At 50.5% G+C, this 115,343-nt stretch carries 118 protein-coding genes and 6 tRNA genes (2 of these 124 running past the window's edge); 40 read left to right on the top strand and 84 right to left on the bottom strand.

Annotated features, from left to right (window positions below):
• Positions 1–248, bottom strand: partial view of a PAS domain-containing protein gene (locus tag KDX31_02970; protein UTW03999.1) — the start only. The gene continues 1,315 nt to the left of window position 1, outside the view; only the first 248 of its 1,563 coding nucleotides appear in the window; its start codon is at positions 246–248; the stop codon falls past the left edge of the window.
• Positions 249–760: 512 nt separating this feature from the next.
• On the opposite strand from KDX31_02970, the gene hisA reads away from it, so the two are divergent.
• Both hisA and KDX31_02960 read left to right on the top strand, forming a co-directional pair.
• Positions 761–1,516 carry a phosphoribosylformimino-5-aminoimidazole carboxamide ribotide isomerase gene (gene hisA / locus KDX31_02965; GenBank protein UTW03998.1) on the top strand — a complete coding sequence of 252 codons (756 nt, stop codon included), beginning with the start codon at positions 761–763 and terminating at the stop codon, positions 1,514–1,516.
• Positions 1,497–2,108, top strand: coding sequence for an arylesterase (locus KDX31_02960; GenBank protein UTW03997.1), 612 nt, complete (start codon positions 1,497–1,499; stop codon positions 2,106–2,108). Before hisA ends, KDX31_02960 begins: the two co-directional genes overlap by 20 nt.
• Before the next feature lie 373 nt (positions 2,109–2,481).
• Here the strand turns inward: KDX31_02960 and KDX31_02955 are convergent, their stop codons facing one another.
• Entirely contained in the window at positions 2,482–3,498 is a 1,017-nt protein-coding gene (locus KDX31_02955) for an IS110 family transposase (protein ID UTW03996.1), read from the bottom strand.
• A 121-nt stretch (positions 3,499–3,619) separates the two neighbouring features.
• Positions 3,620–4,159 (bottom strand): cytochrome b, encoded by a 540-nt coding sequence (locus KDX31_02950; GenBank protein UTW03995.1) that lies wholly within the window; start codon positions 4,157–4,159, stop codon positions 3,620–3,622.
• 210 nt (positions 4,160–4,369) lie between these two features.
• Between KDX31_02950 and KDX31_02945 the strand changes: the two genes are divergently transcribed.
• Together KDX31_02945 and KDX31_02940 are read left to right on the top strand one after the other, a co-directional pair.
• Complete coding sequence (locus KDX31_02945) at positions 4,370–5,152, top strand: DUF4197 domain-containing protein (protein ID UTW03994.1); 783 nt, start codon at positions 4,370–4,372, stop codon at positions 5,150–5,152.
• A 9-nt stretch (positions 5,153–5,161) separates the two neighbouring features.
• Positions 5,162–5,722, top strand: coding sequence for a peptidyl-prolyl cis-trans isomerase (locus KDX31_02940; GenBank protein ID UTW03993.1), 561 nt, complete (start codon positions 5,162–5,164; stop codon positions 5,720–5,722).
• A gap of 120 nt (positions 5,723–5,842) precedes the next feature.
• Here KDX31_02940 and KDX31_02935 read toward each other — a convergent pair whose 3' ends face one another.
• The 5 genes from KDX31_02935 to KDX31_02915 are packed head-to-tail and all read right to left on the bottom strand — an operon-like array spanning position 5,843 to position 9,468.
• Positions 5,843–6,304, bottom strand: coding sequence for a thioesterase domain-containing protein (locus tag KDX31_02935; protein ID UTW05280.1), 462 nt, complete (start codon positions 6,302–6,304; stop codon positions 5,843–5,845).
• Positions 6,305–6,346: 42 nt separating this feature from the next.
• A complete protein-coding gene (locus tag KDX31_02930) occupies positions 6,347–6,898 on the bottom strand; it encodes a nitroreductase family protein (protein ID UTW03992.1) in 552 nt (183 codons plus the stop codon).
• Positions 6,899–6,909: 11 nt separating this feature from the next.
• A complete protein-coding gene (gene queF / locus KDX31_02925; protein ID UTW03991.1) occupies positions 6,910–7,737 on the bottom strand; it encodes an NADPH-dependent 7-cyano-7-deazaguanine reductase QueF in 828 nt (275 codons plus the stop codon).
• A gap of 14 nt (positions 7,738–7,751) precedes the next feature.
• On the bottom strand, positions 7,752–8,525 hold the full coding sequence (locus KDX31_02920) for an ABC transporter permease (GenBank protein ID UTW03990.1): 774 nt from the start codon (positions 8,523–8,525) through the stop codon (positions 7,752–7,754).
• A complete protein-coding gene (locus tag KDX31_02915) occupies positions 8,518–9,468 on the bottom strand; it encodes an ABC transporter ATP-binding protein (protein ID UTW03989.1) in 951 nt (316 codons plus the stop codon). Before KDX31_02915 ends, KDX31_02920 begins: the two co-directional genes overlap by 8 nt.
• A gap of 162 nt (positions 9,469–9,630) precedes the next feature.
• On the opposite strand from KDX31_02915, the gene KDX31_02910 reads away from it, so the two are divergent.
• The gene (locus KDX31_02910; GenBank protein ID UTW03988.1) at positions 9,631–10,026 is read left to right on the top strand and encodes a hypothetical protein; all 396 of its coding nucleotides are present in this window, start codon (positions 9,631–9,633) and stop codon (positions 10,024–10,026) included.
• Positions 10,027–10,072: 46 nt separating this feature from the next.
• Here KDX31_02910 and KDX31_02905 read toward each other — a convergent pair whose 3' ends face one another.
• The 9 genes from KDX31_02905 to KDX31_02865 form a co-directional block, all read right to left on the bottom strand.
• Entirely contained in the window at positions 10,073–12,976 is a 2,904-nt protein-coding gene (locus KDX31_02905; protein UTW03987.1) for an EAL domain-containing protein, read from the bottom strand.
• Positions 12,973–14,178: a hypothetical protein gene (locus tag KDX31_02900; protein UTW03986.1), complete on the bottom strand. Its 1,206-nt coding sequence runs from the start codon at positions 14,176–14,178 to the stop codon at positions 12,973–12,975. The genes KDX31_02905 and KDX31_02900 overlap by 4 nt, the downstream gene beginning before the upstream one ends.
• Positions 14,168–14,578 (bottom strand): hypothetical protein, encoded by a 411-nt coding sequence (locus KDX31_02895; protein UTW05279.1) that lies wholly within the window; start codon positions 14,576–14,578, stop codon positions 14,168–14,170. The genes KDX31_02900 and KDX31_02895 overlap by 11 nt, the downstream gene beginning before the upstream one ends.
• Positions 14,579–14,735: 157 nt before the next feature.
• A tRNA-Glu gene (locus tag KDX31_02890) sits at positions 14,736–14,811 on the bottom strand.
• Between the two features lie 21 nt (positions 14,812–14,832).
• Positions 14,833–14,908, bottom strand: a tRNA-Gly gene (locus KDX31_02885).
• A gap of 11 nt (positions 14,909–14,919) precedes the next feature.
• Positions 14,920–14,995 (bottom strand) — tRNA-Glu (locus KDX31_02880).
• Positions 14,996–15,355: 360 nt separating this feature from the next.
• Positions 15,356–15,431 (bottom strand) — tRNA-Gly (locus KDX31_02875).
• Between the two features lie 11 nt (positions 15,432–15,442).
• Positions 15,443–15,518, bottom strand: a tRNA-Glu gene (locus tag KDX31_02870).
• Between the two features lie 148 nt (positions 15,519–15,666).
• The gene (locus KDX31_02865; GenBank protein ID UTW03985.1) at positions 15,667–16,131 is read right to left on the bottom strand and encodes an Lrp/AsnC family transcriptional regulator; all 465 of its coding nucleotides are present in this window, start codon (positions 16,129–16,131) and stop codon (positions 15,667–15,669) included.
• 187 nt (positions 16,132–16,318) lie between these two features.
• On the opposite strand from KDX31_02865, the gene KDX31_02860 reads away from it, so the two are divergent.
• Together KDX31_02860 and rarD are read left to right on the top strand one after the other, a co-directional pair.
• Positions 16,319–17,326 (top strand): hypothetical protein, encoded by a 1,008-nt coding sequence (locus KDX31_02860; protein UTW03984.1) that lies wholly within the window; start codon positions 16,319–16,321, stop codon positions 17,324–17,326.
• On the top strand, positions 17,316–18,230 hold the full coding sequence (gene rarD, locus KDX31_02855; GenBank protein ID UTW03983.1) for an EamA family transporter RarD: 915 nt from the start codon (positions 17,316–17,318) through the stop codon (positions 18,228–18,230). Before KDX31_02860 ends, rarD begins: the two co-directional genes overlap by 11 nt.
• 60 nt (positions 18,231–18,290) lie before the next feature.
• Here the strand turns inward: rarD and pobA are convergent, their stop codons facing one another.
• Together pobA and KDX31_02845 are read right to left on the bottom strand one after the other, a co-directional pair.
• Positions 18,291–19,496: a 4-hydroxybenzoate 3-monooxygenase gene (gene pobA, locus KDX31_02850; GenBank protein UTW05278.1), complete on the bottom strand. Its 1,206-nt coding sequence runs from the start codon at positions 19,494–19,496 to the stop codon at positions 18,291–18,293.
• Between the two features lie 183 nt (positions 19,497–19,679).
• Positions 19,680–20,186 (bottom strand): GNAT family N-acetyltransferase, encoded by a 507-nt coding sequence (locus KDX31_02845; GenBank protein ID UTW03982.1) that lies wholly within the window; start codon positions 20,184–20,186, stop codon positions 19,680–19,682.
• 198 nt (positions 20,187–20,384) lie between these two features.
• Here KDX31_02845 and KDX31_02840 point away from each other — a divergent pair, with 198 nt between their 5' ends.
• A complete protein-coding gene (locus KDX31_02840; GenBank protein ID UTW03981.1) occupies positions 20,385–21,428 on the top strand; it encodes an IS110 family transposase in 1,044 nt (347 codons plus the stop codon).
• A gap of 458 nt (positions 21,429–21,886) precedes the next feature.
• Here KDX31_02840 and KDX31_02835 read toward each other — a convergent pair whose 3' ends face one another.
• The 16 genes from KDX31_02835 to KDX31_02760 all read right to left on the bottom strand — a co-directional run bounded on the left by KDX31_02835 (position 21,887) and on the right by KDX31_02760 (position 34,407).
• Positions 21,887–22,255 carry a hypothetical protein gene (locus tag KDX31_02835; GenBank protein ID UTW03980.1) on the bottom strand — a complete coding sequence of 123 codons (369 nt, stop codon included), beginning with the start codon at positions 22,253–22,255 and terminating at the stop codon, positions 21,887–21,889.
• 97 nt (positions 22,256–22,352) lie between these two features.
• Positions 22,353–22,547: a hypothetical protein gene (locus KDX31_02830; GenBank protein UTW03979.1), complete on the bottom strand. Its 195-nt coding sequence runs from the start codon at positions 22,545–22,547 to the stop codon at positions 22,353–22,355.
• 495 nt (positions 22,548–23,042) lie between these two features.
• The gene (locus KDX31_02825) at positions 23,043–23,225 is read right to left on the bottom strand and encodes a hypothetical protein (GenBank protein UTW03978.1); all 183 of its coding nucleotides are present in this window, start codon (positions 23,223–23,225) and stop codon (positions 23,043–23,045) included.
• Positions 23,226–23,311: 86 nt separating this feature from the next.
• Positions 23,312–23,797, bottom strand: coding sequence for a hypothetical protein (locus KDX31_02820; GenBank protein UTW03977.1), 486 nt, complete (start codon positions 23,795–23,797; stop codon positions 23,312–23,314).
• A 98-nt stretch (positions 23,798–23,895) separates the two neighbouring features.
• Positions 23,896–24,474, bottom strand: coding sequence for a hypothetical protein (locus KDX31_02815; protein UTW03976.1), 579 nt, complete (start codon positions 24,472–24,474; stop codon positions 23,896–23,898).
• A 718-nt stretch (positions 24,475–25,192) separates the two neighbouring features.
• A tRNA-Pro gene (locus KDX31_02810) sits at positions 25,193–25,269 on the bottom strand.
• Positions 25,270–25,359: 90 nt separating this feature from the next.
• Complete coding sequence (locus tag KDX31_02805) at positions 25,360–25,722, bottom strand: MerR family transcriptional regulator (protein UTW03975.1); 363 nt, start codon at positions 25,720–25,722, stop codon at positions 25,360–25,362.
• A complete protein-coding gene (gene ihfA, locus KDX31_02800; protein ID UTW03974.1) occupies positions 25,709–26,005 on the bottom strand; it encodes an integration host factor subunit alpha in 297 nt (98 codons plus the stop codon). The genes KDX31_02805 and ihfA overlap by 14 nt, the downstream gene beginning before the upstream one ends.
• An 18-nt stretch (positions 26,006–26,023) precedes the next feature.
• Positions 26,024–28,414: a phenylalanine--tRNA ligase subunit beta gene (gene pheT, locus KDX31_02795; protein ID UTW03973.1), complete on the bottom strand. Its 2,391-nt coding sequence runs from the start codon at positions 28,412–28,414 to the stop codon at positions 26,024–26,026.
• Between the two features lie 71 nt (positions 28,415–28,485).
• Positions 28,486–29,469, bottom strand: coding sequence for a phenylalanine--tRNA ligase subunit alpha (gene pheS, locus KDX31_02790; GenBank protein ID UTW03972.1), 984 nt, complete (start codon positions 29,467–29,469; stop codon positions 28,486–28,488).
• Between the two features lie 87 nt (positions 29,470–29,556).
• Entirely contained in the window at positions 29,557–29,910 is a 354-nt protein-coding gene (rplT, locus tag KDX31_02785; GenBank protein UTW03971.1) for a 50S ribosomal protein L20, read from the bottom strand.
• Between the two features lie 40 nt (positions 29,911–29,950).
• Complete coding sequence (gene rpmI / locus KDX31_02780; protein UTW03970.1) at positions 29,951–30,145, bottom strand: 50S ribosomal protein L35; 195 nt, start codon at positions 30,143–30,145, stop codon at positions 29,951–29,953.
• Between the two features lie 103 nt (positions 30,146–30,248).
• Positions 30,249–30,797, bottom strand: coding sequence for a translation initiation factor IF-3 (infC, locus tag KDX31_02775; protein ID UTW05277.1), 549 nt, complete (start codon positions 30,795–30,797; stop codon positions 30,249–30,251).
• Between the two features lie 16 nt (positions 30,798–30,813).
• Complete coding sequence (gene thrS, locus KDX31_02770) at positions 30,814–32,730, bottom strand: threonine--tRNA ligase (protein UTW03969.1); 1,917 nt, start codon at positions 32,728–32,730, stop codon at positions 30,814–30,816.
• 156 nt (positions 32,731–32,886) lie between these two features.
• Positions 32,887–33,636 carry a TIGR01458 family HAD-type hydrolase gene (locus KDX31_02765; GenBank protein ID UTW03968.1) on the bottom strand — a complete coding sequence of 250 codons (750 nt, stop codon included), beginning with the start codon at positions 33,634–33,636 and terminating at the stop codon, positions 32,887–32,889.
• Positions 33,637–33,708: 72 nt separating this feature from the next.
• The gene (locus KDX31_02760; protein UTW03967.1) at positions 33,709–34,407 is read right to left on the bottom strand and encodes a FadR family transcriptional regulator; all 699 of its coding nucleotides are present in this window, start codon (positions 34,405–34,407) and stop codon (positions 33,709–33,711) included.
• 184 nt (positions 34,408–34,591) lie between these two features.
• On the opposite strand from KDX31_02760, the gene KDX31_02755 reads away from it, so the two are divergent.
• From KDX31_02755 to KDX31_02735, 5 genes are all read left to right on the top strand, one after another.
• Positions 34,592–35,395, top strand: coding sequence for a (Fe-S)-binding protein (locus KDX31_02755; protein UTW03966.1), 804 nt, complete (start codon positions 34,592–34,594; stop codon positions 35,393–35,395).
• Between the two features lie 11 nt (positions 35,396–35,406).
• Positions 35,407–36,825: an iron-sulfur cluster-binding protein gene (locus KDX31_02750; protein ID UTW03965.1), complete on the top strand. Its 1,419-nt coding sequence runs from the start codon at positions 35,407–35,409 to the stop codon at positions 36,823–36,825.
• Between the two features lie 20 nt (positions 36,826–36,845).
• The gene (locus KDX31_02745) at positions 36,846–37,517 is read left to right on the top strand and encodes an LUD domain-containing protein (GenBank protein ID UTW05276.1); all 672 of its coding nucleotides are present in this window, start codon (positions 36,846–36,848) and stop codon (positions 37,515–37,517) included.
• A gap of 291 nt (positions 37,518–37,808) precedes the next feature.
• Positions 37,809–38,753: a cytochrome B6 gene (locus tag KDX31_02740; GenBank protein ID UTW03964.1), complete on the top strand. Its 945-nt coding sequence runs from the start codon at positions 37,809–37,811 to the stop codon at positions 38,751–38,753.
• Entirely contained in the window at positions 38,750–41,959 is a 3,210-nt protein-coding gene (locus KDX31_02735) for an EAL domain-containing protein (protein ID UTW03963.1), read from the top strand. The genes KDX31_02740 and KDX31_02735 overlap by 4 nt, the downstream gene beginning before the upstream one ends.
• A gap of 63 nt (positions 41,960–42,022) precedes the next feature.
• On the opposite strand, the gene KDX31_02730 is transcribed toward KDX31_02735, so the two are convergent.
• Positions 42,023–42,220 (bottom strand): putative motility protein, encoded by a 198-nt coding sequence (locus KDX31_02730; GenBank protein ID UTW03962.1) that lies wholly within the window; start codon positions 42,218–42,220, stop codon positions 42,023–42,025.
• A gap of 377 nt (positions 42,221–42,597) precedes the next feature.
• On the opposite strand from KDX31_02730, the gene KDX31_02725 reads away from it, so the two are divergent.
• Positions 42,598–44,331: a methyl-accepting chemotaxis protein gene (locus tag KDX31_02725; GenBank protein UTW03961.1), complete on the top strand. Its 1,734-nt coding sequence runs from the start codon at positions 42,598–42,600 to the stop codon at positions 44,329–44,331.
• A gap of 397 nt (positions 44,332–44,728) precedes the next feature.
• Entirely contained in the window at positions 44,729–45,505 is a 777-nt protein-coding gene (locus KDX31_02720; GenBank protein ID UTW03960.1) for a hypothetical protein, read from the top strand.
• A 75-nt stretch (positions 45,506–45,580) separates the two neighbouring features.
• Here KDX31_02720 and ltrA (KDX31_02715) read toward each other — a convergent pair whose 3' ends face one another.
• On the bottom strand, positions 45,581–46,894 hold the full coding sequence (gene ltrA, locus KDX31_02715) for a group II intron reverse transcriptase/maturase (GenBank protein UTW05275.1): 1,314 nt from the start codon (positions 46,892–46,894) through the stop codon (positions 45,581–45,583).
• A 716-nt stretch (positions 46,895–47,610) separates the two neighbouring features.
• Between ltrA (KDX31_02715) and KDX31_02710 the strand changes: the two genes are divergently transcribed.
• Genes KDX31_02710 through KDX31_02700 form a run of 3 tightly spaced genes read left to right on the top strand, consistent with a single transcriptional unit; the run spans position 47,611 to position 48,819 of the window.
• Positions 47,611–48,234 (top strand): SAM-dependent methyltransferase, encoded by a 624-nt coding sequence (locus tag KDX31_02710; protein UTW05274.1) that lies wholly within the window; start codon positions 47,611–47,613, stop codon positions 48,232–48,234.
• 44 nt (positions 48,235–48,278) lie between these two features.
• A complete protein-coding gene (locus tag KDX31_02705) occupies positions 48,279–48,554 on the top strand; it encodes an antibiotic biosynthesis monooxygenase (GenBank protein UTW03959.1) in 276 nt (91 codons plus the stop codon).
• A gap of 46 nt (positions 48,555–48,600) precedes the next feature.
• On the top strand, positions 48,601–48,819 hold the full coding sequence (locus KDX31_02700; GenBank protein UTW03958.1) for a hypothetical protein: 219 nt from the start codon (positions 48,601–48,603) through the stop codon (positions 48,817–48,819).
• Positions 48,820–49,062: 243 nt separating this feature from the next.
• Here the strand turns inward: KDX31_02700 and KDX31_02695 are convergent, their stop codons facing one another.
• From KDX31_02695 to KDX31_02680, 4 genes are all read right to left on the bottom strand, one after another.
• Positions 49,063–49,854, bottom strand: a complete 792-nt coding sequence (locus KDX31_02695) for a hypothetical protein (protein UTW03957.1) — start codon at positions 49,852–49,854, stop codon at positions 49,063–49,065.
• Between the two features lie 130 nt (positions 49,855–49,984).
• The gene (locus KDX31_02690) at positions 49,985–50,857 is read right to left on the bottom strand and encodes a carbon-nitrogen hydrolase family protein (GenBank protein UTW03956.1); all 873 of its coding nucleotides are present in this window, start codon (positions 50,855–50,857) and stop codon (positions 49,985–49,987) included.
• 58 nt (positions 50,858–50,915) lie between these two features.
• Positions 50,916–51,506, bottom strand: a complete 591-nt coding sequence (locus KDX31_02685; GenBank protein UTW03955.1) for a GNAT family N-acetyltransferase — start codon at positions 51,504–51,506, stop codon at positions 50,916–50,918.
• Between the two features lie 6 nt (positions 51,507–51,512).
• Positions 51,513–51,920: a nuclear transport factor 2 family protein gene (locus KDX31_02680; GenBank protein UTW03954.1), complete on the bottom strand. Its 408-nt coding sequence runs from the start codon at positions 51,918–51,920 to the stop codon at positions 51,513–51,515.
• Positions 51,921–52,229: 309 nt separating this feature from the next.
• Between KDX31_02680 and chrA the strand changes: the two genes are divergently transcribed.
• A complete protein-coding gene (gene chrA, locus KDX31_02675) occupies positions 52,230–53,402 on the top strand; it encodes a chromate efflux transporter (protein UTW03953.1) in 1,173 nt (390 codons plus the stop codon).
• Between the two features lie 264 nt (positions 53,403–53,666).
• On the opposite strand, the gene KDX31_02670 is transcribed toward chrA, so the two are convergent.
• On the bottom strand, positions 53,667–54,032 hold the full coding sequence (locus KDX31_02670) for a hypothetical protein (protein UTW03952.1): 366 nt from the start codon (positions 54,030–54,032) through the stop codon (positions 53,667–53,669).
• A gap of 525 nt (positions 54,033–54,557) precedes the next feature.
• Between KDX31_02670 and KDX31_02665 the strand changes: the two genes are divergently transcribed.
• Positions 54,558–54,917 carry a nuclear transport factor 2 family protein gene (locus KDX31_02665; protein ID UTW03951.1) on the top strand — a complete coding sequence of 120 codons (360 nt, stop codon included), beginning with the start codon at positions 54,558–54,560 and terminating at the stop codon, positions 54,915–54,917.
• 378 nt (positions 54,918–55,295) lie between these two features.
• Here the strand turns inward: KDX31_02665 and KDX31_02660 are convergent, their stop codons facing one another.
• The 7 genes from KDX31_02660 to KDX31_02630 are packed head-to-tail and all read right to left on the bottom strand — an operon-like array spanning position 55,296 to position 63,904.
• Entirely contained in the window at positions 55,296–57,695 is a 2,400-nt protein-coding gene (locus tag KDX31_02660) for a DNA polymerase II (protein ID UTW05273.1), read from the bottom strand.
• 4 nt (positions 57,696–57,699) lie between these two features.
• A complete protein-coding gene (gene mvaD, locus KDX31_02655) occupies positions 57,700–58,722 on the bottom strand; it encodes a diphosphomevalonate decarboxylase (GenBank protein ID UTW03950.1) in 1,023 nt (340 codons plus the stop codon).
• A complete protein-coding gene (locus tag KDX31_02650) occupies positions 58,709–59,617 on the bottom strand; it encodes a GHMP kinase (GenBank protein ID UTW05272.1) in 909 nt (302 codons plus the stop codon). The genes mvaD and KDX31_02650 overlap by 14 nt, the downstream gene beginning before the upstream one ends.
• A gap of 22 nt (positions 59,618–59,639) precedes the next feature.
• Positions 59,640–60,641, bottom strand: coding sequence for a mevalonate kinase (locus KDX31_02645; protein UTW03949.1), 1,002 nt, complete (start codon positions 60,639–60,641; stop codon positions 59,640–59,642).
• A 12-nt stretch (positions 60,642–60,653) separates the two neighbouring features.
• Positions 60,654–61,820 carry a hydroxymethylglutaryl-CoA synthase gene (locus tag KDX31_02640; protein ID UTW03948.1) on the bottom strand — a complete coding sequence of 389 codons (1,167 nt, stop codon included), beginning with the start codon at positions 61,818–61,820 and terminating at the stop codon, positions 60,654–60,656.
• A gap of 15 nt (positions 61,821–61,835) precedes the next feature.
• Complete coding sequence (fni, locus tag KDX31_02635) at positions 61,836–62,867, bottom strand: type 2 isopentenyl-diphosphate Delta-isomerase (protein UTW03947.1); 1,032 nt, start codon at positions 62,865–62,867, stop codon at positions 61,836–61,838.
• A complete protein-coding gene (locus KDX31_02630; GenBank protein UTW03946.1) occupies positions 62,867–63,904 on the bottom strand; it encodes a hydroxymethylglutaryl-CoA reductase in 1,038 nt (345 codons plus the stop codon). The genes fni and KDX31_02630 overlap by 1 nt, the downstream gene beginning before the upstream one ends.
• Before the next feature lie 264 nt (positions 63,905–64,168).
• Here KDX31_02630 and KDX31_02625 point away from each other — a divergent pair, with 264 nt between their 5' ends.
• Positions 64,169–64,534, top strand: a complete 366-nt coding sequence (locus tag KDX31_02625; GenBank protein UTW03945.1) for a hypothetical protein — start codon at positions 64,169–64,171, stop codon at positions 64,532–64,534.
• Positions 64,535–64,589: 55 nt separating this feature from the next.
• Here the strand turns inward: KDX31_02625 and KDX31_02620 are convergent, their stop codons facing one another.
• From KDX31_02620 to KDX31_02610, 3 genes are all read right to left on the bottom strand, one after another.
• Positions 64,590–66,179, bottom strand: coding sequence for a tetratricopeptide repeat protein (locus KDX31_02620; GenBank protein ID UTW03944.1), 1,590 nt, complete (start codon positions 66,177–66,179; stop codon positions 64,590–64,592).
• Positions 66,180–66,302: 123 nt separating this feature from the next.
• Entirely contained in the window at positions 66,303–67,529 is a 1,227-nt protein-coding gene (locus KDX31_02615; GenBank protein UTW03943.1) for an argininosuccinate synthase, read from the bottom strand.
• A 143-nt stretch (positions 67,530–67,672) separates the two neighbouring features.
• On the bottom strand, positions 67,673–68,521 hold the full coding sequence (locus KDX31_02610) for an OmpA family protein (protein UTW03942.1): 849 nt from the start codon (positions 68,519–68,521) through the stop codon (positions 67,673–67,675).
• Positions 68,522–68,755: 234 nt separating this feature from the next.
• On the opposite strand from KDX31_02610, the gene rnt reads away from it, so the two are divergent.
• Positions 68,756–69,376: a ribonuclease T gene (gene rnt, locus KDX31_02605; GenBank protein UTW05271.1), complete on the top strand. Its 621-nt coding sequence runs from the start codon at positions 68,756–68,758 to the stop codon at positions 69,374–69,376.
• 189 nt (positions 69,377–69,565) lie between these two features.
• Here rnt and KDX31_02600 read toward each other — a convergent pair whose 3' ends face one another.
• Complete coding sequence (locus KDX31_02600) at positions 69,566–70,168, bottom strand: peroxiredoxin C (protein ID UTW03941.1); 603 nt, start codon at positions 70,166–70,168, stop codon at positions 69,566–69,568.
• Between the two features lie 194 nt (positions 70,169–70,362).
• Entirely contained in the window at positions 70,363–70,698 is a 336-nt protein-coding gene (gene grxD / locus KDX31_02595; protein UTW03940.1) for a Grx4 family monothiol glutaredoxin, read from the bottom strand.
• 314 nt (positions 70,699–71,012) lie between these two features.
• Between grxD and KDX31_02590 the strand changes: the two genes are divergently transcribed.
• From KDX31_02590 to KDX31_02575, 4 genes are all read left to right on the top strand, one after another.
• A complete protein-coding gene (locus tag KDX31_02590; GenBank protein ID UTW03939.1) occupies positions 71,013–72,197 on the top strand; it encodes an aspartate aminotransferase family protein in 1,185 nt (394 codons plus the stop codon).
• 42 nt (positions 72,198–72,239) lie between these two features.
• On the top strand, positions 72,240–73,154 hold the full coding sequence (gene argF, locus KDX31_02585; protein ID UTW03938.1) for an ornithine carbamoyltransferase: 915 nt from the start codon (positions 72,240–72,242) through the stop codon (positions 73,152–73,154).
• A gap of 162 nt (positions 73,155–73,316) precedes the next feature.
• Positions 73,317–74,231, top strand: a complete 915-nt coding sequence (locus KDX31_02580; GenBank protein ID UTW03937.1) for a LysR family transcriptional regulator — start codon at positions 73,317–73,319, stop codon at positions 74,229–74,231.
• Positions 74,231–74,680, top strand: a complete 450-nt coding sequence (locus tag KDX31_02575) for a hypothetical protein (GenBank protein UTW03936.1) — start codon at positions 74,231–74,233, stop codon at positions 74,678–74,680. Before KDX31_02580 ends, KDX31_02575 begins: the two co-directional genes overlap by 1 nt.
• Positions 74,681–74,682: 2 nt before the next feature.
• Here KDX31_02575 and KDX31_02570 read toward each other — a convergent pair whose 3' ends face one another.
• Entirely contained in the window at positions 74,683–75,060 is a 378-nt protein-coding gene (locus KDX31_02570) for a carboxymuconolactone decarboxylase family protein (GenBank protein ID UTW03935.1), read from the bottom strand.
• 201 nt (positions 75,061–75,261) lie between these two features.
• Between KDX31_02570 and KDX31_02565 the strand changes: the two genes are divergently transcribed.
• Together KDX31_02565 and KDX31_02560 are read left to right on the top strand one after the other, a co-directional pair.
• Positions 75,262–76,617 carry a 3-deoxy-7-phosphoheptulonate synthase class II gene (locus tag KDX31_02565; protein ID UTW03934.1) on the top strand — a complete coding sequence of 452 codons (1,356 nt, stop codon included), beginning with the start codon at positions 75,262–75,264 and terminating at the stop codon, positions 76,615–76,617.
• Positions 76,617–76,943 (top strand): YqcC family protein, encoded by a 327-nt coding sequence (locus KDX31_02560; protein ID UTW03933.1) that lies wholly within the window; start codon positions 76,617–76,619, stop codon positions 76,941–76,943. Before KDX31_02565 ends, KDX31_02560 begins: the two co-directional genes overlap by 1 nt.
• Before the next feature lie 16 nt (positions 76,944–76,959).
• On the opposite strand, the gene KDX31_02555 is transcribed toward KDX31_02560, so the two are convergent.
• The 4 genes from KDX31_02555 to KDX31_02540 are packed head-to-tail and all read right to left on the bottom strand — an operon-like array spanning position 76,960 to position 79,219.
• Entirely contained in the window at positions 76,960–77,361 is a 402-nt protein-coding gene (locus tag KDX31_02555) for a CBS domain-containing protein (protein ID UTW03932.1), read from the bottom strand.
• Positions 77,358–77,708 (bottom strand): P-II family nitrogen regulator, encoded by a 351-nt coding sequence (locus tag KDX31_02550; GenBank protein ID UTW03931.1) that lies wholly within the window; start codon positions 77,706–77,708, stop codon positions 77,358–77,360. The genes KDX31_02555 and KDX31_02550 overlap by 4 nt, the downstream gene beginning before the upstream one ends.
• Before the next feature lie 9 nt (positions 77,709–77,717).
• Positions 77,718–78,518, bottom strand: a complete 801-nt coding sequence (locus KDX31_02545; protein UTW03930.1) for a DUF1538 domain-containing protein — start codon at positions 78,516–78,518, stop codon at positions 77,718–77,720.
• On the bottom strand, positions 78,518–79,219 hold the full coding sequence (locus KDX31_02540) for a DUF1538 domain-containing protein (GenBank protein UTW05270.1): 702 nt from the start codon (positions 79,217–79,219) through the stop codon (positions 78,518–78,520). Before KDX31_02540 ends, KDX31_02545 begins: the two co-directional genes overlap by 1 nt.
• Before the next feature lie 328 nt (positions 79,220–79,547).
• Between KDX31_02540 and KDX31_02535 the strand changes: the two genes are divergently transcribed.
• Positions 79,548–80,618 (top strand): DUF3549 family protein, encoded by a 1,071-nt coding sequence (locus KDX31_02535; protein UTW03929.1) that lies wholly within the window; start codon positions 79,548–79,550, stop codon positions 80,616–80,618.
• A gap of 110 nt (positions 80,619–80,728) precedes the next feature.
• On the opposite strand, the gene KDX31_02530 is transcribed toward KDX31_02535, so the two are convergent.
• The 4 genes from KDX31_02530 to purU form a co-directional block, all read right to left on the bottom strand.
• On the bottom strand, positions 80,729–81,388 hold the full coding sequence (locus KDX31_02530) for a hypothetical protein (protein UTW05269.1): 660 nt from the start codon (positions 81,386–81,388) through the stop codon (positions 80,729–80,731).
• A gap of 58 nt (positions 81,389–81,446) precedes the next feature.
• The gene (locus KDX31_02525; protein ID UTW03928.1) at positions 81,447–82,352 is read right to left on the bottom strand and encodes a hypothetical protein; all 906 of its coding nucleotides are present in this window, start codon (positions 82,350–82,352) and stop codon (positions 81,447–81,449) included.
• 248 nt (positions 82,353–82,600) lie between these two features.
• A complete protein-coding gene (locus KDX31_02520) occupies positions 82,601–83,008 on the bottom strand; it encodes a CBS domain-containing protein (GenBank protein ID UTW03927.1) in 408 nt (135 codons plus the stop codon).
• A gap of 169 nt (positions 83,009–83,177) precedes the next feature.
• Positions 83,178–84,032 carry a formyltetrahydrofolate deformylase gene (purU, locus tag KDX31_02515; protein ID UTW03926.1) on the bottom strand — a complete coding sequence of 285 codons (855 nt, stop codon included), beginning with the start codon at positions 84,030–84,032 and terminating at the stop codon, positions 83,178–83,180.
• Between the two features lie 240 nt (positions 84,033–84,272).
• Here purU and KDX31_02510 point away from each other — a divergent pair, with 240 nt between their 5' ends.
• The 4 genes from KDX31_02510 to nfsA are packed head-to-tail and all read left to right on the top strand — an operon-like array spanning position 84,273 to position 88,040.
• Positions 84,273–85,835 (top strand): thymidine phosphorylase family protein, encoded by a 1,563-nt coding sequence (locus KDX31_02510; GenBank protein UTW03925.1) that lies wholly within the window; start codon positions 84,273–84,275, stop codon positions 85,833–85,835.
• Positions 85,816–86,700 carry a ribose-phosphate pyrophosphokinase gene (locus KDX31_02505; GenBank protein ID UTW03924.1) on the top strand — a complete coding sequence of 295 codons (885 nt, stop codon included), beginning with the start codon at positions 85,816–85,818 and terminating at the stop codon, positions 86,698–86,700. The genes KDX31_02510 and KDX31_02505 overlap by 20 nt, the downstream gene beginning before the upstream one ends.
• Positions 86,697–87,299: an alpha-ketoglutarate-dependent dioxygenase AlkB gene (locus tag KDX31_02500; protein ID UTW03923.1), complete on the top strand. Its 603-nt coding sequence runs from the start codon at positions 86,697–86,699 to the stop codon at positions 87,297–87,299. Before KDX31_02505 ends, KDX31_02500 begins: the two co-directional genes overlap by 4 nt.
• Before the next feature lie 3 nt (positions 87,300–87,302).
• Positions 87,303–88,040: an oxygen-insensitive NADPH nitroreductase gene (gene nfsA, locus KDX31_02495; GenBank protein ID UTW03922.1), complete on the top strand. Its 738-nt coding sequence runs from the start codon at positions 87,303–87,305 to the stop codon at positions 88,038–88,040.
• A gap of 62 nt (positions 88,041–88,102) precedes the next feature.
• Here the strand turns inward: nfsA and KDX31_02490 are convergent, their stop codons facing one another.
• The 6 genes from KDX31_02490 to KDX31_02465 all read right to left on the bottom strand — a co-directional run bounded on the left by KDX31_02490 (position 88,103) and on the right by KDX31_02465 (position 93,604).
• The gene (locus tag KDX31_02490; protein UTW03921.1) at positions 88,103–88,849 is read right to left on the bottom strand and encodes a transglycosylase domain-containing protein; all 747 of its coding nucleotides are present in this window, start codon (positions 88,847–88,849) and stop codon (positions 88,103–88,105) included.
• Complete coding sequence (locus tag KDX31_02485; GenBank protein UTW03920.1) at positions 88,828–89,322, bottom strand: hypothetical protein; 495 nt, start codon at positions 89,320–89,322, stop codon at positions 88,828–88,830. The genes KDX31_02490 and KDX31_02485 overlap by 22 nt, the downstream gene beginning before the upstream one ends.
• A 107-nt stretch (positions 89,323–89,429) precedes the next feature.
• Positions 89,430–90,419 carry a DUF1353 domain-containing protein gene (locus tag KDX31_02480; protein ID UTW03919.1) on the bottom strand — a complete coding sequence of 330 codons (990 nt, stop codon included), beginning with the start codon at positions 90,417–90,419 and terminating at the stop codon, positions 89,430–89,432.
• Positions 90,420–90,542: 123 nt separating this feature from the next.
• On the bottom strand, positions 90,543–91,826 hold the full coding sequence (gene ltrA / locus KDX31_02475; GenBank protein UTW03918.1) for a group II intron reverse transcriptase/maturase: 1,284 nt from the start codon (positions 91,824–91,826) through the stop codon (positions 90,543–90,545).
• Between the two features lie 532 nt (positions 91,827–92,358).
• Positions 92,359–93,435: a hypothetical protein gene (locus tag KDX31_02470; GenBank protein ID UTW03917.1), complete on the bottom strand. Its 1,077-nt coding sequence runs from the start codon at positions 93,433–93,435 to the stop codon at positions 92,359–92,361.
• On the bottom strand, positions 93,404–93,604 hold the full coding sequence (locus tag KDX31_02465; GenBank protein ID UTW03916.1) for a hypothetical protein: 201 nt from the start codon (positions 93,602–93,604) through the stop codon (positions 93,404–93,406). The genes KDX31_02470 and KDX31_02465 overlap by 32 nt, the downstream gene beginning before the upstream one ends.
• A 1,052-nt stretch (positions 93,605–94,656) precedes the next feature.
• On the opposite strand from KDX31_02465, the gene KDX31_02460 reads away from it, so the two are divergent.
• Positions 94,657–95,127 (top strand): chemotaxis protein CheX, encoded by a 471-nt coding sequence (locus tag KDX31_02460; GenBank protein UTW03915.1) that lies wholly within the window; start codon positions 94,657–94,659, stop codon positions 95,125–95,127.
• 127 nt (positions 95,128–95,254) lie between these two features.
• Here the strand turns inward: KDX31_02460 and KDX31_02455 are convergent, their stop codons facing one another.
• Entirely contained in the window at positions 95,255–95,698 is a 444-nt protein-coding gene (locus KDX31_02455) for a flavodoxin domain-containing protein (GenBank protein UTW03914.1), read from the bottom strand.
• 164 nt (positions 95,699–95,862) lie between these two features.
• Here KDX31_02455 and KDX31_02450 point away from each other — a divergent pair, with 164 nt between their 5' ends.
• On the top strand, positions 95,863–96,192 hold the full coding sequence (locus KDX31_02450; protein UTW03913.1) for a hypothetical protein: 330 nt from the start codon (positions 95,863–95,865) through the stop codon (positions 96,190–96,192).
• 90 nt (positions 96,193–96,282) lie between these two features.
• Here KDX31_02450 and KDX31_02445 read toward each other — a convergent pair whose 3' ends face one another.
• From KDX31_02445 to fxsA, 10 genes are all read right to left on the bottom strand, one after another.
• Positions 96,283–96,663: a c-type cytochrome gene (locus tag KDX31_02445; protein ID UTW03912.1), complete on the bottom strand. Its 381-nt coding sequence runs from the start codon at positions 96,661–96,663 to the stop codon at positions 96,283–96,285.
• Positions 96,664–96,842: 179 nt separating this feature from the next.
• Complete coding sequence (locus tag KDX31_02440) at positions 96,843–98,348, bottom strand: fumarate hydratase (protein UTW03911.1); 1,506 nt, start codon at positions 98,346–98,348, stop codon at positions 96,843–96,845.
• A gap of 232 nt (positions 98,349–98,580) precedes the next feature.
• A complete protein-coding gene (locus tag KDX31_02435; GenBank protein UTW03910.1) occupies positions 98,581–99,408 on the bottom strand; it encodes a prenyltransferase in 828 nt (275 codons plus the stop codon).
• 98 nt (positions 99,409–99,506) lie between these two features.
• Complete coding sequence (gene yegQ, locus KDX31_02430) at positions 99,507–100,871, bottom strand: tRNA 5-hydroxyuridine modification protein YegQ (GenBank protein ID UTW03909.1); 1,365 nt, start codon at positions 100,869–100,871, stop codon at positions 99,507–99,509.
• Positions 100,872–100,908: 37 nt separating this feature from the next.
• Positions 100,909–101,469 carry an RNA 2',3'-cyclic phosphodiesterase gene (gene thpR / locus KDX31_02425; protein UTW03908.1) on the bottom strand — a complete coding sequence of 187 codons (561 nt, stop codon included), beginning with the start codon at positions 101,467–101,469 and terminating at the stop codon, positions 100,909–100,911.
• A 100-nt stretch (positions 101,470–101,569) separates the two neighbouring features.
• Positions 101,570–102,178, bottom strand: coding sequence for a glutathione S-transferase family protein (locus tag KDX31_02420; protein UTW05268.1), 609 nt, complete (start codon positions 102,176–102,178; stop codon positions 101,570–101,572).
• Positions 102,179–102,206: 28 nt separating this feature from the next.
• Positions 102,207–103,172 carry a hypothetical protein gene (locus tag KDX31_02415; protein UTW03907.1) on the bottom strand — a complete coding sequence of 322 codons (966 nt, stop codon included), beginning with the start codon at positions 103,170–103,172 and terminating at the stop codon, positions 102,207–102,209.
• A 136-nt stretch (positions 103,173–103,308) separates the two neighbouring features.
• Positions 103,309–104,955, bottom strand: coding sequence for a chaperonin GroEL (groL, locus tag KDX31_02410; protein UTW03906.1), 1,647 nt, complete (start codon positions 104,953–104,955; stop codon positions 103,309–103,311).
• Positions 104,956–105,013: 58 nt separating this feature from the next.
• The gene (locus KDX31_02405; GenBank protein ID UTW03905.1) at positions 105,014–105,307 is read right to left on the bottom strand and encodes a co-chaperone GroES; all 294 of its coding nucleotides are present in this window, start codon (positions 105,305–105,307) and stop codon (positions 105,014–105,016) included.
• 141 nt (positions 105,308–105,448) lie between these two features.
• Positions 105,449–105,931 carry a membrane protein FxsA gene (fxsA, locus tag KDX31_02400; GenBank protein ID UTW03904.1) on the bottom strand — a complete coding sequence of 161 codons (483 nt, stop codon included), beginning with the start codon at positions 105,929–105,931 and terminating at the stop codon, positions 105,449–105,451.
• A gap of 423 nt (positions 105,932–106,354) precedes the next feature.
• Here fxsA and KDX31_02395 point away from each other — a divergent pair, with 423 nt between their 5' ends.
• The 5 genes from KDX31_02395 to KDX31_02375 all read left to right on the top strand — a co-directional run bounded on the left by KDX31_02395 (position 106,355) and on the right by KDX31_02375 (position 112,181).
• Positions 106,355–107,116, top strand: coding sequence for an SDR family oxidoreductase (locus tag KDX31_02395; protein UTW03903.1), 762 nt, complete (start codon positions 106,355–106,357; stop codon positions 107,114–107,116).
• A gap of 205 nt (positions 107,117–107,321) precedes the next feature.
• A complete protein-coding gene (gene creB / locus KDX31_02390) occupies positions 107,322–108,011 on the top strand; it encodes a two-component system response regulator CreB (GenBank protein ID UTW05267.1) in 690 nt (229 codons plus the stop codon).
• A complete protein-coding gene (creC, locus tag KDX31_02385; GenBank protein UTW03902.1) occupies positions 108,008–109,453 on the top strand; it encodes a two-component system sensor histidine kinase CreC in 1,446 nt (481 codons plus the stop codon). The genes creB and creC overlap by 4 nt, the downstream gene beginning before the upstream one ends.
• 80 nt (positions 109,454–109,533) lie before the next feature.
• The gene (locus KDX31_02380; protein UTW03901.1) at positions 109,534–111,606 is read left to right on the top strand and encodes a marine proteobacterial sortase target protein; all 2,073 of its coding nucleotides are present in this window, start codon (positions 109,534–109,536) and stop codon (positions 111,604–111,606) included.
• On the top strand, positions 111,603–112,181 hold the full coding sequence (locus KDX31_02375; GenBank protein UTW03900.1) for a class GN sortase: 579 nt from the start codon (positions 111,603–111,605) through the stop codon (positions 112,179–112,181). The genes KDX31_02380 and KDX31_02375 overlap by 4 nt, the downstream gene beginning before the upstream one ends.
• Before the next feature lie 95 nt (positions 112,182–112,276).
• Here KDX31_02375 and KDX31_02370 read toward each other — a convergent pair whose 3' ends face one another.
• The 4 genes in view from KDX31_02370 to KDX31_02355 are tightly spaced (each overlapping or abutting the next) and all read right to left on the bottom strand, a layout consistent with a single transcriptional unit that may run on beyond the window.
• Entirely contained in the window at positions 112,277–113,503 is a 1,227-nt protein-coding gene (locus KDX31_02370) for a beta-ketoacyl-ACP synthase (protein UTW03899.1), read from the bottom strand.
• On the bottom strand, positions 113,503–114,228 hold the full coding sequence (locus KDX31_02365; GenBank protein UTW03898.1) for a 3-ketoacyl-ACP reductase FabG2: 726 nt from the start codon (positions 114,226–114,228) through the stop codon (positions 113,503–113,505). Before KDX31_02365 ends, KDX31_02370 begins: the two co-directional genes overlap by 1 nt.
• Positions 114,225–114,677 carry a hypothetical protein gene (locus KDX31_02360; GenBank protein ID UTW03897.1) on the bottom strand — a complete coding sequence of 151 codons (453 nt, stop codon included), beginning with the start codon at positions 114,675–114,677 and terminating at the stop codon, positions 114,225–114,227. Before KDX31_02360 ends, KDX31_02365 begins: the two co-directional genes overlap by 4 nt.
• Positions 114,667–115,343, bottom strand: the 3' portion of a protein-coding gene (locus tag KDX31_02355; protein UTW03896.1) for a beta-ketoacyl-[acyl-carrier-protein] synthase family protein. The gene runs 499 nt beyond the window's last position; the window shows 677 of its 1,176 coding nt (coding positions 500–1,176); its start codon lies off the right edge, out of view; it ends in the stop codon at positions 114,667–114,669. The genes KDX31_02360 and KDX31_02355 overlap by 11 nt, the downstream gene beginning before the upstream one ends.

Genomic DNA, 115,343 nt, shown 5'->3' with positions numbered 1-115,343 from the left:
CTGCGGTTGAGGATCATCCCCATCCACGGCATGCCCTCCTGTATGGTTTCCCACAACTGCTTAAACGGGCCGGCAGGCATCTGTGGGTGGCGCAGTATATTAATATTCTGTCCTGTCAGTTCGGTCCTTGAATAACCAGTCACCCGGCACAGGTCATCACTGACATAACTGATAACCGCTTTCGGATCGGTAATCAGTACCAGTACATCATTCTGCTGAAACTCGTTGCTTCTGTTGCTGCTATTCATTGAAATCCCATCACTGTCATCATTATTTTTATACATCAGCCGGACTTAAGAAGCAGAAAACGGGCCAGCCATGAAAAAAAGCTGTCCAATACACAAACCTGAGCTAAAAAACCCGTGGCACGGCATTTGCGCCAAGCCAAACACAACTGAGTATTATCACTGCTGCCAACCGCTTTGATGATTTGCTCAATATGGGGCTGATCAAAACGTTAACTTAATGATTTAATGAAACTTTCCATGACTGCACGCTGACTCAGTGACACCCGGTTGACGGGGATGCATAACTATCTGTCAGCGCCGGAGCCAGAACAGGGAGGCAGAACAGCAACACCAACGGTTTTCGGTTCCGCGAAATGGGTTAACAGAGGCGGTTATCTGCTCTCTGGGAATTGCTTGCCGCCGCCTTATGCAGCATGATCTTATGCCTGTTGCTATCCGCTTATATCAACGCCAGCCAGCGCTATTTTCTGCTACAATGCGCCGCTGATAGCCTATTAACGGAGAGCCTTACGTTGACCCAGTTTCGTCCCTGTATCGACCTGCACCAGGGTCAGGTAAAACAGATTGTGGGGGGCAGCCTGAATGATCAGGGTGCCCAAACCAATTTTGTCAGTCAGTATGATGCTGAGTATTACGCCAGTCTCTACCGTCAACACAACCTGACCGGCGGCCACGTCATCGCTCTGGGGCCTGGCAATAAAGAACAGGCACTCAAAGCCCTGGCGGCCTGGCCCGACGGTCTACAGTTTGGTGGCGGTGTCAATAACACCAATGCTGCCGAATTTCTTCAGGCCGGTGCGTCCCATGTGATTGTCACCTCCTACCTGTTCGATGGCGGACAGTTCAGCTGGGATAAACTGGCAAAAATCAAAACGGAAACCGGTGCTGACCGCCTGATTCTCGACCTGAGTTGTCGCCGTACCGGGAGCGGCTGGAACATCGCTACCGACCGCTGGCAAACGGTGACCGAAATGCAGGTGAATGCTGCAACACTGGCAGAGCTGAGCCAGCATTGTGCTGAGTTCCTGATCCATGCAGCGGATGTCGAAGGTCTGCAATCCGGTATCGATGAAGAACTGGTTAAGCTGCTGGGTGAAGCCTGCCCGATACCGGTAACCTATGCCGGCGGAGCCCGCTCGCTGGATGATCTCAAGCTGGTTGATCGTTTATCAGGTGGCAAGGTTGATCTCACGATCGGCAGTGCCCTGGATATCTTCGGTGGCAGCGGTGTCACTCTGGAGCAATGCATTGCGTGGAATAATCGCTAGGGCGCTTTTACTGATACTGCTGATCTCAGTTGGCGGTTGCAGCGACCGGGCAGAACTGCGTTACATTCCCCCGGAAGGCGTGATTCTGGCGTTTGGCGACAGCCTCACTCGGGGCGTTGGCAGTTCTGCCGGCGGCGATTACCCCAGCCAACTGCAGCAACTCATCGGGCGTCAGGTGATCAATGCGGGTATTTCCGGGGAACTCAGCGCCGACGGTTTACAACGTTTACCCGCTCTACTCAGCCAATACCAGCCCGACCTGTTGGTGCTCCTCGAAGGCGGCAACGATATTCTGCGGAACCAGGATAGAAACCAGCTAAAGCAGAACCTTGCCCAAATGATAGCGCTGGCCCGGCAGCATAATACGGATGTTATTCTGGTGGCGGTACCGGAGAAAAAACTGTTCTCGGACAGCGCTCCTTTATACCAGGAGTTAGCGGATGAGCATCAGGTTGTTATCGAATCTGAGATCATTGCCAGCCTGCTACACAACAGTCAGTACAAGTCTGATCCGGTGCACTTCAATAACCGGGGATATAACGCCTTAGCGCAACGCATCAAATCCCTGCTGCACGACTATAACGCTTTATAATTGATGGAATTTCCGTCATTCATGGGGCTTATCCTGTGATCTATATCGATTAAGCGCCTGACCCGATATATTGGCTTAACCAGCCAATAGACAGGTCATCGGGCTTAATTGATAACGACACTCGTGTTCTGTAAGACAATAAAAATGTATGGTTCCCCTCATGATTGCAACACAGATTTGTGATCATGAGGTGGTTTTGCGCTAATGTATTCGGAGTCTTTAATTAGGAATGTTTCATTCCTGCTCCACGATGAGCATCCGCGCCAGATAGCCCTTAAAAAACCGACAGCTTATAACAGCTGTTTTTTGTGACAGGTTTACTACCCGGACGGTCAACCCTTTTCATCATCACGCTCTGTTATTGCAAACCTGATTAAACCTGCTGTGACTGGTAAGGCTCATTCTTGCTTAAAACAGCATACGCTATTCGTGACAGCTTGTTTGCCAGAGCAATACAGACCGTATTAAATGATTTACTTGCTCTCAGCTTTCTTAGCCAGTCATACATCGGCCCCCGATAGTTATCCAATCGTGATAGGATCGCTCTGGCTCCGTGCACTAATAAGCATCTAAGGCGTTTATTTCCACGCTTACTAATACCTAATAACTTCGACCTCCCTCCTGTCGAATATTGCCGCGGCACCAACCCTAACCAAGCAGCCATTTCTCGACCGCTTTTAAACTGATGAGCATTGCCCACTTCTGCTGCTAATTGGCTTGCAGTCATATCACCAATACCAGGAACGGTTTTTAGTAGCTGGCAACGACTGCTTTGCTTAACCTGCCTAACGATTTTTATATCTTGTTCGGCTATTTGCTCATTTAAGTAGCGGTAGTGATCATGCATCACTTGAAGCTCACCTATGATGGCTGGGCATAGTGTAACTTTTTGTGTGCTTAGCCATGAAAACAGCTTTTTCATCGCTGAGTGACCACGTGGAAGGGATAAACCGAATTCCAATAACAGCGCGCCAATACGTGACATACAAGCTGTGCGCTCCGCTACGAAGCCTTCACGTACTCGATGTACGACTACCTGACTTTGTGCGTCAACTGACTTCACTGCGACAAACCGCATATCCGGACGACCTGCCGCCTCAGTAATCGCTTGCGCATCAATGAAGTCGTTTTTATTACCTTTAACAAAAGGTTTAACATATTGAGGCGGGATTAATCGGACGTCGTGACCATAACTCATGCAGAGACGGCCTAACCAGTGCGCGCCACCGCATGCTTCAAACGCAATAATGCATGGCGGTAGTTGTGCTATAAAAGTAATGAGCTGATGACGAGAGAGTTTCTTTTTGCAGACTTGCTTATCGTGAGAATCACGACCAATTAAATGAAAAGAAGACTTGCCTAAATCGATTCCAAGGACTTTGATAGACATGAGATGGTTCTCCTTGTTGGTTTCGTCGCCTTTCCAGCATAGCTGGTTAAAAGCGAGGGGAACCATCTCATTAAGCCGCATTACGCGGCTTTTGATCCCCTTCAAAACCTGTTCAGGAAAATCACGCGACCCGGCGGCCCAGCATCCGTTGCAAGGTACCATCCCGGGTGAGTAGATGATGTTTCACAGAAGCCACGACATGCAGTGCTATCGCTGCAATCATCACATTTCCGCCCAGACCATGCATACTTTCGCCCATGACTTCGAGTAACTCATTTTCATCGCCGCCGGCGATCAGTTCGACGCCAAACAGGGCAACCGGATGACCACCCCCCATCGACATCAGAATACCGGAAAGTGGCATCAGCAAGGTGCCTGCCAGCAAGATAAGATGTACAAGCGTGGTCACCTTTTCCTGCCATGCTGCCACTGGAGACAAACGCTCAGGCATGCGGTTGCGGATACGCCAGATCAGACGATAGAGCGCAACAACTAACACCAGCACACCGACAGACTTATGCAGGCCGATCAGCTCAAATTTTTCAGCCCCCCGCGGCAGGTCCTCAACATACATACCCAATATCAGACTGCCGATGACTGCAAGCGCAATAATCCAATGTAACGCCACGGTTGTTTTGGTGAATTGAGAGCGACTATCCATGATGATCTCCGTGATAAATTTTGATGCGAGTACTTTAAATTGTATTAATTAAAAAATTAACCGCTGCAGACGTAAAGAAAGGTAAAGTTCTGATCTGTAGGCATAAAAGAGGCAACGATTTATACAGTCATCAACAATTGTTAAGGTTATTTTCAGCATTAATGCTTAGACTGAAGAAAATCTATCCGCAGATCTCAGGGAGAATACAGTATGCGCAAAGTAACACTCGGGAAAGCAGGTATCGCCCTGCTCTCCTTAACGATCACAGCAACCGCTTTTGCAGGCTTCGGTGATCTGCTGAAGAAGGTTGAAGAGAGCGGCAAACAGCTGATCGAACAGGAAAGCAGTACCTCATCCACCACTGACAGCGCAGCGAATAGCAATCTTGATTACGACACCGTGATTGCCGGACTCAAAGAAGCGCTGGAGGTCGGCAGCCGTCAGGCGATTGAAACGGTTAGTCAGAAAGATGGATACTTCAGTAACGCTCAGATAAAAATCCCGCTGCCGGATCAGCTGCAACAGGCCAGCGGTCTGCTGAGAAAGTTTGGCCTGGGGTCTCAGGTTGATCAGTTTGAGCTGAGTATGAACCGTGCTGCCGAACAGGCTGCCCCCGAAGCCACTGAGATTCTGGTAAGTGCGATTAAGGATATGAGCATTGACGATGCCCGTACCATTCTCAATGGTTCCGATAACGCGGCCACAGAATATTTTCGCGAAAAAACCTCAACCCACCTGACTGAGTTGTTCCGTCCCTCGGTGAAAACCTCGATGGATCAGGTTGGCGTGACAAAGTACTATGGAGAGCTGACTCAGGAAGCAGCTCAAGTCCCTATGGTCGGAGATCTGGCACAGAACTATAATCTCGAAGATTATGTCACCCAGGGAGCATTGGACGGTCTGTTCACGATGCTGGCAGCGGAAGAGAAAAAGATCCGTGAAAACCCTGTTGCACGTACCACCGATCTGCTGAAACAAGTATTCAACTTTTAAGGAAAAACCATGCTTAAGAAATATCTGCTCTCGCTTTTACTGAGTGTAACGCTGTTCAGTCCGGCGTTTGCCGACGAAGTTAAACCGGTTGTGGTAATGACCACCAGCGCCGGTGTTATAGAGCTTGAACTGATGCCGGAACAGGCCCCGCTGACCGTGGCAAACTTTCTGCGCTATGTTGAAAACGGCTTTTTCACCGATACAATTTTCCACCGGGTAATCGACAATTTTATGATCCAGGGCGGTGGTTTTACTGTTGATCTGGAACGCAAAGATACCCTGCCAGCGGTGCGTAACGAATCCATCAACGGACTGCCGAATATGCGCGGCACCATCGCCATGGCGCGCACCAATGATCCGGACAGTGCAACATCACAGTTCTTTATCAATCTGAAAAACAACGATTTTCTGAATGCTAATGGCTCACGCCCGGGCTACGCTGTATTTGGTAAAGTGGTCAACGGTATGGATGTAATCACCCAGATAGGCCATGTGCAGACCGGTCGTCAGGGACCTTACAAAGATGTACCGGTTGAACCGATTGTGATTCAGAGTGTTGTGTTGAAATAAAAGACGTAGTCCGAGGTCCGAACATCACAAAAAGCGTGACTTGTCCGATGTCTGTAAAAACTGATTATCGCTTTTTCGGACCTCGGACAAGCAAAGCGTTCGAACCTCAGACCTCCGCTCTTACCGCCTTTCCACCGCCACATAGGCCCCGCTGAGGGTCATGGCAACCGTATCCCCCTGGCGGATCTCCACATTAAGATTGAGCCGGCCACGGCCTTTACTGTCCATGAAGGTCATAAAGGTATCCAGTTCAGCCTGCTCAGGTAGCCGGGTTATCGCGGTAAAATCGCCGGTGACGGGTGACACGTATTTCAACTGGCTGTCGCGGATCATCACATCGCAGTCACGCCCCTGCTCCCGCAGATAGAGGGTCACCATCGCCCAGCCACACAGGGTCGCGAGAGTCGCCAGTGAACCACCAAAGCCGGTGCCTTTATCATTGACGTTTGGCGCCAGGGCGGCTGACAGCGTCAGAGATGCGCCATCGTAGGCCGGTTTTCCCAACCCCATATGACTGATCAGCGGAATCTGGCCTTTAAGCCAGTCCAGAAACTGTTCGGATGTTTGCTGATAATTGCTCATCATCTGACCTCTGTCGCCTGAACCGTGGATGCAACCCGGGAATCAGCCCCAGTCGCTGACAAATGCGCTGATATCGACCTCAGGCGGGGTGCGTTTACGCATCGGCGTACCCACATAGAGGAAGCCAACAATCTCTTCGCCGGCCTGCAGTCCCAAGCCAGCCATCACCGTGGTGTTATAGGCAAACTCACCGGTGCGCCAGATCGCCCCCAACCCCTGAGCATGAGCCGCCAGCAGCATATTCTGTACCGCACAACCGGCAGCGATTACCTGTTCAGAGTGTGGTACCTTCGGATGCTCCCGGGTCGCTGCGATAGCAACGATAATCAGCGGCGCCCGTAACGGCATATTGCAGTATTTGCTCTGCTGCTCCGGAGACAGCGTCTGCCCCTCGCCAGCCGCCTGCAGAAACAGCTCGCCTAAGCGGTTGCGCGCCGTCCCCTGAACATTGAGAAACCGCCAGGGCTGAATGGCCCCATGATCAGGCGCCCGTAGCGCGGCGCGATACATATTCTCCAGTTGCTCTGCAGTGGGTGCCGGTCCTTCCAGAGCAGGCATTGATACCCGCTGGTGAAGATTTTCCAGTGCGTCCATTTTCACTCCTGTTACTGACGGCTTAAACGCAGATTATCAGGCTGTCCCGCCTGGCTGCTGCGCCATGGGTTAATATCCAGTCCTCCGCGCCGCAGATAACGGGCATAGACGGTCAACGCTTCAGGTTTACAGTGATTCCAGATATCCATAAAGATCGATTCCACACACTGCTCATGGAAGTCACCATGCTCGCGGTAAGAGATCAGATATTGCAGCAGTCCCTCACGATCGATCGCCGCACCACGATATTCAATCGCAATACTGGCCCAGTCCGGCTGTCCGGTGACCGGACAGTTGGATTTCAGCAGATGACTGTAAAGCGCTTCGGACACCACCTCACCGGCGGCAACCAGACGCTGCGGGGCGGGACTATAGTCAGTAATTTCAACGTCCAGTTCATCGAGGCACTCCCCCTTAAACTGACCGATTGAGTCAGCGTTATCCAAAGGCTTCAGGAATACCTCAACCTCACCTCCGGCGGCTGCTGACAGATCCGCTGCCATACGCAGTTGCACCTGTGCCTCAGAATCAAACCGGGTCAGGTTGAATGAGTTGAGATAGAGTTTAAAAGACTTAGACTCGATAATATTGTCGCTGTCGGCGGGAATGCGGAACTCGGCCAGCCGCACCACCGGCTTGCCCCGACTGTTGAGCCAGGAAACCTCATACGCATTCCAGATATCGCAGCCGTGAAAAGGCAGTTCAACACGCTCAACTCCCTGCGCTTTCCAGTTAAGGTGCCGGGCAATCGGATACAGCAGGGTTGCATCGTACTGATTGATATACTGAGTATCTGCACCCAGTGGTGCATGCTCTAAGCCTGTCTGATGATCTTTCATAGCAACCGCCTCGCTTACTGCCTGATCCCTTTTCCTGTATTCAGGAGGTACATTGAATAACTGAACAGTATCACAATTACACCAATGATCATGGCATAAGCAACACCGATATTAATATCACTGACACCCAGAATACCGTAACGGAAAGTGTTGACCATGTAGAGTATCGGGTTGATCTGCGACACATTCTGCCAGAATTCCGGCAACAGCGTTATCGAGTAGAACACGCCCCCCAGATAGGTCAGCGGTGTCAGCACGAAGGTCGGAATAATCGATATATGATCAAAACTGTTGGCAAACACCGCATTAATAAAGCCCCCCAGCGAAAACAGAATAGCGGTGAGGAAGACGACCGACACAATCACCCAGAAGTTATGGATATAGAGATCAGTAAAGAACAGCGAGAGCAGGGTTACGATCAGGCCGACCAGCAGACCGCGCACCGAGCCACCAATCACATAACCACTGAGAATAATCCAGTTAGGTGTCGGTGACACCAGCAACTCTTCTATATGCCGTTGAAACTTAGTGCTGTAAAAGGAGGAAACCACATTGCCATAGGAGTTGGTGATCACCGACATCATAATCAGGCCGGGGACGATAAACTCCATATAATTGAAGCCTCCCATCTGCCCGATCCGGGAACCAATCAGATTACCGAAAATAATAAAATAAAGTGTCATGGTGATTGCTGGCGGCAGCAGGGTCTGTGCCCAGATCCGGGTAAAGCGGCGGATCTCTTTTACCAGAATGGTCCAGAAGGCGATGAACAGTTCTCTGTTATTCATGCTCAGCACCTCCCTTCGCCGGATCCTCAAGGGTCTTATCGACAAGGGAGACAAACAGCTCCTCCAGCCGGTTACTCTTGTTGCGCATACTGCTCACCTCAATGCCCCGCTCAGACAGCTTGGAAAATAGCCGGGTCAGACCCTGAGATTTTTCCACATCCACCTGTAGCGTATGATCTCCCTGCATCGTTACCTGATAACCGTCCAGTTTCGGGCATTCACTCTGGCTCGGGCTGATATCGAGAATAAACGTTTCAGTATTCAGCTGCTGCAACAGTTCTCGCATACTGGTATTGGTGATAATCGTACCGCGATCGATAATGCCGATATGACGGCACAGGCTCTCAGCCTCTTCCAGATAGTGCGTGGTGAGAATAATCGTTGTGCCCCGGGCGTTAATCTCCCGCAGAAACTCCCACATAGAACGGCGCAACTCAATATCAACACCGGCGGTCGGCTCATCCAGAATCAACAAACGGGGCTCATGCATCATCGCTCTGGCAATCATCAGGCGCCGTTTCATCCCCCCGGAAAGGCTGCGTGAAGGGCCATCCCGTTTATCCCATAAGCCCAGTTTACGCAGATAAAACTCACTGCGTTTTCTGGCTTCTTTCGCCGGAATACCGTAAAAACCCGCCTGAGTAATAAGAATATCCTCAACCTTCTCAAACATGTTGAAGTTGAATTCCTGAGGCACCACGCCCAGCTCACACTTCGCCTTGCTGGCATCGCTATCCAGGTTATAGCCAAACACTTCGACCTGACCCGAACTCTTATTGACCAGTGATGAGACGATCCCCAGCGTTGTGGATTTACCGGCACCGTTAGGTCCCAGCAGGGCAAAAAAGTCGCCCTCTTCAACATCGAAGGAGATACCTTTCAGGGCTTCGAAGCCATTATTGTAGACCTTGCGCAGGTCTTTTATGGAGAGCGCAGTTGTCATGCAGTTTCCTGTTGGATCCTGTGGGAAATACTAAAAATGAGAGCAAAATAGCGACCAGAAAAGATAGATTGGGGCAAAAAGCCTTTTTTTCAACGGTTACCGCCGCTTAAATTCTACGCTAAAATGACCTTTTCCTGAACACCGCAACCGCTTCGGAACCCTATGACTCCTTATCAGCTTCACCACCTTAATTTCCTGAAAATCGCCTATAACAACTTTATCCGGCAGGAACCGTTCACACTGGACGATATCACTCCAGAAGAGGAGCAGTTCATTCTTGATTTTCAGCAACTGATTCATGATTTCGAAAACGGATCAGAGCAAGCCTATGAAGAGGGTGAGATTTTTATAGAGCGGGCGTTCCGCATGTACCCTCAACTGGCGCACCTGATTGCCAGAGACCTGCTGTGGTTTTTTGGCGGTAGCTGCCTGCACAATATGCCCGATGACGAAATCGAAAAGTTTCAGCACCTCGATGAACTGCGGTTTGAAGTCGAGGAGCGTGGTGAAGCATTTGATTACATCAACACCCGTGCCAGCGTTTTCGGACAAAACTAAAAGATGGCCTGAGGGAGGGGGACTCTGCCCCCTCTGCGCATAAGTCTCAACTCTTCACAGGCTCGTTTTTCGCCTCATCCGCCTGCAGGTTGCAGATGTAGCTCATCAGTTCCTCCGGCGGCAGGGGCTTGCTGTAGTAATAGCCCTGAATAATCTGACAGCCATTCTCCTTCATGAAGTTCAGCTGCTCAGTCGTTTCAACCCCTTCAGCCACTACCTCAAGGCCAAGCGAGTGGCACATTGCCAGTGTCGCCTTGATAATCGATTCGTCACTGCGATCAATTCCGATATCTTTGACAAAGCTGCGGTCAATCTTCAGCCGGTCAATCGGAAGCTTCTTCAGATAACTGAGCGATGAATAACCGGTACCAAAATCATCCATCGCCAGGGTAACGCCCTGCTCGCGCAGATAGGTTAATTTCCCCACGCTCACTTCCGGCTGCTGGATCACAAAGTTCTCTGTGACCTCAAGCTCCAGGCAATCGGCACTTAATCCAGAGTCACTCAGAGCTTCCTCAACGCTTTTGATCAGACGCTCATGGGCGATCTGCTGAACCGACAGATTCACCGCCACCTTCATCTGCGGCACACCAACCCGTATCCATGCCTGCATCTGCTGACAGGCCTCCCGCAACACCCATTCACCCAGCGGAATAATCAGATCCAGCTCTTCTGCCAGTGGGATAAACCGGTCCGGAGGCAGCAGTCCGGCGGTCGGATGCTGCCAGCGCACCAGCGCCTCAACACCGACAACCCGGTTTGACATGGCATCCACCTGAGGCTGGTAATAGAGCAGCAGCTCATCATTCTGAATCGCTTTACGCAGATCCGCCCCCAGAGAGAAGCGTTCAAAACGCTGATGATCCTTCTCCACATCGTAGATAAAATAGCAGTTTTTACCGGAATCTTTTGCCTGGAACATCGCTACATCGGCATGTTTGATCAGTGTGGCCCCATCGATACCATGATCAGGAAACAGACTGATCCCGATACTCACAGTCACCACAATCTCATATTCACCAATCCAGAACGGTTGTTGAAACGCCTGAAGTATTTTACTGGCAGCAACTTCAGCACCTTCCAGATCCCGGACACTGGTCAGCAGCACACTGAACTCATCGCCGCCCTGCCGGGCCAGCAGATCACGGTCACGGATACAATCACTGATCCGCCGGGTGGCGACTTTGAGAAGCTTATCCCCAACGCTATGCCCCAATGAGTCATTCACCTCTTTGAAACGGTCAAGATCTATAAATAGCACCGCGACATGGCTATGCGTCCCACGGCTCTTCTCGATCGCATCATTCATGCAACTCATAAAGAACAGACGATTTGGACGTTCGGTGAGAGGGTCATGGTTCGCCAGCCAATGCAGGCGGCGTTCTGCACGCTTGCGATCACTGATATCCATACCGATACTCAATATCAGCGGTTCATCCCCCTGAGAGTTTCGTAATCGCACATGCAGCCAGGAAAGGTCGTGCCGGTTACCAACCGTGTCGAGAAGCACACTATCGGTGCGCACCTCATATTCAAGCCCCTCCATCAAACGATGGGTATTCGCGAGAAACTCCAGTCGCTCTTCTTCCCGCTGCAGAGTGTCAATGAAGCTCGCTTTTCGCAAAGACTTGCCTTCCAGATCCATCAACTGCAGACCAAAATGGTTAACGCTGCGCAACTGCCCCTTGCTATTCTGGGTAATAATAACCAGCGGTGCGGTTTCCAGCAGACCAAAGAGAAAATCACGTTCTTTAGTCAGCGCCTGACGACTCTTCTCCAGGCTATCGGTGCGTTCATCAACCTCATCTTCCAGCCTTTCCAACTGGTCACTCAGCAGCAAGGCGCTGTGGACTAACAGATCCCGTTCATCCTCTCCAAACGTTTTATCCCGATTACGAAACTGTTCCAGGGTTTGACGAAACTCACCAAACTCACTCCGACTGAGAAGGGACAGCTCTTTCGACAACAGGGTAAAAAACCGGATCGGCTTTTGTAACAGCAGCGATAACAATATCAGCGCCGTCAGAATCCCTCCGGCCCCCAGCAGCAGATAATTCATCAGGCTATGCCGGATACTTAACAGGTGGCCGGAGATATCATCCAGAACCACCCAGTAAGCACTCCCCTCTGCAACCCCTCGCAGTGGAGAAAAAAGCACTTCATAGTAATGGTCATTATGTTCGAGGACATAACTGCCCCCCTCAGGCTTGAAGGTATTACGCAGGCTGACCTGTTCTAACAACGCCTGGTTTTGTGCCCGATTTGTCAGCGAGTTGATCATCAGTCCCCAGCTTCCCAGCTCGCCGGCACCTTTCGGCGCCTGAAGAACCAGACCAATATCCAGGGCCGTCTGCTGTTTAATTTCATAGATAACATCATAGAGAAAACGCCCGACCATCAACACGCCCTGCTTCTTGCCATCAAGCTGGATCGGTATTGCCACGTAGCGCAGGCATATCGATGTGCAGATCAGCTTTCGCAGCGGTCGTTCGCTATCGAACACCTGCTGAATATCCGCTTCGCTGATGTGTATCTTATCCCCCCAGAAGCCGACCATACGGGCCTCACTGTCATAGAGGTAGGCCGCATTGACGGAACCGGTCAGCTGAAAAGCATCAAATTTGAGACTGATCGTCTGGCTCAGACGCGCCAGTGGAGAAATATAATTATCTTCCTGACTGGTATCGATAAGGGGGAGCAGCTCTGCTACTTCAAGCAAGCGCTGGTAAGAGGCTTCCACCGAGCCATCCAGTCGGGCAAGCTCAGATTCATTGATCTGCTGACGCTGCTGCCTGAACTGCTCATTCAGATGCGTCAGTGAGAAAAAGGCATACATCCCCTGCACCCCAACCAGCACCACGACCAGCAGGATAAAGATCTTCCACCTGAGACTTAAAAATTTTCTGTGAGTGCCATCCATAATGCGTAATCTCACGACTTCATTGTTCAAAAACGGTAGGTCGCCTGCAGGGCAAATATATTCCAGTATTTTTTTAAGCTTGCCAGATCAGGGTTATCCTGCTCCGCCGCCCAGCCGGTGCCTTTGACATTGTGAATTTCAGCCCGGAATAACCAGGCGGGGTTTGGCTGCCAGCCTACTCCCAACGTAACATCCTGTGCATAAAAGCCATGCGCCTGCTTAGGAAACAGCAGGCTGTTGCGCTTTCCCCGGGGATCGTTTCCATCCAGTACCAGGTCATCATAACGAAGTAACAGATCCCAGTTGTAATTAAGACGGTATTGCAGCTGAAGATAGTATGAGGTCAGAGGGGTTTTCGGACGAACTGAATAGATGCCACCCAACTCAGTCCAGTCGATATCATGCACCATATACTCGCCGGTCAGGCTCCAGTTTTCCGTATTGTACTGGGCCGACAGCATCGCCACATTCAGTTTCAGATCACCGTCATTGAACTCATTCCAGGCTGGCGCGCCTGGAGCACCCGGCTGATAATGCAGCCGGTATTCAGCCACCGTTGTCCCGATGCGTATCCGCCCGGCATCGGCATTGTAGATCATCCGGGCCATATATCCTTCGGAGCCGTCAAACTTACCGGCGGCGTCCATCGCCAGATAAGCGTATTCAACATTAGTATCCGTTTGCGGACTGCCATAGAGCAGATCGAGATCCAGCCAACCACCGGGAACATCGACAGAACCATAGAGGATAGCGCCATCAATGGAGAGCTCCAGATCCCGTGCCTGATCAAAGTACAGCGACTGAGGCAGCATGATACTCGGACGGGTAAATGCCACATCCCGGGTTTCATTATAGAAGCCAAAAGGCACTTTGAGACGTCCAGCCCGAAGACCATAGGTCGCGCCCGGTAAATCACTAACGCGATAATCCAGCAGCGCATAATCCAGCTGCGGTTCACCATTATCCACCCGACCCGCCTGACGGGACATCACCTGCACTGCCCCCCGTAACTTCGGGGTGAAGCGGTAGGCTGTATTTAAACCGATTTCGTGAAAATCGAAACTCGGCTTATCATCGCTGGCACCATAGACATTGTTATTATCTGTGTAAAAAACGCCCTGGGTAATGAAACCATTGACCGAAAAGGCCTCCTCTGCCGCCGACAAAGAGGACGAAAAACTCAGACCACTGACAGCAGGTAACAGCAGGGTCGCGAAGTATTTAAAATTCATCGACAACCCTCACCTTCTCAAGATTCAACTTAAAAGATTCCGCAATGTAACCAATTGATCCCTCCGTTTGGCTGACCATACGATACATCTCCTCCATGTTTTTAACGGTTACCGGAAACGATCCTGTCCCGGTAAATACCTGACGATCCCAATTATTTCGCAGCTGATAAGGGAAGACTTGCAGATGCTGCTTTACAAACCGCTGATGCAGAGGCGCGCGGTCAGGCAACACAAATACCCTTATGCGTCGTCCATCAGGCCAACGGGTGATTCGCATTGAAAATGCAGCGAGAAGATAGTTTTTGTTGATCGCGTGCTCTTTTACATCCAGAGAAACAATAACTGAATCAGCCAGAACCTGTCCTGAAGACACTCCCAGCAAAACAAAGAGCAACGACATCCTTATCAGCGAAATCATTAAAATGATTAACCCATGAAAACATTGAGTTTTATAAACCTTGAATAGTCAGTATATACGATGCATTGCAAACAGAATACGAAATACAGTAGAAATCAGTTCAGAATGAGGAGTCAGATTGTGCAGGAGAGGAAAAAAGTGGCGTCCCATAGGGGGTTCGAACCCCTGTTACCGCCGTGAAAGGGCGGTGTCCTAGGCCACTAGACGAATGGGACGCATACAGACAGGCTGTAATTTGGAGCGGAATATCGGGCTCGAACCGACGACCTGAACCTTGGCAAGGTTCCGCTCTACCAACTGAGCTAATTCCGCTTTACAAAAGATGGCGTCCCATAGGGGGTTCGAACCCCTGTTACCGCCGTGAAAGGGCGGTGTCCTAGGCCACTAGACGAATGGGACACAGTCACTTTTTGTAACTTCCTCGTCAGAGGAGGCGCGTATATTAATGACTAACCTACCCTTCGTCAAGAGAAAAACATCAAAAAAAACACTGAAATAAAAGATCTGCGGCACGCAGAAAAAACACTGAAAAAACGACGAGCAACGAGCAACGAGCAACGAGCAACGAGCAACGAGCAACGAGCAACGAGCAACGAGCAACGAGCAACGAGCAACGAGCAACGAGCAACGAGCAACGAGCAACGAGCAACGAGCAACGAGCAACGAGCAACGAGCAACGAGCAACGAGCAACGAGCAACGAGCAACGTCATCAGTATGAATCAGGGAGTATAAATATAAAGGAGGTGTATCTGAAAGAATGGAGCGGAATATCGGGCTCGAACCGACGACCTGAACCTTGGCAAGGTTCCGCTCTACCAACTGAGCTAATTCCGCGTCGCAAAAGATGGCGTCCCATAGGGGGTTCGAACCCCTGTTACCGCCGTGAAAGGGCGGTGTCCTAGGCCACTAGACGAATGGGACGCTGAGTGACTCCGTTTCCGGAAGACGGTGCGTATCTTATTGATATGACCCGTTTCGGTCAACCCCTTTGACACGATTTTGTAGCATTTATTTCATCATTTCCCGTACCTGACAATCCGTCTGAGCAGCAACAGGTTCATCACCTGCACTACAGGGGGATCGCGGTGCTGAACTTATCCCGTCGCAGCGAGATAAGGGTGCGAAACTTTGCCAGATTAGCATCGGTTGCAAGATACTTACGGGTAAAGGCTTCATAGCTTTCCATATCCGCCACCAGCAGCATCAACAGAAAATCAACCTCACCGGTCACCTGATAACACTGGGTCACCTCAGGGGCAGCATCCATTTTCCGCTTGAAAGCATCATAGATATCCAGTTGATCCCTGACCATCTCAACTTCAACAATAATATTGATATGACGGCCTACCAGCCGCGGATTGATAAGCGCTACTTCCGCCATTATGACCCCACTCTCCCGCAGCCTTCGAACCCGGCGAAGACAAGCAGGCGGCGAAAGGCCTATCCGCTCTGCCAGATCCTGATTACTGATCCGGCTATCCTTTTGCAGGATGTTGAGAATATTACGGTCGATACGATCAAGCTCAAATGACATATCAGTGCCCAATAAGTTAATTTTACAAAACATTATTACCATTAAAATGTAATTTTATTTCGCATACAGCTCATATACGAAACATTAAAACAGAATTCTTAATTACACTAGCAATTCGTGCCAACACGACAACAGATAACCACCCAGACCGCTTTTTCAGGCAATGATTTCCAGGAAAGAATTACCCATGCAGCAACCTTTACTGAGTCAGTTTATTTATCACACCCTGCCGAGCCTGGCACGAGAGATCACCGCGGTTTGTCTATTGTTGTTTAAACTGATGATTCCGGTATTAATCGTTGTCAAAGCACTCGAAGAGTTGGGTGCCATTCCCTATATCAGTCGAGCCCTCGAGCCAGTCATGCATCTGGTTGGATTACCGGAATCGATGGGACTGGTATGGACCACCACCCTGCTCACCAATATCTACGGCGGCATGCTGATCTTCTTTCAACTGGCACCACAGGAAAACCTGACGGTGGCACAGGTCACCGTGTTAAGCAGTATGCTGCTGATCGCCCATAGCCTGCCGATTGAGCTGCGTATCGTCCAGAAAGCCGGTGTCCGGATTCTGGTCGCGTTTGGCTTACGCATCTGCGCTGCCCTGATGCTCGGAGGGATACTGCACCTGAGTTATCAGTGGGGAGGCTGGCTACAGCAACCGGTCGAACTGATCTGGCAGACGCCGGTCACCGATAACAGCCTGCTCAGTTGGGGGGTCAGTCAGCTGAAAAGCTTTGCCATGATTATTCTCATCATTACCGCACTGATGAGCCTGTTACGGTTTTTACGCTGGATACATATTGAGCGACTGATGATCTGGCTTTTGCAGCCTTTATTAAAGCTGCTGGGAATCGGCACTCAGGCCACCTCTCTGACGATTATTGGCGTCACTCTGGGACTCTCTTTCGGCGGTGGACTGCTGATCCGGGAAGCACAAAACGGCCATATCAGCGCCAAGGACTGCTTTTCCTCACTCTGCCTGTTAAGCCTGTGCCACAGCGTCATCGAAGACACCCTGCTGGTGATGACGCTGGGGGCCGATCTGTCCGGGGTTCTCTGGGCCCGGCTCGCTTTCAGCCTGATATTTGTTGCCATTATGACCCGCTGGCTGAACCGCACATCAGATGCTTTTCAGCGGCGCTGGCTGTTCAACACCTCCGACAACAGCAAGGAAAGCGTAAATGCACACTAATCTGCAGGATCAGAAACAGGGCATGTTGTTTGCCCTGGCCGCCTACAGCATGTGGGGGCTGTTTCCCATCTATTTCAAAAGCGTTGCGGATGTCAGCCCTTTTGAAGTGCTGTGCCACCGGATTATCTGGTCCTTCGTATTCCTGGCACTGTTCATCGCCGCTTCCGGACGGTGGCCGGAACTGATGCGCAGCATCCGCCAGAAAAGGTTACTGCTAAACCTGACCGCTTCGGCTGTGTTTGTATCCCTCAACTGGCTGGTATTTATCTGGGCTGTCGGCCAGGGCCGTATTCTGGAAACCTCACTGGGCTATTTCATTAACCCCCTTATCAGCCTGTTGCTGGGAATGGTGTTTCTCGGTGAACGGCTGCGCAGAGCACAGTGGATTGCGATCTTGATGGCGGTCGCCGGTGTGGGCTATCAACTTGTTCTGCTCGGCAGCCTGCCCTGGGTCGCCCTGTTTCTGGCCTGCAGTTTTGGCATGTATGGCCTGTTACGTAAACAGATAGTGGTAGACCCGTTCTCGGGTCTCTTAATCGAGACCCTGCTGCTCACCCCGTTTGCCCTGCTCTACCTGCTCTGGCTGGAACAGCAGAGCCAACTGACCTTTCTCTCGGGGAGCGTCGCAACATCCTGGTTGCTGGTAGCAGCAGGCATTATTACCAGTCTGCCACTCATCTGTTTTGCTGCAGGCGCCCGGCGACTGACGCTGACACTGATCGGACTGTTACAGTACACCGCCCCAACGATCACCTTTATTCTGGCCATTGCTGTCTACCACGAACCGCTGGATGCTAATCGACTGGTGACTTTTGCACTGATCTGGACAGGGTTAATTCTGTTTACCGCGGAAGGCCTCTGGCAGAGTAAAAAAATATCGGTCAAACCACTCGAAGCAGTATAAAAAAACACCGGCAAAAGCCGGTGTTTTTTATAACCAAAGACGGAACTGACTCAGCCGCAATTAAGGTGCCAGCTCTTCATACGGCAGGCCGACATACTGTTCAGCAATCACCCGGCGACCGTTTTCAGAGTTCAGATAGTAATCCAGCTCTGACTCCATAAACCGCTTGAAGGTCGCCGCGTCCATATCGCCGGTCTCCATCTGACCAAAGTTGTGCAGCATATTACTCATCCACCAGGAGAAACGCTCGCCATTCCATACACGGCGCAGGGCGATATCAGAGTACTGACTGATACACTCAGGATCGTTCTCTTTATATACCCGGGTCATAATCTTATAGAGCGTGGCAACGTCGGATGCCGCCAGATTAAGGCCCTTAGCGCCGGTTGGCGGTACGATATGCGCAGCGTCACCCACCAGGAACAGGCGGCCATACTGCATCGGCTCACAGACGAAAGAGCGCAGCGGTGCGATACTCTTTTCGATACTAGGGCCCGTTACCAGCCCCTCAGCTACATCAGATGGCAGACGCTTTTTCAACTCATCCCAGAATGCATCATCGGACCAGTCTTCAACCTTGTCGGTCAGTGGTACCTGCAGGTAGTAGCGGGAGCGGGTTTCAGAACGCATACTCGCCAGCGCAAAACCCCGTTCATGCTTGCAGTAGATCAGTTCACTATTACATGGCGGCGTATCACTCAGCAGCCCCAGCCAGCCAAACGGATAGACCCGCTCAAACTCGGTACGCTTTTCTTCCGGAATCGTCTGACGGGAAACGCCGTGGAAGCCGTCACAGCCAGCGATGTAGTCGCACTGAAGCTCATACTGCTCTCCGGCATGCGTGAAAGTAACCGAAGGTGAATCTGACTTAACATTTAATGGCTGTACATCTGATGCTTCATAGTAGGTTGTCAGGCCAGCCGCTTCCCGGGCATCCATCAGATCCTGAGTAATCTCCACCTGACCATAACAGACCACCGTTTTACCACCGGTCAGCCCCTTCAGATCGATATGATAGCGCTTACCGTTCGCAGATATCTCAAAGCCGTCATGAACATCGCCATCGGCATCCATACGCTCGGCAACACCCGCTTCCCGCACCAGATCGGCAAACCCCTGTTCCAGTATTCCGGCACGGATACGGCCCAGTACATAATCGCCAGTTACCCGTTCCAGAATAATGTTACTGATCCCCTGCTTCGCCAGCAACTGACCCAACAGCAGACCGGAAGGGCCCGCACCAATAATAGCAACCTGCGTTTTTATAGTTTTCATAATCGTCTCTTGTCTTAACAGCATAGAACCGCAATGCAGCGCATTGACCTGGATCTATAGTGCAAGGATCAGCCGACTTAAAGAATAGATTATCAGATCGAAGGATTGTACTTTTTTGACAGTTACATTAGTAAAGGGGGGGATTGCGAGATGAATATTACAATTTGTAACGCCCTAATCAGCCGACACGTTAGCGGTCGGCTGCATTTGATTGTTAGGGCTTAAATACTTTTCCATTGAAAAATTGACTAAGGTAACCCCGTTTCTTTGAACTTCATTCTTCTTAACCGTAGTGAAGCCACGATGCTCAAAGAACGACTTAGCAACAAGTGATGCCTCGACGTGTAAGCGCATGATATTTTTGGCCCTTGCTTCATTGAGCAAACGTTCATACAGGCCGGATGCGACTCCTCTTCTCTGGAAGTCCGGGTGAGTATAAGTACAGTCAATATGACCATCATCATCTAATTCGATAAAGCCCGCTATACGACCTTCAATTAAAGCTATAAATGGTTTTTTCGCATTCAGTCGCTCAGACCAGCGCTCATAATCGACAGGGGTAGGTGCCCAAGCTTCCTTTTGCTCAGATGAATACAGCAAGGGGGAAATCGCATGAACAGATTGATGAAACAAGTCAGCAATTTCCTTAGCTTTATCTGCAGAATATGTTTGTATTTCCATAGTAGCCCTAATGCTCAGCGCAGGCGCAGCCAGCGCGAAGCGCCTTTTGTATTAATGTTGGAGCGCCACCGAGTAACACTAAAGGTGCGAAGCGTTGGCTGTCGCTCTGCCGCTACTTGATACTCATAGAGCCTTCTCCCCCCAGCTTACCGTTTTCACACTAAGCTGGAAGGCGACCAAACCAAAAGGAGAAGACCCATGAGATTTTACACTGATAATCATCCTTTTTACTGCGGTATCGACCTGCATGCACGTTCCCTGTACGTCTGTATTTTAGATGATGATGGGCAAACTGCGCTTCATAAAGAGATCAAAGCCAGACCAGAACCCCTGTTAGACCTGCTGACACCCTACCTCGGTAATGTGGTTGTCGGTGTCGAATGCATGCATTGCTGGTACTGGATTTCAGATTTCTGCCATGAACATAACATCGATTTTATCCTGGGTCACGCCCTGTATATGAAAGCGATCCATGGGGGTAAAGCCAAGAACGATCGGATCGATTCCTACAAAATTGCACATCTTATCCGGGGAGGAAACTTCCCCTTAGCCTATGTCTATCCTGCTGAGATGAGGGCAACCCGCGACCTGCTCCGCCGACGAACTCGGGTTGTACAACACGGTGCCGATCTGAAAGCCCATGTTAAAAACACGACCAGCCAGTACAACCTGCCACCGAACAACCTGAATCTACGCTATCCCAGTGCTCGAGAGCAGATGAGGCATACGTTCTCTGATGAGTCCGTGCAGAAAAGTATCGATCTGGATCTTAACATTATCGATTTTTACCATCGGCAGCTCAGCTCTATCGAGTGCTATATCGAAAAACACGCCAAACATCACAATGGCCGGGATTATCATATTTTAACCAGCTTACCCGGCATGGGACGCATACTGGCACTCACGATCCTGTATGAGATTGGAGATATTACCCGCTTTGACAGTGTTCAGAAGTTTGCCTCTTACAGCCGATTGATCAAATGCCGGGCTGAGTCCGCCGGGAAGATTTACGGTACTCAGGGTAATAAGATCGGTAACGCACACCTGAGATGGGCTTTTGGCGAAGTCGCCGTGGGTTATCTAAGAGGAAATGAGAAAGCACAGTCATATCTGGCCCGCTTACATAAACGTATGGGTAAAGCGAAGGCGCTCACCGCCCTGGCCCATAAACTGGGGCGTTGTGTTTATTTTATGCTTAAAAACCAGCAGGTATTTGATGAACAAAAATTTTTAACCGGGTGAGTCACGCAGTGGAGTGAGCTGAAGACCTAACTGGAAATATCAGAGACCGTCGAAGATCGGGTAATCACTAAACAGAAGTATCGATCTTCTGGTCCGGGCACATTAGCCCCTGGCCTTGATTAGACGCTTCACTGGCGTGCATGAATAATCAGTAAAGCGGTTTGCACCTGAACTGAGCCTGATACTAACTGGAAATCTATTCCACAGTTTTGAATAGCGCCTTTCTCAGGTTAACCGATGAATGTCTAGTACCCCCGCCTGCTTCAGGGACGATAAATAGGCTGGCACCCGTTGAGCACGGGGTAAGAGAGTCTCAATATGTGTTTGTTGCAAATTCGTTTTGGCAACCACGATGACAGACGAAGACAACTGGCTGACTGATTTATTGAAAAGCACTGGCCGCTTCGCGGCCAGATAAGAGCGTTATTGTTTATTGACTTCGGGAAGGCTCATATGTGTTATGTGCCACGGGACATCTGACCAGTGCGCTTACTCTGTACTTCACCAATATACTCGATTTCTACAATACAGCCATAGCTTTCAAAAGTTCCTGGCCACCTTGGTATCAACTTAAATTTAATGTTCACTTCTAAATCATCTCGAATATTTTTGCGCTGATCAATGCAGGGAGTAAAAGACTGCATTCGAAATACCACACCCTCAACCTCAAAGGATGAAAATCCGTTGTATGTGCGAAGAGCTGAAACTTCCCCACTTACAAATTGTAATTTCTCAGAATCTATAGACCGGACTAAGTTGAAGTATTCATAGGTGGCCCCGGCTAGAGCAGGAAACAGAAAAAACCATCCTAAATATCTAAATTTCATGATCGAAAGTCGTTCTTAGTTAGCACATAACGCCCCGCTAGAAGGCAAGCGAAGCGAGTCCTAGTGAAGGCCACGCTTTCTGTGGCCGTAACGAATTTCAGCGGTTTGTTAAGCGCTTTATACGACATAAGCACATCATCGAAATAGCTGCCGCCCAGATCGCTGAATTACCTAACATAAATGAAAATGTTTGCAGCGCATCTGTAGGATCAGGTTGGACAGCCTGAATGTTAATTAGAGGTTGTGATAAAAATTTAGCAACATTTGCAGCCAAATCGCCCGAAGTGCTCATATGGAGCGCCTCTCCCCTTATCACACTTACTTCTTCATAAGTACGAAAAATCAATAGCCCATACGTTACGACAAAATGGACCAAGACTATACCCATGAACAGCAATAGAAACTTTCTCATCGCTCTCTCATGCACTTAACGCTTAAAGCAGTTGCGCGCAGGGCGCGTCGAAATGGCTTTTCTTGTTAGCTGGCTATGCGAAAACATACAGAGCGCCTAAACCTACATATGCACAAGTAACTATTACCTTTTGCAATACTGAGCTTTTAGTAATGCACTTAACTTCATCATTTGTTTGCGCGGCCTCTAAACTTTCTAAAGTCTTCTGGTCTTTAAGGAGCAACTCAATTCTAAGGGTTGAGTAGATATAGCTCGTAAGAACAACACCAAGAATTGCGGAGGCTTGAACAGGATCACGTAGGCCAGATAGTATTTGCCAACCAAACATGAGAGAAAGGGCAAGGGTAATCCCTGTACCAATTAGCCTTCTTTTCTTCAAGAGACAAGGCATTCCTTACCAGCACCGTTTGATACGCCAGTTTTAGCTTTATTATCAAGCTGCTTTTTTCTCGATTCAATTTCAGCCTTAATACTTTGATGCGTCTCAGGGTTCTCATCTACAGGATACTTCTGTAGTGATTCCACAAGTTCTAGAGGTGACATTTCCTTTAAGTTCAACTTCGATACCTCAATTGACAGCTAACGCCCAAAGCAGCGGCGCGCGTTAGCGCGTCCAGCCCGCAGGGCGATGCTGCCTTTGCTTGTTAGGTGAAGTGCACAACATAGAACTTGTACATTAAAACCAGCTCAAAAAAGAAGACTATGCCTGCTGAGTACCAGCCTGCATTAGCCATAAGTTTACTAGTGCCCTGATAAAAGGCTCGCTTACATACGTGCACTGAATAACCTACCAGTGCAGCCCCAAAGCCCGGAGACCAACTGAAGTTACCCTCTGGAAAGCCGAGCAAAACGAACCAAAGCAACATGCCTACAATAAGGGCAGAAAGTAACCCAAAAATTACGGCGTGCACTGGCAATATTTTGGACTTACGCTCATCAGAACCAGCTAGAGCCGCGATTGCACCCAATAAGAGTACTAGATCAAAAGGGATTAGGGGTAAAACCTGCCAAAGATTTACAGACTCAAAACCACTAGCCCCGCTGAGCTTCAAAGCAACTACTGGAATATGTGCCAAACAAACAAAAATGCCCAGCACCAAATTTATTACGAATATTTTCTTGAGGCTCATTTATCACCTAACGCCCGCATAAATGGCGAGCAACTTGTTGCGAGTCCAGCGCGCACCGCGAAGCGGTGAATTTAAGCGCGCGATATTTCATGCGTTTGTTAACGAGACCAGTGTCGTCGCTTACTATTCAGATTCCGAATCTCCAGATCTAACTTTACTAGTGCTCTCTTCTTGGTCTCTAACTCAACCTTTCTGATTTCTAAGTCGATGTCTTGGATCTTGGTTTTCCAACGGAAAAATCCAATAACTAAAAGAAAAGACATCAGAGCTAGATAAAGTAGTCCAGGTATATATACTGCTGGGCGCTTAATCAGATTTAATTGCTCACCAGTATCAGAGTTAATCGCATACTCATTGAGCTTCATGCTCTTTCTGTGATTTTTAAGAGCGTGTTCAAGAAAATTCTTTTCCTGATCGATGTCCCATTCTGTTGAAGTCCAGTCAAGTTTATTCTCTTTTTCCAAGCCCTTTTCGATTGAATCAAGCCTTCTCTCTATATCGCTTACAGTAATAAGTGAAGAATAGTAAGAGGTTGATGCACTTCCTTCTTTTTCTATTTGTATGGTTATGGCAACAATCCACGTATATAAAACAACCAGACCGAAAAACATCCACATCCCAGATATAGCACAAAATTTATATAAATTGTCGGTAGGAATAGCTGGCATCCATTTCATGATTTCTCCTTATCGTTAACAGCTAGTTATAGTGCCGTTTGGCACTATAACTCCCAGGCACTATAAGCCTGAGAATTCGGCAGGCCAAAATTCAAATTCATTTTATATATCAGCAGGTTAGCAAGAATTACGAGAGGCAGTTTACAGAATTATAGTGCCTGTTGTGGCTGCGTCCCTGCCATAAACTTGCCTGAATCATAATATCCATACCCCATTAAATCAAAGAGTTAGTTCATTATTTTCAGTGTTCAAGGGAAAGGGGGTCCCCTGAATTGGGATAATTGACATATAAGGACCTGCAAACTACTGTATATAAAAACAGTTAAAAGAGATTCAGTCATGGATGACATTAGACACAAGATACCCAACAAACCCACTCGCTTTATTGAGCAACTTCGCCACCATATCCGCATCAATGGCCTGGCCTATCGAACAGAACAGACTTTGAAAATATCAGTCTTTATGGCAGAAAAACAGACACAATAAAGCCTGCAGCAAGCAGGCTTCTATGTTCAATAATATAAGTTGAATAATTGGTTGGGATAGCGAGATTGACTCGTCGCTTCGCTCGGCTGAGTCAGGCAAGTGAAACGAGACAACGTTGTACTGGTACAACGGCCCGAAGGGGAGCAACAGCGTTGCGAATAAATCCCGCTTCAGCAATGCATATAACAGGCACAAAAAAGCCTGCAGTAAGCAGGCTTTTAAGTTGAATAAATGGTCGGGATAGCGGGATTTGAACCCACGACCCCTTGCACCCCATGCAAGTGCGCTACCAGGCTGCGCTACATCCCGACACTGTGAGACCGAGGTCTCTTTAGGAGGTGGCTATATTACGCCAACCAAACCCTTCTGAAAAGGGCTATTGTGAAGTTTCTTACAACTTTATTTCACTGATTTCAGCAGCTTACGAATATCTTCCAGTTCCGTAATCGTCTGTCGAATCAATTGCTTATAGCGGGCAGTATCGTCCACCGCCTGATCGCCATTAAGCCACTGCCGGGCACCACTGATGGTATAGCCCTGATCATGCAGAAGCCCCTGAATCTGCCGAATAATCAGCACATCCTGACGCTGATAATAACGACGCCCGCTACGTTTTACCGGAGATATCTGTTCAAACTCCTGCTCCCAATACCTCAGGACATGCGCCTTGAGGTCACACAAACGCGCCACCTCACCAATGGTGAAGTAGCGCTTTGTGGGTATAGCAGGCAGATCATCCGAGACCAGATCAGTCTCCGTCATAAGCCTCAACACGTTCTTTCAGTTTCTGCCCCGGACGGAAGGTTACCACTCTGCGTGCAGAGATCGGTACCTCTTCGCCGGTTTTAGGGTTGCGCCCCGGACGCTCGCGCTTATCACGCAGGTCGAAGTTGCCAAACCCTGAGAGCTTTACCTGCTCATTCTCAGCCAGGCTCATTCGGATCTCATCAAAGAAGGCTTCCACCATCTCTTTTGCTTCCCGTTTGTTCAGCCCCAGATCTTCATACAGGCGCTCAGCCATATCCGCTTTAGTCAAAGAGCCCATCAGAATCACCCCTGTCGATTAAACTCTTAATGTAGCACCAAACTCATTTTTCAGTGCAGACACAACAAAATCAATGACTTCGTTGATCTCTTCATCGTTAAGAGTGCGCGAAGGATGCTGCCAGGTCAAGCCCAGAGCGATGCTTTTTTGACCAGGTTCGACACCTTTTCCCTGATAAACGTCAAACAGGGTCACAGCCTTGAGGTATTCCCCTCCCTGCTGCTGTGCAATTGCACGAATATCGGCAAAGGCAACGGACTCATCTACCAGCAGTGCCAGGTCACGACGGCTCTCAGGGAACTTAGACAGGCTGGTGAAACGTGGCAAACCACCATCCAGTAAAACTGCCTGTACGATCTCAAACAGGAATACCGGACCGCTCAGCCCCAGACTCTTAATCAGCTCAGGGTGCAGCGCGCCCATGTAGCCAACCGTGTCACCATTACGTTTAATCGCAGCCGACTGACCCGGATGCAGCGCCACATGCCGCTCGGCGACAAAGCTGAACTGCTCTGAACAGCCGCCCAGCGCCAACAGAGACTCCACGTCACCTTTCAGGTCGTAGAAATCAACAGAGGCGGCGTCAGCGCTCCAGCCTTCAGACTGACGCGGACCGCAGATCAGGCCTGCAACCACGTTTTCCTGAATCAGCTGCTCGCCTTCCGGCAGGAAACGCTGACCGGTTTCAAACAGACGGACACGAGACTGCTGACGATTCTGGTTATACTGCAATGCCTTAACCAGCCCCGGCCAGATCGTCGTGCGCATCACCGCCATCTCAGCAGAGATCGGGTTCGCCAGCGCCTTAGCTTCATGCTTGTCATCAAACTGCGCCGCCAGACCTTTCTCAATAAAGCTGTAAGTCACCGCTTCCTGATAGCCCCGCCCCACTAACTGAGCGCGTACGCTTTTAAGGCTTACTTCAGACTCATCGTCAGCGATCATATTCAGTTCAGCGGTCGGCACCTTAACCGGCAGGTTGTTGTAACCATAGACCCGTGCCAGCTCTTCGATCAGATCGATTTCGATACTGATATCAAAACGGTATGAGGGAACCGCCACGGTCCACTCACCGTCACCGCTACGCTCAAGCGTCATACCCAGACGGGTCAGAATCTCTTCGATCTCCAGCGCCGGCATCTCAAATGCCAGTACCTGATTCACCTTGCTCTGACGCAGTGTCACGGTCGCAGCCGCAGGCAGATACGCTTCAGACACCGCCTCGATTACCGGGCCGGCTTCACCGCCAACGATATCCAGCAACAACCGGGTCGCCCGCTCAGTCGCCTTGCGCTGCAACTGCCAGTCCACACCACGCTCATAGCGATGAGACGCATCGGTGTGCAGACCATATGAACGGGCACGGCCAGCGATACTGATTGGATTGAAATAAGCGCATTCCAGGAAAATATCCTTAGAATCAGCAGTTACGCCAGTCTCTTCACCACCGAAGATGCCCGCCATTGCCACTGCTTTTTTGTTATCCGCAATCACCAGGGTATTGTCGTTCAGTTGTGCCTCATTGCCATCCAGCAACATCAGCTTCTCACCCGGAGCAGCCTTACGCACTACAATACCGCCACTGAGTTTATTCAGATCAAAGGCATGCATCGGCTGACCCAGCTCCAGCAACACGTAGTTTGTTACGTCGACAACCGGATCAATAGAGCGGATGCCGCAACGGCGCAGCTTCTCAACCATCCACAGCGGAGTCTCAGCGGCCATATTTACATTACGGATCACCCGTCCCTGATAGCGAGGACACCCTTCGGGATCCTCCAGCGTAATCGGGAAGGTATCGTCGATTGTCGGAGCCACAACCTCAGCCTCGACAAAACTAACCGATGCTTTATTGAGTACACCGACTTCGCGGGCCAGACCGGTAATCGACAGACAATCACCGCGGTTAGGGGTCAGATCTACGTCAATAACCGCATCATCGAGGCTCAGGTATTCACGCAGACAGGTTCCTACCGGCGCATCGCCAGCCAGCTCCATAATGCCGCCATGATCATCGGAAATCCCCAGCTCGTCATCGGCACAGAGCATGCCGTAGGATTCGACCTGACGCAGTTTTGCTTTTTTAATCTTAAAATCACTGCCATCTGCGCCACTGAGTACTGCACCCACTTTAGCAAAGGCGGTTTTCAGACCGCCCCGGGCGTTCGGTGCTCCGCAGACAACCTGAAAGGTTTCGCTGCCATCGGTAACCTGACAGACCTGCAACTTGTCGGCATTAGGGTGCGGTTCGGCAGAGAGGATTTCACCGACAACAACGCCACTGAACTGACCGGCAACCGGTACAATCTCATCGACCTCAAGACCGGCCATGGTAATCTGATCAGCAATTCCCTGAGTATCTGTGGCAGGGTCTACCAGTTCACGTAACCACTTTTCACTGAATTTCATAATTCTGTTTTCCGAAAATTCTTAACAACTTTTAAACGACGTTTCCGCTTCTGATCAGTTCAACCGGTTAATTAGTTAAACTGACTCAGGAAGCGCAGATCGTTTTCAAAGAACAGGCGCAGGTCATTAACGCCATAACGCAGCATCGCCAGACGCTCTACCCCCATACCGAAGGCAAAACCGGTGTACTGCTCCGGGTCGATACCGGAATACTCAAACACTTTCGGATGCACGATACCGCAGCCCAGTACTTCCAGCCATTTACCATCACCACGGTCGATATCGACTTCGATCGAGGGCTCAGTAAACGGGAAATACGAAGGACGGAAACGTACTTTGACATCTTCTTCAAAGAACTCACGCAGGAACTGTTCCAGCGTGCCTTTGAGGTCAGCAAAGCTGATATCTTTATCGACAATCAGACCTTCCACCTGATGGAACATCGGCGAGTGAGTCTGATCGTAGTCACAACGGTAAACACGGCCCGGACAGATAATCCGGATCGGCGGTTGCTGACTTTCCATGGTCCGCACCTGAACACCTGAGGTGTGGGTCCGCAGCAGGGTGTTGGCATTGAAGTAGAAAGTATCGTGCATCGCCCGTGCCGGGTGATGTGACGGAATATTCAACGCTTCGAAGTTATGATAATCATCTTCGATCTCAGGCCCCTCAGCCACGGAATAACCGATCCGGGCAAAGAACTCTTCAATCCGCTGCAGGGTTTTCGTCACCGGATGCAAGCCGCCCAGTGACTGACCGCGGCCCGGCAGAGTGACATCAATGGTCTCCTCAGCCAGCTTAGCTTCCAGTGCTGCAGATTCCAGGTTTGCCTTACGTGCATTGAGCACATCCTGCAGCGCCTGTTTCGCTTCATTAATCTTCGCCCCTGCCTGAGGACGCTCTTCTGCGCTCAGTGCGCCCAGACCTTTCAATAGCTGGGTAAGATGACCTTTCTTACCCAGATACTGAACCCGCACCTGATCGAGATCCTGTGCGCTTGTTGCCTGTTCTGCAGCCTGCTTGCCTTGCTCAAGCAGGATTTCAATGTTTTCCATTTACCGCTCCAGATAAAAATAGGGGAAGAGTTTGCACCCTTCCCCTATTAAACGATCAGTTATTACCCTGTTATAGGTAAAGGTGTCTTACAGTGCAGCTTTAGCTTTTTCAACGATAGCAGCAAATACATTTGCTTCGTGAACAGCCAGATCAGCCAGCACCTTACGATCGATCTCGATAGATGCTTTCTTCAGACCAGCAATAAAGCGGCTGTAGGACAGACCATTGATGCGGGCAGCAGCGTTGATACGAGCAATCCACAGCGCGCGGAACTGACGCTTACGCTGACGACGGTCGCGGTATGCATACTGACCAGCTTTAATTACAGCCTGTTTTGCTACACGGAATACACGGCTGCGAGCGCCGTAGTAACCTTTAGCTTTTTTCAGGATCTTCTTGTGACGACGGTGTGCGATAACACCACGTTTTACACGTGCCATATTTCTTTCTTCCTAACTTAGAATTTGTGGTTACTACGACTTAGATGTAAGGCAGCATACGGCGGATCAGTTTCTGATCTGCAGCTGCAACTTGCAGCATTGGACGCAACTGACGCTTACGCTTAGTCGTTTTCTTAGTCAGGATGTGGCTTGTGTAAGACTGTTTGTGCTTAAAGCCATTAGCAGTCTTTTTAAAACGTTTCGCAGCACCGCTGCAAGATTTCATTTTAGGCATTACTAAATCCCCACGCATTCGTTAATTATCTTTCATCCGGATAAACAACAAAACCCGTACTTAACTCGCAGTGAGTCAGCACGGGTTTTACGCTTATGTCAGACTACTTTTTCTTTTTCGGAGCTATGACCATGATCAATTGGCGGCCTTCCATTTTCGGACGCTGCTCAACGACACCCAGCTCTTCCAGATCCTTTTCAATCCGGTTTAATAGCTGCATGCCTAACTCCTGGTGTGCCATTTCACGGCCGCGGTAACGTAGTGTTACCTTGACCTTATCGCCACCTTCTAGGAAACGTACCAGGTTGCGTAGTTTTACCTGATAATCCCCTACTTCCGTATTAGGACGGAATTTTACTTCCTTAACCTGCATCTGCGTTTGCTTCTTCTTCGCAGCATTCGCTTCTTTCTTCTTCTCGTAAAGGAACTTACCGTAATCCATCACTTTACAGACGATAGGATCAGAATCAGAAATTTGGACCAGGTCAAGGCCAACTTCTTGTGCCGCCTCTAGGGCGTCTTTAATAGGTACTACACCTATCTGTGTTCCATCTGGACCAATCAACCGACACTCGCGGGCGCTGATATTCTCATTTATAGGCGGCTTATTCCGCTCATTACGCCCTCTTCTGTTATCTCGCTTGATAGCTATATCTCCAATCTATTAATTATTCTTTGCGGCCTTTCTGGGCAACATCCTGCCTCAGATGCTCGCAAAACTCTTCAATCGACAATGTGCCGAGATCTTCACCGGTGCGGGTACGTACTGCCACAGCACCGGTTTCAACTTCCTTATCGCCGACTACCAGCAGATAAGGAACTTTATGAATTGTGTGCTCGCGGATTTTAAAGCCGATCTTCTCATTTCTCAAGTCCGCAGATGCAAAGAATCCAAGTTCTGTGAGTTTTTCTTCAAGTTCGCGACAATAATCCGCCTGTTTATCGGTAATATTCAAAATTGCCACTTGTTTGGGTGCCAGCCAGGTCGGCAAAGCACCAGCAAAGTTCTCAATCAGAATACCGATAAAGCGCTCAAATGAACCCAGAATAGCCCGGTGCAGCATAACCGGTGTTTCACGATCACCGGATTCATTAACAAACTGGGCACCCAGACGACCCGGCATGGAGAAATCGACCTGAATGGTACCGCACTGCCATACACGGCCGAGACAATCCTTCAGTGAGAACTCAACTTTAGGCCCGTAGAAAGCGCCTTCGCCAGGCAGCTCAGCCCAGTCAAGACCCGCAGCATCCAGGGCATCGCCCAGAGCTTTCTCAGCCTTATCCCAAACTTCATCAGAACCGACCCGCTTTTCGGGACGGGTAGAGAGTTTGTAGATCACTTCAGTGAAACCAAAGTCAGCATAGACTTCATGCAGGAAGTCGATAAACCGGGCAACTTCACTCTGGATATCATCTTCAGCGCAGAAGATATGCGCATCATCCTGAACAAAACCACGTACCCGCATAATGCCATGCAGCGCGCCCGACGGCTCATTCCGGTGACAGCAGCCAAACTCAGCAAGACGCAGTGGCAGATCACGGTAGGAACGCAGCCCCTGATTGAACACCTGCACATGACATGGGCAGTTCATCGGTTTAATGGCGAAATCGCGGCTCTCTGAGTGAGTAGTAAACATCTCCTCAGAAAACTTATCCCAGTGCCCGGACTTCTCCCACAGGGACCGTTCGACTACCTGTGGCGTTTTAATCTCATCATAATCATGCTTACGCTGCTTAGCGCGCATGTACTGTTCAATCGTCTGGTAGAGCTTCCAGCCATCCGGATGCCAGAACACCATACCCGGCGCTTCTTCCTGCAGATGGAACAGGTTCAGCTGCTTACCCAGTTTACGGTGATCGCGCTTTTCAGCTTCTTCCAGACGGTGCAGATACTCTTTAAGGTCTTTCTTATCGCCCCAGGCGGTACCGTAGATCCGCTGCAACATCTCATTATTGGAGTCGCCACGCCAGTAGGCGCCTGCCAGCTTCATCAGCTTAAAGACTTTAATGTGACCGGTGGAAGGTACATGCGGCCCCCGACAGAGGTCGATAAAGTCGCCCTGCGAGTAGAATGACAGGTTCTCGTCACCTGGAATCGATTCCAGCAACTCAACCTTGTATTTCTCACCCTTTTCTTCAAACAACTTAACCGCTTCATCGCGACTCATCAGCGAGCGGGACACCGGGTAGTTGGCTTTTACCAGTTCCTTCATCTGCGCTTCTATCTTTTGCAGATCCTCGGGTGTAAACGGACGCTCGTAAGCAAAGTCGTAGTAGAAACCGTCTTCGATCACCGGACCGATAGTCACCTGAGCCGTCGGGAACAGTTGCTGTACCGCCATCGCCATCAGGTGAGCACAGGAGTGACGAATCACCTCCAGACCGTCCTCATCACGGGGGGTGATAATTGCCAGCTCAGCGTCTTCAGTAATGGTGTGGGATGTATCCACCAGCTCACCATTCACTCTGCCGGCCAGGGCTACTTTAGCCAGCCCGGCGCCAATATCAGCGGCAACATCAAATACGGTAACGGCATTGGCAAACTCGCGTTTGCTGCCATCAGGAAGGGTAACTACAGGCATTGTCTATTCCTATCTGCTCAGTGCTGACCAGTACCACAGGCCACACATAAAGTTTTGTTGCTGTTACAAACCAGGTAACAGCATAAAGGCGCAATATTTTACCGGATACAGGGGTATAAAGCTATTTCAATACGATGAATTTCAGGCAGAGCGTGATTAATCAAACAGATTCGCCAGGCTATCGATCACCCGGGAACCCGGGGCTAACTTTGCTTCATCCTCAGGCCGGTATTTGCCGGTGCGAACCAATACCGCCGGCACGCCGGCATTCAGGGCTCCCAGCACATCCGCATCGACATCATCCCCGACCATCAGACACTCGTGCCGCTGATAGCCGGTTGACGCGACGGCCTGCAGAAAAAACGCCCTGCCCGGTTTGCCCATCACCAGTGCTTCTGTCCCTGCCGCCCACTCCAGCGCTTTGACAAAAGGCCCGGCATCCAGCTGTAGCCCGTCATCCGACATATAATAGCGGTTCATACCGATAGCGATCAGCGGTGCTCCGGACTGACATAACCGGAAGGCCTGATTCAGTGTCGAAAAATTGAGCCCCTCACGGGCATCTCCCAGCAGCACCGCATCGGCCTGTTCCGGCACAAAGCAATCAAACATTGCCGCGATAGTGTCAGGCAGAAGGCAATAGGGGTGCAGTCCACGCTCAACAATCAGATCGCGGGCAGCCTGCGGCGCCGTAAACAACTCCTGCGGATCGATACTGATCCCCATCCCCCGTAATTCCCGGATAATCTGTTCAGAAGACTTGCTCGCAGTATTGGTGACAAAGCGAATAGTCAGCCCTTTCTGACGGGCTTTATCCAGCGTTTCAGCCACGCCCTCTATTCGCTGGCGGCCCTGATAAATCACGCCACTGATATCCAGTAGTAATGCTCGAATCCCACTCAGCACGCAGACCACCTCCGTTAAACGTCATTCAGGAAATCTCATCTGCTAAAAAGTGTAGCTAAAGATCGGACGCTGTCATTCGTTTTCCAGATGCCTGCGGGTATAGAGAATATGTTCGGTGGCCGCAGTACGTGCAGCTTCAGCATTGCGGGCCATAATCGCCTGATGAATCGCACTGTGCTGCGAACGAATACCGTCAGGATAGCGACCATACTTTTTCAGGGTGCGGGTCAGCACCCCATAGATCGCATTGAAGAAACGGGTATAAAACAGCTGACTAAAACTGATGATCAGCAGGTGATGGGATGATTCAGCGATCATCATGTGAAAACGCAGATCCTCCTTAGCCTTTTCCAGCGTCGTTTCCCGCTGCCCCCGCTGCTGCATCTTACGATATTCTTCATCCAGCGCTTTTAGCTGAGCATCGGTGGCTCGGGTCGCCGCATAGAATGCCGCTTCGCCCTCCAGCATCGCCCTGACATCCAGCACCTGACGCTGAAATTCAGGATTATCCCCCAGTGCGGCGCCCTCCCCGACGGGCATATCAAAGTAGGGTTCCAAGAGATTTTTCACCCGGGTTTTGCCGCCATGATTAATCTCAATATAGCCTTCCGCTTCCAGTTGTCCCACCGCTTCACGCACCGTTGAACGGGACACCCTCAGGGCTTCAGACATCCGCCGCTGCGACGCCAGTTCGCCACCCGGCAACAGCTCTCCGGTAAACAAACTTTCTTTCAGTTGCTGTAACAGGATTTCGCTCAGAGTTTGATTCATCGGGTATCAATCCTGCGGTTTTACCGCCCTCCTGGTCAGACCAGTTATCAGTGTAGCATTTCTTTCCCGGCGTTCATTAACTATCTTGCATAGCATCAATGCAAAATGAAACGTTAAAAAGCAGCGCCAGAATCTGTTTCTGACGCGGCTCACCGAGTCGATAACAATAACGATGGTAAAGCCAATGCCAAATATATCCTCCGGGCCACGAGTCGGCCTGTTTGTCACCTGTCTGGCCGATATGTTCCGCCCTTCCGTCGCGTTCGCAACGGTTAAGCTACTGGAGCAGGCAGGTTGCCATGCAGAAGTTCCGAAACGACAGACCTGCTGTGGACAACCCGCTTTCAATTCGGGTGATCGTAAAACCACTGCGGATATCGCCCGCCAGACCATCGATGCTTTTGACGGCTATGAGTATGTCGTCGGGCCGTCGGGGTCCTGTATCGGTATGCTGCACTACTATCCGGAGGTATTTGCCCCCTCTGACAGCTATTACCAGCGGGCTCTGGATCTGAAAAGCCGCAGTTTTGAGATCACCTCATTTCTGTTCGATGTGATCGGCATGGACAGCCTGCAGGAACAACTGCAACAGTTACAGTTTAACCATAAGGTGACGTATCACGACTCCTGCTCCGGCCTGAGACAACTGGGCATCAAACAGCAACCCCGGCAACTGCTTCAGCAGGTTCAGGGAGTGGAGCTCGAAGAGATGGAGGAAGCTGAAACCTGCTGCGGTTTTGGCGGCACTTTCTGTGTTAAATACCCGGAAATATCCAACCGGATGGTCTCCAACAAAACTGAATTCATCAGCAACACCGATGCTCATACCGTACTGGGGGGTGATCTGGGCTGCCTGCTGAATATGGCCGGCAAGCTGAAACGCGAAGGCAAACAGGTCGAAGCCCGCCATATTGTCGAAGTCTTAGCCGGTATGACCGATACACCCGCCATTGGCGAAGCCGATTATGATCTGGCGCAACAGCTTTAAGGAGCGAGACGATGCAAATTAATACCCCGTTCTTTAAACAACGCGCCCACGATGCCCTGGCCGATGAAAATCTGCAAAAGGCACTGGGCAACCTGAAAGCCGGTTTCCCGGAGAAACGTGCCATTGCCGTTAGCCGGATGCCCGAGTTTGAACAGCTCCGGGATCAGGGCCGCGACCTGAAAAACCATATTCTTGAACACCTGGACCTCTATCTGGAGCAGTTCGAGCGCAAAGTGATCGAGAATGGCGGCCATGTCCACTGGGCCCGGACCGCCGATGATGCCAACCGGATCATTCTCGATATCTGTAAGCAGGTGGATGCAAAAACCGTCACCAAAGGTAAATCGATGGTGACAGAGGAGATCGGTCTGAACGATTTTCTCGAAGCCAACGGCGTGCAACCGGTTGAAACCGATCTGGGTGAATATATCCTGCAGCTGCGCCACGATCACCCCAGCCATATTATTGCCCCAGCCATCCACCTCAACCTGGAAGATGTCTCTGAAGCGTTCCATGCCAACCATCACCGGGAAAAATCCATGGATCCGGCGGTGCTGATGCAGGAAGCCAGGGAAGTGTTGCGGGAAAAGTTTGTTGCCGCTGACGTGGGCATTACCGGCGCCAACTTCTGTGTTGCTGAAACCGGTTCGACCATCATTGTCACCAACGAGGGCAATGGTGACCTGACCCAGACCCTGCCGAAAACCCATGTCGTGGTTACCTCAATTGAAAAAGTGGTGCCAACCCTTGAAGATATGACGCTATTTCTGCGTCTGCTGGCACGCTCAGCCACCGGTCAGGAGTTTTCGGTCTATAACACCCTGTCCACCGGGCCACGCCGTGAAGGCGATCAGGACGGACCGGAGAATTTCCATGTAGTGCTGGTCGATAACGGCCGCAGCGAGATGGTCGGCAGTGAGTTTCAGGATATGCTGCGCTGCATCCGTTGTTCCGCCTGCATGAACCACTGCCCGGTCTATGGCGCAGTCGGCGGTCACAGCTACGGCTGGGTTTACCCTGGCCCGATGGGCTCGGTACTGACACCGCAGATGATCGGTATCGAAAAAGGCGGCATGCTGCCCAACGCCTCTACTTTCTGTGGCAAGTGTGAATCGGTCTGCCCGGTGAAAATACCGCTACCAAAACTGATGCGCCACTGGCGTGAAGATGAGTTCGAGAAACACCTGCAACCCAAAGCAGCCCGTTACGGCCTGGCTGGCTGGGCATTTCTGGCCAAACGCCCGGCACTCTATAAGCCATACACCCGCATGGCCAGTTGGGTTATGAAAACCTGGGCAGGCAAAAATGGCCGGATAAAGAAACTACCACTGGCCGGCGGCTGGACCGACTGGCGTGATATGCCTGCGCCACAGGGCAAAACATTTATGCAGGCCTGGAAAGAACAACAGAAAACCGGAGAGCAGCCATGAGCGCAGAGAACAACACAGCCATGAGCCGTGCAGAGATTTTTGCCAATATTCGCCGGGGACTGAGCGGCAGCGAGAATGACAGCCAGCGACGTCAAGCCGTCGAGAATCGACTCGCCGCCAGAGCGGACAACCTGATTCCACAGCGGGCCCAACTGCCCGTTGCTGAACAGGTGGAACTGTTTAAAGCGATGGCAACGGAAGCGGTCGCCGAACTGATCGAACTCGACCATTTTGATCAGGTTCCCAGCGCCTGTGCTGACTGGCTCTCCAGTAATGGTTTCAAACAGCTGGTCAGTGCCAGTGATAAAGAACTGACTGCGCTGGACTGGAGCCCGCTGGAACAACAGCAGATAATTCGTACCGAGGGCGTGGCACAGGCCGGTGATATCGCCAGTCTGACCCTCAGCTTTGCCGGTATCGCGGAGACCGGAACCCTGATGCTGCATTCCGCAGAGCAGAGTCCTACCACGCTGAACTTTCTGCCGGATAATCACCTGGTGGTACTACACCGTTCGGCCATTGTCGGCGTCTACGAAGAGGCCTGGAAAAAACTCCGGATGAAATTCGGTAACACCATGCCACGTACCGTGAATATGATTACCGGACCGTCGCGCAGTGCCGATATTGAGCAAAAACTGCAGATGGGCGCTCACGGCCCGAAAAAACTGATCATTCTGCTGATTAACGATTAAGAAAAACATGTGCTGACCCGGAAAGCGGTCAGCACGCCCCCTCCCATACAACAGGGCGCTCTGAACGCCCTGTTCTTTCCTGATCCGCCCCCGGTCTTCCAGCTACCGACGCAAACACTGATCCATCACACCGATCTGAGTAGTGACGTAATGGTTAAATGCTCAAAAATGAGTTACTAATACCTCCCGGCCTAATAACCATACTTATACTACAGGAATGCTTTTGTGCAGGCTTTTAAGCAGTGCCATCAGGTGCACAAGTTCCATCGACACATTATCCCGACAGCTGTAATGTCACTTTTACTGCTGTGCACGCCGGTCTTCGCGATGAACCTGAGTTCAGAGCCGATCAGCCCAGTCCCCACCGACAACCGATTCAATCCGGATAAAGTCAGTCTCGGCAGAACACTGTTTCATGATCCGCGGCTCTCCTCTGATAACAGCATCAGCTGTGCCAGCTGCCACAACCTGAAACAGGGCGGAGCTGATGATGCCAAGGTATCCGTGGGTGTCAGGGGTGAACCGGGCACTGCAAATACGCCAACAGTCTTCAACAGCAGCCTTAACTTTGTTCAGTTCTGGAACGGGCGCGCAGCCGATCTGACTGAACAGGTTAACGGGCCGGTTCACAATCCGGTCGAAATGGACGCCAACTGGCCGTTAATCGTGAGTCGTTTAAGTCAGGACCCGGCGATGGGACAACGCTTTGAAGCGCTCTACCCTGATGGCGTGAATGAGGCTAATATCCGCGATGCCATCACCGAGTTTGAACGCTCCTTGTTAACACTGAATGCGCCGTTTGACCGATGGCTCAGAGGTGAAGAATCGGCCCTGAGTGATGAACAGAAAACTGGCTACCGCCTGTTTAAATCCTATGGCTGCATCAGCTGTCATCAGGGCACCAACGTGGGTGGTAATATGTATGCCCCTTTCGGGGCGGTAAAAGATATCGCAGACTATTTCAGTGAGCGGGGCACCTCACTGACCGAGACCGATCTGGGTCGGTACAGCGCAACCAATGATACCGCAGACCGATACCTGTTTAAGGTTCCCAGTCTTCGCCTGGCATCACTGACTTCCCCCTACTTCCACGATGGTTCTGTGAAAGAACTGGAAAGCGCCATAAAAATCATGGGGCGCTTCCAGTTAGGCCGCGAGATTCCTGCTGAACATATCACAGCGATCAGCAGCTTTATCGAATCCCTGCAAGGCAATCATCCGGAGCTGAACCGATGACCTGGTTCAAAACCCGGCTCTATCTCACATCGGCTGTGGCAATCATGCTGCTGGCTTTCCTGTTTTATCTACTGCATGACAACAAGTCTCAGTCTGGCCAGCAACGCTCTGAAGCTCTGTTACAGCTTCAGGTGCTGGATAACGCCCTTGATCTGGAAGTGCTGCTGATCAGTTCGATGCAGCAACAAAATTATGATGAGATCGTACGACTGACCAGACAACTGAAACGGCAGGAGACCGATCCGGATACTGCCAGTCTTTTTGTCGAGCTTCCGGCACAACTGACTGAGAAACTCAGACAATATCGCCATACGCTTGATCAACGGGCGCAGCTGGCTGAGCGGATTAAAACCGTGGCGGCTACTGTCCGTAACGGTTTGAACTATATGCCAATGCTGCTCAGGCGGATTGAAGAGAACCCTGGCGCCAGTATTGCCAGAGCCAAAGAGATCGTTAATCTGTTTTATCAGTACCATATATTCAGAAGCGATCTGGATGCCCTGGCGATTAAAAACCAGCTGAATAGTTTGGTTGAAAACGGCTCTGAAAGTATCACCGATCTGAAATTTCATATACAGGCAAACCTTATTGCACAAACCCAGCTGACCCAACTACTGGCTGAATATAAGCAGGTCCCTAATAAAACGGCGTTTAACCAGCTCTATAGCAGCTATCTGAGTTACCGTAATAAGGTTGCCCAACAGACTGAGTTTTTCAATTCGATGCTAATCGGACTGACCACAGCGCTGATACTGCTACTGACCTTTCTATATCTGCGACTTACCCGGTCACATCAACAGACCGAACAGGCCCGCATTCGCCTGAAAGATGGTGTCGATAACATCAAAGAAGCGTTCGCCCTGTTCGATGCCGGCAACCGCCTGATTCTGAGCAATCGAAACTTTTCCAGCTATTACCCCTGGATTGCACACCTTCTGAAGCCCGGCATCCACAAGGATGAAATACAGACGGCCATTGACGCTAAATGCAACTATCAGCAAGACGTTGATTCTGACCTGCGGATTGTACAGAAAATAGACAATGGCAACTACTACCTGTGCAGTAACAGCCCGACCAATGAAGGCGGCGAGGTCTGGGTAAGGGTCGACATTACCGAGACCCGGCTGAGGGAGCAGGAGTTAAGAAAACTTTCCCGGGCCCTGGAGCAAAACCCAGCGGCTGTTGTTATTACCGATATCAACGGCATGATTGAATACATTAACCCTAAAGCCGAACAGGTGAGCGGCTACACCCTGGATGAAGTGACCGGCAAGAGCCCCAGCATATTCAGCTCAGGCGATATATCCCCGATCAACTATCAGGATATGTGGCAACAGATGCTGGATGGCAAAGCCTGGCAGGGAACCTTTCTGAACCGACGCAAAAACGGCACGCTTTATTGGGAATCGGCAACCATCTCAGCGGTCCGGGACCCCAGTGGCGAAATCACCCACTTTGTCGCCGTGAAAGAGGACATTACTGAACGCCGCTCAACCGAAGAGCAGCTGAGGATGAATGCGGCAGTGTTTGAAACCACCAACGAAGGGATCATTATCACCACACCGGATGCCCGGATTATCTCTGTTAATCCCGCGTTCACCGAAATCACCGGCTATACAGCAGCAGAGGTGATCGGCAAAACGCCCCAGATGTTCCAGTCAGGCAAGCAGAAAGACTCCTTTTATCAGGAGATGTGGCAAACACTGGAACAAGAAGGCAGTTGGTCAGGCGAGGTGTGGAATAAACGCCGCGATGCTTCGGTCTATCCTCAGTGGCTATCGATCGCCGCTGTCAGAAACAGCGATGGCACGCTGGAACAGTATGTTGCCGTATTTTCTGATATGACTCAGCGCAAAGACGCCGAAGAGAAGATTCGCCAGCAAGCAAACTTTGATGCCCTCACCGACCTGCCAAACCGGACGATGCTGAAACGGGAACTGGCACGGATCCAACAACACTGCGATCAGACCGGCAGCAATTGTGCCCTGCTGTTTATCGACCTTGACCGTTTCAAAGCGGTTAACGATACCCTGGGGCACTCGGTTGGTGATGAGATGCTGCAACAGGTTAGCATCCGGCTCGCGTCAGTGATCCGCGATACCGACCTGCTGACCCGCTTCGGTGGCGATGAGTTCGTTATCGTACTGCAGAATATTGCTGAGCCGGATGATGCATCACTGACAGCACAACGGGTGATAGAGATCCTGAGTCCGCCATTCCAACTGGCGGGACGAACGCTCTATATCGGCGCCAGTGTGGGTATCTCCTGCTACCCCAGCGATGCTGGCAACGGTGATTCAATGCTGCGTAATGCGGATATGGCGATGTACCTTGCGAAAGACAGAGGCCGCAATCAATACCAGTTTTACAATGCCGAGATGCGCGAGCATGTTAAGAACCGGACCGATATGGAACAGGCATTGCGACAGGCGCTTGAACGGGATGAGTTTGAACTCTACTACCAGCCCATCTGCAACCTTGAGACTCACAGAGTGGTCTCGGTTGAGGCGTTGATTCGCTGGCATCAGCCGGGCAACGGGATTATCGGACCGGGAGCGTTTATCCCTCTGGCTGAGGAAACCGGCCTTATTCAGCCGATCGGCCTGTGGGTTTTACAACGCAGCTGCGAGCAACTTCAGCAATGGCAGGAACAGGGGATCGATGACCTCTGTTTATCAGTCAACGTCTCCAGCAACCAGCGGCAACTGGGATTCAGTGCACAGATGGCTGAAAAAATTATTAACGACGCTGGCGCTGATCCCCGAAAACTGGTGTTTGAGATAACCGAAAGCATGTTTCTCGATAGCTCTGATGAAGCGGTAACCTGGCTTAAGCAGTTTAAAGAGCTCGGTGCCAGCCTGGCGATTGATGATTTCGGCACTGGTTATTCATCGCTCAGTTACCTGAAGCAGTTCCCTATCGATAAGCTGAAGATAGACCGTGCCTTTGTTCGGGATCTGCCTGACAATAAAGAAGATGCCTCCCTTGTCAATGCGATTATCGCGATGTCACACAGTCTCAATCTGGAGCTAATTACTGAAGGGGTTGAGACTCAGGAACAACTTCAATATCTGCATCAGGCAGGCTGTGCCAATATTCAGGGTTTTCTGCTCAGTAAACCGGTAACCGCAGAACAGCTTCCGGCGGTGATCCGACAGATAGAGTTTTCTTTATCTTCACAGGCCTCCGCTGACTACGAAATCTGATTCAAAATGTAAAAACCGCCCATCGGCGGTTTTTATTTTAAAGGCGGCAACAGAGCTTAAGTGTCACGCCATTATGTCGATGTTCTGCCCCAGAGAAGACGAGGGATCGACTGCCGTCATCGCCGCACTTTCCAGCAGTTCTAAAGCCATTGCACCCTGCAGTTCAAGATTGTCTTTTGCCTTACCGGCAACCGCTGTAGCAACCTCGTGTTGCAACAGAGACTGTTGATATGCTGAAGCTGATGCTGCTGATATTTCCATAGTGGTCCCCCTCAAACATACCCGCTGTATCGGCGGTTATTGAAAAACTTTAATCTCAGATAACGGGCGCCTACTAAACGGCCATTGAGAAAACTCTCCTTACTATCTCCAAAGGGCTAAAGCAGATGACGTAATAACCCATTATTATCGCTTACTAACCTCAGATAAGGCACCACAACGCGATGTACTGCTCTAATGATACCGGACACTTGACTGAAAAACGCTCGGGCATTCATCAGCCACAATTTGCGGCACGCCTGCAATAAACAAAATGCCCAAAATAGACTTAATGACGACAAACTTCCCGTCCAGTTAACGATTATCTAAGTTGGTCTGATCTCTAATAAAAACACTATAAAGTGAGGCTCAGAGACTCAATGATCAACTGGCTCCGTCGTTTCCAGGTCACCACCAGAATTATGGGCTTAGTCATATGCCTTATCCTTGTGATGGCAGCAGAGCTCGCCTTTCTACTGGAAGAGATGCAACAACTCAAACAGGGAAGCAGACAACAGCAGCAATCGATCAGCGAGCAGAGTCAGAGGCTTGGAAAACAGAGCGAGCAAATAGACCTGCAGGCCGACACGATGCAACTGCAACAGCAGGCGCAGCATATACAAAAAACCTTCTCAGATATGATCTTTTGGTATTTTGACGGTACTGTCGCCCAATACTACGAATCGCTCAATAAAGCCGAAGCGGCTGCGGATAAGCTAAAAAGTCAGCTGGTTGCATTGAGCAGCGACGCAGAAGCCCAAAATATTGTTCGGAACATACTGACGGATCTGACCAGCTATCGGGCATTAATGACTAACGCCTGGGCCTATTCTCAGCAGGGAAAGGACAACCTTGCAAGCTTAGAGGTGACCGATGCCAACGTGCTTGCCAATACCATAAATGAGCAATTACTGGCGCTGACCAACCTGTTCCAGAACCGCCTTAAAGCGGTGAACTCCAACGTACTGAATTCACTGGAACAAACCCTTGAAACCAGCGCCATGGTTGCCAGCATCAGCAAAGCATCGGATGAAAAGATCGCCTCCACTCAATCGAGCACCCTGTTAATGTTGCTCGCCTCGGTACCCGTTGCATTTATCATTGCACTGCTTATCATCCGCTCGATTACCCGCCCTCTGAAACTGCTGCAGCAACAACTTATCTCTATCGAAGAGAATAGTGACTTAACACGCACACTCTCTGTCGATGGCCGGGATGAGATTCAGGAAATGTCGGTTGCTATACAGAAGCTTCTGGCAAAACTGCGCACAACCCTGGATGACGTCGGCGCGATGAGCACAGAATTACAACAAACCGCCGAAGACGGTTATCAGATCAGCGTCAGGACGCATGAACAGAGTATCCAGCAGCAGCAACAAAGCGAAGGCATCGCCGCCTCAGCCACTGAGCTTGAAGCCAGTGCCGAGGATATATCCAGAACGACAGGCCAGAGTCTGCAGCTGGTCAATGATGTCTCGGCAGCGGCCGAAGCCAGTCAGAAGGATGTCCAGAATACCTCGACAACCATTCAGCAATTAGCACAACAATTTGATACCGTTGATACCACCGTCATTGAACTGCTGGAACATAGCGCCGCCATCAGTGGCGTGCTGGACGTGATTCGTGGAATTGCCGGAAAAACAAACCTGCTGGCACTCAACGCAGCCATAGAAGCCGCCCGTGCGGGCGAACAAGGCAGAGGGTTTGCGGTGGTCGCCGATGAGGTCCGAACCCTGGCTCAGCATACCAACAACTCCACCAACGAAATTCAGAATATGGTTGAAGCCTTACAGAAGAGCTCCACTGTGGTCATGAGCTCTCTGGAGCAAAACCGTACTCAGGTTGACGCCGGTGTGCAACTGTCAAAACAGGCAGAGAACTCCCTTATAACGATCCTGGATAAACTCACAGCCCTCTCAGAGATGAATCAGAGCATCGCCATCATTACCCACGAACAACAACGAGCCGCACTCGGCGTCGATGAAAACGTTCAGACCGTGCACCAACTGGCGAGTAACGTAGAAAGCCATGCGGCTGACTCCCGCCAGATCAATCAAACCCTCAATACGATGGCCGAAACGCTCCGGCAACAATTAACAGAGTTTCAACACTGACCGACACTAACCACCCTGTAACCCGTTATGAAATATCACGCTGACGGGTCAGTCGGTTAGACCTTGTATATCAACACGCTCTATTTTAACAACCTCCGCAGTTCGGCACGCTTTGTCATCAGGCGATTGATAAACAGGCACGGTTTGACACTGGCATAACGCCGTAAAGTGGTGCATTATCAATCAGATAGGAAATATGGCCAGTGACAAAGCGTGCCATAAAAAACACAGCAAACCGTGCTGGCGTGTTTTCAGGGGATGAAAAACGACGTGCTTCATAATTACTCTTTCATTTTAAATAGATACAACGATCCCCTCCGCAATATTGCGGTGTCAAAACGCGCACGCACACAATTAAAATGTTAAGCCTCAATCGTACACACCTAAAGGAGTGGGAATGAAAAAGTTAGTGAAAATATTACTAGGGTTAGTAGGGGTTTTTGTTTTAGCTATTGTAGCTGTTTTCTATTTTACATCGGACATGGTTGCATCGGCAGATGAGTTCTTCACGGCCATAAAAAATAAAGATATGAACAAGGCATATACATATCTATCCGAAGACTTTCAGGCAAATACAAGTCAATCTGATTTAGAGGCTTATCTCCAAAAGAATCTCATTCACAAATTTAAGGAGGCGAGCTGGGAGTCTCGCTCCATAAATGGTGGTCGCGGTAGTCTTATTGGCTCTATAACTACTGAATCTGGCGGTGTAGTCCCGATTACATTGAGCTTCGTCAAAGGTAAAAATGGGTGGAAAATATATTCACTTCAAAAACCATCTTCTGGGATTCAGGAAGAGTCTTCACCTGTAGAAATGCCATCCGAACAAGAACAGGTTCAGCTCGTATCAAGATCTATGCGAGTATTTGCCGCCTCAGTTAATGAAAAAAGTATGGCAAAGTTCCATTCCTATGTTTCGAATTTATGGCAGCAAGAGTTTACCGTTGAAAAGTTTGATGAGGCATTTGGAGCTTTTTACAATGTGGGGGTTGACCTAACAGTTTTGGATAATTACAGCCCACAATTCAAGACCAAGCCCAGTATTGATGAAAATGGCGTTTTAGTTATTACTGGCCATTATCCAACCGAACCAAGTCAGGTGTATTTTGAGCAAAAATACGTATACGAGGGTCTAGGCTGGAAATTGGTGGGCTTTAGTACAAACATAAAATAAGACTTAATCGGGTAGCCGAGGGTCTCTAACCCTCAGCCCCCACAACACCCTGCATGCGGGTCCGCACAGGGCGTTTCATTTGCCATAGTGAAGCTTGATCCATCCATCACGTAACTCATACAACCCCTGAGATTTTAAATAGGCATTGGATAATGCCTGATTTATCCCCGGTGTTTTTGAACTGCGCCATGGGCCTTTGCTGGTAATGCCACACGCAACTGCTGCCTGAACTCGAACGCCCAGCCTCATCAGGTTTCTGACTTTGGTGCGTGGTTTTCGCCACTGTCGCCAGTAAGCCATTCTGACTCTGCGCCGTATCCAGTGATCCAGGTCGACACAGAGTTGATAGCAATTGGCGATGCCAAAGTAATTGATCCAGCCGCGTATAAATTGACTGGTCTTGAAGAGTTGGTATCGCATCGATACACCCCAGTTACGGTTCGTTAATCGTCGAACCTGCTGCTTGAACTTGTGCAGCGTTTTCGCATGCCATTGAATGCGACCTTTCTGGAACGTAAATCCCAGAAACTTGCTATCACTGGTTTTAACGACGTGGCTCTTGGTCGAGTTAACGACCAGCTTTAAACGGTTTTGCAGGTATTGGCTGATACTGCGCAATACGCGTTCACCCGCTCGCTGACTCTTTACCAGAATGGTAAAGTCATCGGCGTAACGAGCAAACTTGTGACCGCGTTTCTCCAATTCTTTGTCTAGCGGGTCGAGCATGATATTCGCCAGTAGTGGCGATAAGGGGCCACCCTGTGGAACACCTTCTCGGCTTTCCCTAAACAACTGGTTATCGATAACCCCAGCTCGAAGGTAGAGCTTGATCAACTTGAGCAAACGCTTGTCCCTGATCTTACGACCCAGGAGCGTCATCAACAGGTCATGATTCACCCGGTCAAAGAACTTAGAGAGATCAACATCCACCGCGATGCGGTGTCCCTCCTTGATGATGCCTTGTACCTGTTTAACCGCTTGTTGCCCATTTCGGCCCGGACGGAAACCATAGCTATGGTTTGAGAACTCCGGGTCGAAAATGGGCGTGAGGACTTGGGCGATGGCTTGCTGGATCACACGGTCTGTGATGGTTGGGATACCCAGTTGGCGTTTACCGCCATCCGGTTTATCTATCTCAACCCGTCTGACCGGTGAGGGGCGATAGCGTCCTGTTTCCAGTTCATTTACCACCCGTTTCCATTCGCCTGATTTCGCCCATGCGGGGAATTCATCAATGGTCATCCCATCCACTCCCGCAGCCCCCTTATTGGCTCGAACTCGCTTCCATGCAGCCTGCAGATTATCTCTTTGCAGTACCTGTTCGAATAGATCATGGCTAAAGGCTGGCTTCTTGACACGACGCTGAGTTACGTCACTGCCGGTCGGCATTCGTGTGTTCAAGTGTGACAAGGCTCCTCCTTTATACAAATGTTCAGGCCTTCACCCTATCCCAGCCATTACGCTGGGCGTTTGGCTACTACGCCGTCTGCTGACTTCTGCTTAATCACTCAGCAGGTTACCCTGCCAAGCGCTATCGATTTTCATCATTTTGCTCAAGCAGGGTGATGGGGCCTGCTTGCCGAGCCTGTTGAAACCAGTGGCTGAGAACTGGTAATTTATCGATCGCCGGTTAAGCAGATCTCCCCAGATAAGAGCATGAACTTTCGCTGCACTGCTGCATCATTTACGGTGGCCGTTAGATCACATGGCTTCGTCATCTTGTGCTGACTCGCCTCCAGCCTACGCCTCATATGATGTTTTTGTTCATCAGCACGCAGTTTTGCTAGCGGCTTCCTCCAGACCGAACCTCGCGGTTAAGCCCTTGCCATTCGCTAGTAGTTAACATCTAATAACGATTATAAATCGCTATGGATGGTGACCTTCCTACAGAGGACTTTCACCTCATTAGTTCATGCCCATGCTGGGCGTACACAAGCGCCTGCAATCTGACCTCCGACCACTGTCACCTTTTGTGCAAAACCCCGCACAAAAGGTGACAGTAGCCTCCGGCAGTTGAGGCAGGCGTTACACGTCATAAAGGAGAGTCAGCAGTGAAGCTGGATAATGTTGTCCCATGGGGGCGGTCGTTCGAGGAATATTGCTCCATCTTCGCCCTGTCGGAAGATGACTTACAAAAGCGTCTACTTGGTTGTGGTGATGGACCGGCATGCTTCAATGCGCAACTGACTCAACGTGGCGGCAATGTGATCTCTGTTGATCCTGTCTACCAATTCTCAAGCGAGCAGATCAGATCGCGTATCGAAGAGGTATATCCTCAGATCATGAGTCAGATGGAGCAAAATGCAGACAGCTATATCTGGGAAAGCATCAAAGACGTTGCGGAGTTGGGTAAGGTACGCATGGCGGCGATGCAGCGGTTTCTGTCTGACTACGATTCAGGATTGGAAGCAGGCCGGTATATCAGTGCTTCGCTTCCAAACCTCCCGTTTCAAGACCAACAGTTCGAGTTGGCGCTGTGCTCTCACTTCCTGTTCCTGTACAGCGAACATTTCGATTTAGAGCAGCATATACAGGGCATGAAAGAGCTCTGTCGAGCTGCAGCAGAGGTCCGGGTATACCCTTTGCTGTCGCTGGACAGCAAGCCGTCAAAACACCTCTCGGCGGTCATCGAAGCACTGGAAGCTGCCGGGATTCGGACATCGCTTCAGACTGTTGATTACCGGTTTCAAAGAGGGGCTACCGATATGTTGATAGCACATGCCGTGTAACAAATTGCTCAAGTACACTCCTGCTTTCCGATGGAGAGACGCCAATGCCAAAGGTTGTGATTAAAGGCTTCATTATTGTTCAAAGTATGGACCTGGAAACGGTTAAACGAGAGCTGCCCCTTCATTGTGAACTCACCCGCAAGGAGCCTGGATGTTTGCTGTTCGAAGTCACTCCCCATGAAAGTAACCAGAATCGTTTCGACGTATACGAAGAGTTTTCGAGTAAAGCGGCGTTCGAAGCGCATCAGGTTAGAGTCAAAAGCTCGCGCTGGGGCCGGATAACAGCGAATGTTGAAAGGCACTACCAAATCGTTGAGTAAACGTATAACCAGACCAGACAGCGTCTGCGAGAAAGGAATTCCAACAGTGAGAGATGAGCTGAGAGATAATATTCGTGAAGTCTGCGAGCAAAAAATACAACAGAAAGGCGAAAATGTGGGCCTTTCATTTTACGCATTCTTTAAGAATAAAAATGATCACCCAGAGCTTCTGATGGAAGCGGCAAGGTGGTGGATTGAAACCCACCAACTCGATCATTTTGAAAAGGCGGTAAAGATAAAAAGCATGGTCGAATCCGGTGTTTAGAGTTTCAGCCCTACACCTCACCCGCCAAAGCGGCATCATCCTTCAAACGTTAGCCCCGATAGGAAATTATGATATTTAGGTTCATCACTAAGGATCAGGTTCATAGGGGGTGATTCACAGATCTGACCACCTCCCTGTTCTCTGTGCCCTCTGTGGCGAAAACTGAGGTCAGGTTAAACTCTTTACTCGCAAGCATTATCAACAACGCTGCTCGGCGAACAGATTTCTGTTACTCCCATTTCCTCAACGAGCATTCCTGCGTATTTCACTGTTCAGTGCGGCCCCCAGGCGATTAAAGTAACGCTGGAACGCTGCATTAATACGCTCTCGCTGCGCTCCTCGCGGATACAGGCCCTGCTCGGCTTCGGCAGACGCTTTTGTCCCTGAGACCAAAAAATTATTCGAAATAGCCGCATCCTGAATAAAGGCTTCAAATGCCCGGGCGCAAAGTTCTTCAGCCTGGCTGTAGTAAACCTGATTCATGGCCCTGTCGACCTGAGCGGATACCTCAAACAGCTCACTGGGGGACTCACCATCCTCATCTAACATAATGTTTTTGAAACAGGCGTACAGGTCATCATTCAAGGGATGAACCACCGGCGTCGCGTCTGACAACCAGGCTTTTGAAGCAAACATTCCAGTCGGGGCATCAGCAAATGCAGTGCCTCCGAGGTAGTGATCAAGGGCATGAAACCACTCATGCGCAATACTGCCTGGCCCTGCATTTTTAGCCAGTGAGAAGCAGCGCGTCGACGGTTGATAGTGAGCCGCGACACCGGGACGCCCGCCTATCCCATATTGCAAAGACAAGTTTCCGCGCAGGGATATCAACGGCTCCGGACAGTTTAAGATGGTCATCAGATCCACCAGTGCATCATAAAACAGTCCTGCGGCGCGAACCTGTTCAGGCTGCGTCACCCAGCGCCCAATGCCGATCGATCTGAAATCAAAGCGTTTCCTGACGTCGACGAAGCTAACGGAATGCCCCTGTCGGACAACGGGTCCATGGCGATAAAATTCACGCGATAAAGTCATAACGGTAGAAATATCATAAAACCACTTTTGAGGACTTCTCTTAACGACACACGGAGGTTCCGATGCGCTACCTCAATCCCCTCTGTGTTCTCTTTAGTAAACAAAGCCGTTCACCACTTAACCACAAAGCTCATCGAGATATCAGGCCCTTCTGCCTGTCCCAGTCCCGATAGTTAAACACCTGCCCTTCCGCCCGCACATGCGCTATCGATTCCAGGTCCAGTTCGGCATAGACCCATTCCGGTCGCTCGGGTGAACCTTCCACCAGAATGCCGTTATCAGGAAAACCGTAATCCACCGGAGTATAGATACTGGCCCGACCGGTATTGATATCGACCGCTTCCGACCAGTCCGCCTGACCGAAGGTGGGTGATTGCAGCACGAAACACTGGTTCTCCAGCGCCCGGGCCTGACAGCCAATACGCACCCGGTGAAACCCGGCTTCAGTATCGGTGCAGCTGGGCACCAGTATCAGGTTCGCCCCGGCGGCAACCTGCTGACGGGCGATCATGGGAAACTCCGAGTCGTAGCAGATATTGATCCCCAGTTTACCGATATCGGAGTCGATCACTTGGATTTCGCTGCCCGCCGCCACCCGCCACTGCTCATTTTCAAAGCGGGTCATGATCAGCTTATCCTGATAACCGATTAAACCGTCAGGCCCGTAAAGGTGTGCGCGGTTACGAAATGATCCATCCGGCTGTTGCAGCGGATAGCTACTCGCCAGAATCATCAGATCAAACTGCTGTGCCAGCTCCAGATGCAGCGCCTGCCATTGAGGATAGAGTGACTGCATCGCGTCCAGTTGACCATGAAGATCTGTATAGACGGTTTCACCCAGCAATGAGGGCAGCTCCATGCTGCCATATTCAGGAAAAAGGATTAACTTAGCCCGGTTATCGGCGGCGGCTTTAACCCACCGGGTTAACTTGTCTGCAAAGTCGGACCAGTGGGAGAAAAAGCTAATATCGTATTGTGATACTGCCACTCTGACCTTATTCATCTATCGCATCCAGATTCGCTTTACGCCCGGCTGTTGATTGCAGCCGTATTGCACGTTGTCATTTTAACGGTTTGATCCAGAAGGTCATCGGCTTAGGCGACTCATGCGCTTCACCCAACTCTTTCCAACTGAAAGTGGTGTTCAGTTCCGGGTGTTTACGGTAACCCCGTTTACGCCAGAAACGGTCTAAGGGAACATAGTCAGCGGGTCGGGACGGATGATTATCGGGACGCTGCACGCCACAAAAACAGGAATAGGCAAAACCACCAATCTCCCGGGCATGGGCTTCACGCTGGTCAAAGAATTCGACACCCGCCCCCTGCCCCCGGTACGCGGAAAGCAGCACCGATTCGCCACAATAAAATACGCTGTCGATATCAAAACCGGCATCGATAAAGGGCTGCTTAACATCGGCGGTTTCATGTTCCAGCGGGATACCGGTTGAAGCACCGACCACGCTGTCACCGTCAAAGGCTAATACAATGACACTGTCGGGCGCCTGAATATAGGTCTGCAGGTAGCGCTCTTCATAGGCCAGGTCACCATCGTAGAGATAGGGCCAGTCACGAAACACCCGGATTCGCAGTTGCGCCAGCTCCGGAAGATAGCCTGCTAACGCTGCGCCTGAGAGACGCTTAAAAGTCAGCATCACGGATCAGCCTGACACCTGGGCGATCCAGTCTTCCAGATTGTAGTAGTTGGTCACCCGTGCCACCTGGCCATCGCGAATCGTAAAAAACGCGCCGGCTGGCAGGTTGTATTTCTGTCCCACTGCTTCGGGTAAGCCTTCATCGGTCGACAGGTATTCACCTAACACGGTGAACTCAACCGCAGCACGATCACCCGTCTGGTTGGTGGTAATGGAGATATTAACAATCTCTTCCCGGTAATGAGCATTCATGCGATCCATGAATTGAGAAAAGGCCTGTTTACCCACTTCCCGGCCACTCTGGTTGATATCATGAATGACATCATCGGTGAGCAAGGCTAAAAACGCATCCATGTCCTGACGGTTAAAGGCTGCGTAGTAGTCGGTTAATAACTGAACGGTTTCCTGATTCATAAAGTCCTGCCAGCACACACTGTTAACGTTGAGCGGTTAATAAAAACCCATGCGAATCATTTTATTACACAAAGGTCCGAATTCAATTACTTATAGCGCCATAGTCTGTACCGTTTCAGACAGGCGGAAGATTATGCGGCGGTGCTGCGCTGGCTACTGATCACCGGTTTTCGGTGAGCAGCTTAGTGATAAAAATAGTCCGTTAACCCGCCAAACCGGGTAGCCAGAAAATGAACGAATCCAACCACACTCTCATATCTGTCACAATACTGTCAGATAATAGCTATTTTTAGCTTATCCACTCTGAATATGATGAACGTCTTAACTATCTTTAAACAATTTTTCCTGCTCGGCTGGATCAGCTTTGGCGGGCCCGCCGCCCATATCGGCTATTTCCGCACAACATTTGTCGATAAGCTCAACTGGCTGAGTGACAAAGACTACGCTCAACTGGTTGCCCTGAGTCAGTTTCTGCCTGGCCCCGGATCGAGTCAGGTAGGCTTTGCCCTGGGCTATCAACGGGGTGGACTGGCTGGCGCGATCGCCGCATTTTGCGGCTTTACCCTGCCCTCTGTCCTGTTGATGCTGGCACTGGCAATACTCAGCAACTCAGTGACCGACAGCACCCTGTTTCAGGGTGTTATCCATGGTCTTAAGCTGCTGGCGGTTGTGGTCGTCGCCGATGCCACGCTGAGCATGGCCGGTAACTTTTGCAGAACAAAACTTACCTCTGCAATCGCAGTTGCAACCGCCGCTGTACTGCTGTTTATGCCCGGACTATGGAGCCAGACCGGGGTACTGATTCTGGCGGCTATCTCAGGCTTTATCTGGTTAAAATCCAGAACAGTCAATTTAGACGCTGAAGATGTGCCAGAAAAAACATCTGTAAACGCAGCTCATATTCCACTGATCTTATTTGTCGTGTTGTTGTTCGGCCTGCCTTTACTGGCACACTTGAGCCTTGCGGTTAAAATCTTCTCTGACTTTTATCAGGCCGGCAGTCTGGTGTTCGGTGGAGGTCATGTGGTGCTGCCATTGCTGCAGAATATCGTTGGTGACCAGCTCGGTAACGATAGCTTTATCACCGGCTATGCCGCCGCTCAGGCGGTGCCCGGGCCGATGTTTACCCTGGCCACTTACCTCGGTTATCAGCTATTGCCGGAGACCCCCATCATTGGCGCACTGATCGCCACTGCCGGCGTCTTTCTGCCCGGTTTTCTGCTACTGCTGGGGGTGTTGAAGAACTGGCATTTACTGGCGGAAAACCCCAGCCTCAGTGGTGCAATAAACGGCGTGAACGCGGCAGTCGTCGGGCTGCTGTTAAGTGCCCTGTATCAGCCAGTGTTTATCTCCGCCGTCCACAGCGCAACCGATTTTGCCCTGGTGATCAGCGGATTTTTTCTGCTGAGGATATTGAAACTGCCGATTATGGGACTGGTTGGTCTGGCGATTATTGGAGGCGTGCTTGAGAGCGCTTTTTGACGGTGCTCTTGAGTCAGTTCTTGGATGAGTTCTTGGATGAGTTCTTGGATGAGTTCTTGAGGCTCTTAAGAGAGCTCTTGTAGACAGTCATTAACGTTTAATTTTAAAACAGAGCTCCACACGGATTACACACAAGCAACGCTGATTGAAATTCCTGGCTTACGGATACGCAGACACTTTTACGTCTAAGCCTGTCCCGGTATCAGCCAGGCACAAAAAAGCCCCCTTCATTTCTGAAGGAGGCTTTTTTAAAAGCAGCTGAGATTACTCAGCTTTTTTAGCAGGTGCTTTAGCAACTGGCGCTGCAGCTTCTGTACCTTCAGTCAGGATAGCCTGAACTTCAGCAAAGTAAGCCTTAGTGCTTTCTGTAGCTGCCAGCGCTTCGGCCTGCAGTGCTTCAATCTTAGCCTTAGCTTCTTCAGACTTATAAGTCACAAAAGAAGTGAAGGCTTCAACGTCTTTGATTGAAGAGAAAGCTGCGAAATCAGCTTGTGCCTGAGCAATTTGCTGTTCGATAGCAGCTTTCTGAGCTTCGAATGCCTTAGTAAAGGTTGCAGTGTTCAGTTCGATCAGCTTCTGAACAGGAGCGCCAAAAGCAGAGAAGTCAGCAGCAGGAATATTCTGGAACATGATGTGTACCCATATAGAAATTTAGTAGATGGAGTGATGGTATAGCGCCTTATGTTGCAGTGCAACAATTATCTTTGTGTTTGCCAATAATATTTTCTTAAACATCTAAATTGAAAGAAGATGTCTCAACCAGTAATTTTTTGTGCGGATGCTAAATACACTGTAATTACAGGTTCTTAACTGTGGTTACCGCATTATTTTACTCCGGAAGGAGTACGAATACGGGAGTATAAACAAGACAGATATTTTTTTAGCTACAACCTCTTGCAAACATAAGAGGGCCGGTTTACCGGAGATAGATCACAATAAAATCTTTCAGCTCTCAATCACCCCACTATTCGCCTTGTTCTCTGAGTTCTCTGTGCTTTCAATCGGCACCTGCTGCGGCGTGAATCGAAAAAACAGATCATCTCTCTACCCGCGTGTTTGATGACTATAATTTTCTGTACAGGAGGCCTTTCCAGAGCCTTCTGTCAAGTGAGGCATCTGAAGTGACCAAATATAAACCCAGATGGGAGTCAGATCATGAGTCTTACAAATATTGTTCAAAGAGGATGGGATGCACTCGGCGCCGGTGATTTTGATGGTTTGGTAACCGATTATATTGAAGAAATGATATTTATTATGCCCGGCCAAACCGATGTCCTTAAGGGGCGAAGAGCGTTTCGAGAGGCGCTGAATAGTCTTGGGACAATTCTCCCACCAGGATTCGAGATCACCGGACTGCGCAATATAGAGGGGGATAATGAAGTCGTCTCGATCGTAGAATGGAAATCATCGAAGATTACAGCTTCACAGCTCTCTGTACTTTTCAGGTTTGACGGTGACAAGATTTACGAGGAGCACTGGTTCATCGATACAGAGCAATGGAAAAGCGCTTTTTGAGCGCTGCTTTTCCATTATGAACAGGATGATATTTGGGGGGAGTGTAATCACGCTTAGAAGACAAAAGGAGCACTGTTCACCCCCAAATCTCTTCCTCTGTGTCCTCTGTGGTAAACCGCACCTCAAGCCTATATCCGACTAATCTTTGCTGCAAGATTCTCGCAGGAGAACATCAGCCAGCGATCATCAGAATAGTTTCAGCCATCAGGATTGCCCACAGAGTCAGACCTTACCTTGCCTTCCGTTTCCTGTTATCCCGCCTGATAGCGGTGCAGCCATAACCGACAGACTCCGCTGCGGCACCAGCGCGACGGCCCAATATCAATCTGCCGGGAACAGGCTGCAGCACTGCTAAAGCAGGCTGGATATCGTTAACCCTTAAAACAGATCGATCTGCGGGGCATACAGGGCTTCAAAACTATCATCCAGAAACATCAGAATGCTGTCCGCCACCGGGGTCAGCTGGCGATCAAGGTAGTGCTGATAGTCGATGGGAGAACGGGCAAACAGCAGTGGCTCCGGGCCATTGACCGTGATCAGATACTCAATATACATACCGGCTGTGAAAGGCCGGTTCTTGCCCTCTTTGGCAAACTGGTCCTGCGCTTTCTGCGCCGCCTGCACATGGGGTGGGCGGTTTTTACTGTACTCATCCAGCGGCCGTCGCAGCCGCTTACGGTACACCAGTTCGCTGTCCAGCTCGCCGGTTTTCAACTGGCTGACAATCTGTTTGAGATAACCGGCATAGGGGGTATCGCTGAAAATCAACCGATAAAGCTCCCGCTGTACCCGCCGCGCCAGCGGCGTCCAGTCGGAACGAACCGACTCCAGCCCTTTAAAAATAAGCTCCTCGGTTCCATCAGAAAAATGGCGGATACCAGCATAGCGTTTCTTGGTACCTTTCTCCGAGTGGCGCATGGTGGGCATCAGGAAGCGACGGTAGTGGGTTTCATACTCCAGCTCCAGATGACAGGTCAGGCCGAAATGCTGCTGCACCTCATCCTGCCACCAGCGGTTCAGAAACTGTTCCAGCCTGCGGCCTTCCTGTGGTGCCTGATCCACCGGGAAATCATCCCCCAGCCAGACAAACACCGAATCGGTATCTCCGTAGATCACCTGATAACCAAACTGTTCCTCAATCTTCGCTTTGGTGCGGGTGAGAATCTCATGGCCCCGCAGGGTAATGGAGCCGGACAATCGCTGATCAAAAAAGCGACAGACATCGGATCCCAGCACCCCGTAGAAGCTGTTCATAATGATCTTAATCGCCTGGGACAGCGGCGCATTTTTCTCCGCTTTTGCCCGGTCCCTCGCCTGCCACAGACGTTCGATAATATCCGGCAGAATCGCCTCTTTGCGGGAGAAGATCGCGTGGTTAAAGCCCGGCACCAGATCCCCGGGATCACACTCGGTCCCGGTTCCTTCAGCCAGGGCATAGGGGTCCACCATAAAGGTGCGGATAATACTTGGGTACAGGCTCTTAAAATCGAGCACCAGCACCTGATGGTAGAGACCCGGACGGGAATCCATCACATAGCCGCCCGGGGCACCCATCTGCGACTCTCCGGAGGCATACACCGGGGCCACATAACCTTTGCGATGCAGGCGTGGCAGATACAGGTTATCAAAAGACGCCGCCGATCCCCCGACCTTATCCAGTGGCAGACCGGTGAGACGGCTGCGTTCAACCAGATAGTGCAGCAGCTGAGCATGTTCAAAGATATCCCATACCAGCTTGCAGTCTTCCAGATTGTATTCTGCCAGCCGCCGGGGGTCTTCCCGGTAGACCTGCTGAATCTCCTCACCCCGGTTAAGACCTTCATCCATCTGCTGTCCCAGCAGCTTGCCGCGATCCAGCATCTGATTGGAGACATACTCCAGCGAGAAGCTTTCGAAATGCCAGGTGGCACCTTTCAGGGTATCGATACCATCCAGAACCACGCGTCCGGCGATACGACAGAACCATTTGCCGCTGGCCGATTCAATCACCTGAATACGACTGCCGTCACGGCCAAGGTTCAGTTGCACCTGCAGCCGTCTGGCCCGTTCCTGCAGCACCCGAAAATCGAAACCGACCACATTCCAACCAATAAAGATATCCGGGTCACAGCGCTGTACTTCCCGGACAAACGCCTGCAGCAGTGCCCGTTCATCGTTAACATATTCAAGCCAGGGTTCATTCTGCCCTTCACCGACAATCAGCACCTTACGCAGCTGATCGGAATAGAGACCGATAGAGAAGATCCTGTCTGCGCGCATGGTGGTTTCGATATCCACCGATAGCATGGTCAGCCGGGGTTCTATATCCGCCGGCTGCAGCTTTACCGTCGGCCCGCTGACACGTACCCGGGCGCTGTCCTGAATAAAGCGTTCCATCAGAAACCGGTCAACCGGGCGAATATCCTCTTCGATCATCGGAATCGCATAGGTTTGCAGCAGATCGGTCAGTTGGCGGTAGGTTGTCAGCGAGTTACTATACAGACCACAGACAGGGCGTTGCTGGAGATCTTTCAGTGGCAGTGACTGGAGTCGCCAGCCAGGCGTGGATGCAGAGGTCTGTTTAAGCTGCGAGCTCAACAGCGACTCAATCCGGTCTACATCCTCCTCAAGCACAAAGAACACCCCCTCCTGAGCCGCAACCGTCACCGGCAGCGCATCATTCCCGGCTTTCAGCCAGAACTGGAAGCTGATCCCCTCCGGAGTATCAAGCTGCTGCCGGGTCAGAATAAAGCCGCTGATATCAGCCGCTTCAGCCGTGAGATCCTGCGGTCCCCGCACCCTTTCAGCCAAACGGACTGATCACTTCCAGTCCGGGAAAACGCCGTTTAACCTCAGCCTCGGCATCGGCGGTAAACAGCAGTTTCAGGTTGGGACCGGCATCCATGGTAAAGTAGACTTCGACCCCTTCAGCACGGGCCTGCCAGATAGCCTGCATAGCGGCAACCGAATCTGGCTGCCAATACAACAGTGGCGGCCAGGAGGCGATCATCGTGGCATGCATCGACAGGGCATTCTGTTCGGAGGTTTCCCCCAGACGGGTAAAATCCTGTTCCGCAATCGCCTGATGCAACCGTTCAAGATCAGCGGCCGCCTGGAGTGGCCAGCTCTGATACAGGTGCGCGGTTTCCACGGTACGGTTCATCCCGGAACGGGAATCGACCGCTTTTTCACCAGTACTGACTTTCACCAGTCCGATCCGCAGTTCCGTCCAACGGCTATCTAACGGCAGCGCAAAGCTATCCATACCGTCTTCGCGAATCCCCATTTGCCACTCGACGAAACCTTCATAGAGGGAGCGACTGGCACTGCCGCTGCCCATGCGGGCAAAGGCTGACAGCACCTGAGGTTCCAGATTAAGGCCATAAAACCGGTCTACCGCCAGCATCAGCGCGGCAAAGCCGGACGCAGATGACGCCAGTCCCGCAGCCGTGGGAATATTGTTTTCGGTTTCCACTTTAACCCGGTGATCCGCATCACGACGAAACAGGTCGATAAAGGCGATCACCTTACGGGCGAATTTATCGCCAGTGGCCAGGCGCGCACCGTTCAGCCAGACCTGATCCTGATCGCTGACCGAGATACGGGTCTTTGTACCCAGGTGGGCCAGAGAGATCGATAAGCTGCTGTTAACCGGCAGGTTCAGCTCAGCATCACGCTTACCCCAATATTTGCACAGCGCGATATTACTCGGCGCAAACACAGTGTCAGTGCTATCTGCCACCGGCGTAACACTGGCTGGCAGATAGTGTGCGATCACGCACTCTTTGGTCAACGCCTGCTGCGTCACAGAATCAGATATACTCAACGGTTACACCCTCCGCAGATACAGTTACGGGAATCTGTTCATAGGCCAGTTGCAGATTAGCGGGACACCCCAGTGCAAGGACGCAATCTCCCAGACCCGATCCGGATATCTTCGCCCCCAGCACCTCAGGCTCACTGCGCAGGGTGTAGATAATCTCGGCCAGCTGGCGGTCATTCACACCCAGCGCATCCATCAGCCCCTGATAGATGTTCATCAGCCGGCCAAACTGCGACCAGTCGGCACTGTCAACCGCCTGTTCAGCCTGCTCAGTGGTTTGCCCCATCAGACGATACAAGCCGTCATAAAGCTCTGGGGAGTGAGCGGCAAAACCTTCCACCCGCTTCAACACATCCGGCGTCTTCATCTTATAACCGACATAATAAAGACTGATGGCAGGTATGCCCTGCAACCTTTTAATCCGGGGCGCCACATCAGCGCTGCCGACGGTATAGCCCACAACCCCGCCAAACACTGCAGCGACCAGATCGGTACCGGATCCCCGGCCATCCTGAACCTGGTGAACTACCGCCAGCGCTTCAGTAAACAGGGCCTGTGAATCATCACAATCGTTACCGATAAATGCCTGCAGTGCGGTTACGACCGCTGCGGTGACTGCTGCAGAAGATCCAAGCCCAACTGTATGGGAAAATTCTGAACGTATCTGCAGATCAAAACCAGTCGACAGCTGAGCAGATTGTCGCTCGATAGCCGAGAGTACAAAGCTGAGTTCAGGCTCTGGCCTGAGTGCATCCAGGTTCGAACGGTATTGGGCGAGTGCCGAGTCGATAGTAACAATCCGGTCTGCTCGGGGAGACAGCTCAACAGTAATACGCTTATCCACCGCACAGGCCAGCGCCCGCTGACCAAACAGCACAGCGTGCTCACCCATCAGCATCAGACTGCCGGGTGCAGTCACCTTAATCCTCAAGTCGGGCTCCCTCGCTATCCTCTTCAATAACCATAAAACTGTAGCCGCCTTGCTGGCACAGTGCTGCCAGATCAACTCCCGGGGCAAAACAGATCAAAGCACCGGCAGAATCCCCGGATACTGCACCGGCACCACTCACTTTAGCGGCCCCCCCCTGCTTTTCCAGCGCAGCGATAAACTGCTGTACCGGCTCAGGTACGACACCAATGGTAGTCAGTAAACGGTGGTTTTCCCGAATCAGTTGCCGCGGGTCATCCCCCTTAACAATAGCAGCGCTCAGCGCCCGGGTCACTGTGGTGAAATCCTGCCAGATAGACGATTCACTAAAACGTTTACGGACAAAATCGACACACTCACCGGTACCGGCTTCGGGGGCACCGGTGTGAATATAATACCAACCTGCTGCCAACTTCACCGTCAACTGCCTAACCTGACCCGTTTCCACCTCAACCAGTCCGCCATAGCTCACGGTGGCGGCATCGATCAGTCCACCCCGGCCATGACAGAGGCGCTCACAATAGCGCACCCGCTGAAACAGTTCAGGCGTATCCAGTGGCTGAGAATAAAGTGACTGACCCAGGGTGGTGACGGCGGCGCTGAGGGCTGCGGAAGATCCCATACCGGAACCTAACGGCAACTGAGAATGGATCTCCAGTTGTAAACCGGTTTTCGGATCGACGTCTGTCAAACACTGGCTAAGAGCATAAAGCGCCAACTGATGGGGCGCTTCGAGAATCTCACCTGCCCCCAGCAGCCCCTGCTCATATTGGCTATAGCGGAGATTCAGACGTTCAGTCAGTTGCCTCAGTTCAGACCAGCTCAGCTGTGTCTGCCAACCCGCATCGGGCAACCGCAGACTCAGTCCATCAATTGGGGAGAATAGAGTGTGACAGTGGATATAGCGGTTAACCGCCAGTGCGATAGCCGGTGCCCCGTAAACTGCCGAGTGTTCTCCACTGAGAATCAGTTTACCGGGGGCGCAGGCCTTCATGGGAAAGGTTCCTTAGCAGGAGATATATTCACGCTTATGATGGGAGATGCCCGCCAGGCGGAAGCGACCGGTGGTACCTTCCGTCTTGGTATGTACCCCACCATCAACCGGATCGGTATCGTTGTACAGTTCCAGATACTCTTCGTAGCTCACTTCACTGCGGGCGTCCAGCATCGACTGATGCCTGTCCCCGTGAAGGTATTTCTCATAGCCGGAGACAATTTTTCCAGAAAAGAACTCTGCCACCGAACCGGAACCATAACTGAAAAAGCCGACCCGTTTACCCGCCAGGTTTTGCTTACAGTTTTCCAGCAGAGAAGCCAGACCGATATACATCGAAGCGGTGTAGCTGTTGCCGATAATACGGTTATACAGCAGGGTGTCCTCAACCTGAAGATCGAGCAACTCAGGGGTCAGAACACTGTTATTGATCCGCGCCAGATGTTTGTGCGCTTTCTGTGCCATACGGGTAAATGGCAGGTGATAACAGAAATGCTGAAAATCAGTGAACGCCAGGGAGCTGACTTCACGAAAGTGTTCCCAGGCATGCTTCAGCGATTGCAGATAGATTTTGGTTGAGTACTTACCATCCACCAGCGCGGTTGAACGGTAGTTCGGACGCCAGAAATCCATCACATCTTCGGTGTGATTACCGACTTCAGGATCCAGTTCCACCAGCCGGGGGCTGGCTGCAATCAGCAGTGCGACTGCGCCACATCCCTGAGTCGCCTCTCCTGAGGTCCCCAAATCATATCGGGCCACATCAGAAGCGATCACCAACACCTTCTTTTCTGGCTGACGGGCAACCAGAGCGCAGGCCATCTGAATCGCGGCCGTTGCACTGTAGCAGGCCTGCTTCAGCTCGACGACACGACACCGGGAGGTCAGACCAAGCAACCGATGCACATAGACACCCGCGGACTTAGACTGATCGATACCGGTTTCGGTGGCGAACATGACCGTGCTGATGGCATCCGGTCCAACCCGTTCAATCAGAGGCAGGGCTGCATTTGCCGCCATCGTAACGACATCTTCATCCGGGGCAGGCATCCCCATCTTCTCCTGCCCTATACCCTGATAATATTTTTCAGCATCGATCTCCTGGACCATTGCCAGGTTTTTCAGATCCAGAAAATAATTGGAGGTGTAAAAGCTGATTTCATCAATACCGACGGACATACGTACTTAAAATCCTCAACGCTCGCCCAGAATGAGAGCCCGATTCATAAATAAACTATTAACATCCGGCATTCCCAGCAAAAACATAGCTGTGGTGAATTCACGCCGGCGTTGCTCTATTACCCTGACCACTGAATCGGCGGAATCCATTGCCGGTTTCAGGAACGGTGCGGCCATGCCGCAGAGCGAGGCGCCGAGTATAACAGATTTAACCATATCAATCCCATCCCTGAGACCGCCACTGGCGATGAAACCTGCACTATTTTGATACGGCTGAGCCAGTTTAAGGGCCTGCGGCGTCGGAATTCCCCAATCCTGGAAGCAGAGCCCCAGATCATCACCGCTTTTTTCACTGCGATGATGCTCAATGCGACTCCATGACGTCCCGCCTGAACCGGCCAGATCAAACCAGCGTATACCCGCGGCGATTCCCATTTCGATATCTGCAGGTGATAACCCCGCCCCCACCTCTTTCAGCAATACCGGTTTGTTCAGTCCCGTTGCAATGGCGGCAATCTTTTCCCGCAGACCAGAGAAGTCAGTATCGCCCTCCGGCTGCACCGCCTCCTGAAGCGGGTTCAGGTGCAGATACAGACCATCAGCCCCCAGCAGATCAACGGCGCGCTGACACTGATCAAGGGAGAAATCATAATTCAGCTGCACTGCGCCGATATTCCCCAACAGCACAGTATTCGGCGCATATGACCGCAGATCAAAGCTTTCACGCGCGGATGGCTGAGTAAACATAACCCGCTGCGACCCTACCGCCAGCGCGACACCGGTCCGTTCCGCAGCTTCAGCCAGATTGCGATTGATAGTTTTAATCAGAGAGTGATCACCACCGGTCATGGAAGAGATCAGCAGCGGAAAGCTGAGCCTTTTACCGAGAAACTCGACCGAAGTATCGATCTGCTCCAGCGCCAGCTCAGGTAACCCCCGGTGGATGAGGTGGATCTGGTCAAAAAAACGACCGTCACGATCCGTCAGCGGATCTTTCTCAATCGCCCGGATATGCTCAATTTTTCGGTCGTTGGTCTGATCAGACATCAGCGTTCCATTTTAAGATGAGATTCCATCAACTCGCCCGGATTGGTCTGAGCGGCCATCAAAGACAGCTCACCACAAAGCACTGTGGCGGCGCAGATAGCCGCAAGCCTGCGGGCATTTTCACCCGGCTCGCGAGATTCTTTACACCCGAGAGCGGCCAGATTTTGTTCGACAAAGTCGATCCCTTTACCGTTACCGACGCTACCCACAATCAGGTTAGGCAGAGTACAGGAGAAATACAGATCGCCATTACGCACCTCGGCATGCACAATCCCCTGTGATCCTTCAACAATATTAGCGGCATCCTGACCCGTGGCCAGATAAAAAGCCAGCAACATATTGGCATAGTGGGCATTAGCACTGCGCAATCCGCCCGCCAGCATGGTACCAATTAGGTTTTTCTTGATATTCAGATCAACCACTTTTTCAGGCGTGGTTTTAAGCCGTCGCTCACAGAGATCACGGGGAATCAGAATCTCACTGATCACATATTTACCCCGCCCCAGAATTCCGTTAACCGCGGTCGCTTTCTTATCTGAACAGTAGTTTGCCGAAATCGAAGAGTAACGCAGCTGTGGGTATTCACTCAGAATCCACGGAATCAGTTTATCCGCGGCATTGGTCACCATATTATGACCCGAGGCATCCCCGGTGGTGAACTCCAGACGCAGATAGATCAGGTTAGCAACAATCTGACTATTCATATCGATCAGTTTGGCAAACCGGCTGGTCGTTGCCACAACCTGATTAAGATCATCCTGACGGGCTTTAATCGACTCCAGCGCAGTGTAAGCCTCGAGCGCGTCATCCGCCTCAAGCAGAATCGAACGACTCATACGCTCATCGACAACAGTGGTCTTGATACCCTCGTCAGTCAGCGCTGAGATACGCGCTCCCCGGCCGACAGAGGGCCAGAGCGGGGTTTCGTAGGTCGCCAAAGGCACTGAAACTTTTTCGTTCAGCACATGTCCGCTGATTTTAATCGGCCCGACGGTACGCATTGGAATCGGTGCTTGCTGAACTTTATGGGATTTCATAATCTCTCGGTACAATAAAAAAGGGCTGCCGCGATCATTATGAGTATGATCTGCACTGCAACCCTTCAGGAAGCTCGTTTAGAGGGGGGATTTTATATAGCCACTCTTCATTATGCAATCGAAGCACTATCGACAAACTCCGGTGCCATGACACAGATCAGCCGCTAATTTGTCCCCAAACTGCCAGCGCAGACTTGACCCACCGGAAGAATGGCCGCCATACTTAGCGTTATTCAATCTATCAGACCAGCGGAACCCGGGCCTATGCTCTATGCAATCAGAAATGAACAGGGACAGATCACCTCTCTGTCTGCACACCCTGCTGAGAACTCAACGGTCGCCAATATTGCCGACCCGGAAGTCATTAACTTCCTCTCCAGCAATAATAACGAGACTGAAAGTCCGCAAGAGATTCTGAATAAGACCGACTCAGAAGTCAGCCGGATTATTGAAGACCTGATCGATCTGCTGATCGCCAAACAAACCATTCTGTTCACTGACCTGCCAGAAGCCGCACAGCAGAAACTGCTGGCCCGTAAGCTGGCCCGTTCCGCTTATGACGTCGATGAGAATGATCGGCCGGTTATGGAAAACTCTATTCTCGGCGATGACGACAGTATTTTATTCTGAATTCAAAACAGCAGGCTTAAGCACGAAGGTCGTCACACTAAGCTAGTTACAAGCGTCAGATATTCTCTTCAACTTCACGCTTAACGTCTACCATCGCTTTGATCATATCGGCACACCTGTCAGACAGCGACAGGTAACGTTTCTGTTGACGCAGACTCAGCGCCCCATAGTTAATACCGTAGAGCGCATTATCACACTGCAGTAATAATTCTGCCCGCTCCCCCCCGGGACGGCGAGCCTGCTCGAGCGCAGCCTGCACCAGATTCAGTGTCAGACTTGGATTATTGGGCAGGATACTATCAGCACGTACAAAAAATCTGAGCGCTTTCTGATAATCCTTCTTACGATAGCAAAGCATCCCCTGGATATTGAGTTTCCCCCACTCCAGCGCTGAACTGTCCCGATTGACATGCTGCTTCATCGCCTGGGCATCGGTTTCCACCGAGGTACCCTCCATACCTTCCAGAAAGGGCTCCACCCACTCGGCCTTCTCAGTCAGCTCAAGCTCACAGAACAGATCAAACGCATTACGAGCGGCAAAATTGGCACGCTCCTGCGCTCCGGCACGACGATACACCTGCGCAGCCATCAGGCGCGATTTAAATTGCACGACAGGCTCACCCGGAAACGCCAGCACCACGTCCTCAAGCGTCCGGATCGCATGCTCTTCTATACCCCGGTCAAAATTATCCCGGGCCAGTAGCGCAGAGACCAGACTGAAGTAATAGTCATCCGACTGAAAACTGCTTTGCCGGGAATGCCGAATCGCACTGCCATAGGCTTCAACCGCTACATTCCACTCCTGATTCTGGGCCGCCAGACTGCCCAGAGTCCCCAAAAGCTCGGGTACCGTGGGCTGTAACATAACCGCTTTACGCAGCAAACTGATTGCATCTCCCCGCTCACCCAATGCACGGTAAGTCCGTGCCAACCAGGTATAGGCCTCGACACAGAAATGAGAATCATCGATCACCTGCTGCAGAACCTGACGGGCACTCAGATAATCCCCCTGATGACATAGCGCCATCCCCTGCCCTACCTGAGCCCAGGGTTGCACACGCTGAGCAACGATAGCACCAAACAGCTGTTCAGCGTCGGCATAGCCCCCCTTTTCAAGCAGGATAATGCCCCGCATTCGCTGGATATAAAGTCTCAGTGCCGGATAACTCTGGGTCAGCTTGTCACACATCAACAAAGCCTCTTGCCGCTGCCCCTGATCGAGCAACTCATCAAGTGGCTGCATCACCTGCTTAACCCGCATGATTTTTTCTAAACGAAAGCGCACCTTAGGCTCGGCGTAGGGCTTAGAAATATAGGTATCGGGAGAACTATCCAGGGAACCGAACAGCAACTTAGAGCGCTCAGGGTCAACAATCAGAGAGTAAATTGTGGAAAACTGACGGATCCCCTCAGCAGTCGCTTCCTGAATCAGCTGAAGACCATTCTTATGGTCCTTGCCCAGGTCGAACAATACAAAGCAGATGTCGTAATGCTTCTCTCGCAGCAGCACCAGAGCCATATTGACAGATGAGGCGACCTGAATGTCAGCCACACCCATACTCCCCAGGATCATCTTGAGCTCAGCAAGATCTTCCAGGCGGTTATCAACAATCAGAACTTTTTTATCCGAGTAGCTGATTTCCATAAGTCCTACATCAGAATGGAATTTATCAAAGTATCATATAAATCAGATAATTATCAAAGTAGTCCAGAGACAAAAAAACCCCGATATGGGTACATATCAGGGCTTTTCATGCATATAGCAAAATCAGCCGTTCAGCAGATCCCGACCTTTACTGGCAGCGATACGCATACGCAGCGCATTCAGCTTGATAAAGCCGGCTGCATCTTTCTGATCGTAAGAGCCTGCATCATCTTCAAACGTTGCGATACTCTCGTCGAAAAGACTGTTTTCAGAGCGACGACCGACAACAATAACGTTGCCCTTATAAAGCTTAAGGCGTACATCACCATTAACGTTACGCTGAGAGAAGTCAATCATCTGCTGCATCATCTTACGCTCTTCAGACCACCAGAAACCGTTATAGATAGTTTTGGCATAACGTGGCATCAGCTCATCTTTCAGGTGCGCAACTTCACGATCCAGAGTGATTGATTCAATCGCCCGGTGTGCACGCAGCATGATAGAGCCCCCCGGAGTTTCGTAGCAGCCCCGGGACTTCATACCAACGAAGCGGTTTTCAACGATATCCAGACGACCAACGCCGTTCTCACCACCGACTTTATTCAGATACTCAAGGACGGTCGCAGGACTCATTGGCTGGCCATCAATCGCAACGATATCGCCTTTCTCGTAAGTCAGTTCCAGATACGTTGCCTGATCCGGTGCCTCTTCAGGCGATACAGACCAGCGCCACATATCCGCTTCTGCCTCAGCCCATGGATCTTCCAGAATGTCTCCCTCATAGGAGATGTGCAGCAGGTTCGCATCCATTGAGTAAGGAGACTTCTTCTTACTGCTGGAGAAATCAACCGGAATGTTGTGTTCTTTACAATAGTCCATCAGGGTTTCGCGGGAAGTCAGATCCCACTCACGCCATGGCGCAATCACCTGAACGCCCGGCTTCAGCGCATAAGCACCCAGCTCGAAACGCACCTGGTCATTACCTTTACCGGTGGCACCGTGAGAGATCGCATCAGCACCCGTTTCATTGGCGATTTCGATCAGACGCTTGGCAATCAGCGGACGAGCGATGGAGGTACCCAGCAGATACTCACCTTCGTAGATAGTATTGGCACGGAACATCGGGAAGACAAAGTCACGCACAAATTCTTCGCGCAGATCTTCAATATAGATCTCTTTCACGCCCAGCGCTTCAGCTTTGGCACGAGCCGGCTCAACCTCTTCACCCTGACCCAGGTCAGCCGTAAAGGTTACCACTTCGCAATTATAAGTTTCCTGTAACCAACGTACGATTACAGATGTATCAAGGCCGCCGGAATAGGCCAGCACAACCTTTTTGATGTCGGACATAGAGAGGCTCCAAACGCAAAATCAGCCCGTAGAGAGCACCATAGTCTCTACCGGATACCTAAAATAGGAAAGGGCGCAATTGTAGCACGATTACGCCAGAGTAACAGGGGGATTAAAGCACCAGAATCAGACAGCAGGCACGGTTAGTTTCGGTCTAAGCGGATAGTCACCCGGCGACTGCGCTCCCGGGTAAGACGATCATTACTCTGAGCAACAGGATAACGCTCACCATGATAGCGGGTGGTGATCCGTTCAGGACTGACACCTTTCTGCTCCAGATAAGCAGACACCGCTTCGGCCCGTTTTTTAGACAGATCACGGTTAGCCAGTCGCCGCCCCTGAGCATCGGAGTGACCATCAACATAGATCGATTTCACTGAGTCATCGCTGTTAACGTAGATCGCAATCAGGTCAAGACGCGCTTTGGTAGAATCTGACAGCTGCCATTGAGCAGAGGGAAACAACACCGCGGTTCGGGCGATCTGCCGGTAGTTCACCGGCAACAGATCAGAGATACAATCAGCATACGCCTGATAGGCTGGTGGAAAGTTAGCCGCCGACAGTCCTATACGCACTGTTTCGCCGGTTTCAGCCCAGTTCTGCGCCAGAAATGTCGGCATACGTCCCCGAAACAGGCTGGCCAGCATCTGTTGAGAATAACTGCTCGGTACCGCTATCGTACCGTCAGCCGCAAACTTGACAGCCCCAATCTCGCGGGTTGCAATACCTGGCTGCCATGGCGAAGCCGCCTCCATAATCCGCACCTGCCCTTTCAGGCCATGCCCCTGCAACGGCATGAGGGTAAAACGAACGGTTTCTCCGGCCTCATGATTAAATTCACCTTCACCAAACAGAGGAATCTTCTGTGACAGGCGGCAACTGAATTTCGACGCTTCCAAGTCCCAGCGGGACTGCTCAATCGATGCAGAATAGCCTACCGCGAAGCCCGGCATAGAAAAGGTCAATAAAAGCAACATCACGGCAATACGCATAAACAACCAGAATTCAGGAGAAATTAAGGAATTAGTCTGCCATCCTGTATCGGCACATACCCAAAAAGCTTTAGACTCTAACACGCTAGCACCTTTGCAAATGAACATTGCAGAGTTATTTGTGAAAACCAGAGCAACTCATTACACTTGAGCTCAGCTAATCACCAGAACCTGGCTGTTGAAATCAGCCATTAAGGATATGCATTGAACAGAAGCGCTCAGTACCAGCACCCGATGTCAAACCGTTTCCGGGGCTACCTTCCCGTTGTGATCGACGTGGAAACCGCCGGCTTTAATGCACAGACAGATGCACTGCTGGAAATTGCAGCAGTCACCCTGACTATGGATGATGACGGCAATCTCCTTATTGATGAGAGTTATGAGTTTAATGTTGCCCCTTTTGAAGGCGCCAACCTTGAAAAATCAGCGCTGGACTTCACCGGAATCGATCCCTACAACCCGTTAAGGGGAGCCATTCCCGAAGAGGAAGCACTGGAAAAGATTTTCAAGCCGATTCGTAAAGCGGTGAAGTCACACAACTGCAAACGCGCGATTCTGGTCGGCCACAACGCCTCATTTGATCATGGGTTCGTGACTGCCGCGGCCGAGCGCTGCGATATTAAACGCAACCCATTTCACCCGTTCTCAACCTTTGATACCGCCACCCTGGCCGGCCTCGCGTTTGGCCATACTGTGCTGGCCAGATCCTGCGATCTGGCCGATATCGATTTCGATGGTAAGCAGGCACACTCTGCCCTCTATGACACGATGAAAACCGCAGAACTGTTCTGCACAATCGTTAACCGCTGGAAGGATCTCGGTGGCTGGCAGATGGTGGAAGACCGGTTCGAATGAAAAAAACAGTGATTAGCTGTTAGACGCGACTGTGTCGCTTGCCAGGAAAAGCTCGTACAGCGTTTATCTACAGTTCACTTTCAGACATAAAAAAAACCGCCAGATGGCGGTTTTTTTATCTAGCTACTAGCAAGTATCGCGCAGCGATACGTCTAGCGGCTGCTCTATTAACGCTATGCGTTAAAAGAATTACAGCTTATCAGCGTTCTCGCTCAGGTATGCTGCTACGCCTGCAGGAGAAGCGTCCATACCTTTGTCGCCTTCAGTCCAGCCAGCTGGGCAAACTTCACCGTTAGTCTGGTGGAACGCCAGAGCGTCAACCATACGCAGCATTTCGTCAACGTTACGACCCAGTGGCAGATCGTTAACAACCTGGTGACGTACCAGACCATCTTCGTCGATCAGGAAAGAACCACGGAAAGCCATACCACCTTCAGACTCAACATCGTAATCTTTACAGATACTGTGAGTCATATCGGCAACCAGTGTGTACTTAACAGGACCAATACCACCCTGATCAACAGGGGTGTTACGCCAAGCGTTGTGAGAGAAGTGAGAATCGATAGAAACACCGATCACTTCAACGTTACGCTTCTTGAACTCTTCAATACGGTGATCAAAAGCCAGCAGCTCAGACGGACAAACAAAGGTGAAGTCCAGTGGGTAGAAGAATACTACAGCTTTCTTACCTTTAATTGCTTCAGACAAGGTGAAAGAATCAACGATATCACCGTTACCCAGTACCGCTGCTGTAGTAAAATCAGGAGCCTGCTTACCTACTAATACGCCCATTTCTTTATCTCCATTATTAAAAGCGTTAAACGACTAATAAAATATCATTCACACAAGGTGTAAAATTCAAAGTAGCGATAGCTTAGTTGCAGTGGCTTTATAACACTAATTAAAGACAACTATACAACTGATAAACTATGCCTATCAGAACATCCCTTTTCAGAATGCTCCCTTAAAACGTAACGGTTCCGCAATCAGCTTTCAGCAGAATCGTCTTCTACTGCGATTGAATCAATCAGCTCTTTCAGCTCCCCATTGGCAGACATTTCAGCAATAATGTCACAACCGCCGATCAGCTCACCTTTAATCCACAGCTGCGGAAAGGTTGGCCAGTTTGCATATTTAGGCAGCTCTGCACGAATTTCAGGACTTTCCAGAATATTTACAAATGCAAAACGGGCGCCACAGGCCATAATCGCTTCAGACGCACGGGAAGAGAAACCGCACTGAGGAAAACGTGGTGTACCCTTCATGTATAAGAGGATATCGTTGGATTCAATTTGCTCTTTTATCGTGTCTATAACGCTCATAAATCTACCTATGTTTTAACTGGCCGCCAGCTCTCTGGCGTTAATCTTCATTGATGACGAAATCCTAGCATAAACCCGATCAATTTACTCGGGTATAGACTGGAAAAATCAGCTTTAATATTCACCACTATAATAAACGCTGACTAGAAAAACTGCATTTGATTATATATGGGGTCGACTATACTGGATCTCAAGTTCTGTACAGCATCTTGCTTATTCTCAGGCAAGTACATAGAATGGCTGGTTTTCCGTTCGGCAGCCAATAATAAGCTGCCGTTTTGCGTTACCATAAGGGACTTAATTGAGGGACTTCGATGTCTACACAGCCCGTTATGAATACTTACTCGCGCCTTTCCGTAGCATTTGACCACGGACAGGGCTGCTGGCTGTTTGATACAGATGGCAACAAATATCTGGACGCGCTCAGCGGCATCGCTGTATGTGGTCTGGGTCACGCACATCCGGCCGTCACGACAGCGATCAGTGAACAGGCCAGCCAGCTGATTCACACGTCAAACCTGTATACCATCACCAACCAGGAACGTCTGGCTGAACGTCTGACCCAGATATCCGGTATGGATAACGTGTTTTTTGGTAATTCAGGTGCCGAAGCCAATGAAGCGGCGATAAAGATAGCCCGTAAATTCGGGCACTCAAAAGGGATCGAAAAGCCGACCATCATCGTTATGGAAGGCGCTTTCCACGGCCGCACCATGGCCACCCTGAGTGCCACCGGTAATCGTTCGGCTCAGGCCGGCTTTGAACCCCTGGTCGGCGGTTTTGTTCGCGCTCCCTATAATGATGTTGACGCGGTGAAAAACATTATCAGCAACAACGCTGATGTCGTTGCCATCCTCGTTGAACCGATTCAGGGGGAAGGCGGTATTATCATTCCCGCTGATGATTATCTCAATCAGCTACGGGATGTCTGCGATGCGAATGACATGCTGCTGATGCTGGACGAGGTGCAAACCGGAAACGGCCGCACCGGCACCTATTTCTCCTATCAGCAGAACGGTATCTTACCGGATGTCGTCACTACCGCTAAAGGCCTGGGTAATGGCGTACCGATTGGTGCCTGCCTCGCAAGCGGTAAAGCCGCTGATATTCTAACCCCTGGCAATCACGGCTCAACGTATGGCGGCAACCCGCTCTGCTGTGCCGCGGCACTGGCTGTCGTTGATACCATTACCGATGAGAAGCTGGATCAGCGCGCGGCAGAGCTGGGCAACCGGATCGCTGAAGGCTTTCGCTCCCAGCTGGGCGATGCTTCATACGTCAAAGAGATTCGCAACAAAGGCCTGCTGCTGGCCATTGAGCTGACCGAAGCCGGCACAGAACTGGCGGTACTCTCTAAAGTTAAAGGCGTACTTCTTAATGTCACCGGCGGCGGTAAAGTGGTACGTATGCTGCCACCGCTGATAATGAGCGACACCGAAGCGGAGCTACTGGTCAATACGGTCTCCCGCATCATCAAAGTCTATATGGCTGACGAATAACTGGATCTGAGCTAAGGCCTGATTTATCAGGCCTTCTTTACTATGACAACAAGACACTTTCTGACACTGCTGGACCTGACACCGGATGAGCTGAACAAGCTGATCAGGCGTGCTACAGAGCTGAAGCAGATACGCAACAATGGCGAAATCTACGAGCCGCTTTCCAATCAGGTAATGGCGATGATCTTTGAAAAATCATCGACCCGTACCCGGGTTTCATTTGAGGCGGGTATGGCACACCTGGGCGGTCACGCCCTGTTCCTGTCTTCACGGGACACTCAGCTGGGCCGTGGTGAGCCGATAGAAGATAGCGCCAGAGTTATCTCCAGCATGTGTGACGTGGTTATGATCCGCACCTTTGAGCATGAAACGGTCACCACCTTTGCCGCGCATTCACGGGTGCCGGTTATCAATGCCCTGACCGATGATTACCATCCCTGCCAGTTGCTGGCTGACATGCAGACGTTCCTTGAACACCGGGGCGATATCAAAGGTAAAACCGTCAGCTGGATCGGCGATGGCAACAATATGTGCAACTCATATATTAACGCCGCCCGCCAGTTTGACTTTAAACTTCAGGTGGCATGCCCTGAAGGGTTTGATCCGAATGCCGAACTGCTCGCTGCCAACAGCGACCGGGTAGTAATCTTCCGCACCCCGGAAGAAGCGGTAAAAGGCAGTCATCTGGTGGTGACTGATGTCTGGGCCTCAATGGGCCAGGAAGATGAGCAGAAAGAGCGCGAAAGAGAATTCAAAGGCTACCAGGTCACCCCGGAGCTGATGGACCTTGCCGATCCGGATGCAATCTTTATGCACTGCCTCCCCGCACACCGGGGCGAAGAGGTCAGTGCTGAAATGATGGACGATCCCCGCTCTGTCGTTTTTGACGAAGCCGAAAACCGCTTACACGCGCAAAAAGCGTTGCTGGAGTTTCTGCTGGTCAAGCCTTCTGCCTGAAACAGCCAGTAAAACCAGATGATTGCGGCATTCAATCGCTGAACAATGCCCCTTCACTGCTCAGGCCCGCGTCCAGGCGGGCCTTATACCCTACAAAGATGCCGCATGAGTCAAATTCATACTATACTCAGATTCACAGAATAATTATTGAGGCATTCCAGCATGATCGAACTTCGACACCTGAAAACTCTTTCTGCGCTGAGGGATGCGGGCAGTTTAGTTGAAGCTGCCGAACGAATTCATCTGACACAGTCTGCCCTCTCTCACCAGATCAAAGACCTCGAAGACCGACTCGATTGCTCACTCTTTATCCGTAAAACCAAACCCATCTGTTTTACCAGTGCCGGCCAGCGAATCTTGACGCTGGCCGATGACGTACTGCCGATGATCCGCAATGCGGAGAGAGATATTGCCCGCCTGGCAGGCGGTGAAGCGGGTCGCCTGAATATCTGCATAGAGTGTCACAGCTGTTTCGACTGGCTGATGCCAACCATTGACCACTTCCGCCAGAACTGGCCGGAAGTGGAGATGGATCTGACCACCGGTTTCAGCTTTCAGCCTCTGCCCGCACTGGCACGGGGCGATATCGATCTGGTAGTCACGGCCGATCCGGAGGAACGCAACGGCATAGCCTATATACCGCTGTTCACCTATGAATCAGTGCTGGCGATGAGCAAACAGCATCAACTGGTTGCCCGCAGAACGATTCATCCGCAGGACCTTGAGCATCAGACACTGATCACCTATCCGGTTGAACAACATCGCCTGGACGTGTTCAAGCACTTCCTTGACCCCGCAGGTATCGACCCCGATGAAGTGCGTACGTCTGAACTGACGGTGATGATCATGCAGCTGGTTGCCAGCGGCCGGGGGGTTTCTGCCCTGCCAAACTGGGCGATTCACCAGTATATCGAACAGGAATATATCACCTCCCGCCCACTCGGCGAAAAGGGGGTCTGGTGTACCCTGTATGCAGCGATTCGGGAAGACCAGAAAGATTCAGATTTCATGGTGGATTTCCTCAATACAGCGAAAGAGATCACCTTCCGTAATCTCAGCGGTATTAAGTCTGCCTGATGCTTACGCTTGGTAATCCGGAGAACGCCACCACCCTGCTCTACCTGCCTTCGCCACCGCTGACCGATACGAACACCCCTCTCAGTTACACCCGATTATGTGAATTAAATGGTAATCACTGGCGCAAAATTCTGATTATTCTGGCTAAACTGCAATCCACTGACGCGACATGGCGTCACTATCGTGACCAACAACTGCTGACGCAACACGAGGCGATCATCTTCACTGATCAGTTGCTCTGTGGCGACAAACTGCATATTGTCGCGGGCAAAGCGAGCTGGCAACGCCTGGGGCTCGATCAGCAGCAGTTCACGCCGATTGACGCGAGCGGCAGACTATTACGTCAGGATAATATCATCCTCACCCCCTACCCGGATTACCGCCAGTTTCCCAACACCCTGATTGAGCAGTTAAGACCGGTGATTCAGACATTCCGCTCCGCCAGCTGAGGTCAGCCCTGCCACTCGTCCAGCACCTCCTGCGCGGCCCGAAACGCTTCCTGTGCAGCAGGCGCACCACAATAAACGATGGAGTGCAGCAGCACCTCCTGAATCTCCTCCGGCGTGCAGCCATTGTTCAGTGCTCCGCGCACATGACCTTTCAGCTCAGCAGGGGCTTTCAGTGCTGCCAGCATTGCAATGGTCACCAGGCTGCGGGTCGAACGCGGCAAGCCTTCCCGCTGCCAGGTTGATCCCCAGGCATGTTCATTAATCCACTCCTGTAATGGCGCGGTCAGCTCGGTTGTATTGGCCTGAGCACGGGCGACGAAGGTTTCGCCCATCACTTCGGTGCGAACCCTGAGGCCGTTTTGTTTATCCTGTTCCGACATAATCACTATCCAATCTGCTGTTTGATAATCAACCAGGCTATCTCCGAGCCTGCATCTCTTTTTTTCACTTTCGTTTTCCCAGTCAGAACACACAATAACCGCTATTTCCGCCTGCAGGCCTTACCTGAGAAGAGCAACAGCGTTAAACTAGGTACCTATTAGAAAAAACCTTAAAATAGTCTCTTTTCAAAGCGGTATTTATTGATGGAAAACTGGTCTCCAGAAAGCTGGAAAAACAAACCTATTCTACAGCAACCTGAGTATCAGGATAGAGAAGCGGTCAACCAGGTTGAAGCTGAACTGGCCAAGCTTCCACCGCTGGTGTTTGCTGGCGAGGTTCGTTCACTGCATCAGCAACTGGCTGACGTGACAGCCGGCAAAGCATTCCTGCTGCAAGGCGGAGACTGTGCAGAAAGCTTTACTGAGTTCAGCGCAACCAATATCCGCAATACCTTTCAGGTGCTGTTGCAAATGGCGGTGGTGATGACCTTTGCCGGCAGCTGTCCGGTGGTTAAGGTCGCCCGCATCGCCGGCCAGTACGCCAAGCCCCGCTCCGCCGGAACGGAAATTATCGAAGGCGTAGAACTGCCCAGTTATCGTGGCGATATTATTAACGATATCGCCTTTAATGCTGCCTCGCGGGAACCGGATCCACAGCGTCTCATCCGTGCTTACCATCAGGCCACCTCGACCCTCAACCTGATGCGCGCCTTTGCTCAGGGGGGATTTGCCGATCTGCATAAGGTGCATCAGTGGAACCTGGGCTTTGTTCAGAAAAGTCCGCTGGGAGAAAAATATCAGCACCTGGCCAGTCAGATCGATGACACCCTGGCATTTATGGAAGCCTGCGGCATCAGCAGCAACAGCGTGCCACAACTGAGGGAAACAACGGTTTATACCTCACACGAGGCGCTGCTACTCAACTACGAACAGGCTCTGACACGTCAGGACAGCCTGACCAATCGCTGGTATGACTGCTCAGCCCATATGCTCTGGATCGGCGACCGTACCCGACAACTGGATGGCGCTCATATCGAATTCCTGCGCGGCGTTGAAAACCCGGTCGGGGTCAAAGTTGGCCCCAGCATGAAGCCGGATGAACTGATCAAACTGATCGATGCACTGAATCCGGACAACCAGGCAGGCCGACTGACACTGATCAGTCGTATGGGCGCCGACAATATCACCGAGATACTCCCGGCACTGGTACGCAGAGTAAAAGAGGAAGGCCGGGATGTTGTCTGGAGCTCCGACCCGATGCATGGCAATACCATTAAAGCCAGCAGCGGTTATAAGACCCGTAGCGTCAACAGCATCCTTAAAGAGATGAAAGGGTTCTTCGAAGTGCATCGCGCCGAAGGCACCTATGCCGGTGGTGTTCACTTTGAGATGACCGGTCAGAACGTCACCGAGTGTGTCGGCGGAGCCTACCAGATCACCGAAGAGGGACTGGCCGATCGCTATCACACCCATTGCGATCCACGTCTGAACGCTGATCAGGCGCTGGAACTGGCGTTCCTGATTGCCGATACCCTGAAGCAGGCCCGCAAGCGTTAATGGGACCACATGCAGAGCTGAGTCAGCTGTTATTAAAGATAGAAGCGGAGATGCGGGCCTGGTCACTCTGGGCCGCGACTCCACCAGCGGACTCTGCGCTGCAGAGCCTCCAGCCGTTCTGCATTGATACCCTGGATTTCTGGCAGTGGGTTCAGTGGATCATGGTGCCGCGCTTCAGGCAGATGATTGAGCAGCGGCAGCCGTTACCCCAAGGCAGCAACATAGCACCGATGGCTGAGGAAGCCCTCTGCGGCAGCTACGTAAAAAGCAATAAGCTGGCAGAATACTTCAACGCCCTCGACCTGCTTCTGACTCTGCGCCACTAAACTTCGATATCCGCTATCACTCAGTCAGTAAGCCATCGAGTACAATCTGGTTATACCCCACAATACCCATCACTTCGCCATTATTTAACACCGGCGCCATCGCCAGACCAAAATTATCAAACAGCCGGGCACAGTAACGTACATCCATCTGCGGATCGACACAGATCACCGGCTTGGTCATCACCTCATAGACATTCACCCGCTCGGGAGGACGATCCTGGGCCAGCACCTTCTTGGCGATATCAGAGAGCAGCAGAATGCCGTATTCATCATCATCGTGGCGCTTATTTACCAGCAACGCTGAGACATTCTCATGCTTATAGAGCTTAATCGCTTCTTTGATCGTGATCAGACCATCCACCATGGCAAAATCTTTTGCCATCACATCCTCTACCCGGATTACTTTGCGCTTGCTCATACCTCATCCTCGACTACGTTTGCCAGGGTTTGAATCTGGTGGGCAACCCCCACAGCATCTTCAACATCTAACTGAATGGCGATCCCCCGCCCGGGCATATCGTCAAAATCAGCTACCTCCGAAATCGTTTCCAGAATTTTCCGGCTCAGATGTTCTTCCACAATGAACAACACCACATCCCGCTGGGTTTCCAAAGAAAGGCCCAGAAACGTCTTGGTCCTGGTCAGCCCTTCACCGCGGGCATTGTTGATGACCGTTGCGCCGGTAGCCCCCGCTTCACGGGCAGCCTTCATCACGTCGTCGGTTTTGGAATCTTCAACAAACACTACTAACAGCTTGAAGTGCATATTCCCGTCCTATTCCTTATTTACCATTTCTTCGCGCTTGCGTCTGTCGCGAGCGGCAACCATCTCAGTAATCTGCGCATATCCCATTACCGTTATCATCGGAAACAGGCTGGCAAACGCTATCAAACCAAAACCATCAATCAATGCACTGCGTCCGGGCACCGTACTGGCAAGCCCCAGTCCCAACGCAGCCACCAGCGGCACAGTCACCGTTGAGGTGGTGACACCGCCGGAATCGTAGGCTAGCGGTACAATCAGTTTAGGCGCAAAAAAAGTCTGAATCACGACAAAGATATAACCGGAAATGATGAACCAGTGTATCGGATAACCGGTGACAATCCGCCAGGTTCCCAGACTAATACCCACCGCAACCCCCAGCGCCACCGCCAGACGTAAGCCCCATACACCGATGGCACCACCGGACACTTCATTCGCCTTGATCGCAACAGCGATCAATGAAGGCTCGGCAATCGTCGTACTGGCCCCTATCGCAAATGCAAATATATACACCCAGTAATAATCAGACCAGTGCAGCGTCTCATCTGCCGTGGCGACACTGCCACGAATAAAGTCAGGATCGGTCAGTTGCTGCGCCATCAACTCGCCGATTGGAAACAGCGCTTTATCCAGCCCTAAGAGAAACAGCGCCAGACCCACAATCACATAAACAAAACCAATCAAGACCCGCTTAAGGTGAGGAATCGGTCGACGAATAACCAGTAACTGAAAACCAAAGATAATAACGATAATCGGCATCACATCTTTGATCGTTGACAACAAAATAGTAAATAGCTGGATCAGGGTCTCCATCAGATCACCATTCCGTATGCCATCACAAAGATCATCGGCGTCAGGGAAGCAAAAGCAATCAGACCGAAGCCATCAACCATCGGATTGCGCCCCTCAATGGAGGATGCCAGCCCGACCCCCAACGCGGTCACCAGCGGAACGGTAATGGTGGAGGTCGTCACACCGCCCGAATCGTAAGCAATACCAATAATTTCACGGGGGGCAAAGCCGGTCATGATGATCACCATCACATAGCCCACGGCGATCATATAGTGGATCGGCCACCCCTTCAGAATACGGATAACCCCCACTACAATGGCGAGTCCCACAGAAAATGCCACGGTATACCGGAGCCCGGATGCGTAGCTGGATTTTGCTGAATCAGTCGCCTCAATCATCCCCCCCTCTGCCGCCACGGTCGCGGCTTCAGCGGCCACCGCGATCAGAGCAGGTTCGGCCACCGTTGTGCCAAACCCCAGAGAGAAAGCAAATAATAACAACCAGAAGAGACTGCCTTTACGGGCAAATGCGTGAGCTAATACCTGGCCAATGGGAAACAGCCCCATTTCCAGTCCGTAGATAAAAAAAGTCAGACCCGCAACCACACACAGCAGACCCGTTAGTAAGCCAACCAGATCGGGGACGGGTTGCTGCAGCACCATCAGCTGAAAGAAAGCAATCACCAGCACTATCGGCAGGAGATCTCTTACACTCCCGGCCATCGAACGCCCGAGGGCGACAAACACATTACTCAATTGAGCTCCTTTAGCCGGTCTTCGTTTCCCTGTACCGGTTCAGCTGAACCAACACACTTGCGGTTGCATAAAAATCACAAGCCCATAACTAATCATATAAAAAACGCTCCTGCACCTACAGTAGTTTCACTGCCAATATGGTTATTAAACGAATTTATATCGCCACTAAGTCATTCAGATTAAAACGATAAAGCCCTTCAACTGCAGATGAAACAACAACCATAGCAAGCGTCACTGTATCTGCATCGCAGGCACTGTTAAAATAGCCTCCGTTTTTACCTTACCAGGCAGCAGAATGGCACATTTCGAAACTCTGACCGATTTTATCCGGCAAACTGAAGCACAATTCCGAATCTTTGATATGGGTCGCTGCATCAGCAAGCTATCTCCAGACAGCTTTCACAAAGTAGAGCTGGGACAGATCCCCTATCCAAAGCCATTCCTGCATCAGGCCTGGATCGCCATTCTCATGTGGAATCCAAAACAAGCGGATGAAAATGTCGTCTGGTTTCTCAAACTCCCCCTGGATGAACAGGGGTTTCTGGTGCAGGCGGCGCGGGATGATTTTCTCAACCGGCTATTGCAGAATCTGACCAACAGCATGGGCAAAGGCCCGCTGGATCAACCTGCCGATGCCTCAGAATATCGCGATGCCCTGAAGGACAACCCGTTCAGCTTTACCCCGGACCAGGAAAAAATGGCGGCCTTTCACGCAACCGCCACGCTGACCACTCGTCAGCCCGCGTCTTCGTTCTATGATGGGGCAAAGCAATATTTTCATGGCAAAACCGACCTTAACGGCTGGGACACGCTCGGCTATCAGGGTATCGCGGACTATGTGATCCGCTATCAGCAAGGCAACAATGAAGACAAACTGGCCGGAATATTCACTCAGCTACCCGATGTTCCCCTGGAAGCCGTTTGTACATCTCTCGAACATATTCAGCCCGGTGAGACCCTAAGCGAATCGATACGGGACCGTCTGACAAGCAGCGTCGCCGAAGACCGGGTATCTGCCAATCAGATCGGTGCGCTGCTGCGGGCCATATCCCAGACCCCGGAAAACGACCAGAAGATAGCCGCCCTGACTCAGGTACTGGAAAGTCGTTACGGTCGCGACCCCGAGGTCATAGCGGCTCTCGCCAGCCGCTGCTGGGCCAGCCTGCAATATCCGCAGCTGCTGAAACTGTTTCTGGAGACCCTGGCCGAAAACACTGCCGGACAAGCATGCTTTAACCGGGTGATGGCCGACCTGATGTTTATTCCGACCTTGCGGGCACTGACACTGCAGCAGTTCCGTTCACCGGAGCGCAGCGAAGCTCTGAGCCAGGCCATTGGCGGGATGTTTGGCGATGGGTTCTTATAATCGCTGCTCCGACATGGTTCTGAAGAAGCATTTGTCTGTTATTCAGACCTGTATAAAAGCAGGTCTGAATGTGCAGTCAGGCCCGGGCCTCTAATTTCCGGGCCTCTAATTTATTGATAATCATCCGGTAGCTTAACACTCAGTCCCCAGCTTTCAGCCCGCTGCTGACTGGCCTGACGAAAGCGTTCGCGGATATCAGTACCCGCAGGCTTGGTGAGATAGAACAGTAGTGTGCTGGCCTGTTCGGGACTCAGGTTCTGCTCCTCTCCCCAGCGCTGAATAAATTCCACCAGCGTGTTATCACTTTTGTCTTCCAGCGCAACGGGGACCTCTATAGAGAGATCTTCCCCGGCACGAACCCGGCGACAGATGACCTGATAATTATAGCGAAAATCGGGAAACACCCGATCCTCTGTTTCGCTACGCAGGCGGAACCAACCGGTGGCTTTGCCAGCATGATAGAGCGCCTCATGGGTCCAGTCATGCCGGGTCGGGTGGTCGGCATAACGGCAGACCTCCTCATAGGCGATCTTCGCCGGAGGCAGGCCAAAATCGCCGCTCTGCTCGTTAAGAATAGTGATAAATTCAGAGATAGTGGGCATCCACGCCAGCGTCTCTTTACAACGATTGATCGCCGACACCAGTTCCGCTTCACTATACCCCTGCATACTCAGTGCCCATTCGCGCTTAGCGATGCGGATCTCATCCTGAGTTTCAAAGCAGCTCTTAAATTTATGCCCGTAGATCGCCATAAAGCGGGCGAACAGCATATTGATCAGGGTTTTGGTTTCGTTGCTGATTACCGTGTTTTCGGCAGTCGCGTCAGGCTCACCAGTCGGTGTCCTTGATGTCCATGATGGCTGCGGTAACCCGCTGGCGCTTTTCCCGATTATCTGGGCGGGCGTTTTCATGGTTTACACCTTTATTCGATTCTTCTGCCCGCTGTTTGCGGGCATCACGTGTCTGTTTATTAATCCATTCCCGCTTAACCCAGGCAAGGAATTTCTGATCCCAATTGGATTCTTTGCGGTCTTTATCCAACCAGTAGAGAATAAACTCATCCAGCAATGCTTCTGCGAAGGGTTGAGGGATGCTGTGCCGGGGCAACATATCCAGCAACATCTGCGAAGGTTGCCAGCCCAGATACATTGTATGCAGCTTCTGGTTTTTTTGCTCAATCTCATTCAAGCGGCTGGCAAAGTCATTCTCTGCGGTGGTCTCACGACTGGGAGTAACCTGGCGGCTTTTCGACCAGCCAATACTGCCACCAAATGTCGGCGCAGGACCGGGTTTGCGCAGTTGAGCCTGATGTACCCGGCGGCTGATCTCACTGCGCTCCGGGGGTTGCTCCACTACCGGAAGTTCCTGAACCGTAACCCGCTGAGACACAGACTCATCCTCAAATACCGGCGCGGATGGCTCTGTTGCGTGCTGATCAATCGGTGTTGTCAGCGCCAGCTTAATTGCCCGACCATGACCAAAAGAAGCCTGAACATATCCCTGGGATACCAGACTACTGGTCACCATCGCCAGTTTTTCCTCGTCCCAGAAGTCGACCAGCGATAGCCACTCAGAGCGACTCAGTACCGCTGAGGAAAATCCGGACTTGTCGGGTAAGCCGTGAATCTGAATATAGTCGTGATATATCGCCAGAAGGATAGCCTCATCAGAGCCTGCCGTACGTGCCAGCGAAGGATAAAACAGTACGGGTTTTTCCGGAAAGCGGAAGCTCATAATGATTCCATAAATCAAACGCAGATACTAAAAAGATAACAAGACCGTCAACCTGTGTCCGCAGTCCAGCGCTTAAGCTATCAAGCGATAAGCTCTCAATATATAAGCTCCGCCAGCCAACGTTTAACACTTTATCTGACTGACTGAACCTTCATGGCCCACTGAGAAGCGCAGCATAATAAACACATATACCGGTTTTCTGGGATTGATCTCCAGAAAACCTGAAAGACGGTCTGATACAACTCTGATCAGCCGTCCTGAGCAAACTGCTCGACTGCACGCAGGACATCACGGCGACTGATCTGGCCGATCAGTTTACCATTTTTTATCACCGGCAAGCGACGTCTTTTATTGATAATAAACTCTTCTGCCACAGAGATGATGTCGGCGTCATGGGAGATAGTGTAGACCTCTGGTGACATGTAATCGCCAACTTTACCGCCCATCTCCTCTTCGTGATAGGTCAGCGTCAGAATCGCCTTAAGACAATCAGCTTCGGACAGCAGTCCAACCAATTCACCGCTCTTACCGATAACCGGGGCTCCGGTAATCCGATATTTCAGTAGCTGATTTATCGCTTCAAACAGGTCAGTTTCGGGCGTAAATGTAATCAGCTTTTCAGCCATATAATCGCTGGCTTTAACAGATCGCAACATCAAGTATCCTCCAAGCGGATATCAGGTAGTCAAACAGGGCAGTCGTCCCGGCTCTTTTTATCGGTGTTATCTTAGCTCAGGAGCATCTAACAAAACACTGTCCAGGGTCTATCAATTAGACGAATATATGCCTGAAATCAGTGATTATTTCGGAGGAGAAGCCCTCCCCTCAGTTAAATACAACAGTTTTATTACCGTGTACCAGCACACGATCTTCCAGGTGCCAGCGTAACCCTCGTGAAAGAACGGTTTTCTCCACATCCTTCCCCAGCCTGACCATCTCTTCCGGCTGATCACGATGACTGACACGCACCACATCCTGATCAATGATAGGCCCGGCGTCCAGCTCTTCGGTGACATAGTGACAGGTGGCACCGATCAGTTTAACACCCCGTTCATGGGCCTGATGGTAGGGTTTTGCACCGGCAAAGGATGGCAAAAAACTGTGATGAATATTGATGATCCGATGACGGTAGATATCACACACGGTACTGGGCAGAATCTGCATATAGCGGGCCAGCACGACGGTGTCAGCCTCGTGCTCAACAATCAGCTGATGCACCCGGTCAAAATGTGGCTGCTTATCATTCTGGTCGACCGGCACATGATGGTATGGAATACCGTGCCACTCGACCATGCTGCGCAGATCGTCATGGTTGGAGATGACACATGGGATCTCACAATCCAGCTCGTTTTCATGATAGCGATACAAAAGGTCAGCAAGACAGTGGGACTCGCGACTGGCCATCAGTACAACTTTTTTGGGCACCGATGAGTCGGCAATCTCCCATTGCATTTTGAATGACTGAGCGATCGGGGTGAACTGCTCAATCAACTGCTCACGATCAAAGCTCCCGGACGCCGTAACAATTTCAACCCGCATAAAAAACCAGCCGGTAGAGCTGTCAGAGTGCTGATTAGCATCGGCAATAGAGCCGCCATGACTGGAGATAAAATTACTGACCATCGCCACAATACCCAAGCGATCCGGGCAAGCCAGTATCAGTCTGAATCTGCGTTCCATCGTGTCCTACTTTTCTGTCTGTTTTTAAGTGAGCAACATTCTATCAGCTATCCGTACGCGCGCCACCTGTCTTATTGGCGAAGCCCTGAAACCATCCGAATAAGTAGCTAGATCATGTACAGGCCATAATATTGTCTGCTATAAACAGATCAAAAGACCATGATATCTGGCGACTAAACTTATTTAGCAGCCAAACTAAGCCACAACACGATTCAGGTCCGGACAGGGAGCACAGCAAAGATGATCTTCACCCCCGAACGCGCCACAACACTTCAGGCACGCAGGCTGGGTATTGATACCCGACAGGAACCGATAATCTATCTCAGGGCTGACAGCCCGGTATGCCGTTCAGAAGGGTTCTCAGCCCTGTCGCGGGTACAGGTACATACTGAACACTGCAAAACGATTGCAACACTCAATATCGTTACCAGCGAAATGTTACACCGGGGACAGATCGGCTTTTCCGAATCCGCCTGGCAGAGACTGAACCTGAATACCGGCGACACCGTGTGGTTATCCCATCCCCGACCGGTACAGTCGCTCTCTCACGTGCGGGCAAAGGTCTATGGCCACTTACTCGGCAAGCAGCAGTTTCAGGAGATCATCAACGATATCGTTGATGGCCGTTATGCCGATGTCCATATCGCCGCCTTCATCACGGCTTGTGGAGATGACAAACTCAATGATGCAGAGATTATCGCCCTCACCCAGGCGATGATCGATTCCGGTAGCCGCATCGACTGGGGACAACCCATGGTGATTGACAAACACTGCGTCGGAGGACTGCCGGGCAACCGGACCACACCGATTGTGGTTGCGATTCTGGCCGCCAGCGGCCTGACCATGCCGAAAACCTCATCCCGGGCGATCACCTCCCCCGCCGGAACCGCAGACACCATGGAAACAATTACCGAAGTCAGCCTGACCCTGGAGCAGATGAAACAGGTGGTGGAGCAGGAAGGCGCCTGCCTTGCCTGGGGAGGCTCGGTTCGTCTGAGCCCCTCCGATGATATCCTGATACAGGTCGAAAGGGCTCTGGATATCGACAGTGAAGGACAGCTGATTGCATCGGTTCTGTCGAAAAAAATTGCCGCGGGAGCCACCCATGTACTGATCGACATCCCGGTAGGACCCACCGCTAAAGTACGTACCCAGAAAGCCGCCGATAAGCTGGCTTCATCTTTCCTTAAGGTAGGCGAGCAACTGGGCATTAAGATTCAGATACTTTATACCGATGGTAGCCAGCCTGTTGGCAACGGTATAGGCCCTGCTCTGGAAGCCAAAGACGTTCTGGCGGTGCTGCAAAATGACACTGATGCACCACAGGATCTGAAACAAAGAGCCCTGACAATGGCGGGCACGATGCTGGAGATGGCCGGCACTGTAGAGCCTGATCAAGGCATAGGAAAAGCCACCACGGTTCTCGAAAGCGGACTGGCATGGGAAAAATTCTGCGCTATCTGCAACGCTCAGGGCGGCATGAAACAACCCGACGAAGCCCCCTATCTGTTCAAGCTGATGGCCGACAGAAAGGGAACCGTGACACAGGTTGATAACCGGCGCCTGGCTCAGGTAGCCAAACTGGCCGGTGCCCCGATAGACCCGACCGCGGGCTTAGAGATCCATGTCAAACTGGGGCAGCAGGTGTATCCCCATGAACCATTACTGACCATCCACGCGGAAAGTTCTGGAGAGCTTAATTATGCGGTCGACTATCTGGAAAGCCACCCGGACATTGTCTGCCTGAGTACGGATGAAGAGAGCAACCAGGGGGAGGACTCCGATGAAAACCATACTGATTAACCTGGAGTCTGATCCGCAACTGGAGGCTCAGCTCCTTGATGAACTCAAGGCTCAGAAAGGTGAGATAGAGTTACGCCGCTTCCCTGATGATGAAAGTTATCTGCGGGTTCTGACCGACTGCAAAGACCATAACGTGGTTATTTTCTGCAATCTCTACCAGCCGGATAACAAAATCCTGAGACTCCTGCTGCTCGCCGACACAGTACGACAGATGGGAGCCGTTAAAATCGGTTTGATTACCCCCTATCTGGCTTATATGCGGCAGGATAAACAGTTTCATGAAGGTGAGTGCGTCAGCTCCCGCCCATTTGCCCGACTGATATCAGCATCGCTCGATTTTATGGTCACTGTTGATCCCCATCTGCACCGTTACAACACACTGGATGAGATATACAGTATCCCTTCACGGGTGGTTCATGCCGCCCCGCTGATTGCCGACTGGATCAGAAAGAACATTAAGACTCCCCTGCTGATCGGACCGGACAGTGAAAGTGAACAGTGGGTCTCCAGCGTTGCTGAACTGGCAGGAGCACCCTTTCAGGTACTGAACAAGATCCGCCGGGGTGACTATGACGTCGAGGTCACACTGCCGGACGTGGAGCGCTGGCGTCAGCATACGCCGGTACTGGTCGATGATATCATCTCCAGTGGCCGGACCATGCTGGAAACCATCACTCACCTGCAAAATGCCGGAATGCCAAGGGCCACCTGCATCGCAGTACACGGTATTTTCGCCGCCGACGCCTATCAGCAACTGCAAACGGTTGCGGACGTCATCACCAGTCGCTGCATCCCCCACCCCAGCAGCCAGATCGAAATCGCACCCGCCATCGCGGATGCCGTCCGGGAATTACTGCAGGGATGAAAGAGCTTCAGATCCCTCAGGGGACGTTACTGCTGGAGCCGGATTTTATTGCCGATAATGAGGCCAACAACCTGTTTCAGTCACTTCAGCAACAGTTGGACTGGCAACAGGCAGAGATCAGAATGTTTGGCCGGATGGTCCGCATTCCCCGCCTGCAATGTTTTCAGGGAGATCCCGGCATCAACTATCGCTATTCAGGCCTGACCCTGCAAACCGAGCCCTGGCACCCGCTGATCCAGACGCTGAAGCAGCGCGTAGAATCATTCGCTGAGCACACGTTTAATACCGTGTTGATCAACTATTACCGCGACGGCAAAGACAGTATGGGATGGCACAGCGACGATGAGCCGGAGCTGGGCATAAACCCGGTGATCGCCTCCCTCAATCTGGGACAAGCGCGCCGCTTTCTGTTGCGCCACCGATTCGACAAAACCATCCCTCAGCGAGAGCTCTTGCTCAACAGTGGCTCTCTGCTGATAATGGCGGGTCAGTTACAACATTACTGGCACCACAGCGTGCCCAAAACCAACAGGCTGCTGGAGGGACGAATCAACCTGACCTTCCGGCATACCTTCACCACCGATACCCAGATGGAATAACCGATGAACGCCGTTATTGAGCTTCTTAACAGTCACCGATCAATCCGTAAATTTACCGATCAGCCCATTCCGCAGGAAACCCTCAAAACACTGGTACAGGCCGGACAGGCAGCAGCAACCTCCAGCTTCATCCAGGCCTGTACGGTGATCCAGGTAAATGATCAGGACAAACGCAGCCAACTAATGGAGTGCTCCGGCGGCCAGGCTTATGTAGCCGAGGCGCCAGTTTTTCTGGTGCTCTGCGCCGATATGCAGCGCCTTAAACTGGCCTGCGATATGAACGATGCCGACATGCAGTCAGGCTTCACCGAGCAATTTATCACGTCCACCGTCGATGTCGCCCTGTTTGCCCAGAACCTCGTCATCGCAGCAGAATCACTGGGACTCGGCATCGTCTATATCGGCGGCATCCGCAATCAGATCGCCCGGGTATCAGAACTGCTTGAACTACCGGAACTGGTCTACCCGGTCTTCGGTCTCTGCCTTGGCTACCCGGACCAGAACCCGGAAGTTAAACCCCGCCTGCCGGTAGACGTGGTACTGAAGCAGGACAGTTACAACGACAGCAATGATGGTGACACCATTGCCGAATATGACAAAGCCGTTCGGGAGTACTACAACACCCGCACCGGCGGTAATAAGGAGATGAGCTGGAGCGAACAGATGTCCGGCATGCTGGTAAAAGAGGCAAGGCCGCATATGTTGGCGTTTCTTAAAGAGCGGGGTTTTTTATTGAGGTAATTAGGGTCTGCTAGGCCCTAGTTTTGAAGCGGCCAGTCGCTAGAACGCGGCTTCGCCGCTCGCTAGACGTCACTGCGTGACTTGCTAGAAAAAGCGCCGACTTTTGGTGACCGCTTTCGAAGTCCAAAATGGATATTAACGCTTCGAGCAGCGGTGCGAAGCATCCGCTGCCTTGCCTTGTTAGTTGCATTTTTATGTCTATTTTTAATATAGGCAACCCTACGATCAACCTTTCCTTTCCATCTGGAAACTTCAGTAGAAGGTTTTGGGTATTTTAATCGTGAAACAATTACGATTATTTGTTTTTCGGATGCTTTCTTCAGGCTATGTCTCAATATACTTTCAATACCCTTTGCTCCATCACAATTATGACCATAATAAGCTATTGCTAAATATGCTTTAGCAACTTCCGCTTTGCTTCGTTTTTTTGTGAGTAGTACCGCCAGTATCTGCTCTTTCAATTTTCTTAGGATTGAATATGAGTAATCGCCAGTCACAACACGAACAAATTGCTGCTCTATCGTACTTGCCCCTTGAGTTTCTCCGATCAATATTCCACGAATCAAAGCTCGAAGAATACCAATATGGTCAATTCCGTAATGAAACTGGGATCTGTGGTCTTCGGCCGCAATTAAATAGGATATGAACACGTCAGGTATTTCATTGTTTCTCTCATCAACAACCTGAATACATTTACGCATTTTTTCCTTGAAGTTAAAGACACCAACTTTCAAAAAAAGATAGCCGATGAAGTAAACGGGCAGAGTCAAAAGATAATATATAAATCTCAAAAGGGTTCTCTCTGACATTTAACAGTGCCATCTTGGTTTGCTACCATGGAATTGAAAGCTCCAATCATTTCAGAATCTGATTTAACCAATAAATCATAGAAGTTTGTTGATTCTCTTCCGTGACCATTTTCCACTGCATGAAGATACACCCGGTCTTTCCCTAAATAGTTTTTCTCAATATATCCTTCTATCTGCGATCTAGTTCGATCCTTGCCGTTATACTCACGCTCACCGGTAGTTGAAATCTCATATATTTTTTCAGCACTACCCTTTAAGGTATTTCCTTCTTTCCAGATTATTACCACATATCTAAGGATCATATTTTTGTAAGGGTTATAGGCCGTATTTACAGTAACCATTTCCAAATACCACCTTCCAGTAATCTCAGGAATAGGAAACAGCTTCTCCCTTGCCCAAAAGAATAGGAAAGTTAATACAATACCCCCGACTATTGTTGCGATGATATCGGCCCAAAAACTTCCAAAGTCCATAACCTCTCCTTGATTGATATGAGCAACTAATGCCCGCGTTCACCGGCTTGTCTGGTGCAACGATTTGTTAGCCCTCGTTGCTCCGTACAGGCATATCCAACCCACGGCTAAAGCTCTTCTCGAATGACGATGTCAATTCGTCTATTTCGCGCTCTATCCTCCGCAGTATTGCCAGCAGCCACCGGGCTGGTCTCACCGTATCCTGTGGTGGATATTGCGGATGGTTCAATGCCCCGAGCCATTAGCCGCTTTGCAGTAGCGTCTGCCCGACGCTGAGAAAGCACGAAGTTCATTTCTGACGATCCCGTGCTGTCTGCGTGCCCTTCAACAGTGATTGATATACCTGGAATATTTCCAAGCGTAGCGCTCACCTTGTCGGCAACTTTGGTAACGTGACCGTCCGCAACAACACTTGTACCGACTGGAATCGAAACCCGAATTGCATCATCAGACTCATTGATAGTCGCGAGCCCACCAAGAGCCTCAACGAGCACTTCTACTGGATCGTCAGCGCGTGCTACAAGGCTGCTGCTATCAAGCGCCTCCAGTTCGGAGATCTCAATATCCGGCTCATCGTAGATCAAGCTTTTCCATCGCCGGACGAATGATCTCATTACCCCCTCTCGGCATGGAAAAAGCCGAACTCCAAGATCAGAACCCCAACGCGGCCCACACTGATACACCGCCGCGTACATTATTTTTGCCCTCGGCACACTAACGCCAGAGCACCTCATAGCTGCGTAAAACATCTTGTGGACTGCCCTCCACTCTTGGGTCTCATTTTCACACTCAACATCGTGAGTGACAGAGGCTTTTCGATACAAGCCTACAAATGGACTTCCAATAAACGACCACAAAACTTGAGGAATCGAAGCGCCATCGACTACAGACCCTTCTGGAGCAAGCCACGCCTTCGAATATGCGTCTGTGTAAACGTAGTCCACTAGCAACCTCATATTGCGCCCATCTTCCAGCCATTCCGCACGTATCGCGCCATCGCAGCTGCCAAACTCCGCACCCGTAGCATTTCCGGAAGTGAGCAGCATTAGAAGTGTTAAGGACCTGATGAACTTGATACTTCTCAGATGATTTCGCATCCAGTTACTCCCTATGCTTCGAATGAGGGCTAATCGGGATAGGGAGGCACCTCACAGTGCCCCTCCTCCCACACCACCGGGCATACGGGTCACGTACCACGGCGGTTCATCCCCTCATCTTTATCACGCTGCAAGTGATGGCAGCCCCAAGCCTTTAAAATATCTGTTTGGCAATGCCCTATAGAGTGCAGGACTTTTGCTTAAACGCCAAGACCCATGGGCCGATTTCGCCGTATTCCAGGCCGTCCACCGGTCTACTCCCAGTCGGCGCAGTTTACGATAGCCACTACGGCCCCATTGCTTCCAGATATAACACCGCAACTTCCGTCTGATCCAGACGTCGATGTCGCGCAGCGGGCTCTGCACCTCGGCTACGCCGAAGTACGCTTTCCAACCAAGCAGGTATTTCCTTAAGTCTGCGATGACATGTGACAGTTGATGGCCTCTCGTTCGACGGCTCAGTTCCCGTACCCGCTGCTTCAGTTTCACCAGCGCCTTGTCGGCCACTTTGATCCTGTTGCCGCGTCGGGGACTGACAGTAAATCCCAGGAAGCTCCGTTTCCAGGGCCGGTCTACCGCGCTTTTATCTTCGTTTACCTTGAGCCGGAGGTGGTATTCGATATAGCGTTGTACACTTATTTTGATCCGCTCCGCCGCTCGATGACTGCCCGCAAAGATCTGGCAGTCGTCGGCGTATCGGCTAAAGCGGTGACCTCGTCTTTCCAGTTCCCAGTCCAGCTCGTCCAGTACGATGTTGGCCAGTACCGGCGACAACGGGCCGCCTTGCGGTACGCCCTCTCGATTCGAGATTGTTTGGCCATCCTTCTGAATTGGACTGGTCAGGTATCGTCTGACCAGCTTCAGCAGCGTCGGGTCCTGGATGCGTATCTTCAGTCGTTCCATCAGCCGGTCATGGTTGACGGTGTCGAAGAACGCTTGCAGGTCCAGGTCGATCACCCAGCTCTTCCCGTTCACGATTGTGTCCTGGGCATGCCGCACAGCTTGCTGAGCATTACGCTGAGGCCTGAAGCCGTAGCTGTTGGGGTGGAAGGTCGGCTCCCAAAGGTCGCTGATAATCTGAGCTATGGCCTGCTGGATAAAACGGTCGATGACCGTCGGTATCCCCAGTTTGCGCATTTTGCCATCGGCCTTTGGTATCTCGACCCGTCTGACCGGTTGCGGTCGGTAGCGACCCTCGATCAGGCGCTCCTTGAGGTCCGGCCAGTGGGCGTGCAGATAGGCCGACAGTTGCTCTGTCGTCATCCCGTCGACGCCCGCTGCGCCTTTGTTGCGTCTGACTTGTTTCAGCGCACGTACCAGATTGTTCCTGTCCAGCACTTGCGCCATCAGTGATGACTCGATGATTGGCAATTGGAGGGGAGTTTCGGATACACGGGCTTCACCCATCGCCGTTGGCGATGCCTCGTCTGAGGATCGGTCAGGTGCTATGTCCATGTTCTTATACTCTGTCCATGCCGGTGATGTTCGGGCCTTCGGTAGTGAGAGTCATACCTACTATGCCCTCTGCTGACTTCTGTACTGCGGTCACGCAGAATTGCTTCAGCGTCAGTTGTTCCTTCAACACAATACAGACCTCCCAGGGTAAGACACTTAACTTTCCTCGCGTAGACGCCGGATTTATAAAACATAAGCCAGATGCAGATGGAGGGCTTAGCAGTCACGTGCCCGCTGGCCCCACTTATGTCACACCTCATATCCGGTTCTTGTTCATCGCCCCGCGATTTTGCCTTGAGCTTCCTCCAGCCAGCTCCTCGCGGAACTAACCTTGCCCTTTGGCTAACCTTCGGCTCTGCGAATACCTGGTACGAGGACTTTCACCTCGCTAGTTAAGTGCCATGCCTGGCACACACGCCTCAATAACCGGCGCAGCTTTGCTGCGTCCGGCACCGAAGGCGCGAAGTTGATTGATTTGTTAGAATTATTTTATCCATATTGACAAATCCATTGTTTCGCCGATTTTCCTTCGATAATTCGCATGCGCAATAGCAATACCTACACTAGTTAATTCAAATTGGTTAAATGGTGAGTTTTTCCACACATCGAAAACTCTTTCCATTTCAGGTATCGCTTCTATTAATATTCCCTTTACTTCATTCGCTGCCTTAGTCGAGGACTCAAAAAGCTGCTTCAGCTTTTGCTTAACCTCAGCGCTGATCCCGTTTCTATCGGCGACTTGTTCAAGCACATCGTCATCAAGAACACTAATTTGAAATTTTTCTGGATCGTGAAAACACTTTATAACTAGCCCATGAAGATTGACTCCTTCACCTATTTTCTCTTTTAGCTCTTCTTCACTAAATCCTTTAGAAAAAAATGGTTTATAGGTATTTCTTAAATTTGCTTCAAGTTGCCCATAGCTTCCTGCTCGGACGTGACCACAGCCTAAGTATTCAAGATGAGTAAAATCGGAGTTCTTGTCAGAAAGCTTTTCAATAAAAGGAATGACCCTTTTTCTAAAGTGAGCCAACAATCCTTGATAATTTTGTATATCAAGTCTTCGATGACTTATCAGTAAAAAACTTAGCGTTAATGTATCGAACTGTTCTAGAGTTAATTTAGGTGCTATCCCAAGCGATTCATCCAGTACGATTTGAACCATATCTCTTTTAGGTGCGGCAGCTCTATCAACTAGGATATCAACTAAAAGGTCACCCAAATCTTGATCGCCACTAATGGCATATTGCTTTTGAACAGTAAACAATGCGTCTTGGAGGGCGGGCGTTTGAAACTCACCTAAAGACTCGGGATGGCGAGCTCCCAGCTGAGAAATTACTTTTTCTGTTACTTCTTCTGCTCGATTTTGAGCAATAAGTGCAGCCTCTTGCTTAAGCTCAATAAAGTTCGCTTTAAATACGTCATTGGCAATCTCTTTAGCATCTGAGTATGAGATACCTTGATTTACTATAACTTGCTGCCCTTGCAGGTTTGTTGAATTGTCACCAGAGTCTTGCTTTTGGCTTGACTTATTTATCATTTTTTTGAGTAAACTCAACATTGCCGCCCGCCTGAATGTTCGTAGAGTTATTCCCAGAACGCTGCTTCTGTGTAATCCCGCTTGATACTTTTCTTTTAAAAAGAGCAATTATTCCGCCAAGCACAAAAATCCCCGCTCCACTGAATACCCAAGTGTAATTATTGTTAATCCATTCTGTTATTGTTTCCAATGAATCCTCCGAAAATTCTAACAGCTAATTATAGAGACCTTTGGCACTATATCTCCCGGGCACTATAATTCTGGGAATTCGATAGACCAAAAATCAACTTTATTTATAAAATCAGCAGGTTAGCGACAATAAAGAGAGGCATTTTAAAGAATTATAGTGCCTGTAAAGGCTGCGTCCCTGCCATAAACCTGCCTCAATCATAATATTCACATTCAGTTAAATCAAAGCGTTAGTTCAATATTTTCCTTGCTCAAGGGAAAGGGGGTCCCTTGAATTGGGAGTATCGACATATAACAACCTCAATACTGCTGTATATAAAAGCCAAAAATCTGAGTGAATTATCCACAGCGAATAACGGGAAGCGGTGAGACTGTACAAGAGGCGCTTTCTCTGTGACCCCGGTTTTCTTAGCATGCCCTTTGGGTACTGTGGTGAATTTTTGAAGCCTCAGAGCCGTTCTGACGCAGAAAACGCTGTGATCTAGAAGCATCAAAACATAACGGGAAATTCAGACGCAAAAGATCGCCCCTGGAAGGGGCTCCAAAACCCACAACTCCCACTTTTTCGAGCAACGAATAAACGTTAATTGAGCTTCCTTTATTCGGCCCGGTTGCTGATGTAACTTCCGGTAAGCATCACTAAGGCGCCCAGTGAAACGGGCCTATTCCATCGGTTCGCCGTAAAAAGAAAGTCAATCCCGGCCAACAGGGTCGGAACCAAAGCTTCAAACACCTGCTTTAACCGTTTGGGAATCAATATCCACTTTTGACACAGCCAACATGAAAGAAGAACGGTTAATAGTTTGATGCTTTTCCAGCAAGGAAAAAAGTTTCCATCTGAGAACTAGCGAGCTGCGAAGCAGCGGTCTGCTTTTCACCTTCCCCATTGTGGTTAGTATGAACCGGACGTTGTCCGCTGTTTTTGCTAAATTTGATTCCTTACAAATTCAATTTTTGTATCAATACCGGTTCTTCAAAAGAAAACCGGGTATGGTGCAGCCTGTTCGACAGTAAGCAGGTCTTTAGCTGTTTTTTCAAAGGGTAGTAACCATTATGAAGTTTGCATACGTTAACCCGTTTTTAAAATCCATGGTGAATGTTCTGTCGACCATGGCCAGCATCGAGTGTATAGCGGGAAAAGCCTATCTTAAAAGCTCCGCCAGTGCCGAGGGACATGTGACCGGCATTATGGGGTTAGCCGGACCTCATGCGAAAGGCTCATTTGCGGTGTCCTTCACTCAGTCAGTGATTCTGGATATTACCGAGCGGATGCTGGGAGAAACCCTGACCACGATTGATGAGACCGTCACCGATATGGTGGGGGAGTTAACCAATATGTCAGCTGGCGGAGCGGTGGCACAGCTGTCGCAAAACGGTTATGACCTGAATATGGCAACCCCGGTGGTTGTCAGCGGTGAATCACACCATATCAATCACTCGTCTTCAGGCCCGATTATCGTTGTTCCCTTTAGCACGAATGCGGGTAATTTCTTCGTGGAAATCTCGTTTGTGACGATTGAATAGTACATCAGAAAGTCATATCAAAGAGCACGTTAAAACAGCACATCAAAAGCGTAGCGCAGCAACTGATTAATAAAGGGTTAGCGCTGCCGCGACCTTCTGACCCGAATTGATAGTTGTGAAAAATGCTTCAAAGCTTTTCTACCCAGTTATCGATCCATTCAGCGGCCGCTTCATCGGCATCCGGCGTTTCACAGCTATCGATAAACAATGCCTGGCCGACCGGTTTAGCTCCCAGATCATGCATCAGTTCATTCATCTGTTTACCGCCTTCTGCAAACGACTCATAGGAGCTGTCTCCCAGCGCGATAAGACCGAAACGAACCGCTGAGAAATCTGGTCTATGCGCCCGCAACTGGTCATAGAGCGGCTGAAGATTTGCCGGAATGTCCCCCTGACCAATGGTCGCAGTGCAGATCAGTATTACATCCGGGTGATCGGTCACCTGCTCATAGGTCGGTTCATTCAGCAGTACGGCCCGGTGACCCAGGCGGTTGAGCTGTTCGGTACAGTCATCAGCCAACAGGCTGGCATTACCATAAGTCGAACCCACCACAACTAAAATATCTGCCATCTTTTCCCACCCTCTGCATCTGCTAATTCAGCTTATAGTCATAAATTCGCTGTATATTAATGAAAACCTGCCGTCGGATGAACATTAATTTTTTACATTCGCCATTTACCCAACTATTTCTGTCAACTATCCTAAAGAGGACAGTACCAAAAGGGGAAAAGACCATGCCAAACAACCATGTTAGTCATCTTCTTAAGAAGCTGGAGGAACAATCGACCGAAAAATCTAAACTGGTAGATTGTAACTTTGCAATCAGCGAAGAAGATAAGTTTAAAGTAGAGGCCTTAGCTGAGCTGTTCCATATCTCTGAAGAGGAGCTGGTTGCTGATCTGCTGCATGCTGCGCTGCTAGAAATCGAAGAAAGGATGCCCTACCGGGCGGGTACGACTGTGATTCGTGTAGAAGAGGGAGACCCCGTCTATGAAGATATCGGACCTATGCCCCGATATATGTCGATCAAAAGCCGGCTCAGTAAGATAACCAGATGTGCCTGACAAGTGGCAAAAATTCCGCTCGCTGAAAACACAACCCCGTGTCAACAGAACAGGCATAATCAGCGGGACGGTTATCCCGCTGAGAGGTGCTTATAACGTTTTCAGATAGGCGATCAGGTAATCCTGTTCCGCAGCATCGGAGATCGCTACATGGCGCATCCGGGTACCCGGAACGAGTTTAGTATTATCAGCAACCCATTGACGCAGGTTATCTTCGGTCCAGACGATACCGGACTCTTTCAGCGCTTCTGAGTATGCAAAGCGTGGCAGCGAAGCCGCCTCTCTCCCCACCACACCAACAAGACTCGGGCCAAAGGCATTCTTGCTACTGTCAGTGGAGTGACAGGCCTGACAGCGTTTAAATACTTCTGCACCGGCAGCAGCCATTGCTGCCTCGTCTGCCTGTACAGAAGTAGCCATCATGCCAACCACCGCGACAGCGGGTAGCAACTTAAGCATTATTTTCTTCATTATCAGGTACTCTCATCGTAATTTATACAGGTCTGAAAAGTATACTGGCTGACAGGCTTAGGGAATTTACTACTTGAGTACCCTTTTGTATCGACTGATGATCTAAATCAATACTCCAGATAGCAAAAAACGCGGCAGGTGCCGCGTTTCTATTTGCTACGAAAGTATTAAGCTAAAACTTAAACCTGCTCAGCAATAATCTGCTTCCACTTTTCCGGGCCGGTGTTATGAACTGAGATACCGTTGCTATCAACGGCCACCGTGACCGGCATATCTTTCACTTCAAACTCGTAGATTGCTTCCATTCCCAGCTCCGGGAATGCCAGCACTTCAGCGTTGGTGATCGCCTTGGATACCAGATACGCAGCACCACCAACCGCCATCAGATAGACCGCTTTGTTATCACGAATGGCATCAATAGCAATCGGGCCTCGCTCAGACTTACCGATCATCCCCAGCAGACCGGTGCTCTCAATAATCTGACGGGTGAACTTATCCATACGGGTTGCTGTCGTCGGACCTGCAGGCCCCACAACCTCTTCACGCACCGGATCAACCGGGCCAACGTAATAGATAAAACGGCCTTGCAGATCAACCGGCAGATCTTCGCCGTTATTGAGCATCTCAACCATCTTCTTATGCGCCGCATCACGACCGGTAAGCATCTTACCGTTCAGCAATACCGTTTCACCTGGCTGCCAGCTCAGTACATCTTCCGGCGTTACGGTATTCAGATCCACCCGACGGGTGCTGGCACCGACCTCGAAGGTTACCTCTGGCCACTGATCCAGGCTTGGTGGCGTCAGTACTGCCGGGCCATTGCCATTCAGTTTGAAGTGGGTGTGACGGGTTGCAGCACAGTTAGGGATCATACACACCGGCAATGAAGCCGCATGAGTCGGGTAGTCCATAATCTTCACATCAAGAACCGTTGTCAGACCACCCAGCCCCTGTGCACCGATACCCAGCGCGTTGACCGCATCCATAATTTCCAGACGCAGCTCTTCTACACGGTTCTGTGGGCCACGTTCACGCAGCTCATGAATATCAATCGGATCCATCAGCGACTCTTTCGCCATCACCGCGGCTTTTTCAGCCGTGCCGCCAATACCGATACCCAGCATACCCGGTGGACACCAGCCAGCACCCATGGTCGGTACGGTCTTCACAACCCAGTCGACAATGCTGTCAGACGGGTTGAGCATCACCATCTTAGACTTATTCTCAGAGCCGCCGCCTTTCGCTGCGACATGAACTTCGACCTCATCGCCTTCAACGATTTCGTAGTGAATAACCGCCGGGGTATTATCTTTTGTGTTCTGACGCTTGCCGGCAGGATCAGCCAGAATAGAAGCGCGCAGCACATTGTCCGGATGAGTATAGGCACGACGAACGCCTTCGTTAATCATATCGGTAACGCTCATCTCAGCGTCCCAGGTGACGTTCATACCAATCTTCACGAATACCGTTACAATGCCGGTATCCTGACAGATCGGGCGTTTGCCTTCGGCACACATACGGGAGTTGATCAGAATCTGAGCCATGGCGTCTTTCGCCGCAGGATTCTGTTCCTTCAGGTAGGCTTCATGTACCCCCTGAATAAAATCGATCGGATGGTAATAGGAGATGAACTGCAGCGAATCTGCAATGCTGCTGATCAGATCGTCTTGGCGAATTACGCTCATTATTGGCTCCGCAATGTCAGGCTTATGTCGTGGGTTGAGGGCTATCTGCGTAACCCTTAACGTGCTCAGTAAAGCTGCTATATAAGCTGTTAGATAAGCCCATATACCAGCTGTTATATATGCTTGTGTATGAGTTATTCGGTAAAGCTGCCGCAGAATTATACACTAATTTTAGTCCCGGGCGTTGTCCGGCCTTAGTCTAAAATTCTATGAGGGAAACGCGGCTTAAGGATTACAGACTAAGACAATACAGCAAGCCAAACAGCATGAAAAAGCGACCACTGGCCGGCGGCAGCGATGCTCTGCCCTGCGCGCCCTGCTGCTGCTTGTACAGCAGCCAGGCCAGCGGCACACTCACCAGCCACCAGCCACCGGTGATCATGTCAGTCATCCAGAGCACGGAAGCCATCACAACAACCGACAGCAGCAGTAACAGGTAAAGCTTCCGGGCCCTGTCGATACCAATCCGTACCGTGAGGGTTCGTATCCCCGTGTCCCGGTCACTCTCAACGTCGCGGATCTCATTAGCCAGCAGCAGTAGCGAACTGATAAGACTGACCGGCACCGAGCGCCAGAACACCAGCCAGCTCAGTTCACCGGTAAGTATGTAGTAACTACCGCACACCATCAGTACGCCCATCAGCCAGAAGACCAGCACCACCGCCATTCCACGGCGTTTGAAGTTGACCGGCTCAACGGTATACCCCAGTGCTCCGGCAAGCCCCACCAGCAGCAATACAAGCAAACCCAGGCCTGTATAGCTAATCAGATAGATACCGAGCGCTGCGGCCAGCAGCAAACAGCACAGTCCGAGCCTGAAGTTACGGATCACCTGGGCTCTGACGCTACTGCTCTTAAGGTGGTGCAGATCAGCATGGTCATTGATCAGATTGACGCCGGCTTGCAGCAGCAGAGCCCCGATCATAATCAGCAGCGCCACAGGATAGCTGAAGCCGGGCTGTGCTGACGCACTGACGATACCCACCAGACAGGTAATCAGCGCTACCGGAAAAGAGAAAGGGCGCAACGCCCGGCCAAGGGAATATTTATCCTGCGTCATCAGATCCCACTGCACTCATCTGTTAAAACGTCCATAAAGGTATCAGAACTGACAAAAAAAAAGGTATCCCAGGATACCTTTTTTACACTTATGATCAATCAGTTACCGCTTTCAAACGCCGGTGCATTCGGCAGATCCCGCATCAACAGGGCATACTCAAGATCGGTATCGATATCCAGCGGCAGACGAACCTTATGACCGGAACCCGGGGCACAGTCCCTGGCTTCACCCTGCAGATTTTCCAGATGCTCAAGCTTAAACTTGCGATTACCGGAAGGGGTCATCAGTTCCAGAGTATCACCCACCATGAATCGGTTCTTCACTTCGATATCAAGGGTCCCTCGCTGTGCATCGCGGCCAATAACCTCACCAACAAACTGTTGATGCACACCAACGGAGTTACCCGTTTCATAGTTCTGATACTCATCATGCACATGACGGCGATAGAAACCTTCCGTATATCCACGGTTTGCCAGGTTTTCCAGCGTATCCATCAGCTGCATATCAAACGGACGCCCGGCTACCGCATCATCAATCGCCTTACGGTAGGCCTGAGCGGTACGGGCCACATAGTAGTGAGACTTAGTGCGCCCTTCAATCTTCAGTGAGTGAATACCCATCTCAGTCAGGCGCTGCACATGCTGAATCGCGCGCAGATCCTTAGAGTTCATGATATAGGTGCCGTGCTCGTCTTCATAGGCGGGCATATATTCACCGGGACGGGTCTCTTCCTGCAGCAGATACATCTTGCTGGTCGGCTCACCTTCTCCCAGCGCAGGCTGCACGGAGGCCTCATTCGGATCGAAACTCTGCACCGGAATCAGGTCGCCATTATCCCCCTGAGTCGCCTCATGGGCATCATATTTCCAGCGGCAGGAGTTAGTGCAGGTACCCTGATTAGGGTCACGGTGATTGATATAACCCGACAGCAGACAACGGCCAGAGTAGGCAATACAGAGCGAGCCATGAACAAACACTTCCAGCTCCATCTCCGGGCACTTTTCACGGATCTCGGCAATCTCATCCAGCGACAACTCGCGGGACATAATAATCCGCTCAATACCCGCCTGATGCCAGAACTTCACACTGGCCCAGTTCATGGTATTACTTTGCACAGACAGATGAATAGGGATATCCGGCCAGTGCTCCTTAACCATCAGAATCAGGCCAGGGTCTGACATAATCAGCGCATCGGGTCCCATCTCGATGACCGGACGCAGATCATCAATATAGGTTTTCAGTTTACTGTTGTGGGGCATAATATTGCTCGCCACATACAGCTTTTTACCCTGCGCATGGGCGATATTAATCCCCTCATGCAGGTTATCCAGATTAAAGTCGTTGTTACGCACCCGCAGACTGTAGCGTGGCTGACCGGCATACACCGCATCAGCACCATAGGCGAATGCGTATTTCATATTGCGCAGCGTTCCCGCTGGCGAAAGAAGTTCTGGTTTAAACATTTTTCACAACATTGAAAAGTTAGGTTCTGCAGCTGGCTCAGGCCATATCCTGCAAGGGAATTGTAAACAGCGGCGTATAGATCGAGCCGCGCTCACCCGGCTTACTCTGGAACAGAATCACCGAATCAGCCAGACTGAAGAGGTCCAGTGATGGCCACTCTTCGGGCGCTTCAAACTGGTTTCTGGCAGGCAGCCGACCGAGTGTAATATGGGGTTTAAAATCTTCTTCTTTAAACTCTATACCCGCCTCTAAAGCGATCTCCATCATCGCCCGGTTAAGGCCACTCAACTCCTCATCTTCCTGACTCATGGCGGCAATGACCGCGAGTTGATTACTCACCGGGTAATATTCTGCCGTATTGATACGCACCTGAAATGAGCGGGCCTCAGCCAGCTTATTACGTGCGATCTCCTCCAGCTGATCAATCTGTTCCAGCGAGATCTCACCCAGAAAGCACAGCGTCAGATGATAAGATTCAGCATCAACCCAGTTTACTTCTATCTGCTTGTCAAACTGACACAGGGTATCAGCGTAATCTGCCAACCATCGGGCCACAGAACCCGGCAGGGCCAGCGCAAAAAACGCACGAATATCCATTAAAGCGTTGTCTACCTCGTCAAAAAAAGACTGACTATTCTGCCTGTCCCCGGTCTGGATCGCAATCACTAACCTGTATAAAAAATCGTCAACATTACTGCTATGCCTGCTGACGTACCTTATCCTGAGCCGGCAGCGCCTGAATACGGCTAACCCAGCGGTCTATTGCGGGATACGCGGAATAATCAAAACCCGCAGCTTTCGGCCAGGCGATCACCGCAGCACCATGAAAATCGGCTACCGTCAGTTTACCGCCCGCAAGATACTCACGGTCCCGTAGATGAACCTCCAGCACCGGTAAAAAACGTTCCAGAATCTGCTGCTGAGCAGCGATAAATGAGTGATCGGGTTCGCCCTGAGCATATTTAACTGCCAGCAACATATCCAGTGCCGGCACCTCAAGCTGATTACTGATAAACAGGCTCCAGCGGTACAGATCCGCCTCCTGCTCGAGGGTATCGACCCACAGCAGGCCATCACCATATTTACGCGCCAGATAGAATAAAATCGCCTGACTCTCCCACAGCACCAGATCACCATCCACCAGCGCTGGTAACTTACCGGTCGGATTCAGAGCCAGGTATTCTGGCGTGCGGGTCGGCTCACTGCGGGGAGCCATGGGAATGTTTTCATATGCGATTCCCAGTGTTTCAAGAACACACATCACCATGCTGGCGCGGGAATAAACCCCGCCATAAACCTTAATCATCATTCATCCCTTCTGACCGGTGATATCTCTACTGAAGCCGTTCTACTTTCAACTGCAGATTATTCAGCTTCTGGCGGATCTGTAACAACTCGTTATTCATCATCAAACGGGAACCATCAATCGCCTTAACCGCCTGCTCATTTACCCTGATCCGACGATCAAGTCCGGCAGAGGCATTCTGATTGTTCTGTAATGCCACAATCTGCTCAGCAAACGCTGACAATTGTTTGCGTTGCTCTGCCTGCTGCAGCTCAACCGACTCACTCAATGCCTGAAACTGAGTACTCAGCGCTGATGAACTCTGCCTGATAGCGGCGACCTGTTTAACATTATCATTGCCCGCCGCCTCACTCACTTGCAATTGTTTATCCAGCTTAGTCAGATCTGCGGTCATCCCCTTAAGGGCCTTAGCCTGCGAATCGATCAGCGCAGAAGCTGCGCTCAACTGTTTTTCCAGCTCGGCAATCTTCGGCGTATTCCGCTGATGAGCAACCACCCAAAGCTTCCCATTCTCGGAATTTAACTTAGCGATTTCGCTATCGAGCCGGGTAATTGCTGTATCAAACTTGCCGACGTCAGCGCCCAGCTTGTCGAACTGTTTCTCAGCGGCCTCAGCCTGTCTCTTGACCTGATTCTGCAATGACTCACCCGTCTGAGCAGCACTGTCCCCGGCCACCAGAAACAGCTTCTGCAATTCAGCAACCTTCTCATCAACCGCCTGCCGCTCGCTCTCCAAAGCCTGCAACTGCTGATGCTGCATAAAGTTCCAGTACGCCAGGCCACCCACGGCCACCGCCAATAACAAAATGATCAGATAACTGAGCGCACTACCACCAGAACGATCTTTCTGCACTGGCACTGGGTTATTACCCTTAGCAACACCACCCTTTTGAGGTGGCTCAGTCTGCGGTTTTACCCCGTCCCCACTGGTAGTCGGCTCCCGCTCCGCCGGCCCAAAGCTCGGAAGCTCCAGATCTTTATCCTGATCACGCATTTGAGTCTCTTCTCTGTCAGATAGATAATTCAGTTCAGCACTGCCGATATTACACCATCCGACAGTTTTTTTGCCAAAAGAAAAGCCCCGTGCAGAACACGGGGCTTTTCGGAGTAGCGTCGCTTATGAGCAGATATTACATCATGCCGCCCATACCGCCCATACCACCCATGCCACCCATATCAGGCATGCCAGAACCACCTTCAGATGGCTTATCAGCGATCATCGCTTCGGTAGTAATCATCAGGCCAGCAACAGATGCCGCAGCCTGCAGCGCAGAGCGGGTTACTTTAGCCGGATCAAGAATACCCATTTCGATCATATCGCCGTACTCACCGGTAGCAGCGTTATAACCGTAGTTACCTTCACCCTTTTCACGGATGTTAGCAACAATAACTGAACCTTCATCACCCGCGTTACCCACGATCTGACGCAGAGGCGCCTCAAGGGCACGGAATGCCAGCTCAATACCGACAGTCTGATCGTGGTTATCACCTTGCAGCGCGCCAACTTTATCCATTGCGCGGATCAGTGCAACACCACCGCCAGGAACAACACCCTCTTCAACTGCAGCACGGGTTGCGTGCAGCGCGTCTTCAACACGGGCCTTCTTCTCTTTCATCTCAACTTCAGTAGCTGCACCCACCTTGATAACTGCAACACCGCCAGCCAGCTTAGCAACGCGCTCCTGCAATTTTTCACGATCATAGTCAGAAGAAGTTTCTTCAATCTGGGCACGTATCTGAGATACACGGGATTCGATCGCCGTATGCTCGCCTACACCATCAACAACAGTGGTATTCTCTTTAGTGATGTTGACGCGCTTAGCCTGACCTAACTGCTCCAAAGTAGCAGTTTCAAGGCTCAGACCAACCTCTTCAGAGATCACAGTACCGCCCGTCAGAATAGCAATGTCTTCCAGCATCGCCTTACGACGATCACCGAAACCAGGCGCTTTAACAGCAGCAACCTTAACGATACCGCGCATGTTGTTAACAACCAGAGTCGCCAGGGCTTCACCCTCAACATCTTCAGCAATAATCAGCAGTGGGCGGGAAGTTTTAGCAACCTGTTCCAGAATCGGAAGCAGATCACGGATGCTGGAGACTTTCTTATCAACGATCAGCATGTACGGATTTTCAAGATCAACGCTCATGCTTTCCTGATTGTTGATAAAGTAAGGAGACAGGTAGCCACGATCGAACTGCATACCCTCTACCACGTCCAGCTCATTTTCCAGACCTGAACCTTCCTCAACAGTGATAACACCCTCTTTGCCAACCTTATTCATCGCTTCAGCAATGATGTCACCCACCTGGGTGTCGGAGTTAGCAGAGATAGTACCCACCTGAGCAATAGCCTTGCTGTCAGCACAAGGTACAGCCATCGCGCGCAGTTGTTCTACAACTGCAGCAGACGCTTTATCGATACCGCGCTTCAGGTCCATTGGGTTCATGCCTGCAGCAACAGACTTCAGGCCTTCATTAACAATTGCCTGAGCCAGAACAGTTGCAGTCGTGGTACCGTCACCGGCAACATCGTTGGCCTGGGAAGCAACTTCCTTAACCATCTGCGCGCCCATATTCTCGAACTTATCTTCCAGTTCGATCTCTTTTGCTACGGATACGCCGTCTTTAGTTACGGTAGGAGCGCCGAATGCTTTGTCCAGAACAACGTTACGGCCTTTTGGCCCCAGAGTTGTTTTAACTGCATCAGCCAGAATATTTACACCCGCCAGCATACGTACGCGAGCATCGTTACCAAACAGTACTTCTTTAGCCATTTTTAAAAATCCTGTGTCTAAAAAAATTCAATCAGAAATTCTTACCGGAGAACTGAACTCAGCTTTCCAGCACACCGTATATATCGCTTTCATTCATGATCAGCAGCTCTTCACCATCAATTTTAACGGTGTTAGAACCGGCATACTGACCAAACAGTACAGTGTCACCAACCTTAACAGCCAGTGCCTGAACTTCACCGGTGCTGGTAATACGACCAGTACCTACAGCGAGAACTTCACCCTGGTTAGGCTTTTCAGCAGCAGAACCTGGCAGCACGATACCACTGGCAGTCGTTGCTTCTTCTTCTTTACGGCGAACAACCACACGGTCGTGAAGTGGACGAATTTTCATTGAATCTCTCTCCTGATCCGTTGATCAAAAAAAGTCAGTTTTGTTGTATAAAATGCAGTCACTCGAAGTGGCTACAAATCCTTGGATGACTCACTAAATGGGGGCAGCAAAAAACATTTCAACACCCGGGCAAAAATATTTTTAATCTTCGCGGCGGAAGTCACCGTCGATGATATCGCCATTCTGGTCGGTATCCCGGGAGCCGGGGGGATGCTGTCGGTGATAAATTGAATCCTCCGGCTCAACACCACTTTGCCGATGAGACATAGCCACCACAGTAAAACGGCTCATGACCTGCCGGGCAAGCGCTTTACGGGTGTAAGGGATAAGACAGAGAAAGCCGATTACGTCAGTAACAAAGCCCGGCGTTAACAGAAGCGCCCCCCCCACCGCCAGCACAATCCCCTCAACCATTTCGTTTCCAGGTATCTGCCCGGCATTCATCCGTTGCTGAGCCCGGGCCAGTGTCGACAACCCCTGATAGCGCAGCATATTGACGCCAATAAAAGCCGATAAAAGCACCAGCCCTACGGTATACCAGGCGCCAATCGCCTGACCCACATTGATCAACACGGTGATCTCAATCACAGGGATGATAATAAATAACAGTAAAAGAAAGCGCATATAGCTCCAGTCCTGAGTCAGACAACCACATCTGCACAGTTCAACAAGGCTACTCCCCGCTCATTTTTGCCATTCGGGGAGTCTGATTAAAAAAACATCTAACATTCAATATAGTTAGGGACTGTTTCACTTTTTTCAACCCCATAAAATCAATCCGCATTTGCAGCATTACGACTAAATAACTACAAAAAGAACCACTAATTCCTGCACAAATTAATTCTTTATAATCATACACTTAAGCAAAAAAGGACACGGAGTTGATAATATAAGCCATTGTTTATTATGAACTTTAAACAATAACCCTTTTAGGCAGTAGACTTTTTTGCAGAAGCGTTATAAGTTCTTATGCTAAGCATTTTGCAACGCACAAAAACAGCTATTATAAAAAGAAAATAAAATATAGAAGATAAGGTAGTAAAACTGATGGAACTGAAAGATAAAGTAATCGTTATTACTGGTGGCGGCCGTGGTCTGGGTCGTGCAATGGCACTGGAACTGGCAGAGAAAGGCGCGAAACTGGCTCTGGCTGATCTGGACCAGGAAGGTCTGGACGAAACCGTTGGACTGTGTATGGAGTTCGGCGTAGAAGCCCGGGGCTACATCGCCAACGTTTCTGATGAAGACTCTGTTGTTAAGCTGTTCAACGACGTAGCCTCCGATTTTGGTGCCCTGCATGGCCTGGTAAACAACGCTGGCATCACCCGTGACGGCCTGTTCATCAAAGTTAAAGATGGCGAAGTTGTCAGCAAAATGAGCCTGGACAACTGGAACCTGGTAATGGACGTTAACCTGACCGGTACATTCCTGTGTGGTCGTGAAGCGGCTATCAAGATGATCGAACTGGGCAATCCAGGCTGCATCATCAACATCTCCTCTATCTCACGCCACGGCAACATGGGACAGACCAATTACACCGCAACTAAAGCGGGCGTAGAAGCAATGGCTGTTACCTGGGCTAAAGAACTGGCGCGTTACGGTATCCGTGCAGCCTCTATCGCTCCGGGTTACATCGGCACGGAGATGGTTCTGAGCATGAAACCTGAAGCACTGGAGAAGATCGCTTCCGGCATTCCTGCCAAGCGTCTGGGTAAGCCACAGGAGATCGCTAATACTGTCGCTTTCATCATGGAAAACGACTATGTAAATGGCCGTTGCATCGAAGTAGACGGCGCACTCCGGATCTGATCCCCAACCGTTCAGTCATAAAAAAGCCAGCAGCGATGCTGGCTTTTTTGTTTTTGCCCCTGAAATGCTCGACCTTGGTTACCGTTCCACAGCCGACTTTTACCTCCCTTAATCAAGTATCAGAGTTGCCGCCTCATGTTCCCTTTAACTGGTGAAGTCGACTATGGCATACTTCGCTGCATTCAAGCAGCCACTTAAAGTAAGCATGATGATCAAAACCATATTAATCGTTGAAGATGAAGCAGAGATCGCCGATGCATTAATTTATGTGCTGAAAGCTGAAGGTATGGACCCTATTTGGGTGAGCACAGCCCAAAATGCTTTGATAGAACTTAACGCCACTGCTGTTGATCTGGCTATTTTAGATGTCGGGCTGCCTGACGGTAATGGTTTTGACCTGTTTAAAACTATTCGGGAAAGTTATTTGATACCGATGATGTTTTTGACCGCCCGTTCGGAAGAGATTGACCGGATTATTGGCCTGGAGATCGGTGCCGATGATTATGTCACAAAACCGTTCAGCCCCAGAGAAGTGGCAGCAAGAGTTAAAAACATCCTTAAGCGGGCTGCTATGCAGCCCAACACTGACACACACCTGACGAAGAACGGCTTTAATTTAGATAGCCAGCAGATGAAAATCACTTACCAGGGTCAAATGCTGGAGCTGACTCGCAGTGAATATTCGCTACTCGAAACCCTGATAAACCATCCGCAACAGATATTTTCCCGTCGACAATTGATAGAAGCCGTATGGTCATCGCAACACCCATCTGATGAGCGGGTGATTGATACACATATTAAGAGTTTGCGGCATAAGCTGAAAAATATCGATGCCGTTGATGTACCCATTATGACTCATCGGGGTTTTGGTTATTCACTGGCTGCTACTTCATGATAAAAATAAGCTTTAGTCTGCGTGCCTTTTTTGTCTTTTTTATTATTCTGGGTGTGTTGACCTGGTTTTTTCTGGATAAAGCCACAGACAAACTGAGCACCGCATTTCAGCAATCTTCGGAAACGGTGTTAGTCGATACCGCTAACTTACTGGCAACGTCTTTAGAGCATCAGTTTCGAAATCAGGTGCTGGATACTGATGAAATTGCACTCATTTTTGAAGAAAGCTATAAACGCCAGATCCAGGCGCAAATCTACAGCTTATATAAAAATGCTATTGATCTGGAGATCTACATCACCAATCGGCAAGGCATAGTGATCTATGATTCTACAGGCCAACATGAAGGTGAAGATTTTTCTGCCTGGCGCGATGTGAGACTGACCCTGGAGGGTAAGTATGGAGCCCGGAGTAGTTTTCGTTATGAGGATAAAACGAGCAAAACTGATGAGAAAATTATGGTTGTTGCTGCCCCGATTCAAATTGAAGAGGATATCGTCGGCGTGCTTAGTGTCGTCAAACCTATCAAGCCATTAGAGCAGTTACTGGCAACCGAAAGCGAGAACTTAAAAACCTACATTCTGTTTGCCTTAGCAGCGGCCATGCTGATTGGCTATTTGGTGAGTCGTGGTTTCACTGCGTCCATCTCACGCCTGGTAGATTATGCCAATAACATGGCTTTAGGGGAGCGTAGCAACCAACCGGCGTTTATGGATAAACGTTTTGATAACCTGGCAACAGCGATTACGCATATGCGTGATCAACTGGATGGTAAGGAATATGTCGAACACTACATCCACGGCTTAACTCATGAGTTAAAAACACCCTTAACAGCGGTGGCGGCAGCGGCAGAACTGTTATCTGAAGAGATGCCTGCAGATGAACAGAAGCGTTTTATTAATAATATCTGCGCCTCAAATACACGTATGCAGGCATTGGTAGAACGCATGTTGGATCTGGCCAGGCTGGAAAACATGACCACACTGACAGAGGTTAATGCGTTTGATTTAGCTGATATTATTGGCGCGAAAATACGCGAAAATGATGCCCTTATTCGTGAGTATGATCTGCATATCCATTTTGATAAATCGGAACAACTAATAGTCCATGGTGATAAATTATTGTTGCAGCAAGCAATAAGCAACCTACTGGATAACGCCCTGGAAAATAGTCCGCAAGGTGGCCACATAACCATTAGGTATGAACTCAAATCTAATCAGCATCAGATTAAAACAATCAATGAAGGTCAATTAGATGATTTTATGATCGAACGTGCGTTTGAGCGTTTTTTCTCATTACATTCTAAAAATGGCGCACGTAAAAGCACCGGGCTTGGTTTGAGTTTTGTGCGTGAAATCATGCATCTGCACCATGGCGAAGTAAAATTAAGCAATACGGTATCAGGCGTCTGTGCAGAAATGTCCTGGCCCGCTGAGTTAAGCTGAATCAAAAAAACACATAATCCACACATAAATCACAAGTGGCTTTGAGAAAGTTGTTCCAACCGAATTTAAGGAGGAATGACATGAACAAGCAACTACCCCATCTGATAACGCTATTGATGTGCTGGTTATTAATAGCCCCCGCACAGGCCAGCATCGAAGACACCGATACTTCACCGCAACTATTGATTAATGATGCTCAGCAAGGTTCACAACCGGCCCTGTTAATGACTAGTCACATTAAAGGGCAGGTTAATGGTCTGGTAGTGTCTATGACTCTGACTCAGGAATTTCAAAACACCAGCGCCAATTGGGTCAACGGCCGATATGTGTTTCCATTACCAGATGATGCCGTTGTCGATAGCTTAACGCTGACAAATGAAGATCGCGTTTTACAGGGTGTCGTCAAGGAAAAACAGGAAGCCAAAAAGATTTTTGCACAGGCGAAAGCAGCCGGTAAAAAAGCGGGCTTACTAGAACAAAATCGTCCCAATTTATTTGCTATGTCGATGGCGAATATCGCCCCTCAATCAATAGTCAAAGCAGAAATAACCTGGGTACAAAAAGTGCATTATGAAGGCGGCGTGTTTTCATTATCCCTACCCACAACCCTTACGCCTCGCTACATTCCAGGAGAAAGCCTGCAACTTAGTTTGAACGAGTTAACCGAACAAGCTGAACCGGTTGCAGCAACCATACAGCAGGGTTGGGCGGTACACACCGATCAGGTTCCAGATGCATCAGAGATCACACCTCCACAAGTAACAGGAATGAAGAGAGTCGATACGCACCGTATTGATATAGATATTCATCTGAATGCGGGTCTGCCCTTGGATAAGGTTTCAAGCATCAGTCATGCAATAAAAGTAGAGCAGCAAGGATCGGCTTATCGGGTCAGTTTTCAGAATAAAGATGAACTCATGGACAGGGATGTATTGTTGCAGTGGCAAGCCGCGGCGCATTCAATTCCCCAGGCGGCTATGTTCACCGAGAAACAGGGAGAGGCTTATTACAACTTAATCATGATCAATCCACCGGTAAAAAATATTGTGTCAACCTTGCCAAAAGATGTGACCTTTATTATAGATACCTCCGGATCAATGGCTGGCGGCTCAATGGAACAGGCTAAAAATGGATTGTTGACCGCCTTAAATCTGTTATCGCGTAAAGACCGTTTTAATATTATTGAATTTAATAATAAGTCCAATCAGTTATATGATGATTCTCATTCCGTATCGGACGATAGCCTTCGTTCGGCACAGACCTTTGTAAAAAATCTCCACGCTGATGGCGGGACTGAGATGATGGGGGCTCTTAAACGGGCGATTGCTCAGCCAGAGCATGAAGAGTATCTGCGTCAAATCATTTTCATTACGGATGGTTCCGTGGGTAATGAAAAAGCATTATTCAGTTACATCAATCAGCATCTGGGTAAAGCACGTTTGTTCACTGTTGGTATAGGCAGTGCGCCGAACACTCACTTTATGCATGGCGCGGCCAAATATGGCAGAGGCACGTCGACTCAAATCAGTGACTTATCAGAAGTGAACGCAAAGATTACCCGCTTATTTGAAAAACTAAGTTATCCGGTGATGCGTGATATCAAAGCGCAATGGCCATCGGATATCACCGTAGAATCTTATCCTGCCAATATCCCTGATCTATATGTGTCTGAGCCAATTATGCTGATTGCACGGTCTGAACAGCCAATCGACACGGTCACACTCACTGGGCAGATAGCGGGTCAGCTCTGGCAACAGCAATTGACGGTTGAACAGGGAGGCACAGCCAGCGCCGAGAATATTAATAAGATCTGGGCGCTGGATAAGGTAAATGATTTGATAGAAAAATCTGTTCTCTATGGTGAACCCGTCACAAAGTACAAAAATGACATTGTAAAAATAGGCGTTGAAAACCAGATCGTGACGCAATTCACCAGTTTTGTCGCCGTTGAAAAAGAGATTTCAAAACCTGAGCATGCCGTAGCTAAAGATGCGCAAGTGCCTAACTTACTGCCTAATGCCAAAAAAGTTCATGCTCCCGGTACTGCGACACCAGCCACCTTGCAGATAATACTGGGCTTGATCCTATTGCTCTGTGCCCTTGTTTACCAACGCTTCGCCCAGCGTCCACGCCAAAAGGGTCTGCAAGCATGAAGGCGCGCAGATATCTCATTATGCTAAGCCTGATTGCAGCGAGTGCATGGCTGATGGGGAACGGACTTTATATTAAAGCCAAAGCCCAGGTGGCGGATTGGATGATTAGCAACACTTGGGAGGAGCGCCAGCCCGATGGCGCTCCACAAAAGCCCTGGCCCTGGGCCGATACCTGGGTGGTCGCTCGTATTGAGGTGCCTCGCTTAGGCAAAAAACAGTATGTAATGCAGGATGCCAGCGGTGAATCGCTGGCATTTGGCCTGGGTGCAGTGATCCCCGTATCAGGCAATGGCTACAACTTTATTTCGGGACATCGGGATACCCATTTTGACTATCTCGATAAGTTAATAGTAGGTGATACGGTAACCATTGAAACCTATCCGGGTCAGCGACTGACATACCGGATCACGGCCACCGATGTGGTTGATACCCGAAACGGTCCGTTTACAGTCGATCAGGATAACGAAGGGTTATCATTAATCACCTGCTGGCCGATGGATAGCATAGTCCCGGGAGGGCCATTACGTTATGTCGTTTCAGGGGTATTAACCGGACGGACAAACGCCGGGATATGACATTGTTCGATTAAACTAATGCAGTTAAACAAACCTTCCTGAGCAGCATAGTCATTTGAATTAAGCTGCTCTACAAATTGTGGGCACTCGGACACTTAACGCCAGCGCTTGAAAATCAGAGAGGTATTAATCCCACCGAAGGCAAAATTATTACTCATGACATACTCGGTGTGGATGCTTCGTCCCTCACCCATGATGTAATCAAGTTCACCACATTCCGGATCCACATTCTCCAGATTTACCGTTGGACAAAACCAGTCATGATTCATCATTTCGATTGCAGTCCAGGCCTCAAGTGCACCACATGCGCCCAGTGTATGGCCGGTATAGCTCTTCAACGAACTGATCGGTGTTGCATTACCAAACACTGAAGCGGTCGCGTGACTTTCCGCTACATCACCCCGACCTGTCGCGGTACCATGCGCACTGATATAGCCAATATCGCTGACCGACACATCAGCATCATTCAGCGCTAACCGGATAGCTGTTTCCATAGTTGCGGCATTTGGCTGAGTGACATGCTGACCGTCCGAGTTAGTGCCGAAGCCAACCACTTCAGCATAGATCCTGGCCCCCCGGTTAAGAGCGTGTTCAAGTTCTTCAAGAATAAGGGTTCCGCTCCCCTCCCCGATCACCAGTCCATCACGGTCTTTGTCAAAAGGTCTCGGCGATTTTCCGGGGGTTTCATTCATAACACTGGTTGCAAACAGGGTATCGAAAACAGCAGCCTCTGTTGCGCACAGCCCTTCACTGCCACCGGCGACCATAACCTGCTGCAAACCATATTTGATTGCCTCATAGGCATAACCAATCCCCTGGCTGCCGGATGTGCAGGCACTTGAAGTCGTTATTACACGACCCCGGATACCGAAATAAACACCGATATTAACGGGGGCCGTATGCGCCATCATCTTCACATAAGAGTTTGCATTCAAACCATCGGATGAATGGTTTATAAGCATCTTACCGAAATCAACGAAGGCTTCGGTGTCACCGGCAGAAGAGCCAAAAGCGATTCCTGCCAGACCCTGCCCAAGCTCCTCCGAGCCTAACAAGCCAGCGTCAGCCAGCGCTAATTCGGTGCTGTAAACCGCAAGTTGGGCGACCCGCCCCATGCTACGCAGATCTTTTCGTTTATAGTGGGAAGGCATCGAGAAATCGGCCACAGGTCCGGCGAGACGGGTATTAAGCCCATCATAGATATCCCATTCATCCATGCGAACAATCCCGGTTTTCAACAACCGCAGATTTTCCCCAATCGTTTGCCAGTCATTTCCCACCGGAGAAAACCCGGCCATTCCCGTAACCACTACACGTTTCATCAATACATCCCACCATTTACGGAGATTACCTGCCGGGTAATATAGCCGGCGTCTTCAGACATAAGGAAACTGACCGTAGCCGCCACTTCGCTGACACTCCCTACCCGCTGCATAGGGATCATCTTCATCGCTTCGTCCAAGGCCAGATGCTCGGTCATCTCTGTTTCGATAAGACCGGGAGCGACACAGTTTACGGTAATTTTCCGTTTTGCCAGTTCCACGGCTAGAGCCTTTGTCGCGCCGATAATACCCGCTTTTGCCGCGCTGTAATTAACCTGTCCGCGGTTACCCATTTCACCCGAGACTGAAGAGAGGGTGACAATCCGACCCGCTTTTCTTCGCCGGATCATCGTCATAATCACCGGATGAAGGACATTATAAAAACCATCAAGGTTGGTTCTGATCACCTCATCCCACTCATCGCCGGGAATCGCAGGAAAAGCATTATCCCGGGCTACCCCCGCATTGCAGACAACGCCATAATAGCCTCCGAAAGCCTCGGTATCCTGTTCCAGAATACTCCGGCTCTGATCCCGGTCAGCAATATCAAACTGAAGAATCCTTACATTGCGCCCTAAATCGCGGATCTGAGAGGCCACACCCTCAGCCTCCTCCAGGTTTGTTCGACAATGCAACACAATATCGTAGCCATCCTGAGCAAGCCGGAGCGCTATACCTTTACCAATTCCCCGGCTTGAACCGGTAACAAGAACCGTTCCCTTCATTCACTTGCCCCTTGTAAAAATTGTTCCGCATCCTCAGGCTGAAACACATTCAGACTCGCACTGGCGGTGTAACCGTTACCTTGCAGAGTACAGTCGAAGGCGCTCAAGCCATTTTCAGCTTGCATGTTCCTGATTACCGTCAACTCTAACCGGTCTCCTGGCAGGAAGTAATCAGTACTACAAAGATACTTACGGGTTCCCAATAAAAAACCCAGTTTAGGCGCTCCACCGTTAAGCCGTTCCTGCAATCCGGCAAACGCACCGATAGCCTGAGCCAGATACTCCAGACCGACCCATGAGGGCACCCCTGTCGAATCGGCAAACATTGAATCCTTCGTTATTACAACCTGAGCCGTCAGGCGGTCTTCTCCATGGCCCGTGATAGAGGTCAGCAGACTCATCCGCCCCGAGTGAGGCACCAGATCTGCGACCCGATATTCAGATATCATTACACCCTCTCAATATCAGCGATATATTATTACCACCGAAAGCAAATGAATTGCTCAGCATATACTCCGGGGTCGTATCTGCGCAGGCTTCAGATACAAGATTGATAACCGGTAATGCAGGGTCAGCACATCCATCCCAGTGATGGGGCGGAATAAAACCCTGCCGCAGCGCCAGCCAGCAAATAGCGGCCTCGAGCGCACCAGCGGCTCCCAGAGTGTGCCCGGTAAATGGCTTAGTTGAACTACAACAGACTTCAGAACCAAATACTTCGGCAACCGCACGGGACTCCATCTGATCATTCAACGATGTCGCGGTACCGTGCAAATTGATATAACTGATCTTTTCAGCAGGGACGCCGGCATCGCTTAAGGCCGCAGTCATACATCTCACAGCACCGGCACCCGAAGGGTCCGGAGCAGAGATATGATGGGCATCAGAGCTTTCGCCGACCCCAGCAAGCTCAATACCTCCAGCCTCTTCAGTCACCAGAAACAACGCTGCCGCTTCTCCGATATTGATGCCATTGCGATTAATACTGAAAGGATTACACGGCTGCTTACTGACCGCTTCAAGTGAGGAAAAGCCCTGCACCGTGAGGTGACACAGGGTATCCACCCCACCAGCGATCACTGCATCACACAGGCCAGAGCGCAACAACCTTCGCG

Origin of the sequence: Amphritea atlantica (assembly GCA_024397875.1) — a bacterium.
Classification (GTDB): domain Bacteria; phylum Pseudomonadota; class Gammaproteobacteria; order Pseudomonadales; family Balneatricaceae; genus Amphritea; species Amphritea atlantica_B.
The sequence above is the reverse complement of the archived record's forward strand: the minus strand, read 5'-3'. Positions and strand labels throughout refer to the sequence as shown.

Coding starts and splice junctions, on each gene's coding strand:
- KDX31_02895 (UTW05279.1), bottom strand. CDS start 14,578: ATGTCGTTGCTCTTTGTTTTGCTGGGAGTGTCTTCAGGACAGGTTCTG.
- KDX31_02645 (UTW03949.1), bottom strand. CDS start 60,641: ATGAAGGCCTGCGCCCCCGGTAAACTGATTCTCAGTGGAGAACACTCG.
- KDX31_02395 (UTW03903.1), top strand. CDS start 106,355: ATGGAACTGAAAGATAAAGTAATCGTTATTACTGGTGGCGGCCGTGGT.
- queF (UTW03991.1), bottom strand. CDS start 7,737: ATGAAAGATCATCAGACAGGCTTAGAGCATGCACCACTGGGTGCAGAT.
- KDX31_02375 (UTW03900.1), top strand. CDS start 111,603: ATGAAGGCGCGCAGATATCTCATTATGCTAAGCCTGATTGCAGCGAGT.
- pheS (UTW03972.1), bottom strand. CDS start 29,469: ATGGAAAACATTGAAATCCTGCTTGAGCAAGGCAAGCAGGCTGCAGAA.
- KDX31_02740 (UTW03964.1), top strand. CDS start 37,809: ATGTCACTTTTACTGCTGTGCACGCCGGTCTTCGCGATGAACCTGAGT.
- creB (UTW05267.1), top strand. CDS start 107,322: ATGATGATCAAAACCATATTAATCGTTGAAGATGAAGCAGAGATCGCC.
- KDX31_02520 (UTW03927.1), bottom strand. CDS start 83,008: ATGTTGCGATCTGTTAAAGCCAGCGATTATATGGCTGAAAAGCTGATT.
- KDX31_02455 (UTW03914.1), bottom strand. CDS start 95,698: ATGGCAGATATTTTAGTTGTGGTGGGTTCGACTTATGGTAATGCCAGC.
- KDX31_02435 (UTW03910.1), bottom strand. CDS start 99,408: ATGACGCAGGATAAATATTCCCTTGGCCGGGCGTTGCGCCCTTTCTCT.
- KDX31_02550 (UTW03931.1), bottom strand. CDS start 77,708: ATGCACTTCAAGCTGTTAGTAGTGTTTGTTGAAGATTCCAAAACCGAC.
- KDX31_02730 (UTW03962.1), bottom strand. CDS start 42,220: ATGGAAATATCAGCAGCATCAGCTTCAGCATATCAACAGTCTCTGTTG.
- KDX31_02555 (UTW03932.1), bottom strand. CDS start 77,361: ATGAGCAAGCGCAAAGTAATCCGGGTAGAGGATGTGATGGCAAAAGAT.
- KDX31_02835 (UTW03980.1), bottom strand. CDS start 22,255: ATGAAATTTAGATATTTAGGATGGTTTTTTCTGTTTCCTGCTCTAGCC.
- KDX31_02805 (UTW03975.1), bottom strand. CDS start 25,722: ATGACGGAGACTGATCTGGTCTCGGATGATCTGCCTGCTATACCCACA.
- KDX31_02840 (UTW03981.1), top strand. CDS start 20,385: ATGAGATTTTACACTGATAATCATCCTTTTTACTGCGGTATCGACCTG.
- KDX31_02365 (UTW03898.1), bottom strand. CDS start 114,228: ATGAAGGGAACGGTTCTTGTTACCGGTTCAAGCCGGGGAATTGGTAAA.
- rarD (UTW03983.1), top strand. CDS start 17,316: ATGCACACTAATCTGCAGGATCAGAAACAGGGCATGTTGTTTGCCCTG.
- KDX31_02820 (UTW03977.1), bottom strand. CDS start 23,797: ATGAGCCTCAAGAAAATATTCGTAATAAATTTGGTGCTGGGCATTTTT.
- rnt (UTW05271.1), top strand. CDS start 68,756: ATGTCAAACCGTTTCCGGGGCTACCTTCCCGTTGTGATCGACGTGGAA.
- KDX31_02600 (UTW03941.1), bottom strand. CDS start 70,168: ATGGGCGTATTAGTAGGTAAGCAGGCTCCTGATTTTACTACAGCAGCG.
- KDX31_02830 (UTW03979.1), bottom strand. CDS start 22,547: ATGAGCACTTCGGGCGATTTGGCTGCAAATGTTGCTAAATTTTTATCA.
- KDX31_02670 (UTW03952.1), bottom strand. CDS start 54,032: ATGTTCCAGAATATTCCTGCTGCTGACTTCTCTGCTTTTGGCGCTCCT.
- KDX31_02690 (UTW03956.1), bottom strand. CDS start 50,857: ATGAATAAGGTCAGAGTGGCAGTATCACAATACGATATTAGCTTTTTC.
- KDX31_02420 (UTW05268.1), bottom strand. CDS start 102,178: ATGATTAAGGTTTATGGCGGGGTTTATTCCCGCGCCAGCATGGTGATG.
- KDX31_02950 (UTW03995.1), bottom strand. CDS start 4,159: ATGGATAGTCGCTCTCAATTCACCAAAACAACCGTGGCGTTACATTGG.
- KDX31_02735 (UTW03963.1), top strand. CDS start 38,750: ATGACCTGGTTCAAAACCCGGCTCTATCTCACATCGGCTGTGGCAATC.
- argF (UTW03938.1), top strand. CDS start 72,240: ATGACAACAAGACACTTTCTGACACTGCTGGACCTGACACCGGATGAG.
- thrS (UTW03969.1), bottom strand. CDS start 32,730: ATGCCTGTAGTTACCCTTCCTGATGGCAGCAAACGCGAGTTTGCCAAT.
- KDX31_02680 (UTW03954.1), bottom strand. CDS start 51,920: ATGAATCAGGAAACCGTTCAGTTATTAACCGACTACTACGCAGCCTTT.
- fxsA (UTW03904.1), bottom strand. CDS start 105,931: ATGCGCTTTCTTTTACTGTTATTTATTATCATCCCTGTGATTGAGATC.
- KDX31_02525 (UTW03928.1), bottom strand. CDS start 82,352: ATGAGCTTCCGCTTTCCGGAAAAACCCGTACTGTTTTATCCTTCGCTG.
- KDX31_02665 (UTW03951.1), top strand. CDS start 54,558: ATGAGTCTTACAAATATTGTTCAAAGAGGATGGGATGCACTCGGCGCC.
- KDX31_02900 (UTW03986.1), bottom strand. CDS start 14,178: ATGAATTTTAAATACTTCGCGACCCTGCTGTTACCTGCTGTCAGTGGT.
- KDX31_02650 (UTW05272.1), bottom strand. CDS start 59,617: ATGCTGATGGGTGAGCACGCTGTGCTGTTTGGTCAGCGGGCGCTGGCC.
- creC (UTW03902.1), top strand. CDS start 108,008: ATGATAAAAATAAGCTTTAGTCTGCGTGCCTTTTTTGTCTTTTTTATT.
- KDX31_02575 (UTW03936.1), top strand. CDS start 74,231: ATGCTTACGCTTGGTAATCCGGAGAACGCCACCACCCTGCTCTACCTG.
- yegQ (UTW03909.1), bottom strand. CDS start 100,871: ATGTTTAAACCAGAACTTCTTTCGCCAGCGGGAACGCTGCGCAATATG.
- KDX31_02725 (UTW03961.1), top strand. CDS start 42,598: ATGATCAACTGGCTCCGTCGTTTCCAGGTCACCACCAGAATTATGGGC.
- KDX31_02570 (UTW03935.1), bottom strand. CDS start 75,060: ATGTCGGAACAGGATAAACAAAACGGCCTCAGGGTTCGCACCGAAGTG.
- KDX31_02480 (UTW03919.1), bottom strand. CDS start 90,419: ATGCGAAATCATCTGAGAAGTATCAAGTTCATCAGGTCCTTAACACTT.
- KDX31_02380 (UTW03901.1), top strand. CDS start 109,534: ATGAACAAGCAACTACCCCATCTGATAACGCTATTGATGTGCTGGTTA.
- KDX31_02745 (UTW05276.1), top strand. CDS start 36,846: ATGAGCCGTGCAGAGATTTTTGCCAATATTCGCCGGGGACTGAGCGGC.
- KDX31_02545 (UTW03930.1), bottom strand. CDS start 78,518: ATGGAGACCCTGATCCAGCTATTTACTATTTTGTTGTCAACGATCAAA.
- KDX31_02695 (UTW03957.1), bottom strand. CDS start 49,854: ATGACTTTATCGCGTGAATTTTATCGCCATGGACCCGTTGTCCGACAG.
- KDX31_02915 (UTW03989.1), bottom strand. CDS start 9,468: ATGACAACTGCGCTCTCCATAAAAGACCTGCGCAAGGTCTACAATAAT.
- KDX31_02415 (UTW03907.1), bottom strand. CDS start 103,172: ATGCGTGATCAGGATAAAGATCTGGAGCTTCCGAGCTTTGGGCCGGCG.
- KDX31_02865 (UTW03985.1), bottom strand. CDS start 16,131: ATGTCATTTGAGCTTGATCGTATCGACCGTAATATTCTCAACATCCTG.
- KDX31_02530 (UTW05269.1), bottom strand. CDS start 81,388: ATGCTGTTCGCCCGCTTTATGGCGATCTACGGGCATAAATTTAAGAGC.
- KDX31_02610 (UTW03942.1), bottom strand. CDS start 68,521: ATGCGTATTGCCGTGATGTTGCTTTTATTGACCTTTTCTATGCCGGGC.
- KDX31_02755 (UTW03966.1), top strand. CDS start 34,592: ATGCCAAATATATCCTCCGGGCCACGAGTCGGCCTGTTTGTCACCTGT.
- KDX31_02860 (UTW03984.1), top strand. CDS start 16,319: ATGCAGCAACCTTTACTGAGTCAGTTTATTTATCACACCCTGCCGAGC.
- KDX31_02625 (UTW03945.1), top strand. CDS start 64,169: ATGCTCTATGCAATCAGAAATGAACAGGGACAGATCACCTCTCTGTCT.
- groL (UTW03906.1), bottom strand. CDS start 104,955: ATGGCTAAAGAAGTACTGTTTGGTAACGATGCTCGCGTACGTATGCTG.
- KDX31_02910 (UTW03988.1), top strand. CDS start 9,631: ATGACTCCTTATCAGCTTCACCACCTTAATTTCCTGAAAATCGCCTAT.
- KDX31_02360 (UTW03897.1), bottom strand. CDS start 114,677: ATGATATCTGAATATCGGGTCGCAGATCTGGTGCCTCACTCGGGGCGG.
- pheT (UTW03973.1), bottom strand. CDS start 28,414: ATGAAATTCAGTGAAAAGTGGTTACGTGAACTGGTAGACCCTGCCACA.
- thpR (UTW03908.1), bottom strand. CDS start 101,469: ATGGATATTCGTGCGTTTTTTGCGCTGGCCCTGCCGGGTTCTGTGGCC.
- KDX31_02705 (UTW03959.1), top strand. CDS start 48,279: ATGCCAAAGGTTGTGATTAAAGGCTTCATTATTGTTCAAAGTATGGAC.
- ltrA (UTW05275.1), bottom strand. CDS start 46,894: ATGCCGACCGGCAGTGACGTAACTCAGCGTCGTGTCAAGAAGCCAGCC.
- KDX31_02630 (UTW03946.1), bottom strand. CDS start 63,904: ATGAAATCCCATAAAGTTCAGCAAGCACCGATTCCAATGCGTACCGTC.
- KDX31_02490 (UTW03921.1), bottom strand. CDS start 88,849: ATGTCAGAGAGAACCCTTTTGAGATTTATATATTATCTTTTGACTCTG.
- KDX31_02590 (UTW03939.1), top strand. CDS start 71,013: ATGTCTACACAGCCCGTTATGAATACTTACTCGCGCCTTTCCGTAGCA.
- KDX31_02930 (UTW03992.1), bottom strand. CDS start 6,898: ATGGACGCACTGGAAAATCTTCACCAGCGGGTATCAATGCCTGCTCTG.
- ltrA (UTW03918.1), bottom strand. CDS start 91,826: ATGGGTGAAGCCCGTGTATCCGAAACTCCCCTCCAATTGCCAATCATC.
- KDX31_02580 (UTW03937.1), top strand. CDS start 73,317: ATGATCGAACTTCGACACCTGAAAACTCTTTCTGCGCTGAGGGATGCG.
- KDX31_02720 (UTW03960.1), top strand. CDS start 44,729: ATGAAAAAGTTAGTGAAAATATTACTAGGGTTAGTAGGGGTTTTTGTT.
- KDX31_02540 (UTW05270.1), bottom strand. CDS start 79,219: ATGGCCGGGAGTGTAAGAGATCTCCTGCCGATAGTGCTGGTGATTGCT.
- KDX31_02615 (UTW03943.1), bottom strand. CDS start 67,529: ATGTCCGACATCAAAAAGGTTGTGCTGGCCTATTCCGGCGGCCTTGAT.
- KDX31_02935 (UTW05280.1), bottom strand. CDS start 6,304: ATGAGCAATTATCAGCAAACATCCGAACAGTTTCTGGACTGGCTTAAA.
- KDX31_02450 (UTW03913.1), top strand. CDS start 95,863: ATGCCAAACAACCATGTTAGTCATCTTCTTAAGAAGCTGGAGGAACAA.
- KDX31_02535 (UTW03929.1), top strand. CDS start 79,548: ATGGCACATTTCGAAACTCTGACCGATTTTATCCGGCAAACTGAAGCA.
- KDX31_02440 (UTW03911.1), bottom strand. CDS start 98,348: ATGAGCGTAATTCGCCAAGACGATCTGATCAGCAGCATTGCAGATTCG.
- ihfA (UTW03974.1), bottom strand. CDS start 26,005: ATGGGCTCTTTGACTAAAGCGGATATGGCTGAGCGCCTGTATGAAGAT.
- KDX31_02485 (UTW03920.1), bottom strand. CDS start 89,322: ATGGACTTTGGAAGTTTTTGGGCCGATATCATCGCAACAATAGTCGGG.
- KDX31_02685 (UTW03955.1), bottom strand. CDS start 51,506: ATGCTGACTTTTAAGCGTCTCTCAGGCGCAGCGTTAGCAGGCTATCTT.
- KDX31_02750 (UTW03965.1), top strand. CDS start 35,407: ATGCAAATTAATACCCCGTTCTTTAAACAACGCGCCCACGATGCCCTG.
- KDX31_02845 (UTW03982.1), bottom strand. CDS start 20,186: ATGGAAATACAAACATATTCTGCAGATAAAGCTAAGGAAATTGCTGAC.
- KDX31_02445 (UTW03912.1), bottom strand. CDS start 96,663: ATGAAGAAAATAATGCTTAAGTTGCTACCCGCTGTCGCGGTGGTTGGC.
- grxD (UTW03940.1), bottom strand. CDS start 70,698: ATGAGCGTTATAGACACGATAAAAGAGCAAATTGAATCCAACGATATC.
- purU (UTW03926.1), bottom strand. CDS start 84,032: ATGGAACGCAGATTCAGACTGATACTGGCTTGCCCGGATCGCTTGGGT.
- KDX31_02760 (UTW03967.1), bottom strand. CDS start 34,407: ATGAATCAAACTCTGAGCGAAATCCTGTTACAGCAACTGAAAGAAAGT.
- KDX31_02370 (UTW03899.1), bottom strand. CDS start 113,503: ATGAAACGTGTAGTGGTTACGGGAATGGCCGGGTTTTCTCCGGTGGGA.
- KDX31_02955 (UTW03996.1), bottom strand. CDS start 3,498: ATGTCTATCAAAGTCCTTGGAATCGATTTAGGCAAGTCTTCTTTTCAT.
- KDX31_02815 (UTW03976.1), bottom strand. CDS start 24,474: ATGAAATGGATGCCAGCTATTCCTACCGACAATTTATATAAATTTTGT.
- KDX31_02505 (UTW03924.1), top strand. CDS start 85,816: ATGAAAACCATACTGATTAACCTGGAGTCTGATCCGCAACTGGAGGCT.
- chrA (UTW03953.1), top strand. CDS start 52,230: ATGATGAACGTCTTAACTATCTTTAAACAATTTTTCCTGCTCGGCTGG.
- KDX31_02510 (UTW03925.1), top strand. CDS start 84,273: ATGATCTTCACCCCCGAACGCGCCACAACACTTCAGGCACGCAGGCTG.
- rpmI (UTW03970.1), bottom strand. CDS start 30,145: ATGCCTAAAATGAAATCTTGCAGCGGTGCTGCGAAACGTTTTAAAAAG.
- KDX31_02945 (UTW03994.1), top strand. CDS start 4,370: ATGCGCAAAGTAACACTCGGGAAAGCAGGTATCGCCCTGCTCTCCTTA.
- fni (UTW03947.1), bottom strand. CDS start 62,867: ATGTCTGATCAGACCAACGACCGAAAAATTGAGCATATCCGGGCGATT.
- KDX31_02620 (UTW03944.1), bottom strand. CDS start 66,179: ATGGAAATCAGCTACTCGGATAAAAAAGTTCTGATTGTTGATAACCGC.
- KDX31_02470 (UTW03917.1), bottom strand. CDS start 93,435: ATGTTGAGTTTACTCAAAAAAATGATAAATAAGTCAAGCCAAAAGCAA.
- rplT (UTW03971.1), bottom strand. CDS start 29,910: ATGGCACGTGTAAAACGTGGTGTTATCGCACACCGTCGTCACAAGAAG.
- KDX31_02640 (UTW03948.1), bottom strand. CDS start 61,820: ATGTCCGTCGGTATTGATGAAATCAGCTTTTACACCTCCAATTATTTT.
- KDX31_02500 (UTW03923.1), top strand. CDS start 86,697: ATGAAAGAGCTTCAGATCCCTCAGGGGACGTTACTGCTGGAGCCGGAT.
- nfsA (UTW03922.1), top strand. CDS start 87,303: ATGAACGCCGTTATTGAGCTTCTTAACAGTCACCGATCAATCCGTAAA.
- KDX31_02940 (UTW03993.1), top strand. CDS start 5,162: ATGCTTAAGAAATATCTGCTCTCGCTTTTACTGAGTGTAACGCTGTTC.
- KDX31_02560 (UTW03933.1), top strand. CDS start 76,617: ATGGGACCACATGCAGAGCTGAGTCAGCTGTTATTAAAGATAGAAGCG.
- KDX31_02460 (UTW03915.1), top strand. CDS start 94,657: ATGAAGTTTGCATACGTTAACCCGTTTTTAAAATCCATGGTGAATGTT.
- KDX31_02405 (UTW03905.1), bottom strand. CDS start 105,307: ATGAAAATTCGTCCACTTCACGACCGTGTGGTTGTTCGCCGTAAAGAA.
- KDX31_02920 (UTW03990.1), bottom strand. CDS start 8,525: ATGAATAACAGAGAACTGTTCATCGCCTTCTGGACCATTCTGGTAAAA.